The organism is Halovenus marina, assembly GCF_051414115.1.
Taxonomy (GTDB): Archaea; Halobacteriota; Halobacteria; order Halobacteriales; family Haloarculaceae; genus Halovenus; species Halovenus marina.
The window spans coordinates 554,141-666,673 of the sequence record NZ_JBLKNZ010000001.1 but is presented as its reverse complement, the minus strand read 5'-3'; the positions used below and the strand labels follow the sequence as shown (position 1 = coordinate 666,673).

General features: G+C 61.0%; 107 protein-coding genes and 2 tRNA genes (2 of these 109 only partly in view). 57 read left to right on the top strand and 52 right to left on the bottom strand.

The window, feature by feature from the left end; translation table 11 throughout:
- Positions 1–141, top strand: the end of a protein-coding gene (locus ACMGFL_RS03400; RefSeq protein ID WP_436934130.1) for a hypothetical protein. It extends 735 nt beyond the left edge of the window; the window shows 141 of its 876 coding nt (coding positions 736–876); its start codon lies off the left edge, out of view; it ends in the stop codon at positions 139–141.
- 59 nt (positions 142–200) lie between these two features.
- Here ACMGFL_RS03400 and ACMGFL_RS03395 read toward each other — a convergent pair whose 3' ends face one another.
- On the bottom strand, positions 201–608 hold the full coding sequence (locus ACMGFL_RS03395) for a potassium channel family protein (protein WP_436934129.1): 408 nt from the start codon (positions 606–608) through the stop codon (positions 201–203).
- 490 nt (positions 609–1,098) lie between these two features.
- On the opposite strand from ACMGFL_RS03395, the gene hmgA reads away from it, so the two are divergent.
- Both hmgA and ACMGFL_RS03385 read left to right on the top strand, forming a co-directional pair.
- On the top strand, positions 1,099–2,310 hold the full coding sequence (gene hmgA, locus ACMGFL_RS03390; protein ID WP_436934128.1) for a hydroxymethylglutaryl-CoA reductase (NADPH): 1,212 nt from the start codon (positions 1,099–1,101) through the stop codon (positions 2,308–2,310).
- Between the two features lie 572 nt (positions 2,311–2,882).
- Positions 2,883–5,438, top strand: a complete 2,556-nt coding sequence (locus ACMGFL_RS03385) for a PAS domain S-box protein (RefSeq protein WP_436934127.1) — start codon at positions 2,883–2,885, stop codon at positions 5,436–5,438.
- A gap of 179 nt (positions 5,439–5,617) precedes the next feature.
- Here ACMGFL_RS03385 and ACMGFL_RS03380 read toward each other — a convergent pair whose 3' ends face one another.
- A complete protein-coding gene (locus tag ACMGFL_RS03380; RefSeq protein ID WP_436934126.1) occupies positions 5,618–6,139 on the bottom strand; it encodes a DUF5817 domain-containing protein in 522 nt (173 codons plus the stop codon).
- 99 nt (positions 6,140–6,238) lie between these two features.
- On the opposite strand from ACMGFL_RS03380, the gene ACMGFL_RS03375 reads away from it, so the two are divergent.
- Positions 6,239–6,577: a cupin domain-containing protein gene (locus ACMGFL_RS03375; protein ID WP_436934125.1), complete on the top strand. Its 339-nt coding sequence runs from the start codon at positions 6,239–6,241 to the stop codon at positions 6,575–6,577.
- 93 nt (positions 6,578–6,670) lie between these two features.
- Positions 6,671–8,434 carry a beta-alanine-activating enzyme beta-propeller domain-containing protein gene (locus ACMGFL_RS03370; RefSeq protein ID WP_436934124.1) on the top strand — a complete coding sequence of 588 codons (1,764 nt, stop codon included), beginning with the start codon at positions 6,671–6,673 and terminating at the stop codon, positions 8,432–8,434.
- Here ACMGFL_RS03370 and ACMGFL_RS03365 read toward each other — a convergent pair.
- Both ACMGFL_RS03365 and ACMGFL_RS03360 read right to left on the bottom strand, forming a co-directional pair.
- Entirely contained in the window at positions 8,427–10,820 is a 2,394-nt protein-coding gene (locus ACMGFL_RS03365) for a CPBP family glutamic-type intramembrane protease (RefSeq protein WP_436934123.1), read from the bottom strand. The genes ACMGFL_RS03370 and ACMGFL_RS03365 overlap by 8 nt on opposite strands.
- The gene (locus ACMGFL_RS03360; RefSeq protein WP_436934122.1) at positions 10,813–11,592 is read right to left on the bottom strand and encodes an ABC transporter ATP-binding protein; all 780 of its coding nucleotides are present in this window, start codon (positions 11,590–11,592) and stop codon (positions 10,813–10,815) included. The genes ACMGFL_RS03365 and ACMGFL_RS03360 overlap by 8 nt, the downstream gene beginning before the upstream one ends.
- Before the next feature lie 148 nt (positions 11,593–11,740).
- Here ACMGFL_RS03360 and ACMGFL_RS03355 point away from each other — a divergent pair, with 148 nt between their 5' ends.
- Together ACMGFL_RS03355 and ACMGFL_RS03350 are read left to right on the top strand one after the other, a co-directional pair.
- On the top strand, positions 11,741–12,646 hold the full coding sequence (locus tag ACMGFL_RS03355; protein ID WP_436934121.1) for an ABC transporter substrate-binding protein: 906 nt from the start codon (positions 11,741–11,743) through the stop codon (positions 12,644–12,646).
- A 75-nt stretch (positions 12,647–12,721) separates the two neighbouring features.
- Positions 12,722–12,949, top strand: a complete 228-nt coding sequence (locus ACMGFL_RS03350; RefSeq protein ID WP_436934120.1) for a DUF6199 family natural product biosynthesis protein — start codon at positions 12,722–12,724, stop codon at positions 12,947–12,949.
- A 75-nt stretch (positions 12,950–13,024) separates the two neighbouring features.
- Here ACMGFL_RS03350 and icd read toward each other — a convergent pair whose 3' ends face one another.
- Positions 13,025–14,302, bottom strand: a complete 1,278-nt coding sequence (icd, locus tag ACMGFL_RS03345) for an NADP-dependent isocitrate dehydrogenase (RefSeq protein ID WP_436934119.1) — start codon at positions 14,300–14,302, stop codon at positions 13,025–13,027.
- Positions 14,303–14,411: 109 nt separating this feature from the next.
- Here icd and ACMGFL_RS03340 point away from each other — a divergent pair, with 109 nt between their 5' ends.
- The gene (locus ACMGFL_RS03340; RefSeq protein WP_436934118.1) at positions 14,412–14,957 is read left to right on the top strand and encodes a CDP-2,3-bis-(O-geranylgeranyl)-sn-glycerol synthase; all 546 of its coding nucleotides are present in this window, start codon (positions 14,412–14,414) and stop codon (positions 14,955–14,957) included.
- Between the two features lie 48 nt (positions 14,958–15,005).
- On the opposite strand, the gene ACMGFL_RS03335 is transcribed toward ACMGFL_RS03340, so the two are convergent.
- Positions 15,006–15,554, bottom strand: a complete 549-nt coding sequence (locus ACMGFL_RS03335; protein WP_436934117.1) for an HIT family protein — start codon at positions 15,552–15,554, stop codon at positions 15,006–15,008.
- A 243-nt stretch (positions 15,555–15,797) separates the two neighbouring features.
- Here ACMGFL_RS03335 and ACMGFL_RS03330 point away from each other — a divergent pair, with 243 nt between their 5' ends.
- The 4 genes from ACMGFL_RS03330 (at position 15,798) to moaA (ending at position 19,092) form a co-directional block, all read left to right on the top strand.
- Positions 15,798–15,995, top strand: a complete 198-nt coding sequence (locus tag ACMGFL_RS03330; RefSeq protein WP_436934116.1) for a DUF7835 family putative zinc beta-ribbon protein — start codon at positions 15,798–15,800, stop codon at positions 15,993–15,995.
- An 85-nt stretch (positions 15,996–16,080) separates the two neighbouring features.
- Positions 16,081–16,932, top strand: coding sequence for an isoaspartyl peptidase/L-asparaginase (locus tag ACMGFL_RS03325; protein ID WP_436934115.1), 852 nt, complete (start codon positions 16,081–16,083; stop codon positions 16,930–16,932).
- A 53-nt stretch (positions 16,933–16,985) separates the two neighbouring features.
- Positions 16,986–17,879 (top strand): type II methionyl aminopeptidase, encoded by an 894-nt coding sequence (map, locus tag ACMGFL_RS03320; RefSeq protein ID WP_436934114.1) that lies wholly within the window; start codon positions 16,986–16,988, stop codon positions 17,877–17,879.
- Positions 17,880–17,985: 106 nt separating this feature from the next.
- A complete protein-coding gene (gene moaA, locus ACMGFL_RS03315) occupies positions 17,986–19,092 on the top strand; it encodes a GTP 3',8-cyclase MoaA (protein ID WP_436934113.1) in 1,107 nt (368 codons plus the stop codon).
- A 21-nt stretch (positions 19,093–19,113) separates the two neighbouring features.
- On the opposite strand, the gene ACMGFL_RS03310 is transcribed toward moaA, so the two are convergent.
- From ACMGFL_RS03310 to ACMGFL_RS03295, 4 genes are all read right to left on the bottom strand, one after another.
- Positions 19,114–19,839 (bottom strand): uroporphyrinogen-III synthase, encoded by a 726-nt coding sequence (locus ACMGFL_RS03310; RefSeq protein WP_436934112.1) that lies wholly within the window; start codon positions 19,837–19,839, stop codon positions 19,114–19,116.
- Positions 19,832–20,641, bottom strand: coding sequence for a uroporphyrinogen-III C-methyltransferase (gene cobA / locus ACMGFL_RS03305; protein ID WP_436934111.1), 810 nt, complete (start codon positions 20,639–20,641; stop codon positions 19,832–19,834). Before cobA ends, ACMGFL_RS03310 begins: the two co-directional genes overlap by 8 nt.
- A complete protein-coding gene (gene hemC / locus ACMGFL_RS03300; RefSeq protein ID WP_436934110.1) occupies positions 20,638–21,750 on the bottom strand; it encodes a hydroxymethylbilane synthase in 1,113 nt (370 codons plus the stop codon). The genes cobA and hemC overlap by 4 nt, the downstream gene beginning before the upstream one ends.
- Positions 21,751–21,820: 70 nt before the next feature.
- A complete protein-coding gene (locus ACMGFL_RS03295) occupies positions 21,821–22,594 on the bottom strand; it encodes an SDR family NAD(P)-dependent oxidoreductase (protein ID WP_436934109.1) in 774 nt (257 codons plus the stop codon).
- A gap of 105 nt (positions 22,595–22,699) precedes the next feature.
- Between ACMGFL_RS03295 and ACMGFL_RS03290 the strand changes: the two genes are divergently transcribed.
- Positions 22,700–23,659, top strand: coding sequence for a GNAT family N-acetyltransferase (locus ACMGFL_RS03290; RefSeq protein WP_436934108.1), 960 nt, complete (start codon positions 22,700–22,702; stop codon positions 23,657–23,659).
- Between the two features lie 22 nt (positions 23,660–23,681).
- Here ACMGFL_RS03290 and ACMGFL_RS03285 read toward each other — a convergent pair whose 3' ends face one another.
- Entirely contained in the window at positions 23,682–24,041 is a 360-nt protein-coding gene (locus ACMGFL_RS03285; RefSeq protein ID WP_436934107.1) for a thiol-disulfide oxidoreductase DCC family protein, read from the bottom strand.
- Positions 24,042–24,140: 99 nt separating this feature from the next.
- Positions 24,141–25,925, bottom strand: a complete 1,785-nt coding sequence (locus tag ACMGFL_RS03280) for a PAS domain S-box protein (protein ID WP_436934106.1) — start codon at positions 25,923–25,925, stop codon at positions 24,141–24,143.
- A 273-nt stretch (positions 25,926–26,198) separates the two neighbouring features.
- On the opposite strand from ACMGFL_RS03280, the gene ACMGFL_RS03275 reads away from it, so the two are divergent.
- Entirely contained in the window at positions 26,199–26,927 is a 729-nt protein-coding gene (locus ACMGFL_RS03275; protein WP_436934105.1) for an RAD55 family ATPase, read from the top strand.
- 37 nt (positions 26,928–26,964) lie between these two features.
- Here ACMGFL_RS03275 and ACMGFL_RS03270 read toward each other — a convergent pair whose 3' ends face one another.
- The 3 genes from ACMGFL_RS03270 to ACMGFL_RS03260 all read right to left on the bottom strand — a co-directional run bounded on the left by ACMGFL_RS03270 (position 26,965) and on the right by ACMGFL_RS03260 (position 28,998).
- Positions 26,965–27,180, bottom strand: a complete 216-nt coding sequence (locus ACMGFL_RS03270; protein ID WP_436934104.1) for a DUF6199 family natural product biosynthesis protein — start codon at positions 27,178–27,180, stop codon at positions 26,965–26,967.
- A gap of 42 nt (positions 27,181–27,222) precedes the next feature.
- Positions 27,223–27,663: a hypothetical protein gene (locus ACMGFL_RS03265; RefSeq protein ID WP_436934103.1), complete on the bottom strand. Its 441-nt coding sequence runs from the start codon at positions 27,661–27,663 to the stop codon at positions 27,223–27,225.
- 360 nt (positions 27,664–28,023) lie between these two features.
- Positions 28,024–28,998: a tyrosine-type recombinase/integrase gene (locus tag ACMGFL_RS03260; protein WP_436936410.1), complete on the bottom strand. Its 975-nt coding sequence runs from the start codon at positions 28,996–28,998 to the stop codon at positions 28,024–28,026.
- Positions 28,999–29,370: 372 nt separating this feature from the next.
- On the opposite strand from ACMGFL_RS03260, the gene ACMGFL_RS03255 reads away from it, so the two are divergent.
- Positions 29,371–29,637: a winged helix-turn-helix domain-containing protein gene (locus ACMGFL_RS03255; protein ID WP_495849326.1), complete on the top strand. Its 267-nt coding sequence runs from the start codon at positions 29,371–29,373 to the stop codon at positions 29,635–29,637.
- A gap of 367 nt (positions 29,638–30,004) precedes the next feature.
- The gene (locus ACMGFL_RS03250; protein WP_436934101.1) at positions 30,005–32,089 is read left to right on the top strand and encodes an ABC transporter substrate-binding protein; all 2,085 of its coding nucleotides are present in this window, start codon (positions 30,005–30,007) and stop codon (positions 32,087–32,089) included.
- Positions 32,090–32,228: 139 nt separating this feature from the next.
- Here ACMGFL_RS03250 and ACMGFL_RS03245 read toward each other — a convergent pair whose 3' ends face one another.
- Complete coding sequence (locus tag ACMGFL_RS03245; protein WP_436934100.1) at positions 32,229–33,197, bottom strand: alpha/beta hydrolase family protein; 969 nt, start codon at positions 33,195–33,197, stop codon at positions 32,229–32,231.
- A gap of 609 nt (positions 33,198–33,806) precedes the next feature.
- Between ACMGFL_RS03245 and ACMGFL_RS03240 the strand changes: the two genes are divergently transcribed.
- Both ACMGFL_RS03240 and ACMGFL_RS03235 read left to right on the top strand, forming a co-directional pair.
- Positions 33,807–34,079: a DUF7692 domain-containing protein gene (locus ACMGFL_RS03240; protein ID WP_436934099.1), complete on the top strand. Its 273-nt coding sequence runs from the start codon at positions 33,807–33,809 to the stop codon at positions 34,077–34,079.
- A 167-nt stretch (positions 34,080–34,246) separates the two neighbouring features.
- Entirely contained in the window at positions 34,247–35,269 is a 1,023-nt protein-coding gene (locus ACMGFL_RS03235; RefSeq protein WP_436934098.1) for a DUF8426 domain-containing protein, read from the top strand.
- A gap of 264 nt (positions 35,270–35,533) precedes the next feature.
- On the opposite strand, the gene ACMGFL_RS03230 is transcribed toward ACMGFL_RS03235, so the two are convergent.
- Positions 35,534–36,058 (bottom strand): hypothetical protein, encoded by a 525-nt coding sequence (locus ACMGFL_RS03230; protein ID WP_436934097.1) that lies wholly within the window; start codon positions 36,056–36,058, stop codon positions 35,534–35,536.
- 423 nt (positions 36,059–36,481) lie between these two features.
- Between ACMGFL_RS03230 and ACMGFL_RS03225 the strand changes: the two genes are divergently transcribed.
- From ACMGFL_RS03225 to ACMGFL_RS03195, 7 genes are all read left to right on the top strand, one after another.
- Complete coding sequence (locus ACMGFL_RS03225) at positions 36,482–36,922, top strand: type IV pilin domain-containing protein (protein WP_436934096.1); 441 nt, start codon at positions 36,482–36,484, stop codon at positions 36,920–36,922.
- A gap of 163 nt (positions 36,923–37,085) precedes the next feature.
- On the top strand, positions 37,086–37,469 hold the full coding sequence (locus tag ACMGFL_RS03220) for a DUF8023 family protein (protein ID WP_436934095.1): 384 nt from the start codon (positions 37,086–37,088) through the stop codon (positions 37,467–37,469).
- A 2-nt stretch (positions 37,470–37,471) separates the two neighbouring features.
- Entirely contained in the window at positions 37,472–37,981 is a 510-nt protein-coding gene (locus ACMGFL_RS03215; protein WP_436934094.1) for a hypothetical protein, read from the top strand.
- A 1-nt stretch (position 37,982) separates the two neighbouring features.
- Complete coding sequence (locus ACMGFL_RS03210) at positions 37,983–39,596, top strand: Env/VP5 family phage fusion protein (protein ID WP_436934093.1); 1,614 nt, start codon at positions 37,983–37,985, stop codon at positions 39,594–39,596.
- A gap of 1 nt (position 39,597) precedes the next feature.
- Positions 39,598–40,161, top strand: a complete 564-nt coding sequence (locus ACMGFL_RS03205) for a DUF8063 family protein (RefSeq protein ID WP_436934092.1) — start codon at positions 39,598–39,600, stop codon at positions 40,159–40,161.
- On the top strand, positions 40,158–40,946 hold the full coding sequence (locus tag ACMGFL_RS03200; RefSeq protein ID WP_436934091.1) for a DUF8125 domain-containing protein: 789 nt from the start codon (positions 40,158–40,160) through the stop codon (positions 40,944–40,946). Before ACMGFL_RS03205 ends, ACMGFL_RS03200 begins: the two co-directional genes overlap by 4 nt.
- Positions 40,939–42,048, top strand: coding sequence for an AAA family ATPase (locus ACMGFL_RS03195; protein WP_436934090.1), 1,110 nt, complete (start codon positions 40,939–40,941; stop codon positions 42,046–42,048). Before ACMGFL_RS03200 ends, ACMGFL_RS03195 begins: the two co-directional genes overlap by 8 nt.
- 132 nt (positions 42,049–42,180) lie before the next feature.
- Here the strand turns inward: ACMGFL_RS03195 and ACMGFL_RS03190 are convergent, their stop codons facing one another.
- From ACMGFL_RS03190 to ACMGFL_RS03170, 5 genes are all read right to left on the bottom strand, one after another.
- A complete protein-coding gene (locus ACMGFL_RS03190; protein ID WP_436934089.1) occupies positions 42,181–43,338 on the bottom strand; it encodes a restriction endonuclease in 1,158 nt (385 codons plus the stop codon).
- A 335-nt stretch (positions 43,339–43,673) separates the two neighbouring features.
- Positions 43,674–45,290: a DUF7845 domain-containing protein gene (locus ACMGFL_RS03185; RefSeq protein WP_436936409.1), complete on the bottom strand. Its 1,617-nt coding sequence runs from the start codon at positions 45,288–45,290 to the stop codon at positions 43,674–43,676.
- 108 nt (positions 45,291–45,398) lie between these two features.
- Positions 45,399–45,599 (bottom strand): RNA polymerase sigma factor, encoded by a 201-nt coding sequence (locus ACMGFL_RS03180; RefSeq protein ID WP_436934088.1) that lies wholly within the window; start codon positions 45,597–45,599, stop codon positions 45,399–45,401.
- 394 nt (positions 45,600–45,993) lie between these two features.
- Positions 45,994–46,067: transfer RNA gene (locus tag ACMGFL_RS03175), tRNA-Ile, on the bottom strand.
- A gap of 39 nt (positions 46,068–46,106) precedes the next feature.
- Positions 46,107–46,631 carry an FxsA family protein gene (locus tag ACMGFL_RS03170; RefSeq protein ID WP_436934087.1) on the bottom strand — a complete coding sequence of 175 codons (525 nt, stop codon included), beginning with the start codon at positions 46,629–46,631 and terminating at the stop codon, positions 46,107–46,109.
- 105 nt (positions 46,632–46,736) lie between these two features.
- Here ACMGFL_RS03170 and ACMGFL_RS03165 point away from each other — a divergent pair, with 105 nt between their 5' ends.
- The 7 genes from ACMGFL_RS03165 (at position 46,737) to ACMGFL_RS03135 (ending at position 51,416) form a co-directional block, all read left to right on the top strand.
- The gene (locus tag ACMGFL_RS03165; protein WP_436934086.1) at positions 46,737–48,374 is read left to right on the top strand and encodes a DUF255 domain-containing protein; all 1,638 of its coding nucleotides are present in this window, start codon (positions 46,737–46,739) and stop codon (positions 48,372–48,374) included.
- Between the two features lie 118 nt (positions 48,375–48,492).
- Positions 48,493–48,693: a VNG_1110C family protein gene (locus tag ACMGFL_RS03160; protein WP_436934085.1), complete on the top strand. Its 201-nt coding sequence runs from the start codon at positions 48,493–48,495 to the stop codon at positions 48,691–48,693.
- Between the two features lie 75 nt (positions 48,694–48,768).
- Positions 48,769–48,984, top strand: a complete 216-nt coding sequence (locus tag ACMGFL_RS03155) for a DUF7525 family protein (RefSeq protein ID WP_436934084.1) — start codon at positions 48,769–48,771, stop codon at positions 48,982–48,984.
- A gap of 46 nt (positions 48,985–49,030) precedes the next feature.
- Positions 49,031–49,255, top strand: a complete 225-nt coding sequence (locus ACMGFL_RS03150) for a DUF7123 family protein (RefSeq protein WP_436934083.1) — start codon at positions 49,031–49,033, stop codon at positions 49,253–49,255.
- 44 nt (positions 49,256–49,299) lie between these two features.
- Entirely contained in the window at positions 49,300–49,737 is a 438-nt protein-coding gene (locus tag ACMGFL_RS03145; RefSeq protein WP_436934082.1) for an SRPBCC family protein, read from the top strand.
- Positions 49,738–49,838: 101 nt separating this feature from the next.
- Positions 49,839–50,438: an NUDIX hydrolase gene (locus tag ACMGFL_RS03140; RefSeq protein WP_436934081.1), complete on the top strand. Its 600-nt coding sequence runs from the start codon at positions 49,839–49,841 to the stop codon at positions 50,436–50,438.
- Between the two features lie 279 nt (positions 50,439–50,717).
- The gene (locus ACMGFL_RS03135) at positions 50,718–51,416 is read left to right on the top strand and encodes a DUF7117 family protein (RefSeq protein WP_436934080.1); all 699 of its coding nucleotides are present in this window, start codon (positions 50,718–50,720) and stop codon (positions 51,414–51,416) included.
- A 6-nt stretch (positions 51,417–51,422) separates the two neighbouring features.
- Here the strand turns inward: ACMGFL_RS03135 and ACMGFL_RS03130 are convergent, their stop codons facing one another.
- The 8 genes from ACMGFL_RS03130 to ACMGFL_RS03095 form a co-directional block, all read right to left on the bottom strand.
- The gene (locus tag ACMGFL_RS03130; protein ID WP_436934079.1) at positions 51,423–51,905 is read right to left on the bottom strand and encodes an SRPBCC family protein; all 483 of its coding nucleotides are present in this window, start codon (positions 51,903–51,905) and stop codon (positions 51,423–51,425) included.
- 74 nt (positions 51,906–51,979) lie between these two features.
- Complete coding sequence (locus ACMGFL_RS03125; protein WP_436934078.1) at positions 51,980–53,233, bottom strand: Glu/Leu/Phe/Val family dehydrogenase; 1,254 nt, start codon at positions 53,231–53,233, stop codon at positions 51,980–51,982.
- Between the two features lie 162 nt (positions 53,234–53,395).
- Positions 53,396–55,237: a rhomboid family intramembrane serine protease gene (locus tag ACMGFL_RS03120; RefSeq protein WP_436934077.1), complete on the bottom strand. Its 1,842-nt coding sequence runs from the start codon at positions 55,235–55,237 to the stop codon at positions 53,396–53,398.
- An 86-nt stretch (positions 55,238–55,323) separates the two neighbouring features.
- Positions 55,324–57,537, bottom strand: coding sequence for an ArnT family glycosyltransferase (locus ACMGFL_RS03115; protein ID WP_436934076.1), 2,214 nt, complete (start codon positions 57,535–57,537; stop codon positions 55,324–55,326).
- A 42-nt stretch (positions 57,538–57,579) separates the two neighbouring features.
- The gene (locus ACMGFL_RS03110; protein ID WP_436934075.1) at positions 57,580–58,752 is read right to left on the bottom strand and encodes an extracellular solute-binding protein; all 1,173 of its coding nucleotides are present in this window, start codon (positions 58,750–58,752) and stop codon (positions 57,580–57,582) included.
- Between the two features lie 38 nt (positions 58,753–58,790).
- Entirely contained in the window at positions 58,791–59,966 is a 1,176-nt protein-coding gene (locus ACMGFL_RS03105) for an alpha-1 4-glucan-protein synthase (protein WP_436934074.1), read from the bottom strand.
- A gap of 170 nt (positions 59,967–60,136) precedes the next feature.
- Entirely contained in the window at positions 60,137–60,286 is a 150-nt protein-coding gene (locus tag ACMGFL_RS03100; RefSeq protein WP_436934073.1) for a 50S ribosomal protein L40e, read from the bottom strand.
- A gap of 86 nt (positions 60,287–60,372) precedes the next feature.
- Positions 60,373–60,873, bottom strand: coding sequence for a DUF367 family protein (locus ACMGFL_RS03095; protein ID WP_436934072.1), 501 nt, complete (start codon positions 60,871–60,873; stop codon positions 60,373–60,375).
- Between the two features lie 132 nt (positions 60,874–61,005).
- Between ACMGFL_RS03095 and ACMGFL_RS03090 the strand changes: the two genes are divergently transcribed.
- Positions 61,006–62,583 carry a redoxin domain-containing protein gene (locus ACMGFL_RS03090; RefSeq protein ID WP_436934071.1) on the top strand — a complete coding sequence of 526 codons (1,578 nt, stop codon included), beginning with the start codon at positions 61,006–61,008 and terminating at the stop codon, positions 62,581–62,583.
- The gene (locus tag ACMGFL_RS03085; protein ID WP_436934070.1) at positions 62,580–62,945 is read left to right on the top strand and encodes a nuclear transport factor 2 family protein; all 366 of its coding nucleotides are present in this window, start codon (positions 62,580–62,582) and stop codon (positions 62,943–62,945) included. The genes ACMGFL_RS03090 and ACMGFL_RS03085 overlap by 4 nt, the downstream gene beginning before the upstream one ends.
- A 16-nt stretch (positions 62,946–62,961) precedes the next feature.
- On the opposite strand, the gene ACMGFL_RS03080 is transcribed toward ACMGFL_RS03085, so the two are convergent.
- Both ACMGFL_RS03080 and serS read right to left on the bottom strand, forming a co-directional pair.
- Positions 62,962–63,414, bottom strand: a complete 453-nt coding sequence (locus ACMGFL_RS03080) for a hypothetical protein (RefSeq protein WP_436934069.1) — start codon at positions 63,412–63,414, stop codon at positions 62,962–62,964.
- A gap of 63 nt (positions 63,415–63,477) precedes the next feature.
- Positions 63,478–64,860, bottom strand: coding sequence for a serine--tRNA ligase (gene serS, locus ACMGFL_RS03075; RefSeq protein ID WP_436934068.1), 1,383 nt, complete (start codon positions 64,858–64,860; stop codon positions 63,478–63,480).
- A 163-nt stretch (positions 64,861–65,023) separates the two neighbouring features.
- Here serS and ACMGFL_RS03070 point away from each other — a divergent pair, with 163 nt between their 5' ends.
- Complete coding sequence (locus ACMGFL_RS03070) at positions 65,024–65,935, top strand: MBL fold metallo-hydrolase (RefSeq protein ID WP_436934067.1); 912 nt, start codon at positions 65,024–65,026, stop codon at positions 65,933–65,935.
- A gap of 26 nt (positions 65,936–65,961) precedes the next feature.
- Here the strand turns inward: ACMGFL_RS03070 and ACMGFL_RS03065 are convergent, their stop codons facing one another.
- The gene (locus tag ACMGFL_RS03065) at positions 65,962–66,399 is read right to left on the bottom strand and encodes a PaaI family thioesterase (protein WP_436934066.1); all 438 of its coding nucleotides are present in this window, start codon (positions 66,397–66,399) and stop codon (positions 65,962–65,964) included.
- A 123-nt stretch (positions 66,400–66,522) separates the two neighbouring features.
- Between ACMGFL_RS03065 and ACMGFL_RS03060 the strand changes: the two genes are divergently transcribed.
- The 6 genes from ACMGFL_RS03060 (at position 66,523) to ACMGFL_RS03035 (ending at position 72,546) form a co-directional block, all read left to right on the top strand.
- A complete protein-coding gene (locus tag ACMGFL_RS03060; RefSeq protein WP_436934065.1) occupies positions 66,523–67,293 on the top strand; it encodes a creatininase family protein in 771 nt (256 codons plus the stop codon).
- Positions 67,294–67,392: 99 nt separating this feature from the next.
- Positions 67,393–68,712: an ATP-binding protein gene (locus ACMGFL_RS03055; RefSeq protein WP_436934064.1), complete on the top strand. Its 1,320-nt coding sequence runs from the start codon at positions 67,393–67,395 to the stop codon at positions 68,710–68,712.
- Positions 68,712–69,530 carry an MBL fold metallo-hydrolase gene (locus tag ACMGFL_RS03050; RefSeq protein ID WP_436934063.1) on the top strand — a complete coding sequence of 273 codons (819 nt, stop codon included), beginning with the start codon at positions 68,712–68,714 and terminating at the stop codon, positions 69,528–69,530. Before ACMGFL_RS03055 ends, ACMGFL_RS03050 begins: the two co-directional genes overlap by 1 nt.
- A 99-nt stretch (positions 69,531–69,629) precedes the next feature.
- Positions 69,630–70,046 (top strand): cyclophilin-like fold protein, encoded by a 417-nt coding sequence (locus ACMGFL_RS03045; RefSeq protein WP_436934062.1) that lies wholly within the window; start codon positions 69,630–69,632, stop codon positions 70,044–70,046.
- Entirely contained in the window at positions 70,043–70,540 is a 498-nt protein-coding gene (locus ACMGFL_RS03040) for a hypothetical protein (protein WP_436934061.1), read from the top strand. Before ACMGFL_RS03045 ends, ACMGFL_RS03040 begins: the two co-directional genes overlap by 4 nt.
- Before the next feature lie 347 nt (positions 70,541–70,887).
- Entirely contained in the window at positions 70,888–72,546 is a 1,659-nt protein-coding gene (locus ACMGFL_RS03035; RefSeq protein WP_436936408.1) for an MATE family efflux transporter, read from the top strand.
- Between the two features lie 44 nt (positions 72,547–72,590).
- On the opposite strand, the gene ACMGFL_RS03030 is transcribed toward ACMGFL_RS03035, so the two are convergent.
- Positions 72,591–74,870 carry a PAS domain S-box protein gene (locus ACMGFL_RS03030; protein WP_436934060.1) on the bottom strand — a complete coding sequence of 760 codons (2,280 nt, stop codon included), beginning with the start codon at positions 74,868–74,870 and terminating at the stop codon, positions 72,591–72,593.
- A gap of 319 nt (positions 74,871–75,189) precedes the next feature.
- On the opposite strand from ACMGFL_RS03030, the gene ACMGFL_RS03025 reads away from it, so the two are divergent.
- Positions 75,190–76,602: a single-stranded DNA binding protein gene (locus ACMGFL_RS03025; protein ID WP_436934059.1), complete on the top strand. Its 1,413-nt coding sequence runs from the start codon at positions 75,190–75,192 to the stop codon at positions 76,600–76,602.
- A gap of 42 nt (positions 76,603–76,644) precedes the next feature.
- Here ACMGFL_RS03025 and ACMGFL_RS03020 read toward each other — a convergent pair whose 3' ends face one another.
- From ACMGFL_RS03020 to ACMGFL_RS03010, 3 genes are all read right to left on the bottom strand, one after another.
- Positions 76,645–76,830 (bottom strand): hypothetical protein, encoded by a 186-nt coding sequence (locus ACMGFL_RS03020; RefSeq protein ID WP_436934058.1) that lies wholly within the window; start codon positions 76,828–76,830, stop codon positions 76,645–76,647.
- Between the two features lie 251 nt (positions 76,831–77,081).
- Complete coding sequence (locus tag ACMGFL_RS03015) at positions 77,082–77,978, bottom strand: hypothetical protein (protein WP_436934057.1); 897 nt, start codon at positions 77,976–77,978, stop codon at positions 77,082–77,084.
- Positions 77,979–78,222: 244 nt separating this feature from the next.
- Positions 78,223–79,491 carry an HAD family hydrolase gene (locus tag ACMGFL_RS03010; protein WP_436934056.1) on the bottom strand — a complete coding sequence of 423 codons (1,269 nt, stop codon included), beginning with the start codon at positions 79,489–79,491 and terminating at the stop codon, positions 78,223–78,225.
- A 120-nt stretch (positions 79,492–79,611) separates the two neighbouring features.
- Here ACMGFL_RS03010 and gfcR point away from each other — a divergent pair, with 120 nt between their 5' ends.
- From gfcR to ppc, 3 genes are all read left to right on the top strand, one after another.
- A complete protein-coding gene (gene gfcR / locus ACMGFL_RS03005; RefSeq protein WP_436934055.1) occupies positions 79,612–80,241 on the top strand; it encodes a transcriptional regulator GfcR in 630 nt (209 codons plus the stop codon).
- Positions 80,242–80,273: 32 nt separating this feature from the next.
- Positions 80,274–81,362: an HTH-type sugar sensing transcriptional regulator TrmB gene (gene trmB / locus ACMGFL_RS03000; protein WP_436934054.1), complete on the top strand. Its 1,089-nt coding sequence runs from the start codon at positions 80,274–80,276 to the stop codon at positions 81,360–81,362.
- 63 nt (positions 81,363–81,425) lie between these two features.
- Positions 81,426–84,119 (top strand): phosphoenolpyruvate carboxylase, encoded by a 2,694-nt coding sequence (gene ppc, locus ACMGFL_RS02995; protein WP_436934053.1) that lies wholly within the window; start codon positions 81,426–81,428, stop codon positions 84,117–84,119.
- Between the two features lie 21 nt (positions 84,120–84,140).
- On the opposite strand, the gene ACMGFL_RS02990 is transcribed toward ppc, so the two are convergent.
- From ACMGFL_RS02990 to ACMGFL_RS02975, 4 genes are all read right to left on the bottom strand, one after another.
- Positions 84,141–85,550, bottom strand: coding sequence for a sensor histidine kinase (locus tag ACMGFL_RS02990; RefSeq protein ID WP_436934052.1), 1,410 nt, complete (start codon positions 85,548–85,550; stop codon positions 84,141–84,143).
- 88 nt (positions 85,551–85,638) lie between these two features.
- Positions 85,639–86,688: a hypothetical protein gene (locus ACMGFL_RS02985; RefSeq protein ID WP_436934051.1), complete on the bottom strand. Its 1,050-nt coding sequence runs from the start codon at positions 86,686–86,688 to the stop codon at positions 85,639–85,641.
- Positions 86,689–86,733: 45 nt separating this feature from the next.
- The gene (locus ACMGFL_RS02980; protein ID WP_436934050.1) at positions 86,734–87,798 is read right to left on the bottom strand and encodes a glucose 1-dehydrogenase; all 1,065 of its coding nucleotides are present in this window, start codon (positions 87,796–87,798) and stop codon (positions 86,734–86,736) included.
- Position 87,799: 1 nt separating this feature from the next.
- Positions 87,800–89,014: an aminotransferase class V-fold PLP-dependent enzyme gene (locus tag ACMGFL_RS02975; protein WP_436934049.1), complete on the bottom strand. Its 1,215-nt coding sequence runs from the start codon at positions 89,012–89,014 to the stop codon at positions 87,800–87,802.
- Between the two features lie 170 nt (positions 89,015–89,184).
- On the opposite strand from ACMGFL_RS02975, the gene ACMGFL_RS02970 reads away from it, so the two are divergent.
- Positions 89,185–90,966 carry a HAMP domain-containing protein gene (locus tag ACMGFL_RS02970; RefSeq protein WP_436934048.1) on the top strand — a complete coding sequence of 594 codons (1,782 nt, stop codon included), beginning with the start codon at positions 89,185–89,187 and terminating at the stop codon, positions 90,964–90,966.
- 53 nt (positions 90,967–91,019) lie between these two features.
- Here the strand turns inward: ACMGFL_RS02970 and ACMGFL_RS02965 are convergent, their stop codons facing one another.
- Positions 91,020–91,397: a Rid family detoxifying hydrolase gene (locus ACMGFL_RS02965; protein ID WP_436934047.1), complete on the bottom strand. Its 378-nt coding sequence runs from the start codon at positions 91,395–91,397 to the stop codon at positions 91,020–91,022.
- A gap of 111 nt (positions 91,398–91,508) precedes the next feature.
- Between ACMGFL_RS02965 and ACMGFL_RS02960 the strand changes: the two genes are divergently transcribed.
- Entirely contained in the window at positions 91,509–92,702 is a 1,194-nt protein-coding gene (locus ACMGFL_RS02960) for an inorganic phosphate transporter (RefSeq protein WP_436934046.1), read from the top strand.
- Positions 92,703–92,717: 15 nt separating this feature from the next.
- On the opposite strand, the gene ACMGFL_RS02955 is transcribed toward ACMGFL_RS02960, so the two are convergent.
- On the bottom strand, positions 92,718–94,097 hold the full coding sequence (locus ACMGFL_RS02955; RefSeq protein WP_436934045.1) for a hemolysin family protein: 1,380 nt from the start codon (positions 94,095–94,097) through the stop codon (positions 92,718–92,720).
- A gap of 186 nt (positions 94,098–94,283) precedes the next feature.
- Here ACMGFL_RS02955 and ACMGFL_RS02950 point away from each other — a divergent pair, with 186 nt between their 5' ends.
- The 3 genes from ACMGFL_RS02950 to ACMGFL_RS02940 are packed head-to-tail and all read left to right on the top strand — an operon-like array spanning position 94,284 to position 95,715.
- Positions 94,284–94,568 carry a glutathione S-transferase N-terminal domain-containing protein gene (locus ACMGFL_RS02950; RefSeq protein ID WP_436934044.1) on the top strand — a complete coding sequence of 95 codons (285 nt, stop codon included), beginning with the start codon at positions 94,284–94,286 and terminating at the stop codon, positions 94,566–94,568.
- Positions 94,569–95,093, top strand: coding sequence for a redoxin domain-containing protein (locus ACMGFL_RS02945; RefSeq protein ID WP_436934043.1), 525 nt, complete (start codon positions 94,569–94,571; stop codon positions 95,091–95,093).
- A gap of 1 nt (position 95,094) precedes the next feature.
- Entirely contained in the window at positions 95,095–95,715 is a 621-nt protein-coding gene (locus tag ACMGFL_RS02940; protein WP_436934042.1) for an L-threonylcarbamoyladenylate synthase, read from the top strand.
- A gap of 9 nt (positions 95,716–95,724) precedes the next feature.
- Here the strand turns inward: ACMGFL_RS02940 and ACMGFL_RS02935 are convergent, their stop codons facing one another.
- From ACMGFL_RS02935 to ACMGFL_RS02925, 3 genes are all read right to left on the bottom strand, one after another.
- On the bottom strand, positions 95,725–96,384 hold the full coding sequence (locus tag ACMGFL_RS02935; RefSeq protein ID WP_436934041.1) for a CRISPR-associated protein Cas4: 660 nt from the start codon (positions 96,382–96,384) through the stop codon (positions 95,725–95,727).
- Between the two features lie 71 nt (positions 96,385–96,455).
- Complete coding sequence (locus tag ACMGFL_RS02930) at positions 96,456–96,722, bottom strand: DUF7854 family protein (RefSeq protein ID WP_436934040.1); 267 nt, start codon at positions 96,720–96,722, stop codon at positions 96,456–96,458.
- 1 nt (position 96,723) lies between these two features.
- Positions 96,724–98,820, bottom strand: coding sequence for a minichromosome maintenance protein MCM (locus ACMGFL_RS02925; protein WP_436934039.1), 2,097 nt, complete (start codon positions 98,818–98,820; stop codon positions 96,724–96,726).
- 121 nt (positions 98,821–98,941) lie between these two features.
- Between ACMGFL_RS02925 and ACMGFL_RS02920 the strand changes: the two genes are divergently transcribed.
- The 4 genes from ACMGFL_RS02920 to ACMGFL_RS02905 all read left to right on the top strand — a co-directional run bounded on the left by ACMGFL_RS02920 (position 98,942) and on the right by ACMGFL_RS02905 (position 102,573).
- The gene (locus tag ACMGFL_RS02920) at positions 98,942–99,661 is read left to right on the top strand and encodes an SDR family NAD(P)-dependent oxidoreductase (RefSeq protein ID WP_436934038.1); all 720 of its coding nucleotides are present in this window, start codon (positions 98,942–98,944) and stop codon (positions 99,659–99,661) included.
- A 104-nt stretch (positions 99,662–99,765) separates the two neighbouring features.
- Complete coding sequence (locus ACMGFL_RS02915; protein WP_436934037.1) at positions 99,766–100,212, top strand: TRAM domain-containing protein; 447 nt, start codon at positions 99,766–99,768, stop codon at positions 100,210–100,212.
- Positions 100,213–100,293: 81 nt separating this feature from the next.
- Complete coding sequence (locus tag ACMGFL_RS02910; protein ID WP_436934036.1) at positions 100,294–101,079, top strand: SDR family oxidoreductase; 786 nt, start codon at positions 100,294–100,296, stop codon at positions 101,077–101,079.
- A gap of 111 nt (positions 101,080–101,190) precedes the next feature.
- On the top strand, positions 101,191–102,573 hold the full coding sequence (locus tag ACMGFL_RS02905) for a PKD domain-containing protein (protein WP_436934035.1): 1,383 nt from the start codon (positions 101,191–101,193) through the stop codon (positions 102,571–102,573).
- 111 nt (positions 102,574–102,684) lie between these two features.
- Here ACMGFL_RS02905 and ACMGFL_RS02900 read toward each other — a convergent pair whose 3' ends face one another.
- From ACMGFL_RS02900 to ACMGFL_RS02890, 3 genes are all read right to left on the bottom strand, one after another.
- Positions 102,685–104,316: a hypothetical protein gene (locus ACMGFL_RS02900; RefSeq protein WP_436934034.1), complete on the bottom strand. Its 1,632-nt coding sequence runs from the start codon at positions 104,314–104,316 to the stop codon at positions 102,685–102,687.
- 91 nt (positions 104,317–104,407) lie between these two features.
- Positions 104,408–105,025 (bottom strand): rubrerythrin family protein, encoded by a 618-nt coding sequence (locus ACMGFL_RS02895; RefSeq protein ID WP_436934033.1) that lies wholly within the window; start codon positions 105,023–105,025, stop codon positions 104,408–104,410.
- 85 nt (positions 105,026–105,110) lie between these two features.
- Positions 105,111–105,971 (bottom strand): sulfurtransferase, encoded by an 861-nt coding sequence (locus ACMGFL_RS02890; protein ID WP_436934032.1) that lies wholly within the window; start codon positions 105,969–105,971, stop codon positions 105,111–105,113.
- Positions 105,972–106,223: 252 nt separating this feature from the next.
- On the opposite strand from ACMGFL_RS02890, the gene ACMGFL_RS02885 reads away from it, so the two are divergent.
- A complete protein-coding gene (locus ACMGFL_RS02885; RefSeq protein ID WP_436934031.1) occupies positions 106,224–107,018 on the top strand; it encodes a sulfurtransferase in 795 nt (264 codons plus the stop codon).
- Here the strand turns inward: ACMGFL_RS02885 and ACMGFL_RS02880 are convergent.
- Complete coding sequence (locus ACMGFL_RS02880; protein WP_436934030.1) at positions 106,978–108,042, bottom strand: AI-2E family transporter; 1,065 nt, start codon at positions 108,040–108,042, stop codon at positions 106,978–106,980. The two genes, ACMGFL_RS02885 and ACMGFL_RS02880, sit on opposite strands and share 41 nt — an antisense overlap.
- A gap of 101 nt (positions 108,043–108,143) precedes the next feature.
- Here ACMGFL_RS02880 and ACMGFL_RS02875 point away from each other — a divergent pair.
- Positions 108,144–108,216: transfer RNA gene (locus ACMGFL_RS02875), tRNA-Pro, on the top strand.
- 554 nt (positions 108,217–108,770) lie between these two features.
- On the opposite strand, the gene ACMGFL_RS02870 is transcribed toward ACMGFL_RS02875, so the two are convergent.
- The gene (locus ACMGFL_RS02870; RefSeq protein ID WP_436934029.1) at positions 108,771–109,430 is read right to left on the bottom strand and encodes a DUF7978 family protein; all 660 of its coding nucleotides are present in this window, start codon (positions 109,428–109,430) and stop codon (positions 108,771–108,773) included.
- A 1,327-nt stretch (positions 109,431–110,757) separates the two neighbouring features.
- Entirely contained in the window at positions 110,758–111,132 is a 375-nt protein-coding gene (locus ACMGFL_RS02865; protein ID WP_436934028.1) for a DUF7718 family protein, read from the bottom strand.
- Between the two features lie 283 nt (positions 111,133–111,415).
- On the opposite strand from ACMGFL_RS02865, the gene ACMGFL_RS02860 reads away from it, so the two are divergent.
- Positions 111,416–112,533, top strand: partial view of a M48 family metalloprotease gene (locus ACMGFL_RS02860; protein WP_436934027.1) — the 5' portion only. It continues 520 nt past the right edge of the window; 1,118 of the gene's 1,638 nt are visible here — the first part of the coding sequence; it begins with the start codon at positions 111,416–111,418; its stop codon lies beyond the right edge, outside the window.

Genomic DNA, 112,533 nt, shown 5'->3' with positions numbered 1-112,533 from the left:
GATGACGTGCCGCCGCTCGTGAGCGATCACTCCCCGGAGGAACTGCTCGGTCGCTACCGCCGGTCGTACCGAAAGATCTACGCGCTGGTCGCCTTTATTCTCCTGTTTGCGTCGCTCATGGGCGTCGCCGTTGCGCTGTGAGGGAAGGTGTCTCACCGACACTCGTGGCCGGAGATCGTCAGAGCGCGTCGATCAGACCGTCAGAGAGCGCTGATCTGGTCGACGGTGACGGCTGCGCCCGCCGCCGCCGGATAGACGACGTGGTCGACGAACGACCGGTGGCCGTAGTCCTGCTCGCCGTCTCTGGCGATCCGGAGCAGCGTCACAGTGTCCGGGTTCCCGTCTTTCGCCAGTTCACAGACGGTAAGGTTCGTCCGCGTGTCGTTCGTGAGGGCAGCGACGATGTCCACCGCAGAAAGATCAACACTGCCGAACGTCTGCAGGTCGGTTCCGTCACCCTCGATAACTCGATTGGCATCTGCATCCAGTTCGTCACATTTCTGCGGGTCACGTTCGACGATTGTCACCGTATTCCGAGCGGGGCTAAGCTGTTCGGCAACGTGCTGGCCAACGCGGCCGCCACCGACGAGGACGATATGTCTGTTCATTACAAAGAGAGAGACGTTCGTTCGATACAAAAATGAACGATATACCGTCAGATATTGCTATTGATAGAATATCACTGCGTATCTTGAGAAAAATATTACTAAAATACCGCTAAATTGGAAGAAAGTTGTAGTATTGTGTACTGTAGACTGACCGATTGCATCCCAGTGCCGCACGCTGACTATCCATTACTCACCCTTGCGACGATTGATGAACCACAGTGTGAGAACACCCGAAGAGAACGCAACGATCCACGTAATCGCAGTGGACGTTACCACTTGAATGCCGGAAAATCCGTCAGTATCCCAAGAAATGACGACGGGCATCGTAGCGATCACGGCCATCGTTCCGAGTGCTGTTTGGTCGACGTGTTCGATATATTCATCAGTCATGTGCAATCCTACCGGTTCGACACACATGTAGATTTTTCAATTATTCTGCGGGCCCGTCTCGTTCGGAGCGCTTACGGGAGATGCCGCCGTTGTGCCGGGTATGACTGACCCAGCGGCACTCGCAGAGCGCGTCAGGGCGGGCGAGTTACGGCTGTACGAACTCGAATCACACGCTGACTCCGAGACTGCCGCGGCCGCACGCAGAGCGCTTCTTGAAGCAGAGACCGACGTCAACCTGGAGGCCGTCGGGGCGTACGACTTCGCGGCCGACGACGCCGAGGCGAACATCGAGAACATGGTCGGCGGGGCACAGATTCCGATGGGCGTGGCCGGACCCGTCCCCGTCGACGGCGGCGCGGCAGACGGCGAGTACTACCTCCCGATGGCTACCACGGAGGGTGCACTCGTCGCGAGCGTCAACCGCGGTCTCTCAGCGATTCGTGCCGCTGGCGGTGCGACCGCTCGTGTCACCGACTCCGGAATGACACGCGCCCCCGTGTTCCGCGTCGCGGGCGTCGCTGAGGCCGCAGCAGTCACCGAGTGGGTCGAGGGTCACACTGACAAATTACGCGAGGCCGCGGAGTCGACGACCAGTCACGGGGAGTTGCTCGCGGTCGATCCCTACGTCGTCGGTGACAGCGTCTTCCTCCGCTTTGTCTACGACACCAAGGACGCGATGGGGATGAACATGGCCACCATCGCCACCCGCGAGGCGAGTGAACTGGTAGAGCGAGAAACCCCGGCAGAACTGGTCGCACTCTCGGGCAACCTCTGTTCGGACAAAAAGCCTGCGGCGATCAACGCAATCGAGGGGCGGGGCCGAACCGTCAGCGCAGACGTGGTGATCGACCGCGATACCGTCGAGGACCGCTTCGACACCACCCCCGAGGCGATGGTCGAGGGCAACACCCGAAAGAATCTGGTCGGGAGTGCGAAAGCCGTAAGTCTCGGTTTCAACGCCCACGCAGCGAACACCGTCGCCGCAGTCTTTCTCGCAACTGGGCAAGACGCCGCGCAGGTCGTCGAGGGCGCAAACGCAATCACGACCATGGAGACCCGCGACGGCGACCTCTACGCGAGTATCTCCTTCAGTTCGCTCGAAGTCGGCACCGTCGGCGGCGGAACGACGCTCCCGACACAGTCTGAAGCCCTCGACATGCTCGGCGTCGGCGGCGGCGGCGACCCGCCCGGCGACAACGCCGACGCGCTCGCCGAAGTGATCGCCGTCGGCGCGCTGGCTGGCGAACTCTCGCTCATCGGGGCCTTCTGCTCGCGCCATCTCGCGAGCGCACACGAGGAACTCGGACGGTAGGAACTGCTATCGCCGATTGCCTGTTACGGGGGCGTTATTGAACGATTCAACAAGTGGTTTTCATCGTGGAACTGGCTGAATACGCTGGTTGCGAAAGTACCTTTTTCGCGGTCGGGTTTCCTTGCTCGCTTCGCTCGCTGTGGGAACCTCTCCCGGGAAAATCTACGCTAAAAAGGCTGAACGCTCGGCTTTGCCTCACGTTCAGTGAATCGCGCTCACTCCGTTCGCGCGAATGCTTGACCGTCACTACCTCATTTATACTGGGCGCACTTCAGCAGTCATAGAGCTGCGACAGCCGAAGATTGACGACCGCTTGGCTACCTAAATGTCCCAACTATCCGAGCATCACCCAGAGCATGCATGCTTTCTTCAACTCCAGTTTGAGCGTTGCCAGCAACAGCACGCTCAGAACACAGGCGAAGATCCGTGCCCGGACGTGTTGTTCGGTACGGACATAGTGAAATCCGTTATCGGCAGCATCGGCCGTTGATGCGGTCTATATCGCGGTCCTACCTAAACGTGCAGAGCCGAGTACCTAACAATTAAGCACTAATCGAACAGCTAGCAGGGTAATGGCGGAACTTTCGACGATCCAGATCTTCTATACGGTTCTCCTTGCGACGACGTTTCTCACCCAAGGGCTGATCGCTGCCTGGGTCTACCGGTACCAGTGGGACCAAAGCGGGGCAAAGTGGTTCCTCATCATGGTGGGTACGGGCATGGTGTGGGTCCTGCCCTACACCTTCTTTTTCGTCGTGACGAACCCGACGTACCAGTACATCGCTCACGGGCTCGGATTCTTCGGTGCGCTGTCAACGGTCTGTGCGTTCGTCGTGTTCGCCTCGAAGTACACCGAGGCGGGATTCCACCACAATCGGCTGATCCAGACACACCTCGTTGCGATTATCGGCGGGTACCTGCTTCTGGCACCGACGAACAACATGCACCATCTTCTTTTCGCCGACTTCCGGGCCGTCTCGGATCCGTTTTCGTACATCGCGGTCCAGCGCGGCGTCGTCTTCTGGGGGATGTTGCTCAGCCTCCAGATACCGGGGTTGTACGCCTACTACCGCCTGGTGACGAAGCTCAGATCCAGCCAGCGACACGGCGGGCGGCAGCTAATCATGTTTATCGTCGGTGCGTTATCGATCAACACACTAGATTACGTCGATCATCTCACGACTCTGTTGCCGATGGAAGGCTTCCCCGATGCGCTCCTCGGTATGTTCGTCTTCTACGTGTTTGTGGCGGTGGCCCTGTTCAGGTTCAATCTCCTCGACGTGAAACCCGTCGCCAGGAAAACAGTCGTCGAAAACCTCCACGATCCGGTGCTCGTCATCGAGGAACAAAACCGGTTGGTCGATTTCAACGAAGCCGCGACGGCGGTCTGGCCAGCACTCCCCGATCGTCTTCTGGATCCCTTCGAGACAGCCTGTCCAGAGGTCGAAGCGACAATCGATCCACCCCTCGAAGATACATTCACCACGGAATTGACGATCGAACGCGACGGGGTAGAACATCACTATTCGATGACTGTCTCGGCAGTGACCGCCGACGGCGCAGAGACTGGCTGGTACTCGATCGTACTCCGGGAGATCACCGACCGCAGGGAACGCGAGCAGGAACTGGAAGAACTGACGACGCGGCTCCAGCTCGCGCTGGACGAGACCAACACCGGGGTCTGGGAGTGGGACCTCGATACTGACGACGTGATCTGGGACAAAACCAGTGAGCAACTGTTTGGCTACGACCCGGGCGAGTTTCCCGGTAGCTTCGCGGGCTTTGCCAACCGTGTTCCCGACGAGGACATGGAGTACATTCACGAGCAGGTCAACCACACTATCAAGACCGGCGAGCAGTTCCGGGCTGAGTTCCGAGTGCAGTTACCCGCGGAGGACCAGCGATGGATCCAGGCTCGTGGCATTATTGAGTACGACGGTAATGGCGAGGCAGAGCGGTTACTCGGTATTCAGACCGATATCACTCAACGCAAAGAACGCGAGGAGGAACTGCGAAAGCGTGAGCAGGCAATCGAGCGGGCACGCGAACAACTCCGACAGATCATCGACCTCGTTCCAGATCCACTCTTCGTGAAAAATCTGGACGACGAAGTACTACTCTCGAACGAGGCAAATGCCGAGTTACATGGAATGACTCCGGAAGAAATCGAGGGAAAACGCGAGTTCGATATCGAATCGGAGGTCGAGAATATCGAAAACTTCGACAAGTATCGACGGCGGGAAATAGAGGTTATAGAAACGGGCGAACCGATGACCGTCGAAGAGGAACTGCGGGATCCCGACGGCGAAACAAATGTTTTTAAAATGACTAGAATTCCGTTCAAGACGACGGGCACAGACGAGGACGCAGTACTTTGCTACGCACGAGACGTGACCGATCTCAAAGAATACGAGCAAGAACTCGAAGAAACGAAACGAACGCTAGAAAAGTCAAACGAGAAACTTGACCAGTTCGCTGGCGTGGTCAGCCACGACTTACGAAATCCGATTAATGCTGCCCAGTTGCGACTGGATCTCCTCCGTCGTGAGAACACAGACGAGCACATCAACGAGATCGAAGGGAGTCTCAGCCGGATGCAGTCAATGGTCGAGGATCTCTTGATGTTGTCGCGTGCTGGTGCCGTTGTTGAAGGCACCCAGCAGGTATCACTGGCCGCCGTTGCGACCGAAAGCTGGGAGACGGCCCAGACCGACGACGCTGATTTCAAGGCACTGATCGACGAGTCGACGACAGTCCGAGCAGACCGAGACCGTCTCCAGCACGTCTTCGAAAATCTCTTTCGGAATGCAGTCGATCACAACGACTCCCCGCTGACAGTCCGTGTGGGGCTACTGGACGCCTCCAAGAAAGCGACCGACGAGGGCAAGCGAGGCGGCTTTTTTGTCGAAGACGACGGCGACGGTATTCCCGAAGACGAGTACGACGATATCTTCAGTCACGGGTACACGACCAACGACGACGGCACCGGCTTTGGGCTCTCAATCGTCGAAGACGTTGTCAAGGCTCACAACTGGACCATCAACATCACCGAGAGTAAGGAGGGTGGTGCACGCTTCGAGATTACCGGTGTCGAAATCAGCGACCACCCGACTGATTCGTGGTACTAATTCCTGTCGAACTGATTCTGGCTCGTGCCAGTTGCGTGCTTCATGGATTCTCTGTATCTTGCACAGCACGTCTGATACATTCCTGATAGACAGTAAACCTCACCGGTCACTTCCTCTCCTGTACTGAGCGATTCAGAAGGCCAAAGAATTAGGTGAAAACTATACGATGACATCACATCTCACAGCAGCCGATACGTGCCACGACTCTCGGTGACCTCTCCCGCTCGAACCAGCGTTTCGAGCGCTCGCTCGGTGTACTCCGGCGGGACACCACGCTCGCTCGCGTACTCGACGATGCCTGCCTCGTCGGGGTCGTCAAGTTCGGAGAGTGCCTCGCGAACGATCTCGTCGCGACTCTGACTCGACCCCGCTGAGTCGGTCCGGTCGGCCGCGGCCGCGACTTCCTCGGTGTCGATCCCGGAGCCGTCGAGATACGTCTCGTCGTCGATACCCACCTCGTCGAGCTGTTCCTCCAGTTCGGCAAACGAGTCCAGTCGGGCGAAGGCGTCGTCCTGTCCCTGTCTGCTCGCGAGCATCGACGCGCGCACTTCGCGAGCGTGGTCCTCGTCGTCGGTGGTGACGAACTGCTTGCGCTTCTCGAAGGGGCGGGTCGTCCCACAGCGAGGACACTGGCTTGTCTCAGCGCGTCCCTCGACGATCCACAGCGCCTGACACTCCCCGCAACCGACGACCGCGTACATACCCGATCCTTCGCGGCGGCGCATATGAATCCCCGGCCGAGAGACATCCAAAACCACCCCACCGGGAGCTTTACCAATCTAGTCGCCGTGGCTGTGTGTATGCAGACGATGGCACCAGCGGATGGCGAAACCGTCGAAGTCGTCGAGGGCGTCCATCTCACTCAACTTGCTGCAGGCGATCGGATGAACGTCCAGCACTTTCACATCGAACCCGGCGCGAAAGTTCCGGAACACAGCCACGAACACGAGCAGACCGGTTTTGTCGCTCGGGGAACGTTGACTTTCCTGTGTGAGGGGAACGAGCAGGTCATTCAGTCGGGCGAATCGTACGTCCTCGAATCAGAGGAACCACACGCGGCAGAAAATCGGACCGACGAACCGGTCGACGGGGTGGACGTGTTCAGCCCACCGCGAACTGATCCCGACTGGGCAGAGTGACGCTGCGAGTCGGTGATCCGCGTTCTCTCGGCTGTGTGACACCGGCGTTCGAACGTGACGCTGTTTTATACGCGGACACGCAAGAGGGAGGTAATGCGTTCGCATCTCACCCGTCGTGAGCTACTGGCTGCTGGCGGCGCGGCGGCACTCGCCGCCGTCCCCGGAAGTGCCCTCGGGACGGCAACCGCGAGTTCGTGGCCCACGTTCGCTGGCGATGCCGCAAACACCGGTCGCAGCCCCGACATCGTGGGGCCGAGTGCGGCTGATGTCGGCGTCCGCTGGGATTTCGAGACCGGAGCACGGATCTCCTCGTCGCCAGCGGTCGTCGACGGGACAGCGTACGTCGGGAGCTGGGACCAGCACGTCTACGCGCTCGATACGGAGAGCGGCGAGCGGTTGTGGCGATACGAGACCGAGGGGCGAGTGACATCTTCCCCGGCAGTCGTCGACGGAACAGTCTACATCGGAAGCGAAGACGGTCGGCTGTACGCGCTCGACGCGGCGGAGGGCGACCTTCGATGGCGGTTTGGTACAGGCGACTCGATCACCGGCTCCCCGACGGTTCTCGATGGGGTGGTCTATATCGGCAGTCAGGACGGGACACTGTATGCGGTCGATGCGGCGGATGGCGAAGAGACAGCGTGGACGTTCGACGCCGGTGCAGAAATTGCATCCACGCCAGCGGTCACCGAGGACCGGGTCTACGTCGGCAGCGACGACCAGCACATCTACGCACTCGACCGGTCCGACGGGAGCGAACTGTGGTCGGTCCAGACCGGCGACCTGGTCAGGTCCGAGCCGACGGTCTACGAAGGTGACGTCTACGTCGGGAGCAACGACAACAATCTCTACGCACTGGACGCCGAAACCGGCGACGAACTGTTCACGTTCGAGACCGGGCGACCCGTCACCGCATCGCCTGCCGTCGGCAGCGGCCGCGTGTACGTCCCGAGCCGTGACGGGAGTCTCTACGCGGTCGGACGCGAGAGTGGCGACGAGGTCTGGTCGTTCGACACCGGACAGGCCATCTCCTCCTCGCCCGCGCTCACCGACGAGATGCTGTTTTTCGGCGGCGAGAACGGGTTCATCTACGGGCTTCACTCAGTCTCGGGCGACCCGGCATTCACCGTCGAGACCGACCGCCGTATCCGGTCTTCGCCCGCCGTGACGGAGGATACGGTGTACATCGGCAGTCTCGACCAGTATCTGTACGCGCTTAGTGACGGGGAAAAGACTCCCGACTCCGGTGGACCGGTAGGGGAACCGACCCCGACGCCGGAGGAGGACGGCTCAGGCCTCGGCTTTCTCCTGTTTCCGTTCGCGGTCGCGGGTGGTGTCGCCACGCTGCTCGGCATACTCTACGGGGCAAAGCGCCTCGGACTGCTCCCCACCTTCGACCCCGACGAAGTCGACGCGCCGGACGTCGACGACATGAAAGTCCCCGTCTGGGACGTCGTGCTCAGGGACGTCATCTCGCGGGCTGAGGACGTGAACCGGACCGCAACGGAGGACCTGATCGTCACGAAGTACGTCGACTCCGCGACGATGGAGGCCCCAATCGTCGCCTACGAGGTGGAGTCGGTCCGCGACGAACCCGCGCGGGTCACGCTCAGCGAACCCGCAGCGGACCTCACGGAGGACGACCTCGGGTTCCTCCCTGGGGACGGGTCCGAGTGGGAACTCCAGGACGGCCGACTCGTCTACGAGGGCATCGTCGCACCGGAGGAAACGCTCCGGACGATGGTCGGTCGACAGGACGTCGACCCCGAAAACGCCGAGGTGCTGCGCTCACAGCCGACCATCACAGTGGAGTCAGTCGAACAAGCGGACGGCGACACCACGGACGAGGCTACGTGACCGAGACATAGAGTCCGAGCACCAGCACTGCGTTGTAGATGCCGTGGATAGCACCGACGACGAGCAGACGCTCCGTTCGGGCGTAGATCCACCCCCACACCAGCGAGATGCAGAAGATCACCGAGAGGGTGACGACGGCGGCTCCGACCCCGGCAGTGAGATACACCGGCAGGTGAACGACCGCGAAGATTGCACTCGCCGTGACGATGGCGGCCGCCGTCGGCAACCGCTCGTCGAGGTACTTCTGGATGCCGTTCCGGAAGAGCAGTTCCTCGACCGGCCCGTTGACAGTCACCATCAGTGCCGCCAGTACGAGCAACAGTTCGGGCTGGATCTCCCCGGCGTCGAACAGCGAGTGGTCGGCCGCGGGCAGTCCCAGACCCGACACCGCCGTGAGGACGACGCCGTACAGCGCAAGCGAGGCGACGACGCCACCGCCGACGAAAGCCAGGTCCTGCAGTGTCGGGCGGTCGATATCGAGATACGACCAGCCACGGTGGGTGACGTACACGAATCCGAGCGCGACCAGCGCGTAGGCGAGATACTCGACGACAAAGAGGACTGGGAGAGTGAGGCTGTTGGTCACGTCGATGCCGAACACGAGCACGACTGCGACCGCGACGAACTGACCGAGGACGAGCGCGAGGACAGCAAGTCCGAACGCGAAGTACACGCGAAAGGGGATGTCCGTCTGCGCCCGCGTTCGGCCGTAGTCGCTGAAGCGAGCGATGGCATACCGACGTGACCCGTCCCCGACCACGACCGCGAAGAGGCCGAACCCGGCGAGTGCGAGCAGGCGCTGTGTGACCGACAGATCGCTTTCGGGGAGTGTGACGAGTAGCGTGAGAACGACCGCGCCAGCGGTCAGCACGAGCGTCACCACGCCGTGGATGATCGCAGCGATGATCGAGGGAGCGAGTGTCTCGACGCTGTCGAACACCTCCACCGTCTCGAACTTCGGCAGCACTGAGCCAATCCCGAGTGCGAGCGCCGCACTCACGAGTACGACGGTACCGGCGAGCACGAATCCAAGCGCGACGGTGGCCGGTCCGACCGTCACCTGAACGACGAGCAGTGCCGCGCCGAGAAGCGCGAACGGGAGACCGACGACCAGCCCTGCGAGGAGTCGCCCGTGGACGAACGTCGTGGCTGGCGTCTCCGCGAGAACGAGCTGTGAGAGCATCGACCCCTCGACACCGAGCGGGTTCAGACAGAACACACCGCCAGCGAACCAGACGCCGAGCAGGAGGAAGGCACCGCCGACCGCTCCGGGCGCGTTGCCGGGCGTCTCCGCGATGATCGGCAGCAATCCGACAGCGACGGGGAACAGATAGTAAAACAGGTAGACGAACTGGTCGGGGCGGCGGTAGCCGTTTCTAAGCTGGAGAAGCGTCGTCCGGAGCGTCCGTACGCGAGCGACCGCACTGGCGAGAACGTCACCGGTCGGCGTCCGACCGATGGTCTCACTCGGGGTTCGGTCGAACGTGACTGGCTGAGTGGAGTCGGAGTGGTGCTCAGTTTCGTCAGCATCGACCGTCGGCACGGCGTACCAGTACCGCGGGGCGAGTCGAACTAGCAACCGGAAGGAAAGCGGGATGGCGGTGAGTACGACGCCCGCGGCAAACAGGGTTTGCCACGTGAGCGGTTCGGCGGCTGGCGACCCGAGGAAAAACAGGTCGGCGTAGTAGCCAAGCGGCGTGAGCGGGTCGCCGGTCGGGAGGGCATCGGTCGGTGACTCAGCACTGAACTGCCCGGCGAAAAACCCGATCGCGAGCGCGACCACGAACACGACAATCGAGATGCCAGCCGTCACGAGTCGGCGAGCGTAATCTGGCAGACCGAGTCGCTCGATGCCGATCCAGAGCAGATACGCGAGTGAGAGACCACAGAGCATCATCAACAAGAGCACGGGGAGCATCGCGCCGACGAGCGCGCCAACGAAGAGGGGCGTCCGCGCACCGGCAGCGTAGCTGATGGCTCCGAGCAGGAGAAACGTGGGCATGACCAGCCACGTCACGAGCAGGTACAGCACCTTCCCGAGAACGATGGCCCGCGTGGGGGCACTCGTCAACAGAAGCGGGCGCACCGAATCACGAGCGATCGACTGTGCCGCACCAAGCCCGCCGAGAACAGCGAACACGAGCAGCCCGGGAATAAGGAGATTGCGCATCGCCGCGACGACCGGCGCGTCGACGCCGTCCCGAGTCGCGACGCCGAGGTTGTACCCGCCCTGTACGACCGAGACGAGCATCGGCAGGAAAAACAGCGCCACCAGCACGATGAGCGCCTTCTCCCGCCGCGTGCTCGCATTTCGCCGGATCAGGTCGTGTAGCTCTGCGCGGGCGATGCGAACGCCGATCCGGATATCTGACCAGACCCTACGCATCGGTCACCGTCTCACGGTCGGTCGTCACTCGCAGGAACGCCTCTTCGAGCGTCCCCGACTCGTCCTCGTGGTGAGCGAGTTGCTCCGGACTGTCCTCGGCGACCAGCCGCCCCTCGTAGAGGACACCCACGGTGTCTGCGAGTTCCTCGACGACCGGAAGGATGTGTGAGGAGAGAAATACCGTCGTCCCGCTCTCGACCTGCTCGCCGATGAGGTCGATCACGGTACGGGAGGCCCGCGGGTCGAGGCCGCTCGTCGGTTCGTCGAGAAAGGCCACGTCGGGGTCGTGCAAGAGCGCCTGCAGCAGGCCAACCTTCCGGCGCATCCCCTGCGAGTAGGTGCCGATCCGGTCGTTCGCGTCGCCGAGCAGGCCGATTCGTTCGAGCAAGTCGTCGATGCGTTCGTCCGTTCGGTCGGCGTCGAGTCCGCGGATGTCCGCGGCGTAGGCGAGTTGCTCGCGGGCGGTGAAGGACTCGTAGACCGGCGATTCGTGGGGGAGATAACCGATGTATGGCTTCACCCGGTCGCGGTCGTCGATTGAAACGCCCATCACCCGCGCTTCGCCCGACGTCTTCGGGGTCAGCGTCGTGAGCATCTCGATGGTCGTGGTCTTGCCCGCCCCATTCGGCCCGAGAAAACCGTACACCGTCCCCTGTGAGATGGCGAGATCCAGCGAATCAACAGCGAGGGTCTCACCGAACCGCTTCGTGAGTCCTGCCGCTTCGATCGCTGGCCCATCGTGGTCAGATCCGTGAGGGCTCGACTGCGACATGGTAGCGATCCAGCCCGCTCGAAGTATAGAAGCACCGATCCGTACCGTGGATAGCGGTTCCGATCGTTGTCGTCTTGTCACACGCTGTCAGTGTGATCTCCCGGTTGTACCACAAGAGTATATTGCGGTCGGGACCGTTCAGTCTCGTATGACTGAAGTCACACTCGGTCTCGAATGGTTCCTGAATCCCGACCACATCCCCTTTGTCGTCGCGGACGAACGCGGCTACTACGAGCAGGAGGGGCTACAACTGGACCTGTGGGAGCCACCGGAGCACTACGACACGCTCGAAATGCTCGCAGATGGGGAACTCGACTTCGCCATCACCGAACCGATCCATCTCGTGCCGGAGCGCTCGGAGGGGATCCCGGTCACGGGCATCGCGAAGTTCCTTCACACGCGGGGCGGCATTCAGTACCCGACCGAGCGAGGGTGGGACACACCGGCAGACCTGGAACCCGGCGTCAGGCTCAACTACCCGGGCGCGCCCGGACCCGGCGGGCGGAAGATGGTCGCACACATGGCCCAGCACGCAGGCGGCGACCTGACGGCCGAGGACATCGAACCGGTCGACCGGGGATTCTATCACACCGACGCGCTGATCGACGGCGACGCAGACGTCGCCTTTCTCGCCTTCTACAACTTCGAAATCGTCGAGAGTCGTCACAGGGGCTTCGACGCCGACCTCTGGGAACTGGCCGACTACGGCGTCCCCGACTTCAATCAACTCATTCTCACCGCCTCCGACGAGAAAATCGACGAACACGCCGATCAGGTACAGCACTTTATCGATGCCACACGTCGCGGCGTCGAAGATACTGTCGAGGACCCCGAGCGCGCTGTCGAACTGTTCTTCGAGCGGTTCCCGGAGGTCCGGGAGGATCATCCGGACCTGCTCGACAAGATAGCCGAGACGACCGTCGAGTTTTTCACACCCGACCTCTCGCAGGATACGGAGATGTATCGTGATCTGGTCGCATTCTGTGAGGAACTCGACCTCTCCGAGAACCCAGTCACTGTCGAGGAGTTCACAGACGAGCGGTTCAGCCAGTAGGAAATTCGAGATTGGACAGCCAGCAGTATGAGCCGCTCGACAGGACTTAATATCGAGCCCGTAAGAAGTACAAATATGTCACAGGCACAGCTCTTTGCCATCGCCGTCGTGGGGGTTCTTTTCGGCCCGCTGCTCGCGATCTGGCCGTACAGAATGGCAAGATGGAGCGAAATCCTCGATGCTATCGGTCGGAAACCGGCGGGGAGAGTCGAACCGGCCGACTGGCAGGTGCTGCTGACTCGCGTATTCGGCATCGGACTCAGCCTCGCTGGCGTCGTCGCGGCCGTGCTGTACGTTCTCTGATCGCGTTGCAGTCGCTGAGTCGCACGGTGCTGAAAAGTGAGATCAGTGGCGCAAAAATCACCCGCTGGAAGCCCCTCAGGAGAGCTTCTCGATGTTGGCGATGATCTCCTCGGTGTATTCGTCGGTGCCGAGCTTCTCTGCGTCTTCGAGTTGGCGTTCCAGGTCGTAGGTGACCTTCCCCGAGGAGATAGTCTCCTCGACGGCCTCGCCCACGAGGTCTGCGGCGTCCTTCCAGCCCATGTAATCGAACATGAGTCGGCCGGAGAGGATCATCGCGGTCGGGTTGGCCATGTTCTGTCCGGCGCGTTTCGGGGCGCTACCGTGGACGGGTTCAGCGAGCACGCGAGCGTCACCGAAGTTCGCGCCGGGCGCGATGCCGAGTCCGCCGATCTGGGCACCGGCGGCGTCCGAGAGATAGTCGCCGTTGAGGTTCGGCATCGCCATGATGTCGAACTCGTCGGTGCGCAGTTGCATCCACTGGAGCATCGCGTCTGCGAGGCGCTCCTCGACCATGACGGCGTCCTCCGGGATGTCGATTTCGTCCTGGGTCTCCCACAGGGAGTCGGGCGCGGCGAAGACTTCGTCGTCGGGGTACTCCTCGTCTGCGACCTCCATCCCCCACTCGGAGAACTGCCCCTCGGTGAACTTCATGATGTTGCCCTTGTGGACCAGCGTAACCTTGTCGCGGTCGTGTTCGAGGGCGTAGTCGATTGCCTTGCGGACCAGACGCTTCGAGCCGAACTCGGTGATCGGCTTGATGCCGATGCCGATTGGGCCGTCGTGCATCGTCTCGTCGAAGCCCATCTCGTCTTCGACGAAGTCACGAACCTGCTCGACTTCCTCGGTCCCCTCCTCCCACTCGATGCCAGCGTAGACGTCCTCGGTGTTCTCCCGGAAGGTGACCATGTCCATCTCCTCGGGCGCTTTCATCGGTGAGGGGACGCCATCGAGGTAGTAGGTCGGTCGGACGTTCGCGTAGAAATCGAGCGTCTGTCGCAGAGCGACGTTCAGCGAGCGGAAGCCAGCGCCGACGGGCGTCGTCAACGGACCCTTGATCGCGACGCGGAACTTGTCGATCGCGTTGACCGTATCGTCCGGCAGGTGGATGTCCTCCCCGTAGCGTTCGTGAGCGCTCTCGCCAGCGTAGACGCGCATCCAGGCGATGTCACGCCCCGTCGCGTTGGCGGCGGCCTCCAGAACCTTCTGTGCGGCCGGGCCGACGTCTTTCCCGATCCCATCCCCGTGAATGATCGGGATGATCGGCGTCTCCGGAATGTCGAGTTCGTCGTTTTCCTCATCGACGACTTCGATCGGCTCTCCCTGCTCGGGAACGTCGACGTTGTCGAATTGCATATACCCCGACTTGGACACCCGGGAGGTAAAGGAATGCCGTTTTCTCTCCGGGGGAGAGAACCGGTGTCATCCCGAAACGGGTAACACGCCGCCGCCCGACGACCCGGACATGGACGTGTACGTCGCTCTCGTGACGGCCATCTGGTCGATGTTGCCCGCCTACGTACCGAACAACGCGGCGGTGCTCGCGGGTGGCGGTCGACCCATCGACGGCGGCAGACGACTCGGTGGCCGCCGACTCCTCGGCGACGGCAAGACCTGGCGCGGGACTGCAGCAGGCTGGCTAGCTGGCATCGCGCTCGCACTCGCGCTCAACCGCCTCGAAACCCAGGCAGCCGACCTGCTCGCGGTCTCGCTTCCAACCTTCCCACCGGCCGTGATTCTCGCGCTCCCGCTCGGCGCGATGGTCGGCGATATCGGGGCCTCGTTTCTGAAACGGCGGACCGGGCGTGCGCGCGGGGCTCCCTTCCCCGGCATCGACCAACTCGACTTCGTCGTCGGCGCACTAGCGCTCGCTGCACTCGCTGACTTCGCGTGGTTCACCGACGTGTTTACACTCCCCGTGCTCGCTGTCGTCCTGCTGGTGACGCCGATTTTGCACATCGCGACGAATGCGATCGCGTACGCGCTTGGATTAAAAGACGAACCGTGGTAACCGACCGATCGACCGACACAGACTATACCGTCAGTCAGACGCGATAGATCACTCGAAGTCAAGAGCGACGGCGCGGTCGTCGCGCTCGGCGTGTGCGCCGTCCTGCGCTGCGAAAGCCTCGTGGAGTCGGTCGTACGTCTCTGTGACGGCCTCGACGATGACGGTCGTATCAGAGATAACGGGCATGAAGTTCGTGTCGCCGCTCCACCGAGGGATGACGTGGGCGTGGAGGTGGTCGCTGATCGACCCTCCCGCCGCGCTCCCGCCGAGATTGTAGCCGACGTTGTAGCCGTCGGGGTCGAGAGCCTCGTCCATCGCCGCGATAGTTCGCTGGACGAGTCGTTCCTTCGCGAGCAGCGACTCAGCATCGAGCGCGCCGTACTCGCCGGTGTGTTCGCGGGGGATGACCATCGCGTGTCCCGGGTTGTACGGGTAGTTGTTCAGCAGGACGTAGGCGTGGTCACTTCTGGCGACGAGGGAGTTCTCGCGGTCTGTCTCCATCGCTGGAAGTTCACAGAAGACACAGCCATCGATGTCCTGATTCCGGTCAGCGCGCTCGACCCACTCGATCCGCCACGGCGCGAATAACTGGTCCATACATCCCGTTTGCAACCCGACAGTAAAATCCCCTGTCGAATCGGGTTCCCAGGGAGTCGAAATGGAGTATATAAATATTTCGGCCGTTTATCAGTATCAATACGAAAAATTGTTCCAGAGCGGCTGATAAACAGTATTGAATTCGCTGCAGCCGTCGGAGCAGAAATTCGGCTGCTGTCGTGCGATAAACGGTTCCAACAGTGGCCCTTTTTTATAGCCACCACTCTCGTTGTGGGAAGCAGAATGGCTACGACCGAGGATAGCGCAGATCTGACCGAGGAATGTGACGAGTGCGGTCAGCAGACACCACACGACGTCTCCGTCGAGATACTCACAGAGAGCCGCAAGCGCGAAAACGCCGAGTTCTCCCGGGAACCCTACCGAGTCAGCGAGTGCCTGGTGTGCAATACGACGACGAAGCTTCGAATGAACAACGCCTGACGTACCCGGCCCACTGCAGACTGTTCTGACAGCGGTCACACGCGCCGAACTCGGTCTTTATTGTCGAGCAGGCCAAGCCGCCGGTATGGACGTGCTGGTACACGGCGGTGCCGGAAGCAAGCCCGACGAACCCGACGTTTGTCAGAAGCGTCTCGACGACGCCGTTGCCGACGGGGTTGCCGAAACCGATCCGGTGAAGGCAGCCGTGGCCACAGTACGGACGCTCGAAGCAGCACCACAGTTCAACGCGGGACGCGGAAGCGCGCTCCAGAGCGACGGACATGCCCGGACTGACGCCGGACTCATGACAGAAGACACCGCCGGTGCGGCGTGTTCGATGGCGGGCGTCGAGCACGCAATCGAGGTTGCACGGGTCGTTGCAACCGAGACTCCGCACGTGCTGATAGCCGGTGAACACGCCGTCGAACTGGCAGACGACTTCGGGATCGAAACTGGCTGTGACCTCACGACGCCGCAGACGCGAAAGCGGTGGGCGGAGACGAGTCCGCCGGAGGGGACGCCCCGAGCGCACCTCCAGTGGGTTCGCGAGCGCTTCGGCGGCAGCGACACTGTCGGCGCAGTCACGACCGACGGCGAGCGAGTCGTGGCCGCAACCTCGACGGGCGGGCGCTGGTACGCACTCGCCGGACGCGTCGGTGACGTCCCGCAGGTCGGCGCGGGCTTTTACGCGACTGATTCGGTCGCTGTGAGCACGACCGGCGCTGGGGAGGCCATCGCTCGCTTCGGGCTTGCCCGCCGGGTTGCCGACGCAGTCGAAGGGGGCGACGACCCGCAGACGGCCACGGGCCGGGTGCTTCGGGGCTTTGCGTCCGAGACGGGCGAACACGCGGGCGCAATCGCCATCGACCGGACGGGACAGATTGGGACCGCGACGAACGCCCACATGCAGACCGCCCACGATTCGGATGAGCAGTGATAGCTGCAAACGTCGAACGGTACTCCTTTGCCCGCGTGTGCCAATATCCGGGTATGGCAACTGGCGTCGATCTCGACAGCGAGCAGTACCAGAAACACAGGGAGGCAGGCGAGATACTCGCCACAGTACGCGAGGAGACCGTCGAGCGGATCGAAGTCGGCGGAAGCCACCTCGAACTCGCGGAGTGGGCCGAACAGCGCATCCGCGAACTCGGGGGCAAACCAGCCTTCCCGGTGAACATCTCCATCGACGAGGAAGCCGCCCACGCGACGCCCTCTATCGACGACGACACCACCTTCGGCGAGGAGATGATTAACGTCGACATCGGCGTCCACATCGACGGCTGGCTCGCAGACACGGCAGTGACGGTCGATCTGTCTGGCAACCCCGATCTGGTCGATGCCTCTGCGGAGGCGCTCAAAGCCGCCGTCGATACGGTCGAACCGGGCGTCGAGACCGGCCACATCGGCGCGGTCATCGAGCGTGTCATCGAGGGCTACGGCTACAATCCCGTCGTGAACCTCACCGGGCACGGCCTCGGCCACTGGGAGCAACACACCACCCCGAACATCCCCAACCGGAAAGTCAACCAGGGCGTCGAACTCGACGTGGGCGACGTGGTTGCGATCGAACCCTTCGCGACCGACGGGGGCGGGAAGGTCAAGGAGGGCAGTACCGAGGAGATTTTCGCCCTCGAATCGAAGGGGTCGATCCGCAACCGGCAGGCCCGCGAGGCGCTCGAACAGATCACCGAGGAGTTCCGGACGCTCCCCTTCGCGACGCGCTGGCTGGAGACGGACCGCCCAGAGATGGCGCTGCGTCGCCTCAAACAGCGCGACATCGTTCACGGCTATCCCGTCCTCAAAGAGGAGGATGGCTGTCTCGTGAGCCAGAAAGAACACACCGTCATCGTGACCGAGGACGGGTGTGAAGTGACGACGCGGTAGTCGGCGCACCGACACGAGGGTCTCGAACGAGAGAGGCCACACCGGGTTGTCCGAGGGCGATGCCCGACGGTTTAACTGCATCGAGTGCGAGTATCTACCAAGTCAAATGCTGGAAGACGAGTTCGGTCGCGATGTCTCGGGCGTCCGCGTCTCGCTGACAGACAGGTGTAACTTCGACTGTGTGTACTGCCACAACGAGGGCTTAGGCGACACCCGCGGCCCGATGGAGCCACAGGACAGCGAACTCTCGACCGACCGCGTCGTCAGATTTCTCGAGGTCGCCCGCGAGTTCGATATCGACTCCGTGAAGTTCACCGGTGGCGAACCGATGCTCAGACAGGATCTCGAAGAGATAGTCCGCCGCGCACCCGACGAGATGGAAGTCTCGATGACGACGAACGGGACATTTCTGCCGGGACGAGCGACCGACCTCGTCGACGCAGGACTCGACCGCGTCAACGTCTCGCAGGACGCGATGGACCCGGAGGCCTTCGCGGAACTCACGAAAAGCGGCGCGTACGACAAGGTCATGGAGGGCGTCGAGGCCGCACTGGATGCCGGACTCGCGCCGGTGAAACTCAACATGGTCGTCTTCGAGCCGACGGCGCGGTACATCCCGGAGATGGTCGACCACGTCGCGGAGAAGGATGGATTGCAGTTACAGCTCATCGAGTACATGCCGGAACTGGCGGGCCATCCCGAGTGGGCGATCGACATCGACCGCGTTCACGACTGGCTGGAGGACCGCGCCGACCACATCGAGCGCCGCGAGATGCACGACCGGCGTCGCTACTGGGTCGGGAGCAGCGAACCGTCGGTCGACGCCGACGCGACATCGCTCGCGGCCTCCGACGGCGGCGTCCGCACAGCGGGTGCAGGCGACTCGCACGACACTGCCGGACAGGGGATGGTCGAAATCGTCGACCCGGTCGAGAATCCGACCTTCTGTGCGAACTGTCACCGGGTTCGGCTGACCCACGACGGCTACCTGAAGGGGTGTCTGAACCGCAACGACGACCTGCGCGCCATCGGCAAGAGCAAAGAATCGATGCGTGAGGTCTTCCGCGAAACAGTCGACAACCGCGTTCCCTTCTACGGCGAGTATATGGTCCAGAACGACGACGGCGAGTGGGAGATGAACGAGCGATACCTCGACGTCGAGGGCGACCGCGACCCCTACGAGTACTCAGACGAGGACGAGACGGCGGAGTAAGTTTTCGGGCAGTATCGTTCCTCACAGGCGATCAGCGACGGCCTGCGCTAGTTGGTCGAAGTCGGCCTGCTCCGGAACGACATCGACCGAGATGTCAGCGGCTTCGGCAGTGTCCTGGGTCGGTTCGCCGATTGCGCCGACGACGGCGTCGTTCAGGCCCTCGCGGGCAGCATCGGCGCGTCCCTGCTCCCGTGCGGCCTCCACGAAGTGTTCGACAGTCAGCGAGGAGGTAAACAGCGCCCCGTCCAGGTCGCCTGCGGCGGCGCGTTCGACCGAGATGCCCGATTCCGGCGGCCGAACCAGTCGATAGAGGACAGTCTCGTGGACGTACGCGCCAGCGTGTTCGAGACCGTCGAGTAACACGTCCGCGCCGTGGTCCGACCGTGCGACCTCGACGCGCGCGCCTGCGACCGACTCGCCGAGTGTCTCGACCAGTCCTTCCGAGGAGTACGTCTCCGGGACGATATCGACGCGGTAGCCAGCCTCGCGCAGCGCCGCCGCAGTCGCCTCACCGATGGCACAGACCGTCCCCGCCGGGTCAAAGCCCACATCGGCAGCGAGTTCGACGCCCGTTTTGGAGGTCAGTACGGTGAATTCAGCGTCCTCGCGGGGTCGTTCGCCCGTGGACACCACGGCGAGCATCGGGTCACCGAGCGGTTCGAGACCGAGCGATTCGAGTGTTCGCCGCGCGGATTCGAGTCGTTCGTCGTCCGGTCGAAACACCGCGACAGTTGGCTTGTCAGACATGGTTCTGGTGCATGAAGGCCACGACGTCGTCTCTGGTTTTTGCCACCTCGCCGATGACCGTCACTGCGGGTGGTTCGATGCCGACCTCGTCACAGGCGTCGACGATTGTTTCGAGCGTCCCCGTCGCGACCTGCTGGTCGGGCCAGGTCGCCCGTTCGACGAGCGCGGCGGGCGTCTCCGGGTCCATCCCCGCGTCGACGAGCGCATCGCGGTACTCGGGCAGTCTGGTGACACCCATCAACACGACGATGGTGCCGCCCGTCGCCGCGATGGCCTCCCAGTCGACCGCGGATTCGGGCTTCGTCGGGTCCTCGTGGCCGGTGACGAAGGTGACCGAGGAGGCGTGGTCGCGGTGCGTCACGGGGATGCCAGCGACGGCGGGGCCCGCAATCGCCGAGGTGACGCCGGGAACAACTTCGAAGCGGACGCCGTGGTCGGCGAGATAGCGCATCTCCTCGCCACCCCGACCGAAGACTGTCGGGTCACCGCCCTTGAGTCGGACGACGGTCTTTCCGTCGCGGACGAGTTCGACCATCCGCTCGTTGACGTAGGACTGTGGCGTCCGGTCGCCGTGGCCGCGCGTGCCGACGTCCTCGCGGCGCTCGGAGTCGATGTCCTCCAGAATGTCCGGGCCGGGGAGTTTGTCGTGGAGGATGACGTCGGCCTCGTCGAGCAGTCGCCGGGCGGCGACTGTCAGCAGTTCGGGGTCGCCCGGCCCGCTGCCGACGAGATACACCATCCCGTCGGCCGTCTGCTCGTCTGCCGTGTCCGCTGTTCTGTCCCTGGTTCCGCCCTCGCTCATGATCGCTTCGCCTCGTCTGTGTCCTCTCGGCGTGCCTGTTCGATGAGTTCGGCACCGCCCTTCTCGCGCAGGTCCGCTCCGAACTCACGGGCGGCGTCGCCGTACCGGTCGACGGGGAGTTCCCGGGTTTCGCGGATCTCCTCGGACCCATCGCGGGAGAGGACGCGAACGACAGTGTCGACCACGTCGCCCCGGAGGCGTGCGTAGATGCCGACCGGCGCGACACACCCGCCGCCGAGTTCGGCCAGGATCGTTCGCTCGACGGTTGTCTCGACCCGCGTCGGCGCGTGGTCGAGAATGCTGTAGATGCGCTCTGCGAGGTCACCGTCGAGGGCTGTCACCGCAATTGCGCCCTGTGCCGGAGCGGGCACGAACTGCGTCGGTCGGAGCGGTTCGTATTCGAGATGGTGGAGCAGTCCGCTCCGTTTCAGCCCCGCCTCGGCCAGACAGATGGCGTCGTATTCAGTGTCTGGCGACCGCTCCAGAGCCTGCCGTTCGATCTCGGCGAGGTCGTCGAACCACTCCTGTGGGGAGCGGTCGTACTCGGTTTCGTCGTCTCCGTCGCTGGATTCGTCGTCCGCCTCCTCGGCGTCCAGCCGCGCGGTATACTCCCGGGTGAGTTCCGGGGCGAGCAGTTTCTGCACGCGGGTGTCGACGTTCCCCCGGAGCGGTTCGATGTTCAGGTCGGGGCGCTCGGCGCGCAACTGCGCTTCCCGGCGGAGACTCGCCGTGCCAACCGTCGCGCCCTCGGGCAGGTCCGCGAGTGGCGTTCCGTTCGGCGTGACGAGCACGTCGTTCGGCGGGCCGCGCTCGGGGATTCCGGCGATGACGAGTTCGTCGGGCTGGTCGGTCGGCATGTCCTTCATCGAGTGAATCGAGCCGTCGAGTTCGCCCGAAAGCACCTTCTCGTCGAGGCTGCGGACGAACGCGCCAGTCGTACCAAGTTGGTGGATCAGTTCGTCGCTGATCTGGTCGCCGGTCGTCTCCACCTCGGCGAGTTCGGCAGACAGCCGCCGCTCCGAAAGGAGCGATTTGACTGTCTCGGCCTGCCGCATGGCGAGCGCTGACCCGCGTGTCGCAAGTCGGATCCGCTCGTCGCGAGTACTCATTAGTACCCACTCGGCGACCCGGGGTGAAAAGGGCACCTTCTTGGCATCGATTAGAAGATCGGCAACGTAGTCATCGACGACTGGCGAGATAGCCGCCGTCGACGACGAGCTGTGCGCCCGTGATCCACTCGGCGCGTTCGCTCGCGAAAAACGCCACCGCGTGGGCGACGTCTTCGGGGTCCCCCACACGGTCCAGCAGTGTCCGTTCGCGCTCTATCTCGCGTTTGGTCTCGCTTGCGTCGTCCTGCATCGCCGTCTTGATCACGCCCGGAAGCACCGCATTCGCGGTCACACCGGCCTCAGCGAACTCCGCGGCCATATCGCGCGTCAAGTTGACGATTCCGGCCTTGCTCGCCGCGTACGCTGGCCCCATCCCGCCGAAGGTTGCGTTGATCGAACTGACGTTGACGATGCGGCCCGCTGGCGACTCTGCGAGGTGGTCCCCGGCGTATTTGACGGTGAGAAACTGCCCCTTGAGGTTGACGTCGAGTTGCTGGTCCCACTCCTCGGGTGAGAGCGTCCGGTTTGTCCCGTCGATGTGGATACCAGCGTTGTTGACGAGTACGTCGATCCGGCCGAACGAATCGAGCGTCGTCGCCACCGCCGCCTCCACTGATTCGGCGTCGCTCACGTCCGTCTGGACGTACTCGGCATCGACGCCCGATTCGGCTGTCACCAGTTCGTCGGTCGGTCGCTCGGATTCTGCCCCGTACACCTCGCTCGTCGCCGGTTCGCGCTCGACGTCGAGCACCGCGATGTCCGTCCCCTCACGCGCGAGTCTGCGGGCGATTCCGCGACCGATCCCCGAACTGCCGCCGGTGACCAGAGCGACTCGATTGCTCATATCGTGCCCTCGCTGTCGAGCGTGATAGGTGTGTCTTCACACAGCCGACAGCGCTAAATCGTTCGGTGACGCCACAGTTAACTCCCCGAGACCGGTACGGGGCACATGGGTTGTGCTGTGGAGCGGGTGACCGAGCGACGGGCGATTGCCGCCGGGGTCGACCGCTGGAACGAGACAGTTCCGGGTCTCGGTATCGAGAAGTGGCACGTCGAGCGGAGTCTGTTCGCCCCGTTCGATGGCGTCTCCGTTTGCTGTCTTGCGGTCGGGTCGGAGCCGCGTGCCTTCGCCGTCCTGAAGCGACTCAACCGCGCGACGCCGACATACGACGCCACGGACACGGCGTGGCTCTCCCTGTTTGCGTTCACGGACCGCGCGGCCGGGCGAGAGCTGCTCGACTGGATCACGACGGATCTACGGGAACGGGACATCTCGGAACTCTCCGTCGGCGGCGCACCACAGCATCTCCTCGCCGGGATTCCCGAGCAACTGCCGGAGAGCCACGTCGAGACACTTACCGAGGCTGGTCTCGACGTCAAGGGGCGCGTCTACGACCTCCACCGTGATCTTGCGGACTACGCTGTTCCCGACCGCTGTCGAGCAGTCCGCGACGAGCGGTCGGACCTCGAACTCGTCAGCGCGACGGATCATGACTCTGACCTGCACCGCCTGCTCGCCGACCAGTTTCCCGGCCGGTGGCAGTACGAGGCGGCGAACATCTGCCGACGCCCCGGCGGCGCGAGCGACTACTGGCTCCTGCGAACAGGTGACGAACCCGTCGCCTTCGTCCGCTCGAACCGCCACGACGGGCCGTATCGCGGTCCGAACCTGAACTGGGGCGCACAGTTTGGCGATAGCTACTGCGGTGTCGGCCCGCTCGGCGTTCACGAGGACTACCGTGGCGAGGGGCTAGGGCTGTACGCGACGGCCGCCGTCGTCGACCGGCTGGCGGCCGCGGGGTACGACCACTGTGTCATCGACTGGACCGACCACCTCCCCTTTTACGACCGACTCGGCTTCGAGCCATTTCAGACCTACCGCACCGCCGGAATCGACCTGTGCGGGTGACTCTGACGTCGGTCACAGACGGCTATTCGACTGCCTCACACGAGCGAACCCGCCCCCAGACCGCGCGCCTGTCGGCGACCCAGCGGTATCCACGCTCGCGAATGGTGTCCCAGTAGGGGAGCCGTCGGCAGAGCGAGACGACGACGCTCCCGAATCTGCCACACCGAGCGAGCGATTGCTCGAACCCCACCCCGCAGGAGTACACCGCGTCGTCAGTCAGCAGGTGCATACACTGGTCGTAGTCGTCGGGGAGTCGTGCCCGCTGGTCAGGGGTCAACTCCTCGAACCCGACCGGTTCGAACTCACCAAACCGGAGGAGCCACGTCACACACCACTTGCAGAAGCCACAGTCGTCGTCGTACACGAGTCGCGGAGCGGCCATAGCTCGTCTTGGGTCGCCGCTGATTTCTGTCTTTATCTCACGCTGTCGCGAGCGGCTACGGTGCTGGCTGTTCCCTGAGATGCAGTCCGGGACAGAAACTCAATAGTCGACTGCTTCCACGCCGGTAATCTCGAAGCGTGCGCCGCCCTCGGCGCTCTCTGTCACCTGAATCTCCCAGCCGTGAGCGTTGACCACCCGCTCGACGATCCGCAAGCCGAGTCCGATCCCCTCCTCGGCAGTCGAGTACCCGGCCTCGAAGATCTGGTCGTGCTGCTGGTCTGTGATCCCGGGGCCGTCGTCTTCGATTGCGAACCCGCCGTCTATCCCGGTGATGGTGATGGTAACGTCCGGCCCGCCGTGCTCGACCGCGTTCTGCACCAGATTCTCGAACAGTTGCTGCAGTTGGCTCTGGTCTGCACGGATCTGACAGTCGATGTCCGTCACGAGCACCGCATCGCTGGTTTCGATGGTCTGCCAGCACTGCTCGGCGAGATTCGCGAGATCAACCGGTTCCATGTTCTCCGCTCGCTCGCCCTCGCGTGCGAGAACGAGCAGATCCTCGACCAGCGATTCCATGCGGTCGAGCGCGTTCGAGACGTCATCGAGGTGGTCACTGTTGCACTCGTCCATGGCCAGGTCGAGGCGCAGACCGGCCACATTCAGCGGGTTCCGGAGGTCGTGACTGATGACGCTCGCGAAATCGTCGAGGCGTTCGTTTTGCTGTCTGAGTTCCCGTTCGCGTGCTTTCTGGTCGGTGATATCCCTGCTGATCACGACGAACCGGTCGGTTCCGGCCAGGTCGATGCGACGAATGTGCACCTCAACCGGAACCGTCGACCCGTCCTTGCACCGATACTGCCCCTCCAGTCGACGCTGGTCGCCCTCGTCCATCTCCTGCCAGACGTCGGTGATCTCGTCCGAATCGACGCTCTGGTCGAGGTCCCAGACCTGCATCCCGACGAGTTCCTCCCGGTCGTAGCCTGTCTTCTCGGCGAGCCGAGGATTCGTATCGACGATCGTTCCCTCCGCATCGTGAATGTCGATCATGTCTGGCGATTCCTCAAACAGCGCTTCCAGTCGAGCGGTCGTCTCTTCGAGTTGCCGTTCGTGTTGCTTGCGCTCTGTGATGTCCTGAAACTGTGAGAAGATGGCGACGACCTCCCCGTCGTCGTCGGTGACGACACGGTTGTGCCACTCGCAGATGATTCGCTCGCCGTCCGCACGGACGTTCTCGTTGATGCTGTGATAGCCACCCTCCGCTTCGAGCAGGGTCGAAACCACCTCGTCGACGACATCGCGGTCCGATTCGGGGACGATGAACTGCCAGGACTTGCCCCGGAGTTGCGCCGCCGAATAGCCGAGAATCTCCGCTGCGGCGTCGTTGCTGTCGACGACAGTGAACGTGTCGTCCCACTCGATGACACCCAGCGGCGACTGCTCGACGAACAGGGAGAGACGCTTCTGGCTTGCTTCGAGCGCATGCGTCGCGTGGTACTGTTCGACCGCGTTCAGAATCCGATTTCCGAGGACGGTGAACTGGCTCGTGTCCCCGTCCTTCTGCAGATAATCGGTCACGCCAGCAGTGATCGCGTCACTTGCGATCGATTCAGAGCCTTTGCCAGTGAACAGAATAAACGGGATGTCGGGGGACTCCTCACGGACAGTTTCGAGAAATTCGATACCGTTCTGCCCCGACATGTCGTAATCTGCGACGACACAGTCGATATCCGTCTCCCGGAGCGTATCCAGCCCATCGCGTGCGGTTGTCGCCGTCTCGATAACGAACCGGTCGTGTTCCCGTTCGAGGGCTGTCGCTGTCACGTCGAGAAACGCCGGGTCATCGTCGACATGAAGAATCCGGATTGTCGGTGGAAGCTTACTCATACCGGGAAGCCACTCTCGAGTATAGGGAAGCCCAACGCATAAATGTGGGAGTTGTTCGCACACGTTCATCCGGGAGAGATCCCATCCGGAGTGTTGTGCGTATCATGCACAAGGATTTATATTTACGAGTGCCAATCAGATATAGAAGATGAACCGGCTGAGCCGTCTGCTGTGTGTCGCTCGCCGTACACTGGTCCACGAGCGCGGCCGTCCGCTCACGGAGAGACTGGTGACAATCGTCAGATCGAACACCCCCGTCTCGACGGTTCTATCATGGTAGCACTCACCGAAACCGGGATCGATGGGCTCGACCGCATCCTGCACGGCGGACTCGTTCGAGACTCCACGACGCTAGTGAACGGGAATCCGGGCACCGGAAAGAGTCTGCTCGGCTCCGAGTATCTGTACAACGGCGTCGATCAGTACGACGAAGACGGGATCTATTTTTCCTTCGAGGAGCGAGCGGCGGACATCCGCGACGCCGCAGAATCGTTCGGGCTCGAACGCTGGGGTGAGTACGTCGAGAGCGGTCGAATCACCGTGTTCGACAAGGAGATGCTGATCGATTCAGAGGACTACAACGCCTCGCTGGAGCCGCTGTTGACCGAACTCACCCGGGAGGACCGCTACGACCGCCTGCTGTTTGACTCGCTGAACATGTTCACCATGTTCATGGCTGACGACCGCGAGAAGCGCCAGGACCTGCTGAAGTTGACGGAAGTGCTCTCCGCGAACGGGCTGACGACGCTGATAACCAAAGAACAGGGCGATATCTTCACGCAGACTGACGTCGACATCGAGAACTTCCTCGCAGACGGCAGTCTCTATCTCTTTCAGCGCTCGACCGACCAGAGCGTCAGGCGCTATCTCTGGGTCGAGAAGATGCGCAAACACGACATCGAAAGCGACATCTTCCCGATGCGAATCGACGAGGGCGGGTTCAAAGTCTACGAGAACGCCAGCGCGTTCTCGATGATGAACGACGCCGTCTCGCCGTTTTGATACCTCACCATCTCAGCCCTGCGCCCGATCGACCGTCTCAGGGTCCGAGCATCCCCGCTACGAGTCCGAGTCCGATGACGACCATGACGCCACCGATGAGACGGGTGAACGCGAGACGGGCTTGCGTCGGTTCGATCTGTCCCTCGACAGCGCCGCCGGTTCGTCGTCGGATCGTATAGGCAGTCATCTCCCGGGGACGCAGGAGATTCAACACGCCGACTGCGGCGAAGACGAGTCCGAACAGCTGGACCATCACGAACTCACTCGCAGCCAGCGGGGGAGAGAACATCTGGGATCACTCCATCGTAACGTGCTGGCAGTCGGCTTCCAGTCGAATCTCCGATGTGCCGTCGGGGCTGATATCGACCCAGACTTCGATACCACTCGAATTCGGGCCGTCACAGGGGAGTTGTGGCTGTTCGAACCCCGGCCAGTCGCGCTCGAATTGCGTGCCGTCGACGGTAACGATGATCGTCTCAGGATCGGTTGATTCGAGGAACGGAGCGTCCTCGTCGGCCTCGTTGCTGTCCGAGAGCCGATAGTCGTTCTCGAACAGCACCTCCCCACTCCCGTCGTTCACTGTGACAGAGACGTCGTGTGGTTCAGCCGTGTCCTTCAGATACACCGTCACCCAGTGTGCCGGGGTCGGAGAAGACCCGAGGGCGATACAACCGCTCGTGGCACAGAGTGCTGCACTCGAACTTGCAAGAAACGCTCGTCGGTTCATGGAGGGCATGCGACTCGAAGTGAATCGCGGTCGTTTGTTAAGGCCTACTATGAGTGCTATATAGCCACTTATAGACAATAATATGACAGATGTACGCGACGAACGGACTCCAGTCCGTCATGCGCCACCCCCATTAAATGTGGCTGGATTGATCGCACGACAGCGGAGGGAGCCACAAAGAAACCGTGTGAATTGCTCAGAAATCGAGTTTCGCAATGTTCTAATTCTGCTGTTTTCGGACGGTAGAGATGGCTGAAAACCCAGTTCTGCGTGGGACGGAAATGACAAGAAGTTGAAGTGGACCGACACGGTGTAGTGGTTTCCAAACGATTCTGCAAGACGTGACTGTGTTTCTCCGTTGAACATGGGTTAGTCGTTGATGAACTTGCGTCGCTGCTCCATCTTCTCGCGCTCACTTCGGCGGTCGTAGTGTCTATCCAGGACCGACTGCGTAACGTCCATTCTCCCGCTCACGACTTCGACCGGAACCTCATCGAGCAGGTGCGACGTGATCGCACCTGACCGAACATCGTGAGGCGACCGAGACGACGGGCACTTACTCGCAAACGTCCGGTCAGTAGCCTCGCAGGTCTCCGGGTCATACCCCTCGTGCGGACACTCGCCATACTTGCACGGGCGAGTGAGCACGTAGACCGTATCTCGAATACACGACCGCGACACCCGCCCTTGCGGAGTGGTTAGTAACGGTTCCCGGTCGTATTCGTCTCTTCCATCAATTCGCGGCCCCTTGATGTACTTCTCAATCAGGTCAGCAGTGTACGACCGAAGGGCGACCCAACGCTCCCCGCGCTCTTGGTTCTTGAGCGGAGTGTCCTGCTCCGGTCGATGGACGATCTCGACGGCGGGCTCACTGAAATCGAAGTCCGCCAGGTCGATCGCTCGAATGCTCCCCATCCGAACCCCCGTCTTCCAGAGAAGCGTCATGAGCACGTGCGACCGACCCGCGAACTTGTAGGTCTCAAGGTACTCAAGAATCTGATCGGCTCTATCAGGTTCGAGCGTCGTTTTACTGGCCTGATTCTCCGGGGCCACCTTCGGGAGTAGTATCTTCTCTCGAAGGCCCTCCGGAACCGCGTCGACGGAGGCACAGAACTTCAAGAAGACCCGAAGGGTCGACAACTGCCCCTGTAGCGTGACCGGCTTCAAGTCGTCTTCCTCCCGACGGTAGACTCGGTAACTGTGGAGGTTCCGGCCGGTCAAGTCGTTCAGATTGAATATCCCCTCCGACTCACACCATTCGACAAACGGCTCAATCCGGTATCGGTGAGATTGAAGCGTCTGGTCGGAGACCTCCCCTTCCCGGTGTTGGAGATACAATTGCATCCCATCTTCCGGCGCGAGCGGTTGCAGGTCACTCACGCCTGACCCCTCCGGTCAATCGTGGTCGAATAACTTAGCGGAACAGAGCAACGGCGCTTACTTTCGGTTCTCCCGCGCTTGCTGCCACCTGTTTCAAGGCGGCGGGCATGCGTTTCTGTCATGTGTTCGCTCCGAGTGAGCGACACCCGACCGACATAGGGCCGTCGGTTGACCAACTCTTTTTCAGCGACCAACTCACGCAGGGCCGGGTATCCCCCCTCAAGACCTCTCTCACGCCCACTTTACTTAAAACCCTAACATACGTTAAGATATAGCGTATGGTATGCGTATATACCCTGCCGATGGAACTACGGAACCGTCGAACGATTATCTCATATGCGGAGACCACGGGTATCTTGGATGACTCAGGCTGACGACCGACTTCTCGAATCTTTAGAAGGCTCGAACATGGTTCTCTCTCCTCGAATCCTGGCGGTCAACACAGACTATTCTCGACATTACGTAAGCGAACGGCTCGCAATACTGTTGGATGCTCAGCTTGTCGAGAAGGAAGACGAAGGTCTCTACCGAATTACGGAACGTGGGAAGGGATATCTTTCAGGGGAAGTTGAAGCCAAAACGCTCGAAGACGCCACTGATTAAATAAACAGGATCGAATAACTCACGTAGTTTGTTGTGTCCGCTAGACTGCCACGGTGTTAGACTCATCCCGTCAGAAGTAATCCAGAAAACATAAGCTATCTGTATTGATGTTAATACCGTCTTCGCTAATCGAATTATCGAAATAGCTCAAGATGGATATTGTAGAGAGTTAAATAGAGTTTGATAGGTTTGAATAGTAGAATATACACCAGTTATGCGTAGCAGATAGTAATAGATAGTGATAAAATACAGTCAGAAATACACGTGTTGTGATTAATAAAGTACAGCCACACATAGTTATACGATATGTAATAAGTAAGGAACAGAAACACTTATTATCTATCATTATAAATTGTGGAATTCAGCCATGGTAAACGATGACAATACTGATCCTTCTCTTAGTAACGTATCTAGGAGGAGAACGCTTGCACTCCTTGGATCAACTGGTTCTGTAATAGCACTCGCGGGCTGTAGCGGTGACGACGGCGATGACGGTAGTGGCGACGGATCGGGTGACGGTAGTGGCGACGGATCGGGTGACGGTAGTGGCGACGGATCGGGTGACGGTAGTGGCGATGACGGGATGTCTGAGGACTTTCCGCCCCAAGTCGATCGTCCGATGATCTCTCGTTTTAGCACACCGCCACAAAATGCCCAGTGGAACTACTACAATACGAATAATCAGGCGTCATACGGGGAACCGCTGCTGTACACCCCCCTTGCCTGGTACTCAACAAAGACAGGAGAGTTCTTCCCGTTCTTGGCAGCTGACTGGGAATGGGTTGAAAACGGCGATCACTTCAGACTCCATCTCGGTGATTTCTGGACATGGCATAATGGAAACGACTTCAACGCACAAGATGTCGTTACCCAGCTCAGACTTGAACAGTATCTTGGTGGTATTGGCGACATAATCGAAACCGTAGAGGCATCGGACGACTACACGGTCGAGATTATGACAACTGATACGATCTCAAACGAACTCCTTGAGTTAGCCCTGTTTACTACTGATCAACCGCGGACCATAAGCACATCATACGCGGAATATGGCGATATGCTTGAAGAGATCGAAAACACCGATGAGGGAACCACCGCACGAGACGAGGCAGTGAGTGCGGTTTCCCAGTATCAAGAGGATCCGCCAATAGGGACGGGCGCATTCCAGCACTCAGAAACCCAAGAGAGTCGAGTCGTTCTTGAACCGTTTGAGGACTACCCATACGAGGAACTCCAGCAACAGATTGAGGAAAGTGACAAAGTTGAGTACCAGTTCCCAGACTGGGCAGTCACTGAACCTAACTACCCGGCGATTCATCTCCAGTACTTTGCAGATGCCTCGGCTCTACGACAAGCGTGGTTCACTGGTAATATTAACCTCGGATCTTCATCTCCGCCAGAGGATGAGACGATTAATGAACAGTTCCCGGACACGTATACGTGGTCACTTCGGCCGAATTATCGTGGGGCCGCAATGTGCTTCAAGCTTGATCACCCCGTATTTGGGAGAAGAGAGTTCCGCCGAGCGATGGCATACGCGATCGATGTGCCTTCCATCGCCGCGACAAGTTACGGTCCGATCGGATTTCCGAATTCAACCGCGACAGGTATGTGGGATGTCCTCTCAGAGCAGTACTTATCAGAGGAATTCCTCAGTAATTTAACGTCATATGTCGAGCAGGACTTTGAGGCGGCCGAAGCAGAAATGCAGAGTCTCGTCGACAATAACAGTGCGTTCGAGCGCGACGGCGACACGTGGCTCCATCAAGGGGAAGAGATTGTCATCCCGATCGGCGCACCGTCAACCGTTAGTTCGCATATGAATGCAATGCGTCAGGTACAGTCTTGGATGGGTGAAATCGGATTCACCGTCAATATTAACGGAACACCGGGTTCCCAGTTCTGGTCGTCCACAATGCCAAACGGCGAGTACGAAGTCGCGCAGAATTACTTCGGAGGGGGCCAGCCTCATCCGTACTACGCCTATCGTGTGGCTTGGATCGACGGGTTCCTCATCGGGAACACGCACAATCCTCCAGAGACAGTCGAGGTGCCGCCAATCGGTGAAGATTCAGGTTCACAAACTGTCGAGGTTCGTTCGCTCACACAGGAGTTGGGGACACCGGTTGAAGAGGAGCGTCGGACTGAAATCTTAGAACAACTATCTTGGACATTCAATCAGACCCTTCCACAAGTCCCTTACGCTGGAAGTCCCGCAAACTGGGGAATGATCTATGACGATTTCCACTTTGCTCATCCAGACGACAAAGCACAATCACTCATGCGAAATCCTTTCTTCCAGCCAGGACTTGGACTAGCAATTGCGCGCTCGAACTCTATCTCGGAGTACCCATATGACAAACGATACATGTCTATTGAACCGACTACAATCGAAGGCGGGCTCTCGCTTGAGGAGTCAAAGAGTCAGATAGCACGTCGCGACGATTCCTGGTAATCGTCGGAACCGCCTAGCCTGTATCTTGGGATTCTTTACTCAGTATTTTTCGCTTGATTAGCCTATCGACGTATCGGGTACTTTCCAGATCGTGATTCTCAAACAGGTTAAGAAAACTCTCAATTAGAATAATCTATGTCTAAAGGTGAGTCTCAAACCAATCTGCCATTCGCTCGAAGTAATCCTGTCGAAACTCGTGAGTTCCATCAGGGCGGTGGACGGCAAAGTTGGCTCGCGTTCCTGCGCGCTCGTATGCCGGAATGGCTTCCTCAACCATTCTATCGACGCCCGTGGCTGGCATATCCTCGTCGTCCATAGGTGCAACGACAAAGAAAGGTCGTGGGGTGATACACTTACGAACTATCGTGGGATGGTCGAAATAGCGAAGCATATGAGGGATATAAAAATGAGTCCCATGCCTGTGCCGATTACCGAATAGAATTTGTTCGTGGAGACTTCCAACGGATCCACAGATCGGGGCCGCCACGGGAATATTTGGTTCGCAGGCAAACGAGTACCAAGTGGCATTACCGCCGAGTGACATTCCCGTAAGACCAATACGTTCGGAATCCACCGCTGCGTGATCTGATAGTATTTGGACACCGCGAAGAACTTCATCTACGAGAAGGCCCATCGTCGAGATACCATACGGAGCTAAGAACGCTGTCTTTCGCTCGATGTAGTTTTCTCCATTCCCTTGTCTACTCTTGTTCAAGTGAAGAGTCAACGAGAGCGTCACATATCCTCGGCGTGAGAGTTCTCGTGCCCAACCTCGAAGCGGACCGTCCTCTTCCCGACGAAAAGTTTCTTCGGTAAGACGGTTTGCGTTACCGGATGTTCCGGGGGTGCACACGATAGCCGGTTTGTCCGCATTAGATTTACCCTGAGGAACGATGAGTTTCCCTGTCACTGTTTCACCTATCGAATTCTCAAACTGTATCTCCTCGAATTGAAGATCCTCCTGTATCCTCTCCTGACCGAGCGAATACCTCAGGTCTTCTGGTGGATCTGTCACTCCGAGTAATTCGCGGAGTTTCGAGCGGACTTCCCCGTCTTGGACATCCTGAGGGGCACGCGGTTCGATGTTATTTGGTGGTGTGTATGTCATATGTTTGCTCTGGAAACATGCTGTCTCTACATCGACCCACTGTTCTATATAACTTTACAGAAGGTTAATAGCTATTGGCACGATAGCAGAAAAGCCCAAGCAATAAGCCTACTGAAATAGGAAACAGCGGTCTTTTACGCCGATAGACGTACCGGTACTGCAGCATTCTTGCCGAGATGCCCACCCCGCTGTCGGTATTATGTTCTCCTGTAGTCGTATGCAGATCGGCGTTCCCCTCATTAACTGGGTCGGGTGCCAAGTCGTCTTCAGGGACCAAAATTGTAGTATTGAGTATTCGATCCTCTTCTTCAATATTTTGGACGGCCTCAATCTATACTGAGCGAATACCTTCTCGTACCACCTATGCGCCCTGTATTCGGCATGTTACTCCTATTTTTCTTCCTTCCCCCCCCGGGGGGTTGCGCGCCGAGAAAGACGGATTCCCGAATCTGCACATCAACCCCGGTCGTTTGATGTGCGAGATTTCCCGCTCGGTTCCTGGTCGAGCAGGTCGTCGGCCCGATCGTGGCGAACTCCGACCCGATTCACCCCGAAATTACCCCATCCAGTAAGTCGAAAAAACTAGGTTCTGGAAGCCGATGTGCAAATATGCGAATCAACACGGACGGGAACCAGTCGTATCGAGAAGACCTCTACGAGCGAGTGGCGGACAAACTGGGGGAATCGACAAAGACCGGCGGTATCGACGCTGCTTGTATTCACGCAGAACAAGACCTACGGAACAAACAAGATGCAATCGAATATCTCGCGGGAGAACTTTCAGCGGAAGAGCTGGCCGAAGTTGCTGATATCCTCTCGACCAAGCAGATTCCCCTCTCAGTTGAGACGGACATTCAGGTGAGCGGGTGCGAAGTAGGATAGTGACTTTGTTGAACGTCTAAGTCGGTGATAGATTCCAGTAGGTATGCTGAATAGAAGGCGCTTATCTCGCAGTGAGGTCGATTCAAATCGAGATAGGCTTACCTGAGATATAGTAGACGTATTCAACGGCCGATAGTTTGAAATTTCAAGCGGACGCCTGTGTCGATATGTCCGAATTGGATTTCACCGTATATGGGATGAAGCTACAACCTGGTGCAGCTGAAGAAGGGTCGGACCCCTTTAGATTCTGTAAGGAGAAGGAGATAATCGGCGTCGGGTGGTCTCTTGAAGATCAGGAATACGATTCTATTGACGAGGTCTACGAGACCCACCGGCAGGTATACGAACGGCGATTGGAGGAAGGAGAGCCCACAGGAAGGTTATTGGAAGATGGTCGAATGAATGCACCACTCCGATACATTCTGAAGGAAATGGACGTAGGAGATTTCGTGTGGGTAAACGAGAACAACCACTTTGCCCTTTGTAAAATTGAAAGTGACTGGAGAGTCGCTGCGAATCTTTCTGCCGATGAATTCGACCAGTACGACGAACGAGATATCCAACATTTCAGAAAGGTCGACTGGGTTGACGTACCATACGCGCTCGTCCCGGGATATGTCCGCCGGAAATTCTCGGGCCGGTTCGGAACCTTGAGCGAGATGGACAAGGGAATCACCGAAGATGCTAAACAGGTGATTAGATCCTTGCACTCCCAAGATAACCTCGAATCTGACGGGGACCTAGATCGAAAGGAGATCTCTCGAAAAATCAATTCTGCCGAGACGACCCGTTTATTCGATATTTTGGGGAGTGAGGAAACAGAGGATATCGTGATCAGTTACCTCCAGTCAGAAGGCTGGCGGCTCATCAAATCAAGTACCAGTAACTCACAGGCCAAGATCGAGTGTGAGATGCGCAAAGAGGTAGACGGTGAATCGGTCCCGGGATATCTCCAGGTAAAAACGGGCTCGGCAGGACTTGAACCAGACTCGTATGTAGAATATGCTACTGCTGGAAAGATGATATTTTTCGTCCAGTCTGGTATTGACGTAACCTATCAAGAAGGGATGACCGCCATCGATCCAGTTACGATTCACGAATACATGAAGTCAGATTACAATTATCTCCCTAACGAAACCCTCCTCAAACTTGATTTTGCACTCGATTCTCCTGAAGCGAGACCCTCTTAGTAGACCACCTTACACGTCCCTTTTGTTCGGTTGGCAAACACACATGACGGCCGGGCCAGTAGAAATTTCTGAATAAAATGTACTTACCGTGTTGCATCCATCCTCTGTATCTCGCACGTCGTTTCTATCAGTTTTGAGGGTTTCAACAGAGCCAATATAGTCAAAAGAATAGGACGATAGCAGCACCGATAAGGAATAAGATCAGCATCAATAGGACGAGCCAATCAGGTAGCCCTTGAAGTGGATCTTCGTTGGCCATAGATATCAAAACCCTGGAATATCACCGAAGCCACTGCCACCTCCGAAGTTATGCGGTTCGCCAAAATTCTCTCGCCGTTTGACAATAAAGCTAAATTTGGTCTGGTTCATTCCGATTCCCGGGCCGCGGTTTTTTGTAAATTTGTTCTCTAGCTCTCGCCACCCATCCATATCGTCAATACCGCATGCAAGGGCAATCACATAGGGATAATTGTCCGCATAGTCTTCCAGTTGTCCTCGGAGTTTTTTCTTCTGGGAGTTGGAAAAATGACGCTTCATCTCAACCCCGACTGTATCATTAACAACGACATCCCCACGGGAATTTCCCCGTTCTCGGTTGACCACATAGTTACTCCCACCTCCACCTAACATATCACCAAATCCGCTATTAGTCTGGGAATTTAGTTGTTCATCAAGATACTCCGATAGTTCCTGCTGAAATTTACTCTCGTGTCCATAATCCTGTGACGGTCTCCATGCCTCAAGCAAGTCAACTACTGTTTGATACGTTTGGCTATCTTGTCCAAACATGGCTGTATGGTGAATTTCAGCTATGTTAAAAGAACTGTTTCAATACACATCTATACAACAGATATTTTATCTTTGGCAATTGGGAATGAAACAGATCTCGACGGTAGATATATTCGATCCATCTCGCACGTTGGTTCTGGTAACTGACGAGGGAGTTATGAGAACCAGCAAGTCAATTTACGGCGGTTGTTCACGCGAAAATGCGATTGAGGAGGGGTGCATGCGAGTCCCCCATCCTCAAGACGACGACGCGGCAGTGTTGCGGCTTCCGCCGCAACTGGATATGTTATCTGGATGTCTTATATCTTCTTATCTTGATTCCAACATAGTAAGCGCTCTACCACCCAAAAACAGCCGATTTCAATTATCAGTAACTGACTTCCCATTAGGATTTATATTATTCTCCCGATTTGATTCGTTCGCATGCAGTTCAAACAAGTGCTATCAGACGAGGATGCCGTCAGCCCCGTCATCGGTGTGATTCTGATGGTGGCAATCACGGTCATTCTCGCGGCGGTGATCGCATCGTTTGTGCTCGGGCTGGGGGACTCAGCTAATGAAGTACAACCGACAACGAGCTTCGAGTTCGATTACGAATCAAATGATCTAACCATTACCGTTGATAGCGGTGAGGCGGTGCCTGCGGGCGATATTTACATCCGCGGGAACAATCTCGGTGGGAGTGCAGGGAATACGTGGCAGACAATAAACAGCAATACTGGCGGATCACTGAAACCCGCGAGTGAGATTGGAGCAGGTGATCGCATCACATTATCCGGTGTTGGTTCAGATTATGAAGTCACGGTCGCGTGGGATAACGGGGAGGGCGACACGGCCACCCTCTCCGAAGACTCGGGCTCGTAATCGCTACGATAACTTTTCTTTTTATTAAACGGTGGACAGCGATAGCTTCGCATCCACCTGTCTTAAACCGAACTCCCCGGAACACGCACGAGACCATGCCTAATGGTCTCTCTGTCCCACCGTCGGGACATACGACAGTCGCACAGTATCGGAGGGGAGCACTATGACGCGGGGGAAACTCGACCTGAACGATTCGGTCGTGAGCCCGTGGTTCGTCCTGTCGGCGGCGATTGCCGTCGGCCTGGTCGAGTTCTCGCTGTTCGGATTCAACTTCGCAGACCCGCTTATCAACCTGCCGGACGGCGGGGGCATCTCCGCGGCGAAGATTATCAGCCTGCTCGCGCTCGCGACGGCCTTCGCAACGAACAGACCCAACTTCGACAAGATGGGCGCAGTTGAAACGTGGGTGGCAATCGTGACCATCGGGCTGGTCATCGCACCCCCGTTTTTCCCGCTGCTCGACGCGCTGCTCGGGAACGAGTTCGCGGGACTCATCGCCGTCGTCGTACAGTCTGCTGGATTCTACGCACTCGCCTATCTCGGGTAATCATGAATCGAACACACTACACAGTCCTGCTCGGACTCTTGACGATCTCGCTCGCGGCGGTCGCGGGCGTCAGTGGTATCGGAGCGGTCAGCGCTCAGGAAACGACCAACACGACCAGTTGGGACGAAACGCTCGACGTGGACAACGACACCGAAGCGGTGCGAGCGACCGCACTCAACACGTCGGCTGTGCTCGACGTGACCGTCTACAGCGTCAACAGTGCTGGAAACGAAACCGAAGTGGCGAACGGAACGCTCGACGCGCCGAGCGGCACAGACGCATTCGAGTACAGCAATCTCAACACGACCGCATACGACCAGTACCGCGTGAATGTGACCGGCGGCGAAGCCGAAACCGTCGAGATTGCCCGTATCCAGGTGCAGACCGGCGTCGGCGGTGGCGGAATGCTCCCGTCGAGTCCGGACGTTGGCACGGCAGGGCAGTTGGTCGGCGGTGGCGTCCTGGTCGTGCTCGTCGGTGGACTCATCGCCGTCGGCTCACGGAGGTACTGAGATGGGTCGCGCGTTCGCGCCCGTCTTGGCCCTCGTGCTCACGCTCTCGCTGTTCGGTGGGCTCGCAGCCGTCGACGCCGACGTGTCACCAGTCGGTGAATCGGACGGACTGCTTATTCCGGACTCCTGTAAAATCGGGGAGTTTCTGAACATCGGAGATGGATGCTCGACGGATCAGGCAGATACGCAAGACCTCCAGACAAAAACGCAAATCTACCAGTCTGCGGCTTCCCAGTACGGCATTAATGAGCCGTTCCTGACTGTCTTCAACAACTACGTGAAGGACACCGAAGACGTGGCGTGGTTGGTCGCAGAGCGAGCAATCGGTCAGTCGATTCAGAATGGGAGTTCACTGACTGAGACCAAAATCGCAGCACAGGAAGCTGTCGGAGACTACTACGCGGTCAAAGAACAGAACTTCCTCGAAGCCTGGAACACCAACGCCGCCAGCATCAACTCACTGGCAACACAGCAAAGCCAGTTTGATGAGTATGTCGTCGACGGACTCTCGTCGGCTCTGAACATCCAGTTCTCTGGAGATGGGCAAACCGCGGCAGGCGAACAGGTGACGATAGATAGCCTCTCGACGACGGACTACACGCTGGTGAATGGCTCGACCATCAATTTAACGCAGATTGATATGTCGCTCACGTACTCCGGCGTCGGGTCAAAATCCGGTGAACGGTACGATCTCGCCTTCGAGTATGACCCAATTAACGGTATCACCCACATTCAGGACGGGTCAGGGAGCCTCAATTACGTCCAAGGGATGCACGCAGGCGGGAACATCATCGTCTCTCAACCACCCACAAACAGCGAGTTCACCGAACAGATCGATACCGTGTATCACCCCCACTGGAGCGAGCCAATCGCGGACCTGAAAGCCACGCACTCGAATGTCACAGCGGACGTGTCGGATTACGTCGACAACGCTTACAACGATATCAACAGCGGCTCGGTCAACATCAGCGAGTGGATGAGCAACGTCAATCTGATGAACCACTACCTGACCGAAGGCGAAGGGTTCAGCGGAGCGATTGCGGCACTCGCGGCCGGAGGAATGACCGCCCACGACCTGAGCGGAACCTCGTGGATGGAAATCAGCTACGAGGCACACGACAGCGCACTCAACACGACCTACGAGGGCGTCCTGATGAGCGGCGAACCAGCCCCGAACGGCAGTTGGGAAGTGAACAAAACCTACGACTCCGAAGCCCTCCCCGGCTCCCAATCAGTGGCGACACTGAACGGCGACGTGGCGACACTGAACGGGCTGTTCACAATCGAAGCCGTCTACGACGCCAACGGTGACGTCATCGAGGACCCCGACCTCATCACGCCCGAACGAACCTACAGCGTCGCAAACGTCTCCGAGACGAACGAACTCATCGTTGACCTGGGAGAGCGAATCGACGAACTCGAAGAACAGATCCAAGAGAATCGAACGAGCGGCGGCGGTGGAATCGGTTTCGGCGGTCTCCCGAGCCCGTCACTGCCGTCACTCGGGCTCGGTGGACTGCTCGGCTCGCTCATGTCGATTATGGTTATCGGCGTGCTGCTGCTGATCATCGCCGTCGCCAGCGTCGCCAGTCCGCACGACCCACGGAGGGAGTGAGATGCGGCGACACGCGCTCACGCAGTTGTGCGCGGCCATCTTTATCGTGCTCACGTTCGTGCTCGGGTTCGCGTTCGTGTTCGCGACCGGTGCGTCGGCACAAGTCCAAGACGGGGGTAACGAAACAGACGCCGACCAGCAACCAGCCGAACGCATCGACCAGAACACCGTGATTCACGACTACGGCTACAACGAGGAACGCGGAACAGCGTGGGTCGTGATTGAATCCGACCGACTTCAGTCTATAACGGTCACAGACGGCGGCGGACTGCTCGCAGGCGGCACTGTCGACCAGGAGACCGTCACGGTCAAGCCGGACGAACGCACCCGGCTGTCAGTCTCAGCGACCGAGACGGATGGGTACGTGGCGCTGTCGATAGCCACCGACCAGACACTCTACGGTCTCCCAATTGAGATTCCTGACCCGATGTTCACGAGTGATCCTGGATGGGACACTGTCCGGCTGGTCGCTATCGGTTCGGGCGTCGGCGTTCTGGTCGCGGTCGTGCTCGACGTGTGGCGGCGCAAACGCGGCGGTCGCAACGGGGTGTACCGAATCGCATGACCGACCGGCGACCATACGAGCCCTCACGGCGACAGGTGGCGCTCGAACTCCTGACCGCCTATCGCTACTGGATTGGAGCCACCGCGCTCCTGTCGCTCTTGGTCGGTGGCGTGCTGTTGTGGGTGTACGGTCTGCCCTCACTCCCGTCTGTGCCCGAGTCCGTCCAGGCGGCCGCGCTCGCTACTATCGGAGCGGGCGCGCTCGGGTACGTGCCAGCGTGGGCGGCGTTGAACCGTCTCCACAATCCGCCAAAGCGCCATATCGTGGTTCCCGGCCTCAAAGAAGACGCCGACCCGGGCATGTGGGAACTCACCCCGAATGACTTTGCCGAGTTGACCGTCGAAGACGGTGAACTCTACGAGTGGCCTGGAACCAAGCACCCGACTTATGAAGTCGAAGCGTTCGACCCGGAGCAGCTGCACGCTGTCGCTACCTGGCGCGGGTCGGTCACTGACTCAGAACTTATCCGTGAGCAAGAACGCATCGAGCAGATACGCGGCAAGCTCGAACAGCGCGCTCGCGAGCGGGATGTACTCGAAGTCCGTGGCAAGAGTCTCGTCCGGCAGGCAGTCATGGAAGAACGGCGAACGTTCCTCGAAGAGTACGACCGCGTGGCGCTGCTCGACGCCGAGACCTACGACCGCAAGCTCGAAGAGGTACTTGAAGAGACCGACTTACAGGCGGATCTCTCCGAACAGGCGAATCGCAAGCAGAACCCGACAGATGCGGACTCTGGTGAGGAGATCCCCGACAGCGTGCGGATGAACGGTGATACCGATGAGTGATAGCGACCAGGAAGCCTACGCGGCCGCGAACCTGCGTGAACGAATGCGCGACGTTGACCTGTCCGAATCCAAAGAAGCGTATCCACACGCTGGACTGGTCAGTGACGACAGCCGCCGCAACGTGCTCAATCACCTTGCACTGGTGGCTGACGACGACGTACAGGAGTATCAGGCATATCAAGACCTCGTACAGCCCTCGGGGACGGAAACGCTCACGCGGGCAGTCGGAGATGGAAACGTCTCACAGATGCAGTACGCCGTTGGGCTGGTCGACCACACTGAAGACGGCCAAGACGCGCTCTCGCGTGTCGCACGCGAATTAGCACGCGAGGGATGTGTCGGGCTGATTGTCGGCCCGCCCGGCGCGGGTAAGACGGCGACCGCGCTCGACGTGGTGCGAATCTGGAAGGCACTCACCGGTGGCACCGTTATCTCGAATGTCGACTGGGAAGGCACGGACAAGACGATCCACTCGAATCGGGAGATGCTCGACGCTATGCAGTCAGTCTCCGGTCAGGTGTTGGCACTGGTCGATGAGGCAGCACAAGTTCTGACCAGCCGCGGGTCTGACCAGGAACTCACGAATCACTTTGCGAAAGAGTTGAAACTGATTCGGAAGCAGGAAGAGGGCGACGAACACGCCAAACGCGGGTCGTTCCTCGGTATCGGACACACGCGGCGTGACACTGCCGCTGATATTCGACGACTCACGTCCATCGTGCTTGAGAAGCCGTCCCGTCGAGACCCTGGGAGAGCTACGCTGTACGAGAGCCCCGGCGGACAGGACTCACTGGAACAGGTCGGTGACTTCGAAGGAATCACGGACACGTCCGAGAGCTACAACGAACACGACCCCGCGCCCTTTCGCGTTCATCTCGACGATAGTGACGACAGTGAGGATAGTGAGGAGACGAATTACCAGCGGCAAGTCGAGACGGCTCTCAGGGCAGTGCTGATTCAGGGGCAGAGTTACACGAATGCGGCCGATCTCGTGGAGTATGGCAATTCGTGGGTCGGTGAGCGAGTCCGAGAGTGGCGGCGTGGCGAGTGGCGCGACATCGTACCTGAGGACGCGGTGCCCGCGGATGCGATAACTGCGTGAGGGCGCACGGGTGCCACGCCCGCCACCGCCACGCATCCCCGTCACGCAGGATATATGTCTACAATACGCGCCGATATGTCAGGAGTCGATGGTATTCACAGGAACCGGGGGTTACAGGAAAGCCGAACAGGTCTATACTGAACTATTAATTTCCTCAACAACTCTGTCATTCAACCGCTCTCTGCTTGCTAAGTCTGTCTGAGCCACCAGTTCCACGATATCTTTCCCTGAAAAGAGTCGTATTGGATATGTTGAAATATTCTCTTCCTGTGCGTTCTGAGTATAATATGACATCGTAAAAAACAGTCCAATTTCACCGTCGTCGACCCGCGATGCCAGACGACTAAGCTCACGTCCTCCAACACTACCAGATTTATTCTTAACTTGAGCTTTGAAATCTATTTTTGTATTTAATTCAGTCAAATGAGCCTCAGTCATCAGGTCGATTTTACCTGTCAAATCAACACCTTTGTCTCCACTACTGGGGGTAAGTTCTACCTGAGAGATATTGTCCATACTGTTGAGTACCTTTTTTAGTAGTTTTTCCAGCTTTTTCCCTCGTTCAGCATTTGACCCGTCGAGACGTAATCGAATATCTGAATGAAGATCAGATAGCCTACCCTCTGGCTTCTGAGCGCTCTCTGAACGGATGCGGTCTTTATATACAGAATATCGATGGACGGTACCAGTATCCACCCAGTGGTTCCATGCTTCCGGCCCACCGCTATCGATACCGGTTCGTGATTTACGATGTATCCACTCTAAGTCGATAGAATCTGCATCGAGAATGTCGAGACTAATTCGGTAATTGACAACAGTATCATCTCCATCTTTGTGACGCCTAATATTAAGGCCAGAAATGAGACATAATCCTCTGAAGGTTACATATCCTGGTCGCTCTTTTTGAAATAGTAGTACGGGAGCCGCCTCAGAGCGACGGTTCTGAGCATAGTTCATACAGTACTCCTCTTTTACCCAGGCGTTCCCAGATCGTTCTAATGGGTCTGGGCCGTCCCCGGCCTTCGAGTCTCCCCAAAAATAAGCGACTCCGTCCTCCATATTGATGATATCGTCCCAAGGGTCATGCCGTTTAGATTGACCATCAGATGAGTAGAAAACCAAGAATTCACGCTCTCCCGAGACTTGATTTTCGAGTTTTCCGATACCTCTCTGTGGATTGATTCCCCCGTCTAAAGGCCCGTTCAACCACTTGTGGTACTGATTCGTTTCAATTGCTGTGGAGTTGCGGTATTCTTTCCCGACAATATATTGGTCGCCATATGTACCCATGGGTGCGTTGTGATATAGCAACGGATGTATTGAAATAAAAGTGGCCAAGAGTATCATATTCAATATATTTCGCGCACCCCCTGCGGCGGCTGTGCGGTGTATTTTGAGGTTGTGGCCTTAGCCACACCCCTAACGGAAACTCAAACCCCCCGGGTTGGATTTCCGTCGAGCCCGGCGGCGACGATCTCGACTGGCAGGCTGAATCCTCGTCGAGTATCTAAACCCTGTTTGAACTACACCACTGTCGACACAACCATAGTTGTAGAAAGGAGCAGTCGAGACAGCGTTGTGACTACCCACCTATCGGGACACTCCCGACAGGTGGGCGGGCAGTTCTACCGTAACGACCGCCAGGCGTCACCGAACGCGCCGTTCGGGAACCGCACCTTCGCTTGTCGATAGCGTTCCTCCGGCAGCCCGGCGTCCGTCCACACGTCAAAGCCCTCACGAATCGCTTTATCGGGGTTCTCGACCTCCGGCCCAAAGCGCAGGCGCAGACGCGCGTCCTGAGCGTCGTCAACGTCGACGCCGTGGCGGGCGGCCCAGGCGATGAACGCGCTCATCGTCTCACCCATCCCCCGCTCTGCGGCTTCCAGCGCCTTCCCGACGGTCTCGGTCGCCCGACGGGTAGCTTCGCGTGCTTCGCTTACGGCGTCGTGAACCAGCCCGGCGATGTGCTCCGAGCGCAGCGACACGTCGGCGTACTTCCGATGCACCAAGTCTTCCATCTCCCGCAGCGCACGCCGAACACTCTCGACGTGGCGGCCGTGCTGGTCGGCAATATCGTCCGGCGAAACCTCACCGCCGTCAGTGACTAGCGTTTCCAGCGCCTCCCACTGTGTCGGCGCGAGCCCATCCGCGACGTGGCGCACGACGACGCTTTCCTGACTCTGCCGAACGCGTGTCAGGTCGATCCCGATGGGGTCAGGACCGCTGTGATCTACCTCCGGTTCGAAGTACGCATCCTCGACGAACGGCCCGGAGCCACTGCCGGGTGCAACGTCGAGCCCGGCGTCGGCCAAGACGGAAAGCACAGTCTGGTCTAACTCGCGCCGAAGTCGGTCGGTATCGCTCCATCGAACGGTGTCGTCGTCATCGAGCAGCGACACCTGGAGCGACGCGCCGACCTTCGGGTGTGCGAGCGGATCGTCGTCAGGTAGGCTCGCGGCTTCGCGGGCGTAGTAGTGCTTCACCTCTTTGGGCAGGCGGTGGTCAGGGAACGCCTCACGGACACGTCTCGTGTCGAGTGTGGCCGTGTGGTAGTACCCCGGGACGTTCTGTCCGTGTTCGTCGTCGTCGTTCTGAACGATTTTCCGGTAGCCCTGCCGGTCGCTTTCGAGCAGGTGGCCCATCGACGCAATCGGGCCGTCTCGCGCGTGAACTGGCCCGCTCGCGTCCTTGTGAATTCGCGCGTACCGCTCGGCGTCTTGGACGTTGCTGAACTGGTGCGGTTCCTCGAAGTACCGCCCGTTGATTCCCAACACAGTGGCGGCTTCACAGAGCAGCGGCACGTACCGCTCGAAGGCGATATTCGAGCCCTTCACGCGGACATTCACGCCTTCACCGAAGCCGTCAGGAACGGGGATCTCGACAGTTCCCCCGCTATCTTTCTCCCCGCGCATGCCTTCCCATCGTGGGGCGACGTGGGCAGTGAAGTCCTGCTGTCCGGCGTGGTCTACGTCAGGGTCTCGGAAGACACGAATCCGGTACTCGCGCATCTCTTTAAGCTGCCAGTCCGTTCCCTGTGGCGTAGTCTCGCCGGGGTGAACGATATTCGACGACTGGTAGGAGAGACGTGCGCGCCACTGCTCGCCGTCGTGCTGGAATTGGGCGAGTTTCGCGCCACCGGCCGACTTCACTTCTGAGTCACACGCGAAAAATGGGGCGAGCCCGTCGGAATTATAAAGTAAATTCGCGTGAAACTCGTGGGGTGCGAGCGTGACAGTCTTCACGACCATCCCTCCCGAGTCCCCCAACGTCCGGTAGGCCAGTCGTATGGCACACGCTCGCGACTCTCTATATCGTACAGACGGGAGGCAGGGACGAACTCGGGGCAGAGTTCAGACACCTGCCTCACCTCCGACTTTCTGCCGTGCGCGAGTGAGCAGATTCCCGACCGTCCCAGGTGAGCGGCCTGTTTTGCGCGCGAACTCGCGCATCCCGTAGCTGTCCTGCTCGACGGCCTCGTAGACTTCGCGCTCGGCCTCGGTGAGCTGTGACGGGTCAGCCTCGTAGTGGAACAGCGACGACTGGTAACTCATCGCCAATCCCTCCCGAAGCACTCCGGATTCTCACAGAGCTTGTAGTGTCCGCGGTAGGCGTTGGTCGAAACCTCGGTGTACTCCCGTTCAGAACTGCGAACGGGGCAAGCTGGTCGGGGTTCGTCACTGTCCGGGTCTTGCCGGTGGAGAATCGTCGAGTATTGCGACCGATTCCGAACGGTGGTCTCGGGAACCTCCGTGTCGGCCGTGCTCGATTTACTCACGGCCGACACCTCCGGCTAACGCTAATCGCCCGACGCTGGTGTAATCAACACAGATACAACTGGACTTAACATTTTGCGACCGATTCAGATACTCGGAAAGTGCCGATAAGTGCAGTTTCAGCCGCCCTATTGACGAATCTACGCCAGTCAGTAAACGGGTAGAAACTGGATGGACCGACACGGATTTGAACCGCGGGCCTCCCGGTTATCAGCCGAGCGCTCAACCTGACTGAGCTATCGGTCCAGGGCGCATCTGTCAGTATCGGGCTTGCCCTGTTAAGCGTTACTCTTCGCTCGGGGAGTCGTCGTCGACTCGCTCGAACTCCACGTCGACAGTATCGTCCCCGCTGGTCGACGCACCCGGGCCGGGGCCGTCGGGGCCCATGCCCTCGTTCGGAAAGCCGCCGATGTAGACGTTGCCACTGGCGAAGCCGCCGGTTTTCTTGTCGGCGTAGGGGACGACGACCCACTTTTTGAGCGCGATCCGGATCGGATACCGGGTCAGCGGAATCACGAGCAGGAAGCCGATGGCGTCGGTGACAAGCCCCGGGGTCAACAGGAAGGCTCCGGCGACTAGCAACAGCGCGCCGTCGAGCAACTCGTCGGTGGGCGTCTCGCCCTGTGCGACTTTTTGCTGAATCTTGCGCATCGTGTGACGCCCCTCAGCGCGAACGAGCAACATCCCGACGAGTGCGGTCAGGACGACTGCGGCGACAATAAGCGGCCAGCTAAACATCGCCCCCAGCACGACCAGCAAGAGCGCATCGAGCAGGGGGATCAACAGCAACAGCCCGATGAGACGGAGCATAGACGAACTATCAGCCCCTGCCCCAAACGCTTTTCGAGGTTCGACTGCGCGAGTGGGTCGGACGGAGAACACGCCGGTTTTAACGACTCACCCCGAAGCGAGCGTATGGATACGGGTGCTGCGGAGACGAAGGTGCAGTGGCGCGAGTGGAGCGAGGACGCCTTCACGGAGGCCGCCCGGACCGGTCGGCCGATTCTACTGGCGCTGACTGCCCCGTGGTCGGCCGAGTGCCGCGCGATGGATGCGGCGACGTACTCGGAGCCACGCATCGCGGCCCACATCGAGGATAGCTTCATTCCCGTGCGAGTCGACGCCGACCGCAGGCCACGGATTACGGAGCGATACAACATGGGCGGCTTTCCGTCGACGGTCTTTCTCACACCGTCCGGCGAGATACTCACTGGCGCGACCTTCCTCGGCGTCGAGGGCTTTCGGAATATTCTCACCCGGGTTCGCGAGACGTGGGACGAACAGGGCGAGTCGGCGGGGTCGGTCCCGCGCTCGCTGCAGGACGACCAGCCGCCTGCGGGCACCGTCGACGGGGACATCGAGCGACACATGGTCGAGCAAGTGGTCGGAGCGGCCGACGAGGAGTTCGGTGGCTGGGGTACAGACGTGAAGTTCCCGCTCGCGCCGACCATCGAGTTCGCACTCGTCCGCGCCCGTCCGCAGGCCACGCGGACGCTGGATGCGATCCAGACGCACCTGTTCGACACCTACGACGGGGGATTCTACCGCTATGCCAACAACCGCGACTGGGCGCGACCGCGTCGGGAGAAACTCCTCGACACCAACGCCGCACTCGTCAGAGCGTTCGCGCGAGGCTACCGCTACACCGGCGACGAATCCTATCGCGAGACTGCGGTCGACGCCGCAGAGTATCTCCGGACGACGCTGTGGACTGGTGAGGGGTTCGGCGCGAGCCAGGGTGGGAACGAGCAGTACTTCACGCTCGAAGCGACAGAGCGAGCAGACGCCGACTCGCCGCCGGTCGACGAGACGGTGTTTGCAGACCGCAACGGGCTCGCAATCGACGGCCTGCTCGCGCTGGTGGCCTACACCGATGACGAGGAACTCGCGCGGTACGCCCAGCGCGCACGCGACACCGTCTGCGAACAGCTTGTCGACTCCTGGGGGAGGGTCACGCACTACGAAGATGGCGACGAGCGCGGCGAGCGCGGGTTGCTGGTCGACCAAGCGCGCGTGCTCACGGGACTGACGAGTTCGTGGGAAGTACTCGGCGAACCCGGCCCTGCGCGAGCAGTGGCGGAGTGGACCATCGACAATCTCCGAACCGAGCAGGGTGCGTTCCGTGACGGACCCACAAGCGGGCTTGGGCTGCTCGACCGGCCGCTGTATCCGCTCGATACGACTGTCGAGTGTGCCGACGCCCTGCTGGATCTGGCCGCACTGACCGACGACGAGCGCTATCGCGAGATTGCCCGGGATGCCGTGGCGGCGTTCGCTGGCGCGGCCGACCGCATGGGCGTCGAAGTCGCCCAGTACGGCACCGTCGCGTCGAGAGTGCTCGAACCCCGTCGAGTCGAAGTCGGTGCGCCTGCTGGCTCCGATCTCCACCGTGCCGCATTGCGTCTCGCGGACCACGAAACTGTCGTCGTGCCCGACGCCGCAGACTCTGATGGGGTCGCTCCGGACCGTGCGCGACTCGTGACTGACGGTACCGTCGAAGGAGATGCAGAATCGCCGGAATCGCTCGAAGCGCTACTGACCGAAGCGCGGTGAAAATGCAGACGTGTGATGCGATTATACGTGCGTGACCAGACAGCCAGGTTACCACAGCGAGGGGTTGTTTGCGAGTGACTTCGACACACCTATACGTCGACAGAGATCATGGACAATCATGACGAATGCTGCCCGATTACGCGACAGCACGCAGATACGGTTACCCACTGATGCGGTTTCGGGGCTCCGTGACGAACTCGAAGAGCGGTTCGTCGTGACTGTCCGTCGGGAAGGGTCCCGCGTTCGCATCATCGGGAGCCCAGTCGAGATCAAAAGTGTCAGCGAATTCCTCACCCGCAACGGGATCACTGTCGCCTGACCGTCGACTGTCCAGTCGGAATCGCCGTTTTGCGATCCGTGTGAACTAAGTGAGAAAGCGTGGAAGGCACACCTGATGACCGAGACCACGCGGAGTACGGACATGAGTCACGGCCTCTCGTTGCTGTTTGGCCTCGTCGGGGTGCTGGCGGCTGTCGCCATGGCCGTGACTGCCTATCTCGCGGCCACGCAGGAGGCCGCTGACACGCTCCAGTTGCTGTCGGGTGTCGCGCTCGCCGTCGCCATCATCGCGGGCGGCCTCGCGATCGCGGCCGTCCACGTCTTCGAGTGACCGTCGAGACAAACGATTAAGACTCTTGGCCCCGTACTCGGGGGTAATGAGCGAACTCAACGAGAAGGACCGCGAGATCCTCCAGTATCTCCGTGAAAGCGTCGCACGGGGGGAGAGTTACTTCCGCTCGAAGAACATCGCGAAACAGCTCGGTCTCTCCTCGAAACAGGTCGGCGCTCGCCTGCCGAAACTCGACGAGGAAAGCGACGACGTCGAGATCGAAAAGTGGGGCCGCGCGCGCTCGACGACCTGGCGAGTCACGCGAAGCTAGTCTGCCATCCGCTTCTTTTTTGTTGTTGCTCCCATAGAGCGGGTATGGTCGTTCGGGTCGAGCGAATCGTCGACGTGCCAGCCCCCCGAGAGGACGTCTGGGAGTTCATCGCAGACCCGGAGAGCCGAGCGCGTGCTATCAGCGTCGTCGAGGACTTCGAGGTTATCGACGACACGCACGCAGTCTGGCATCTCTCCCTGCCGATCCCGGTCGTCCGGAAGACGATCCGCGTCGAAACCGAGGAGAAACGCCGCGACCCGCCACGCTCCGTCGAGTTCGTCGGCACCTCGAAGGTGATGCGTGTCGTCGGAGAGCACGAACTCGAAGCGACGGAGAACGGGACCAGACTGACGAACCGTTTTGTCGTCGAGGGGAAACTCCCCGGCGTCGAACGGTTTTTCAAGCGCAACATGGGCGCTGAGTTCGACAACCTCGAACGCGCACTCGAGGAGTCGCTCGGCGTAGCAGTGCACTCGGAGTGACGGTTCGTTCTGCGTTTCACTTCAGAGCAGTTCGCCCGGAGTGATAGCTCCACCGCGAGGACGGAGGACGAATTTAAGAGAATGCGTCGCGTATATCGAATATGGACCTCGGGAGGGTTCAGCGACATCGACCCGCTGAAACGGCAAACGGTGAGCGCGAGGCAGCGGTCATCGTTCCTGTGCTCGAGCGCAACGACCAGCCACAGCTGCTGTTCACGAAGCGCGCCGACCACCTTCCCGACCACCCCGGACAGATGAGCTTCCCGGGCGGCAAGCGCGAGGCATCGGACGGGGACCTCCTCCAGACCGCGCTTCGAGAAGGCGACGAGGAGATCTGTCTCGATCCCACAGATGTCTCCTGTGTCGGGCGTCTCGACGACATTCTGACGGTGACCCGGTTCGCGGTTCGTCCCTTCGTCGCCCAGATTCCCGACCGCGAGTACATCCCCTGTGACGGCGAGGTTGCAGAAGTGGCGACGCTCCCGGTCGAGGCGCTCGTCCACCGGGACAATTACGTCAGCGAGCGGCGAGACCACCCCGAACACGGGTCGATCCGGATCCACTTTTTCACCGTCAACGGCTACACCGTCTGGGGCGCGACGGCGCGAATCCTCGTCCAGTTTCTCGAACTCGCGACAGAGTGGACGATGCCCGGCGAGGTCGACCGAACGACGGAGTACGATGCCGACCTGCCTGTGTGAGCGATGCTCGGAGCGATCCCTGAAATCGAGCAGACAATACACAGTCAAAACTCTCGGTGGTGAAAGCGGAAAGGAAAGCAGACGGGGTGAAAAGCGCCCGACTGCTTGCCGCCCTGAATTGGTCCCCGCTGACGCTTCGGCCCTCCAGACGAAGCGTCATCTTACCCTTTCCGATTCTTGCATATAAATGTAATGGCATGGCCTCGGTGGTCGTGTCGTTCGATAAGAACGAGACGCGGACAGGCGAGTCCTCTTATGTCCCGACGCGTAGAAACAGGTATGGAACTGCGCGGAACACGTGAGTGTTCGGACTGCGGAGAGCGGTGGTCGTACTACGAGACGGGCGATATCACCTGTCCTGCGTGCGGGAGCATGCGCAGCGTCGGCGTCGACGACCGCACGCTGCACACGACGAGTCCGGCGACGCTCGACCTCACGTCAGTTCGAGATAAAGTCGACACGGCGTCGGTGCGAGAACTCGCCACCGAGGCCGCCGACCGCTGTCGCGAGTACTGCCGGTCCGTCGGATTCGTGCACGCTGGCGAATTACAGCCACTCGACGACGGCTATCTCGCCGCACTCGAACTCCGTCGCGTGGGAACGGCACTTTCGAGCGCGCTCGACGTCTCCGACGAGGAGGAGGCGTACCTCCTGCAGTTGCTCCAGACCGCAGACAAAAACGAACGACCCGTGCCGACGGACGTGCCGGACAGTCTGCGCGCCGAGCGCGGCCTCGCCATCGCGGCGGGCGTCGACGCGTATCTGACCGACCTCCGGCGGGTCGTCGAGGACCGCGAACCCGCCGTCGACAGCGTCCTCTCGACAGTGACTGCACACCGCAAGCGGATCGAAGCCCTCGACGGGGACCTTCCGCCCGCAGAGACCGAGCGGCTCGTCAGCGCCGTCCATGACCTGTCCACGTACCTCACCGACGGCGACGAGACTGCGCTCGCACGGGCGACGGAGCGACTCGACTGACAGCGATTACTCCGATTCGAGCAGTTCCTTCGTCTTCCGGTGTCGGTATCGGAACATCGGCTCGAACCCCACCCAGGCAAGCGGAGAGATGGCTGGCCCCAGCGGGGTGGGGAACTCGTACTCGACGTGGTCTCTGACCAGCGTCGTCTCGCCGTCGGCATAAAAGTAATGCGTGTGCTCCCAGTGCTCGAACGGGCCGTCGGTCATGCGGTCTCGAAAGTACGCGCTGCCGTCGGCGCATTCGCGCTCGGTTATCAGCGAGGTCCAGCGCTGTCGCGGCCCGACTCCGAACGGTCGAATCGAGGCGCGGAGCGTCGACCCGGCCACGAGTACGTCAGGGTCGGGGTCGCCATCCGGCCCGCTGACAGACTCGACGATCAGGTTCATCCACTCGGGGGTGAGTGCCTCTAGCCCGCGCTCGTTCGAGTGAAACTCCCAGACTCGCTCGAATGGCGCAAACACGCGAACTGACCGGTCGTAGGTCGCCATACAGGGGATACGGCGTGGCGAATCAAAACACCGTCGGCAGTCGAACAACGAATGACTGGGACGTCGAGTCCGGGCTACGGCCAGATGCCCGCTTCCTCTGCGGCGTTCTGGACGCGCTGCAGCGCGACGGCGTACATGGCGGTGCGGTAGTTCGGCGTCCCGTGGGTCTCGTGGGCCTCGACCATCGCGTCGAAGGCGTCTTCGACGTAGCGTTCGAGTTCGGAGTTGACTCGCTCCTCGGTCCAGGACATGCGCTGGCGGTTCTGGACCCACTCGAAGTAGGAGACGATGACGCCGCCAGCGTTCGCGAGAATGTCGGGGAAGACAGCGACGTCACGCTCGGTGAGAACATAGTCGGCATCCGGCGTGAGCGGCCCGTTCGCCGCCTCGACGATCATATCCGCCTGCACGCGCTCTGCGAGTTCCGCGTCGATGGCGTTTTCGAGTGCTGCGGGGATGAGCACGTCGACGTCCATCGTCAGCAGTTCCTCGTTCGAGAACTCCTCGGTCGCGCCCTCGAAGCCGGTGAGCTGTCCAGTCTCGAACTTGTGCTCTCTGGCCGCGCGTTCGGCCAGGCCGTCGGGATTGTAGATCGCACCTGCCGAATCCGACGCCGCGACGATATCCGCGCCCAGGTCGTCGAGCAGTCGCGCTGCGATAGCGCCAGCGTTCCCGTACCCCTGCACCGCAACCGTCGCCTCGGAGATGTCCTTGCCGAAGTGGTCGTAAGCTTCCCGTGTGGTGAGCATCACCGACCGGCCCGTGGCCTCGACACGTCCGGCACTGCCGCCGCTGTCGATTGCCTTCCCGGTGATGACGCCCGGCGCGGTCGTGCCTTCCATCGTCTCGTAGGTGTCTTTGATCCAGTTCATCTCCCGCTGGCCGGTGTTGACATCCGGGGCCGGGATATCCCGGTCGACGCCGATAAGCGGGCGCAGTTCCTTCGCAAAGGACCGGGTGATCCGTTCGAGTTCGCCCTCGGAGTACTCGCTCGGGTCGATTTCGATCCCACCCTTGCCACCGCCATAGGGGATATCGACCGCGGCGCACTTGTAGACCATCCAGCCAGACAGCGCCTTGACCTCGTCCCGCGAGACGCCCGGGTGATAGCGGATCCCGCCCTTGTATGGCCCCCGGTCACCGTTGAACTGCGAGCGATAGGCGTCGAACACCTCGACCGACCCGTCGTCCATCTCGACCGATAGGGTCGTTTCGAGGACGCGCTCCGGCCGTTTCAGCCGCTCGATGTGGTCCCGTGGAATATCGAGAAAGTCGGCAGCCTCGTCGATCTGTTCCTGTAAACTCTCGTATGGGTTCGCTTCCGTCATACTGGATGGTTAGACGAACGTTCAAAAAGCCTGCCGACTTTGGACGCAGTCACTGCTATCTGGGTACGATCCGCACCATTTCTGAACGATCAGCAGTAAAGTTCCGAGCAGATTTTAATACTTACCTCAAACAGCCGATTGAAATAGACGGATCAAAGCCAGCTAGTACTGCTCGCGCTGTGCGACCAGCGTTCTGGTCTCGTCGAGTTCGACGAACACGGACAGTCTGCCATCGTGCGATTCGGTGCTAACGGACACGTCTCCGACCGAGGACTGCTCGCCTGACGCCGGGATCGGTGTCGTTCCGAGGGTCGTTCCGTCGCGAGAGACAACGACCTGAAAGCCATCGTCGGTTGCTTCGACGCTGACAGTTCGGCCAGCGACTGTTCCGGGCATCGTGCTCGACCTCGATGTGAACGAGCGAACGCGCTCTCCGGCGTGTTCGAGTTCGACCGCGTAGACCGCCTCACCGCCGACCACCACCCACCCAGTTCGATTCGCCTCGACCGGTTCACGCCAGCCGATCCCGCCGACAGGAACGGTCACGATGCCTTCGTGGGCCAAGGTTCGAGGTTGGACAGCCGGTGTCCAGATCTGTCGGTCCTCGTTGATGACGAGGACGCCGCTCTGGTTCCCGCCGTCGTACGATACCCCACCGATCCCTGACGTCCGACCGTCTGAGACGTTCTCCACGTAGGTGATCGTGTACCCGTCGATGTCGAGCGAGCCGTCACCGGGAACCGGGTCGTCACCGACGACGACCGACAGCGAGTAGACGCTCAACATAGCGACGAGACCGACGAGGACGGCGAGGACGGCGACGAACACGGTCCGTCGAGAGAGCGGTGTCGAGACGATTCGGTCGGGAAGGACCACGGGAAGTGCAGGAAGCGACAGAATCGCGAACACGACGAGGACACTGAGTCGCTCACCGAGACCTGTGGCCCCGGCGATACCGAGCGCGCCGATCAGGACGACTGCCCCGAGATAGACGTACGCGAGCGTCCGGCGCGACGGGACTCGCGCTCGGCCAGCGAGCGGAGCGGGGATCCGGTCGTCGCGTGCGACGACTGCCACAGTCACCACGAGGGCGACGCCGAGCGCGAAGACGACACCGATGCCGCGATGGAGTCGGAAAACGTCGCCACTGCCCGTCACGAACGCCCACAGCTGTCGGCTGAGGACGAACACCACAGCGCCAGCGAACAGTCGCTCCGGAGAGAGACGGACGGAACGCCTGCGAACGAGCCAGATGGCGAGAACGACACCGATCAGAAAGCCGAGCAGATGTGCGTAGACGTTGACACCCACCCACGATGGCGGACCGGGCGCGCCGGGTTCGACGCCACCAGTCAACACCGGTTCGGTCAGCGCCTGATAGAGGACGTTGACGACGGTCAGCGCGACCATCGAGATGATCGTCGTCACCGGATAGCGCACCAGCGCGAACCCGCCGAAGGCGAACACGGTTCCCGAGAAACCCAGCGACCAGCCCGGCGAGAACACCGAGGTGAGGATGCTAATGAGGATGATTGCCGCGGGGAAGACGACGAACGCACGCACCCACGGACGAGCGAGTACTCCCTCCGCTGGCGGGACCGTCACGTCAGTTGGCCGTCGTGTGCCCGTCCGTTCGGGTGGATAGTGCCCCCAGAAGTACTCGGCGATCGGTGCGAGGACGACCGTCCCGAGCATGTTGCCGACCAGATGGCCGGGCGAGGCGTGGGCGAACCCTGCCGTGAGCCACCCCTCGGGGTAGAAGTACGACCAGGTACGGAAGGGGAGCGTCACCGGACTCGACCAGTGTGTGAGGCCGCTCTGTGCGAACAGATAGAAGCCGACGACGCCACAGACCGCGACCAGCGTCCCCCACGGAACGCCGTACAGGAAGCGCTCTGACAGTATCGGATACCATCGCCCCCGCCCCTCCCGGTGCCAGACGTACCCGATCCCGACAGCGAGCATCACCACGATGCCAGCCTGGACGGGCGAAGGCCAGACCATATCTCGCCTTCACTCGCCCGGCTTGTAGGTGTTCGGTTCGTCTCGACGGGTTCAGCACAGGCGCGCCAGCACTGTCGACAGAACGGTCAGTCGGCAGTCTCGATTGTGGTCTCGAAGACGACACCGTCGTAGTGCTGTTCGGGCCGGTCGGGAAGGTAGGTGCCCTCCCGCCCGCAGTCGTCGACGATGGGACAGACGGTCCGCTCGGGCGGCCAGACGGCCGCCACGCCCTCGTCGGTGCGTTGGACGGGATTCTCCTGCCGGTAGGTCAACGTGCCCGCACCGGACTGCACCAGCCGTACCGTGAGTATCACGTCGCCGACCGAGTCGATGACGACGTCGCCCTCGACGGGCGATCCGCCGACGGCATCGAGAGTGGCGTGGGTGCCGTTGAGCGACCACGCCACGGTGAGTCGGTCCGAGAGGTCGGAAACGGTGTGAGAGACGTGTCCGTTTTCGGTCTCGATCCGGACGACAGCGTGGCTCACGCGGTCGGGGATGCCGACGGTCGTGTCGGCATCGAGCGAGGGGGCCTCGTGGACAGTCAGGCGTTCGAGCCGCGGGATCACGTCGCGGCTGGCAGCCGCGGCCGTCCACTCACCGCGATAGGTGTACCGGTAGGGCGTTCGGTCAGGCGCGACGTCGAGCATCTCGAAGGTCTCGTCCACGCCCCGGTCCATGACGTAGACGGCATCTCCCTCGAAGTCAGCGTCGTTGCGGAGATACTGGAACGGGTGGTTCAACCACGGCCCGTACGGCGTCGGCACGAAGACGAGCGCGTCCTCGAACTCCTGTTCGTCGAAGGGTTCGTAGGCCCGCTCGTAGGTGTCCGTGTGGGCGGCGTTTCGCTCCATGGGGGCCGCGACAATCGCGACGTTGACCCCGCCGGTGACGAGCAGTAGCGCGAGCAAAACGGAGAGCGTCGCCGCTCGGCTCGGAGCCGAGTTCCGGAGCGTGTCCCCGAGTCGGCCGGACGGGACGACCCGGAGAAGCCGGTCGGTCGGGACGCTCCGCAGGAGGAAGACCGCCCCCGCAGCCCCGAAAATCGCAATCGGCGCGAGCAGATCGAAGTGATAGAAGGGGCCGAACTGACCGAGTAGCCCGTCCGCGGGGTCGCCGGGCGTGGCGAGGATGTTGAAGTTCCCCCAGAAGAAGAGGTTCCCCAGCGGAACGCTGACAAACAGGGCCGCAAGCAGTGCGCGACCCGTCCGGTCGCCCGGGAGTTGCCGTGCGCTGACGAGCGGAAGGCGGCCGGTGTGACGGAGGCTCACGAAGAGGCCCACGGCCGCGAGTGCGGTTCCGAGCACGCCCCCCGGCACCCATCGGGTCAGCAGATACCAGAGGACGTGGGCGTTCGATTCAACTGCGACGGAGAGCGTGTAGTCGATCGAGTGGTTGAGGATCCGGCGGTGACCGAGTCCGGGGCCATCCAGCGGTGCGAACGCCTCGTAGGGGAAGACGAACGGTGATCCCGTGAGGACGGCGTTGTACGCGAGCGTGAGCAGGACGAACACACCCCCGAGAAGCGCCGTCAGCGCCTGCCGAACGACCGGGTCGGGGAGGGTAACCGGCGCGTCTCTGGACAGCAGCCCAGCTGCTCGGATGGCGGCCGCGAGTTCCCAGCACGCGTGAACCAGAAAGGGAAGCGCAAACAGCACCGCCGTGTAGGGCCGCATCAGAAACGCAGTCCCGATCGCGAGTCCTGCAAGGAGGGCGCTGACGCGGCTGCCCGTTCGATAGCTGCGCAGATACGCGACGGCGAAAGCGAGGTTACAGAGCGTCGTCGGGGCGTAGGCGAGAAACACCGAGGTGGTGATAAGCGTCATCGGCGCGAAGGCGAACGCGGCGATAGCGACCACGCCAATCCTGCGGTCGAACAGCTGCGCACCGAGCACGTACACCAGCGCGGCGTTTCCGGCGGCGATGACGGCAAGTGTCACGCGCGGTTCGCCAAACAGCGCCATCGAAACGGCATAGAAGCCAGCCGGGAGCGGCTGGTACTTCGGGTAGTAGCTGTCGCCGCCGTCGACGAAAAACCAGGGCCTGACGGCGGAGCCGAACTCCCCAGGATACAGCTGCAACTGCCCGTGCAACAGCAGGTCGGCCTGCTGGAGATAGACCCCCTCGTCGTGGTTGACCGAGTGGTACGGGAAGACCTCGCTGGCGATGAGAAAGACGACGAGTCCGGCCAGCACGGCGATAGCTGTGGCGAGCAGACGCTCGCGTGGCTGTGCGAGCGGGCGAACCCTGGCGAGAACGGCTCCCCCAAGCGAGCGAACGCGCTCCAGCAGGCCAGTCACGCGCGAGTCTGATGGGCTGTCGGCGGTCACAGTTTGGACGGCTCAGATCTGTGCGCCAGCGTCGCGCATCAGGTCGATTGTCGGTTCGAGATCCGACAGCCGCGAGAGGTCGATATCCGGCACGTCGAGTTCGTCGATAGGTGGCAGGTCACCGACCGGTTCGACCTCGGGGATCAGCGGGTACTCGAAGGTCTCGACGGCGAAGTACTCCTGTGCCTCCGCGGAGAGCAGGTGGCGAACGAAGTTCTCGGCGAGTTCCGGGTTGTCGGCCTCGTCGACGACCGCCGCGCCTGCCACGTTGAAGACTGCACCGGCGTCGCCCTCGGTGAACGCAGTCGCAATCGATGCGTCGGGACTGCCGTCGAGCACACGCTGGATGTAGTAGTGGTTCGCGAACGCGGCATCGATCTCGCCGTCTGCGACCGCCTGAGACGCGGCGAACTCGTCGGGATACGCACGGATACCGCCCTCGACGACGTTCTCCACCCACTCTCTGGTTCGCTCACGCCCCTCGATCAGCCGCATCGCCGTCACGAAGGCCTGACAGGAGCCATACGACGGTGCCCAGCCCAGATCACCGTCGAAGTCCTCGAAGGCCATGATGTCCGAGGGGATATCCGACTCGCTGTAGACACTCGTGTTGTACGGCACTGTCCGCGCACGTCCCGAGGTCCCGACCCAGGTGTCGGTGTGGAACTCCTCGCGGACTGGTTCGAGGACCTCGTCCGAGAGTTCGCGAGTTCGGCCTGCGTCCGCCAGCGCACCGAGCGCACCGGCGTTGACCGAGTAAAAGACGTCCGCTGGCGTTCCCGAACCCTCGTTGATGATCGTGTTGACCAGATCCGTCGCGCCGCCGTACCGCGGTGTGAACTCGAAGTCGTCGTACACCGAGTCGAGGTAGTCGAGCAGTGTGCCGACCAGGAACTCGTTGCGACCCGAGTAGATGGTCAACTCACCTTCCAGGTCGGGGAGTTCCGCGATGGTCGTTCCACCCGGTGCGGATCGACCGGTCATCCCCGACCCGATCAGCCCCGGATCTGTCCCCTCGTCGTCGCTGGTGAACAGTCCGGTACAACCGGCGACAGCCACGGTGCCGAGCGCCGCCGACCCGGCGAGGAAACGACGCCGTGTCCGTGATCGCGTGCTCCGCTCCGCGTGCTCGTCCGTCCGCTCGATACGCCCGTGTTCGTTCGGTCCGTCGGTGTGCTGAGTCATATTTTAGGCTTGCCTAAAGAACGGTTATATGTGTCGATCTAGTCGTCCGCTGCGGCGGGGACGCGTTCGAGTTCAGCGAGCGCGTCCAGCCAGTCGTGCATGTGCTCACCCGTGTACCGGAGGAACTCCCCGTTCCGGTAGGCGTCGGGGTCGGCATCACAGAGCGCGTCCGCCATCGCCCGGTAGGCCTCGGTGTAGCTGGTTGCGCCCTCTCCCACGTCGTCGACGAGTTCCCAGACGTGCTCGTTGAGTTCCAGGCCAGCGACCTCGTTGTGCAGGTCGTCGAAGGTCGACCGCGGTGCCTTGTTGTGTTCACAGAGCGGCTGGCCGTTGTAGATCTGTTTGCCCAGCAGGTCGCAGGCGCGCTTGAGGAAGACGCCGCTCCAGATGTCGTCGAACCGTCCCACGGACCACTCGTTGTCGTCCATCGGCAACTGGTAGAAGGCGGGGATGACCTCCCGGCGGAAAGCGAGGTTCATCGAGCAGACCGTGAGATAGTTGCCGGGCGCGGCGACGAAATCGTCCGTGAAGTCGCTCGCCTCGGTGCGGGTCTGTGCCTGTCCCTGCAGGTCGCCGTCCATCAGAATGCGGACAGCGTCGAGGTCTGGGACGTTCGTCCACAGTCCCTGCGAGGCGACGACCTGTCCGCGGTCGAGCGTCGTCGTCTCGGTCTGGACCGTCTCGTCCATCGCCGAGTATGGGTAGCCCCGCGGATACAGGCCGTGTTCCTCGGCGTTCTGGTAGAGGACGTTCACCCAGTGGGTGTCCGAGGCGACCGACTCGACCTCGCCCTCGTAGGCGAGGTTGTCCATGTGGGTCCCGAAGAAGTCCGTCTCGTGTGGGAGCGTGTCGTCGTCGATGAAAAAGCCGTACTCGAACTCGGGGTTGTCCCACATGTACAGCAGTCCGAAACTGGTCTCGGCGTGGCTGGCCGCCGGGATCACGTGTCCGTACGACTCGATGTCTCGGTCGGCGTACCACTCCTCCCGACGCGTGCCGTCGAAGACAGCGCCGGACACGTCGAGATCGAGGAGCATTTTCCGCATGTTCTCGGTCTCGCAGAAGTCCTCTGTCACCAGCAGGAAGAACAGCCGCGAAGTGTCAAAGCCATGCTCGCGGGCGTTCTCGACGTAGGTGCGGATACAGTCGTACTCCCGGATCGTCGGCACGATCACACAGATATCCTGGTCTGAGTCGGTCGTGGTGTGTCGCATTATCAGCCCATATTTTAGGACGGCCTAAAAGAATGGCGATTCGGGCTCACAGCCGTCGCTACGAGGGAACAGCCTGCGACGGGGTGAATTCACAGAGACACGAAACGGCGGTGCGAGGGAATGGGAGAAGTAGAACTAACTGGCCTGCTGGCCGAACCGTCGCGACAGCCTCAGGCGCTTCGCGTTTCGCGTGCTTTCGGGCGGAGGTTGCCGTAGCCACACTTGCGACACTGGTCGGCGCGCTGTGGGTTCCGGGCGTTACACCGCATGCAGATCTGCTTCGTGAAGATGCGCTCTTCTGCTTTCTCGAACGTAGCCATACACCGTGGTTTGCCGCCAGGCGATTAATGGCTTCTGGTTTGGCCGAGCACAGATAATAACAGACACCGACACGGTTGGAGCAGTGTCAGGATTCCTCGGCCAGATAGTCGTCCTGCACGGCAAGCACCGCCGTCGAGTCGGCACAGTCGGCGTACCGTTCGAGCGGTTCGGCGTTCAGGTCCAGAAACGTCTCGCCCCAGCGCACCACCTCGAGGATTCGCTCGGCCTGGTCGCGCTCACCGAGGATCACCAGTGCCCCGGCGAGTGCCTCGATGGTAGTGAGTTGAAATGGCGTCCCGTAGTTAATGGGGTTCGCGGCGACAAGAAAGGGAAGTGATCGGTGGGTCCCGTGCAGGTCGAAAGCCTCGTCTCTGGCGGTTTCCCAGGAGCAATCGAGCGCGACAAGACGGTCGAAGTCCTCGCGGTCGGCGGGCGAGAGCGCCCTGTCGGCAAAGGGGTTGAGGACAATCCCGGCGGGCGTCTCCCGGGTCGAGTGGTGAAGAGCGGCGTGGTTGAACTTGTCGAGTCGGCGTGCCGTACACTTCTCGGGGTCGTCGTCGCCCTCGTAGCGGACGTGTAACTCCACGCCTGCTGTAGGCGAGCGAGCAATAAAAGGGCAGGTATCGACCCGGAATCCGGACCGATCCACTCGATGGCGTGTCGATTCGAGGTGAAAGGAGTCAGCACCATTAAGTGTCCGACCGTCGAATGCGAGATAATGATCGAGGAGGGGGAGCACGCACCGGGCTTCGAGTTGCCCGCAATCGTCGACGGCGAGCAGACGACGAAAGGCCTCGACGAGCATCTTGGTGATGGCGTGACCGTGCTCGCCTTCTATCCGGGCGATTTCAATCCGGCCTGCACTGACGAGACGACCGGGCTGGACGAACTCGACCTGTTTCAGATGCAAAAGGACGTCTCCGTGCTCGCCATCTCGACTGACAGCGTCTACAGCCACGCGGCCTTCGCAGCGAAGTACGACCTGCGAGTTCCGCTGCTGGCGGACGTGACAGGCGCAGTCGCGGCCGACTACGGCGTCGCAGTCGCGGACGAGCAGACCGGATACGGCACCCACCGCGCCGTGGTGGTCGTCGACCATACGGGGACCGTCGAGTACGCGTGGCACAGCGAAGACCCGACCGAATTGCCCCCGTCCGATGAGATCCGGGAGGCGGTCGAGGGCGTCGGGGGACGGGAGGTCGCGAGCGCACGGTATCGCATCGGGCATGCCCACTACATCGAGGGGCGGCGAGCCTTCACGAGTGCGATGAACGAGTTCGAGGCCCGTGAGTGGACGCTCGCACAGGGGGATTTCCAGCAGGCCGAATCGGAGTTCGAGACCGCAACAGACGAGTTCGACACGGCAGCCCGGTTCGCTGAGGACGAACGAGCGCGGACGTACTACGAGCGCGCGACCGAGAAGGCAAACGCACTCTGGCAGGCCGCGGAGTGGCTCGCTGACTCTGCGAGTTCCTTCGCGAGCGGCGAGGGAGCAGCGGGCGAGTCGATGCGAGCGGACGCCCGCACGCCGCTGGAAACCGCCCGCGAGATCCACGAACCCCCTGCGCCCGACGGATTCCCACCCGAAGAAGACCCCGCCGCTGTCGACGATGGGGGGTCGTTTCTCCCGGGTGAAGAGGAAGGCCCGCCAGCATCACTGGAGATGGATCTCGACGAGGAGCTAGCGTCGGCGGAAAGTGAGACCACCGCAAGACGGGAAGAGACCGACGCCCAGCCCGGATCGGCAAACGAGCAGGCAGACAAGACACATGCGGGACAGACAGAGACCAGCAAGCGGTCGGGAACGGGCGAGCACGCAGCGGAAACAGACCGTCCAGAGACGACGGAGCAGACAGATGAGACGGGAGATGCGACGGCCAACGGGAGTGCGGAGGCCAGCGAAGAGCCGGAGACAGAGATAGACGAAGAAGAGCTCGAAGAGATCACGGCCGAACTCGAAGAGCAAAGCGAGGAGATAGAACAGAGCAAGGAGCAGCAGTCCGAGACGGACGCACCGACGGACGGGGAGACTTCCGGGTCGCTGTCGGAGCAGAGTCCGGCGACGCTCGAACAAGCCGATAGCAGCGGTCCTGGGCTGGAAAGCTCGACGAACGACAGCGAGAACACACTCGAGCCGGAAGCATCGGAACCGCTCGACCTCTCGGATCCAGATGGCGAGAGACCGAATCCGAGTGACGAGAGAGCGGATCCACACGACGACGAGGAGCAAACTGAGACCGAACACGATAGACGCGAGCTATCATCGGACACGACGGAGGACGACGAAGACAAATGAACGGGGAACGATCGAGTGGCGACCCGACGACGCAGACAGAGCGGGCACGGGCGTACTACCGGGCGCTCGACGGGGACGACTACGAGTTGCTCGAACAGGTACTCACCGCGGACTTCGTTCACACGCGGCCCGACAGAACGATCAGCGGCCGTGACCGGTTCGTCCGATTCATGCGCGATGAGCGACCGATCGCGGAGACGACCCATCCAATCGACGCGGTCTACACGACTTCCGACCGAGACGAGGTCGCTGTGCGTGGCAGGCTTCTCGACCCAGAGGGGGACACGATAACGGCGTTTGTGGACGTGATTACCTTCGAGGGAAACAACATCTCCAAGATTCAGACCTTCGCAGACCGATAGCAGCCGAACCGACCAGTTAGCACGACGGCGTCTCGTCGAGTCCCTGTGCGTCACTGGTGACCGACACAGTGAGTCCCTCTGGTTCCTGAAACTCGATCCGGATGTAGTTGCACTTCTGTTCGTCCAAGTTGTCGAAGTCGTGTGGGATCCGGTTCATGTGGATCTCCTCGGGGGTCGAGTACAACAGCGTGTACTCGGCGGCCCCCTGAGGCCAGTCCATATCGCGCACGTCGAGTTGCTTCGCATCGAGCGAGACGTTTTCCTCGTACACGACCTCGTAGCCACGGTCCACATTTTCGTTTTCACGGCGGAGGCGCAACTGAATCCACTGTGTCTGGTCCGTATTGTTGAAAAACACGAGACCACCGAGGCGCGTCGCAGATTCAGAATCGAACGGCAGCACGTCGGTGCACCCGGCAGTGAGAGCGACACCGGCGAGCGCGAGATACTGTCGGCGCGTCCTGGTCATACTGACAGTTTATTTCGAAGACACGGATCGACCGGTAAAATAGATGGGGGATCTGACTGTCGACTACTCGCGCTTTCCCGCACCGACGGCCGACTCGCCGAGCGGTTCGTGACCCTCAATTTGCTCCTGTCCGTCGAGATACGGGCGAAGCGCTTCGGGGACGGTGACGGTGCCGTCCTCGTTCTGGTAGTATTCGAGGATGGCGACGACGACACGCGGCAGCGCGAGGCCGGAGGCGTTGAGCGTGTGGAGGTACTCGGCCGACTCGTGGCGCTCGGGCCGGTATCGAAGGCCGATCCGTCGGGCCTGAAACGTTTCGAAGTTGGATGCGCTCGACACTTCGAGCCACCGACCGCCGATGTCAGGGCCGTGTTCCATGTCGTCAGCGGGGGCCCACACCTCGATGTCGTAGGTGCGCGCGGAGGCGAAGGTCAGGTCGCCGCCACACAGCAACACGACACGGTAGGGGAGGCCGAGCCGGTCGAGCACTTCCGCTGCCTCGTCGACGAGTTCGTCGAGGCGCTCGTCGCTTCGATCCGGTTCGACGAAGTTGACGAGTTCGACCTTGTTGAACTGATGGACGCGTGCCAGCCCCCGCGTTTCGGTGCCGTGTTCGCCCGCCTCGCGCCGGAAGTTGGGGGTGTAGGCCTGATGTTTGACCGGCAGGTCGTCCGCGAGCAGGATGTCGTCTCTGTACATGTTGGTGACTGGCACCTCCGCCGTGGGACAGAGCCACAGGTCGTCGTCGTCGTAGTCCTCGTCGTTGCGGCCGCCGATGCGGTAGGCGTCCTCCGAGAACTTCGGCAGTTGGCTCGTCCCCGTCATCGACTGGCTGTTGACCGGAATCGGCGGGAAGACCTCGGTGTACTCCTGCTCACGGTGGGTATCGCGCATGAACTGAATGAGCGCGTGTTCGAGGCGTGCGCCGTCGCCTTTCAGGAAGTAGTAGCCGCCGCCAGCGACCTTCGCGCCGCGGTCGAAATCCAGAATGTCGAGTTGCTCGCCAAGGTCGTAGTGAGGGACGACCTCGTCGGGGAGCGTCCGCCGGTCGTCGAAGCCCGCACGCCGGATCTCCTCGTTGTCCTGTTCGTCCGCGCCGGGCGGCACGTCGTCCTGTGGGACGTTCGGGAGTTCGAGCATCCGCTCGTCGAGTTTTGCGTCGAGTTCGTCCGCGCGTGTTTCGATGTCTTCGAGTTCGTCTTTGAGTTCCTGCGAGCGCTGGATGGCGTCCTCGGCCTCCTCCTCTTTGCCCTCGCGTTTGAGTTCGCCGATTTTCGAGCTGATCTGGTTGCGTTCGTGTCGCAGGTCGTCACCGCGGGACTTCAGGTCGCGCCACTGTTCGTCGAGGTCGAGAATCTCGTCGAGGTCGACGTCGTCGACATCGCGCAACTGGAGCGCGTCCCGGACGGTATCCGGGTTCTCGCGCACGAACTGCCTGCTGAGCATACCGAGGGTTCGGCTGTCCGTGGCAAAACCGTGTCGTTTGCAACGCCCAGACGTTCAAGTGAACGCAGTCACATCACAGCGCATGGGGGATGACGGAACCGGTTCCCGATAGCACCACAACAGGCAGCGAACGCTTTTGCCCGGCGGGCCCCGGAAGACAGGTATGGCACGCGGCGACATCTACGAGGCGACCGCAGGCGAGAGCACCGATCTCTACTACGTCGACACGGAACTGTACGGCGTCGCGGAGTATGGCGGCGCCTACATCATCGACGACGACCGCCCGGCGATTGTCGACACAGGAATGGGAAGAAACTACGAACTGATCCTCGACGCGCTCGCGGAACTCGAAATTGCGCCAGAGGACCTTGCAGTGATCGCACCGACGCACGTCCACCTCGACCACGCGGGCGGCGCGGGCTATCTCACGGAGGCCTGTCCGAACGCCGACGTCTGTTGCTACGAGGCGGGCGCACGCTTTCTCATCGACCCGACGGGGCTGTGGGAGGGAACCAAGGCCGCGGTTGGCGACCAGATTGACTACTACGCGGAGCCGAAACCGATCCCCGACGACCGGATCGTCGAACTCGCTGACGGCGATAGGGTCGACCTGGGAACGCACGCGCTCGAAACCCACCACGCGCCAGGACACGCCTTCCATCAGGCGGTCTTCTACGACCCGGCGAACGACGGCGTCTTCACCGCCGATGCGGCAGGGCTGTACGTCGAGGGGATGGATCAGGTCCATCCGACCAGTCCGCCGTCAGACTTCGACCTGGAGGAGTGTCTGGCAGACGTCGAGATGCTCAAGGACCTGTCTCCGTCGGCGCTGTACTTCGGACACTTCGGGGATCATCCGACCGGCGACTTGCTGGACGAGTACGCGGCGGTGCTCACTGAGTGGGTCGACCGCATCGCCACGAAGCGGGCAGAACTCGAAGACGACGACGCGGTGATCGAGTACTTCGCCGACAACGCGACGGGCGCAGACGTGTGGGGCGAGTGGAAGGCGCGCGAGGAGGCGGAGTTGAACGTCAAGGGCGTACTGGCATATCTCGACGACCGTGAACAGTAAGCGGCGATAGTCGACGGGCGAGCGCGCTACGAGGTGGGGTCGTCTCTGTCGCCGATCTGCCACGGGTTGTCTTCGCTCTGCCCGCCAGACTTGTAGGTCCCGTGAGCGGTCGCGACGTGGGTGTCGTTGGCGTCGTGTACCTCGACCCGAACTGTCGCCAGACTCGACCCGAAGCGGAGGACGTCGGCGCTCGCGTACAGGTCGTCCGTCGCGGGCGCGAGATAGTCCATACGCATGTCAACAGTCGGGGAAACGTCCTCGGCGAGCGAGATGACCGCCGCGCCGCCGACGGTGTCTGCGAACGCGTAGGTCGCGCCGCCGTGAGCGACCTGTCCGTGGTTGCTCGACCGGAGTTCCTCGCGGAACGGCAGATGTCCCTCGGCGTGACCGTCCTCGGCCATCGTCACTTCGATGCCCAACAACTCGATAAACGGCGTCTGATTGAATATCTCAGCGATGTCCATACCGAGAGCAAATGGCTTGAACGGCTTAAGCCCGACACAATAGGGCAAAACAGATCAACTGAAAAGAAGGTGACGCGGCCGGAGACGGCGGGATTGATATGTCGTCGAACCCACCCACGAGGTATGTATCTCGGAGACATGGCGTGGCCAGATCTGGGCGAGTATCTCGACGACGAGTCGCTGGCACTGGTGCCGCTTGGCTCGACAGAGCAGCACGGGCCACATCTCCCAGAGGGGACAGACCACCTGATAGCGGAGGGGCTGGCACGCAAGGCCGCCGAGCGGACGGGCTATCTCTGTACGCCGACGGTCAACATCGGCGTCAGCCCGCATCACCGACAGTTCGACGGGACGATGTGGGTCGACGCACCCGTGTTTCGGGACTACGTCGAGTCGCTCACCCGCAATCTGTCGTATCACGGCATCGACCGGGTCGTCTACGTGAACGCACACGGCGGCAACGTCGACCACCTCCGTGAAGTCGGCCGTCGACTCCGCGACGAAGAAGTGATGTACGCAATCGAGTGGATGTGGGACGAGAGCATCCCGGATCTGGTCGACGACCTGTTCACGCACAACGGTCCACACGGCGGCCCGAAGGAGACGGCGATGATCCAACATCTCCACCCGGAACTCGTCCACGACGACCGACTGGAAGACGCCCGGGACGGCGGCCTCACCGACATCGACGCCGCGGAGACGAGAACACACGGGGCACGGACCTTCTACGACGCCATCGATAACACCGACAACGGCGTGCTGGGCGACCAGACGGACGCCACCGCCGAGAAAGGCGAAGAACTGTTCGAGGCCGCCACCGAGCAACTGATTCAACTCTGTGACTGGCTGGACGCGCAGGCGTTCGCGGATCTGATGCCCAAAGATCACGTGTAGCGACAGTTTCTCGCTCATGGCAGAAATCGCCAAAGGAGAGGGGTTATCTGCGGTCGAGTTCGATTCACTTATTGGCCTCCCCGAGAAATTTCTGTGGGAATGACCGATCCGGAACTCGCAGTCGTCGAATTCGTTCTGACTGTCGACCTCTACAACGAGAGCGACGACTTCGACAGGGACGACCTGCCGCCAGCGTACCGCACACCCTTCTGGAGCGATGGTCGCATCGAGCGCCCGCTGCAACCGACCGAGAACGCCGCCCGCGAGGCGACCGGTGTCGAGCGCCCGTGGGAGGCGATTTCGGGGCTCATGTTCACCGACCACGACGACTTCTCCGGGACGCTCTCCTTCACCGATCGGGAGATGGCAGAGAAGTGGTATCACGATCAGACCGATCCGGAGCGACTCGGGGGCAATCCCGTACTCGCCGCCACGCTGGGGGAGGAATTCGAGGTCGACTACGAACTCGCACGGGAGCGAAACCGGCCAGCGCGAGCAGACCGGGCGTTCATCGACGCCCTGCTCGAAGAGTACTTCGACGAAGACGAGAAGGAGGAGATGCTCGACCTCGTCGACGTGCGCGCCCCCGAGGAAATCGAGATGACGCTCGACGATATCGTCCTGACCGAGCAACAGGAAGGGGAGATCCAGAAGATCGTCAAAGCGATCGAACACCGCGAGTATCTCGCCGAGATCGGCCTGCGCGAGATCGGAAAGCTGCTCTTCGTCGGCCCGCCGGGAACCGGCAAAACGTCGGTCGCACGTGCGCTCGCACAGAAACTCGGCCTGCCCTTTGTCGAGGTCAAGCTGTCGATGATCACCAGTCAGTATCTGGGCGAAACCGCGAAAAACGTCGAGAAGACCTTCGAGGTCGCGAAGCGACTCGCCCCCTGTATTCTCTTCATCGACGAGTTCGACTTCGTGGCGAAGACGCGAGCGAGCGACGAACACGCCGCCATCAAACGCGCGGTCAACACCCTGCTCAAGAGCATCGACGAGGTGAGTCTCATCCAGGACGAGGTGTTGTTGATCGGCGCGACCAATCACCCCGACCAACTCGACGCGGCGGCGTGGCGGCGCTTCGACGAGATTGTCAACTTCCCCAAGCCGGACGCGGGGATGCGCGCGGAGATTCTCGAAGTGGTCACCCGCCAGATGGAGATCGCCGACTTCTCGCCGACTGAGGTGGCCGATATCACCGAAGGACTCACGGGGAGTGACCTGCGACTCGTCTTGCGCGAGGCAGTTCTGGAGGCGCTGACCGAGGAGCGAACCACGCTCACCCAGCAGGACCTAGTCGACGCCGTCGAGGAGTTCGAGGAACGGGACACCCTGAAGAACCTCGATATGATGGACGGCGACGGGGACGCACTCATCGCTGGCGACGGTCTCGACGGGCACGACCACAGCCACGACTGATGCGGGTGACACTCCTCGGGACGGGCGACACGACGGGGACGCCCACCGTCGGCTGTGACTGTGACACCTGCGAGCGGGCCCGCGAACTGGACGTGGAGCGAACCCGGTTTTCCGTCCACGTCGAAAACGAGCGAACCGGCGAGTCCCTGCTCGTCGATTTCAGTCCCGACTTCCGCCACCAGTTTCTCCGCGAGTCCGTTCCCCTGCCGGACGCGGGCATCGTCACGCACATCCACTTCGACCATCTCGATGGACTCGGCAACTGCTATCGCCTGATCGACAGTCTGGACGTGTACGCGGCGGATGAAGTGGATCCAATAACTGGAGCAAGCGTCGCCGAGACTGTCGCCGAAGACTACGCGTATCTCGACCAGGTGACGGCACGCCCCCAGTCACCGCTGGAACCGTTCGATGCCTGTGGGTTCACGGTTCGACTCGTCCCTGTCGAGCATCCGCCGCTTCTGTGCTATGGACTCACGGTCGAAAACGAGGCGGGCGCGAAGCTCTCGATCACCGGCGATACGAGTTACGGGATCCCGGAACGCTCACGCGAGGCGCTCGCCGACCCGGACCTGTTGCTCGCAGACGCTATTGTTCCGGCACGACTCTGTGAGAGACACCCCAAAGGCGGCGACCACGTTCACGGCGGCGTCCCCTACACCTTCGGGACGAAACACATGACCCGCGAGGGAGCGCTCGCACTCGCGGACGAACTCGACGCCGACCGGACGCGACTGGTCCATCTCGCGCACTTCTACGACGCGGACGAGGCCTTCGCGGAACCGCTCGCGGTCGATGGCGAGCAGTTCGTGGTCTGAATGCGGTCATCGAACAAATCCCGTGTCCGTCGCAGGCTAGATGCAGTGAGTAATGTACCGCTGAGGAACACTTATACAGCGCGGGTGTGAGCGGTTCGCATGGGACGAACAGTCACCATGCGGATCGGCGACCAGACGGGAACCGTGACGCTGTTCGAGGAGGACGCACCCGAAACCACCGAGGCATTCTGGGACCTGCTCCCGTACTCGCACGCACCGATAATCCCGGGCTGGTACGTCAACGAGATCGGCATCTCCACGCCGCGGATCACCGAAGCGACCGAAAACACCACCACGGATCTCGAACGAGGCAATCTTGCCTACTGGCCCACAGGACCCGCAGTCGTCTACTATCCGGATACGGTGACCGAATACGCACCCGTCGGGGTGATCGGAACCGTCACCGAGAACGTCGAGGGGATAACGAGAAACGCACACCGAGTGCAGTTCGAGACGAACGCCGGAACCGGCTACGAACCAGCGATGGAGATAGCCTTCGAGCGAGGTGAGCCATGACGGCCGTCGACCAGTTCGTCGACACGCTCGACGACGAGGTCGAACGGATCCGCGCCGGCGAAGCCGAGGATATCGAACGCGTCAAGCACAAGCGCCCGCCGAACGGGAATCGACTCGTCGTCATGGTCGGGGCAGTCGTCGAGACCAGAACGACGCATCGTGACACGCTATTCGTCCGCGAGTTGCTGACGGCGGACCAGTACGACCTCGATCTGTCCGCGGTGAAACCGATCGCAGTCAGCCGGTTCGAGGGGCAGATAAGCACCTACAGAAACCGATTCGACCTCACCCGAACCGCCGAGTTGCTGGAGGAACTCGTCGAGATGGTGCCCGACATCGACAGCGACGAGGCGTTTCTCTCGGTGATGAAGGCGACGCAGGTCTACATCCAGTTTCTTCGGGGACACTTCTACTCGCAGGTCCCGTGGCACGACCTGTCAGTGACCTACGAGGGTCGGATGGTCGTCGACGAACTGTACGAGACAAAGCGATAGGACCAGAGCAGGACGCGCTTCTGTACCGGCACAACTCATACTGTCGGCTGTACCATCTCGAAAATAATTCGCCACCCCGGGTGGCGAATATTGGTACGCACTTACAGCCGACAGTATCAGATGCGAGTACACGCAGGACGATATCAGAACGTTGAGTAGCCTCCGCCCTGTCAGCATACATAGTGGTAGACGAGTCAGTCCCTACTGACGCCTTCCCTCCAGACGACGCGCAGGCGGCCGATGCGGGCGACGAGACACAGACGACCGAGTCGGCTGGCAGAGAAGGCGAGCGCGACCAGTCGGTAGCTCAACCCGTAGAGAGCGACGGCTCCGGGTCAAGCGACGGGATGGACGGCACCAACTCGCCCGATGAGAGCGGTTCGTCGGACGGTGACGATCCGTCAGCAAGTGGTGGCGGTCCGAGCGGTGCCGATCCACCGGGCGATGGTGATCCGCCGGACAACAGTGGTCCACCGGGAGACGGTGATCCACCAAGCGGTGACGGTCCGCCGGGCGACGACCCCGACGAGTCGATAACCGAGGGGAGTCTCATCCGGCCGCTCTATCAGCTCGCCTGGCCCATCGTCGTCATCCAGCTGTTGCAGGTCACCTACAACATCGTCGACACGCTGTATCTCGGTCGGCTCTCGGCGGATGCCGTCGGTGCGCTGAGCCTCGCCTTTCCGCTGATCTTTCTGTTGATCGCGGTCGCGGGTGGGTTCACGAGCGCGGGGGCCATTCTGGTCGCCCAGTTCACCGGCGCGAAGGGCGACCGCTCGGCCGGGCTCGTGGCCGGACAGACCGTGATGGTCGTGGGCGTCCTCTCGATTGTGCTCGGGGTCGCTGGCTACTTCTACACCGGTCCAGCACTGGATCTGCTCCCCAGCGACGCCGAGACGGCCGCAGAGGTCGTTCCGCTCGCCGCCGACTACATGGAGGTCATCTTCCTCGGCCTGCCGCTCATGTTCGGCTTTTTCGTCTTCACTGCCCTCATGCGCGGCTACGGTGACACCCGGACACCGATGTTCATCATGGTGGTCTCGGTCGCGGCGAACATCCTGCTCGACCCGTTCTTTATTTTCGGGTTCGAGAACAACCCGCTGTTCACCTGGCTCGGGCTGGGCGGACTCGAAGCGTCCTTGCACGCCACGACTGGCTTCAGCGGCATCGGCATCGAGGGGGCCGCGCTCGCGACGATTCTGTCGCGGGGAATCGCGACCGGGATCGGCATGTTTCTGCTCTTCGGAACGGGGATCGGCCCGGCCGTCCAGTTGCACCACCTCAAGCCCGACTTCGGGTTCATCGAGGACATCATCCGGCTCGGCACGCCGACGATGATCGAACAGTCGACGAGCGCGCTGGCGATGGTCACGCTGACTGCCATCGTCGTCACCTTCTCCCCGCCAGTGGTGGCGGCCTACGGCCTCGGCAACCGGATCATCTCGGTCGTCTTCCTGCCCGCGATGGGCGTCGGACGCGCAATCGACACGATGGTCGGGCAGAACCTCGGGGCCGAGCGCGCGGACCGGGCTGAGCGGTCCGTCTGGCTGGCCGTCTCGACAGTCACCGGCGTGATGTTACTCGTTGGCGTGATTGCGGTGACCTTCGCCGAACCCATCGTGAGCGTCTTCCTCGGTGAGGTCGAGAACGCACCGGCAACCATCGCGCACGGCGTCGAGTACCTGCGGGTTCGCTCCGTCGAGTTCGCCTTCATCGGCGTCACGCAGGTGATGCTCGGGGCCTTCCGTGGCGCGGGCAACACGAAGACGGCGATGTTCATCTCGATCATCACGCTGTGGGTCGGCCGCGTGGGGACGATGAGCCTGCTTATCTTCGGCCTCGGCTGGGGCGCGTCCGGTATCTGGGTCGGCATGGCCATCGGGAACATCGTCGGTGCAATCCTCGGCGTCCTGTGGTTTCTCCGAGGCACGTGGAAGGAACGATACATCGAAGAGGAACAGATCGAGAGCGTGGTCGGAGAGCAGATGTCAAGCGGGGACGATTGAGACATCAGCGGTTGATCGACCGAACGCCGTCAGAACCCCGACTGCTACTCAGAACTCGTATTGATCGCTGCAGTTCGGTAGTCGGGGACCGCGTCCTCGTCTGCCGCCGGGAAGCGAACTGTGACCGTCGTTCCGTCGTCGACTGTGGCTTCGACGTCACCACCGAGGCCGCTCACGATCCAGTTGACCAGCCAGAGACCAAGTCCCGAACTGTGTTCCAGCGGCGTCTCGTGCCCGGATTCCAGCGCCGTGCGTTCCACCTCGGGAAGCCCCGGTCCGCGGTCCCGGACGCGGACTTCGACGTCGTCTTCGTCTGTCGTCGCCACCTGATACGTGACCGTCGACGAGTCGCCGTGTTTCGCTGCGTTCTCGCCGAGTTCCTGGAGTGCCAACCGCACTCGTTCCGTTGCCATCACCCGCTTGCAGCCAGCAGCCTCGACGCGGAACTCGACGGCGGGGTACTCGTTTCGCAAGCCGGTCACGACCGCCCGGACGTCGTCGCAGATATCGCGCGGCGCAAGTGGCTCGGCGTCCCGAATCGCCGTCTCGAACTTCCGGGCCTTCTGACTCAGCTCGGCAAGACTCATCGCTGTTTGCTCGATCCGTCTGGCCATCTCTGCGATCTCGCCGTCGGTTCGGTTCGCGATCACCGCTGCGTAGCCCTTGACTGCAGTCATGTCGTTGCGGATATTGTGCCGGAGGACCCGGTCTAACACCTCGATGAGTCGGTCTTGGCGCTTTTTGGCCGTGACGTCCTCTTGAATCCCGACGTAATGTTCTACGATGTCTGAGTCTTCACCCGTCACCGGCGCAATCGTCAGTTTGTTCCAGAACGGCGTGCCATCCGAGCGGTAATTAAGGAGTTCTGTCTGAATGGGGGCATCTTCCTCGATAGCAGCACGGATGTCGGCCACTTTCGCTTCGTCAGTCTCCTCGCCTTGCAGGAAGCGACAGTTGTTGCCCAAAACACGCTCTCGGGGGTATCCCGTCAGCTTGGTGAACCCCTCGTTCGCGTACACGATCGGCATGTTAGGCCGATCTGCATCCGCGATAGTGATCCCGATAGTCGATGCTTCGAGCGCTTTGCTCTTGATGTAGAGGTCGCGCTCGCGCTCTTTCCGCTCAGTGATGTCCTGAATGACGCCTCGCAACGCGATCAGTTCCCCGTCATCGTACACCGGACGACCGATCGTATGCACCCATCGAACCGCTCCATCAGCGGTCACGATTCGGAGTTCCAGGTCGTATTCGTCCCCTTCATCTCGCAACTGCTGGAACGCATCGGTTATCAGCGGCCGGTCTTCGGGGTGGAACAATTCCATCGCTTCGTCCATCGTTGGCTCGTAATCGAGCGGCAGGTCGTGAATGCGGTACACCTCGTCGCTCCACCGGAGCGTCTCCGCCTCGAGGTCGACCTCCCACCCGCCGAGATTGCCGACTTCCTGGGTTTGCTGGAGAAATTCGCTCGTTCGTTTCAGCGTCTGCTCCCGCTCGCGACGGGCAGACACGTCCCGAACGATCCCCTGGACGAGTGTCTGGCCGTTCACGGTGAACCTGTTCAGACTCATCTCGACGGGCACGTTCGACCCGTCGGCACATCTGAGATACAGCGGTGTGCCGTCGTCGAACCGATCGATTGGTGACTCGTCGAAGCCGCTATCGAACAGGGCTGCGTACTGGTCGCGGTTCTCCGCTGGATGCATTTCGAGTACCGGCATCCCGCACAACTCGTCTTCGGGATAGCCCGTCAGGTCTGTCGACTTCTCGTTCACTTCGATAATCGTGGCCGTGTCAGCGTCGGCGACGAACACCGCGTCAGGTGCCAGTCGCAGGAGCGCTTCGTATTTTTCCGCTGAACGTTCCTGGGCTTGCTCCGTGCGGGTGAGTTTGGCTTCGTACTCGTTCGCTTCGAGTTCGCGGCCGAGGAGACGCGCCACCAGTTCGACAAACGCCTGCTCCTCGTTGGTGAACTCGGTCGGACGTGCGTCCGTCGACAGAAAGCAGACAGTCCCGTAGATATCGCCCCGAACGAAGATGGTCGTCCCGAGGTAGCAGTCGAAGCCGTGTTCCCTGTAGGCGGGGTCGTCTTCCCAGCCCTCTTCGGGGGCGTTCGAGAGGGCAATCGGTGAATCTGCTTCGACAGTGCGTCGACAGTACGTGGTCGCACGGTCGAGCGTGGTGCCCTCGGGGAGGATATCGGGATTGTCGCCAACGCTGGCGACGACGGCATCCGTCTCGCCCTCGTTTCGGCGCTGAATGTGACCGTTTTCGACATTCAGAAACTCGATACCCAGCGAGAGCGCACGCCGCTGCTTCTCGGCCACAGATAACGTCGGGTCCTCCATCGCTTCGTAGAGACGATGGCGAATTGTGTCCTCAGTTCTCCCTGTCAACAATAACACCTGTGTATGTAGAGTAGGTATCGAAGTATATCCATTCTGGCATCGAAGATATCGACGAGACGCCCGTGAAGTGTCAAGATCAGATACGAACAGCGGCCCACGGCGCGTTTGGCGGAGGTTTATCCGTGATCGGGAACCATCGGCTGACGATGGACGGAGTAGACGGCGAGCGGACGACCCGACGCACCGAGCGACCAACGACAACGCTTAAGCGGCATCCAGCCGTGCCTTTCTGACAGTAATGGGTGCGATAGAGGATATCTACGAGGACATCGACGCGGACGTGTCCGAGGCGGAGTTTCGGGAGGCCGTCGCCGAGAAGGTCGACCAGATGGACGGCCTCGCGGACGAGGAGACGGCGGCAATGATCCTCGCGCACGAACTCGCGGACGGGGAAGTCGAGACTATCTCGGACATCGAAACGGAGATGGACGAGGTGAAGTTTCTCGCGAAGGTGGTCTCGGTCGGCGACCTGCGAACCTTCGAGCGCGACGACGACGAAGACGGGCGGGTGATCAACGTCGATGTGGCGGACGAAACGGGACAGATTCGACTGGCATTCTGGGACGAGCGCGCAGTCGAGGTCGACGACGGCGGCGTCGAGGCGGGCGACGTGTTGCGAGTCAAGGGTCGCCCGACGGACGGCTACAGCGGCCTGGAAGTAAGCGTCGACAAGGCCGAACACGACGACGCGGACATCGACGTCGACCTGGGCGAGTCGACCATCGAGTCGCTGACGCTCGGTCAGTCAGACGTCGCGCTGGTCGGACTCGTGCTCGACACCGACTCCGTTCGAACCTTCAGCAGGGACGACGGCTCCGAGGGGAAAGTCTCGAACCTCGCGCTCGGTGACGAGACTGGCCGAGTCCGAGTGACGCTCTGGGACGAGCAGGCAGACCAGGCGACCGAACTCGACCCCGGTGAGACAGTCGAAATCGTCGACGGCTACGTCCGCGAGCGCGACGGGGATCTGGAACTGCACGTCGGAGACCGGGGTGCCGTGAGAGTCGTCGACGAGACGGTCGAGTACGACCCCGAAACGACACCGATTGGCGACGTCGACATCGGTGAAACCGTCGACATCGCTGGCGTCGTTCGGTCGACGGACCCGAAACGGACCTTCGACAGGGACGACGGCTCCGAGGGGCAGGTGCGAAACGTCCGTCTGCAGGACGATTCGGGGGATATTCGCGTCGCACTGTGGGGGGAGAAAGCCGACCGGGACGTAACGCCGGGCGACGAGATCCTCATCACCGACGCGGAGATTCAGGACGGCTGGCAGGACGACCTAGAGGCCTCCGCTGGCTGGCAATCCGCCGTGACAGTGCTTGCAGACGGAGCGGACCCCGCCGAGGAGTCAACAGCCACCGCAAGCGAGGAGTCAGAACCGGCAGTCTCGGACGGCGGAGCCGGACTCGACGCGTTCGCAGATGGCGAGAGCCCGAGCGAGTCGGCCGACGATGAGGTCGACGCCGACTCGGGCGAGACGGTGTCGTTCACCGGAACGGTCGTCCAGACCGGCGATCCGGTTGTGCTCGACGACGGCACCGAGACGATGACCGTCGAGACCGACGCCCGGCTCCAACTCGGCGAGGAAGTCACCGCCCGCGGCCAACTCGATGGCGACCGACTGGACGCCGACGAGTTGCTGTAGACAGGGCAGAACGGAGATATCGTCGTGTGTGGGGATTGCAGGTCAGCCCTCCAGTTCGGCGATCGAATTGAGCGCGAATGCGATCCGGAGCATCTGCGCGGCGTCGCCCTGGTCGAATACCAGGTCGAATACCAGATCGTCCGTCGACTGCACGTGTTCGAGTACCTGCTCGGAGGCGTGTGTCGGCGCGGCGGCGAGTCCGCCGTCGGTCTTGACAAGTAATTCCATCTCGAAGGGATCGCTCCTATTTTTCTCAGTACTCTCGTGATCCATTCACGTTGATATCTATCCCGAATACCATCTCATCAACAGTATTACAGCAGTTGTAAAAACGAATGTAAGAATGCCAAAATCTAACGATTCCTTAGCAGACCCCGAAAGCAGTACGGTGATGCTATACGTTGGAATGGCCACTGCAAGTCCATAAACTATCGCGAGGGTCAGATTGTTCAGTTCCAGGGTCTGTATTGCGCTCATTATCAGTGTCCTGCAAGAGTCTCGCAAGTTTCATAACATGTTGACCCTGCTACCGATCCACAAAACGTTGCACAGCTTACACTTAGCGGGATCCCGGCTATCGTTCCGGAACATGCTGCAGCGCAACCAGCTGCCGAAACTGCAGCGACACTCGCGCAAAGGATAGTACAATAGTCTGTACAGAGCCAACCGACTACTGGGTCACACCCCTTATGTCCCAGTGGAGACACCTTACCGTTGTTCGTGTATCCACTCTCAGCGTCGACCAACTCCATTTTTTCCCCTGACAATCCAGAGGAATACACAAGTCGATCAACCACCTCGTCATTCTGAACGATTGGTACATACAGATCGAAGTGGTTCGAGCCGTCTATCTCCTGAATGAATACCGACTGCTCCTTCGCTGGTGACCCTTCGACATCCTCGAAGGCACTACCTGGGACTCTTGCCGCGACATTACGAACATACTGCGTACCTATTGACATCATCGAACCTTCCGAGGTCTCGACGGAACGGACCCCGTCGCCCATCGGGGTTCCACCACTTGCAGTTGAACCCCCGTCAACTGATTCACCTTCTCGGTAGTTGATCACGGTTCCCTCTCCCTCATGAGTCCCGAACGTGACACCGTATCGGTCTTGGTTGTCGAATGTGAACACTGCAGACGGTTCCGGCTTCTCATCGAGGAAGCGAACGACTTGTCTGACATCCTCTGATCGATTTGCCCGTCGCAGCAGTTGTTCCCGTTCCTCACCTTCAAGCGTTGTTATCTCTGGTTCATCTGGGGTTGTATCCTCCGCTGCAGCCGTAGAAGCGGCCGAACTGCCACCGATCGCGAGAATACCCAGTGTCTTTCCGACGTGAGAGAGAAAATCACGCCGCTCTGTTTGTTCGCGCATCCCGCTCAGGGTTTCCCACGTTTCGGCACACCCTCCGCCATCGGATACTTCGTCGTTTAGTTGGTCACTGTACGAATCAGCGCGCGACTTATTTTTGGACATTCGGTCTCTGTCCCCCGTCGTTCGCTTCTAATCACTTCCAAATACATTTTTTGATTTACTTGTTTCTTACTCAGTTTACTAGAATAGGAGTATCCATAAAAAGTACAGATGAGAAATATAGGCAGGGGTACTTTCTATCTCCTCACTCCAGTTCGACAATTGCGTTGAGCGCGAATGCGATCCGGAGCATCTGCGCGGCGTCGCCCTGGTCGAATACCAGATCGTCCGTCGACTGCACGTGTTCGAGTACCTGCTCGGAGGCGTGTGTCGGCGCGGCGGCGAGTCCGCCGTCGATGTCGGCGAGCCACTGCATCACGCGCAGGTCGCTTTTCGAGTCGCCCATCACCAGCGCGAACGGGTCGTCCACGCCGAGCACGTCGAAGGCCCGCTTGACACCTTCGACCTTGTTGAGTTCCAGCGAGCCGATCTCCGCCGCATCGCCCGCGTAGTAAGCGACATCGATGCGCTCGAAGATGTCCTCGTAGGCTCCGGGAACGTCCGCGGTCGACAGCGACGGTTCAGCGTCGTTCGATTCGAGCACATCTGCGATTTCGGGGTCCTCCGCGGCGTAGTATGCACGCGCCAGTTCGCCGGGGGAGTCGACCGTCCCCCCAGAGTGCGCGGATTCGGCTTCTAGCTGCTCTGCGACGCGCGTACCGAGCAGATCGATCAGATACACGAGCGCGTCGTCGATAACCTCGTGGGCCTGCTGACTCCCCGTTTCGGAGTTTGGCTTGAGCGTGACGTTGAACTCGTTGCCCTGCAGGTGGCAGGTCTCCCGGAGCGGCTGGGGAGCCTCCGAGAGCACCGACGAGCGCAAGCCCCGGAAAATCGCCGTGATGGTGTCGTCGAGTTCCTCGTAGAGCAGTTGCTTGGTGCGTGGGCCGTGCTCGGGCGTGAACACGCCGGTTCCGGCCTCGTAGACGATGCTCGTCCGCCCCGAATAGACGATTTCGTTGCCCAGCCCCTGGATCAGAAATCCCTTGACGTTTTCCAGCGTCTGCCCCGTACAGATGACGATTGGCACACCGGACTCGTGAAACTGTGTCAGCAGATGGAGTGTCTCTCGGGGAATTTCGTTGTCCGTGTTGCCCGCAGACCGGAGCGTCTCGTCGACGTCGAGGACGAGGACGTTGATCGCACGGCCGTGTTTCGAGTAGAGGTCGAGCGCGGTGAAGGCCTGGTCGCGGGTGGCGTGTGCAGCAATCGTCGCGAGAGCCTCGCCGTTCTCTTGGAACGCGCGCTCGATTGCGCCGCGTCGCTCTGCCAGGTCCGACTTGACGCTCTGCCACTGTTCGAGCGCGAGCGGCGAGTCGAGCGGCGGCAGCAGGTCGACGAACTTCTGGTTGCTCCGCAGCGTTTCCGTGTCGAACTCCGTGTACAGGCGGTAGAGCAGGTCGTACAGTTCCATGGGGCAGGTAGGTTACTTACACTTGGAGCCGAATCCGGGAAATGTCTTTCCACACGAACGGGTCACTCGGCACGCCAGCCGTGCAAGGCATTATTATCGAGGCACAGCAAGGGGGAGGTGATGAAAAACATCGATGACCTTCTAGAAGGGGCCGAGGAACTCGCCGAACAGGGCTTCTCGAAGGGCGAAATCGCAGACGAACTGAACGTCTCGCGGGAGACTGCCCAGTGGCTCGTCGAACGCGGGACAGTCCCCCAGCAATCGGACGCCGATCAGGTCGCGCGACCGACAGACATCCACGTCGACTGGAGCGCGGTCGGTCGCGACTCCATGCGCCTGAGCTACATCGGGAAAGCGCTCGCGGACCTGCTACAGAAGACCGACAACACCGTGGATCTGGTCGTCGGCATCGAGAAAGCCGGTGCGCCGATTGCGACCGTCGTCGCGCGCGAACTCGAAGCCGACATCGCGACCTACGTGCCGCGGAAACACCACTGGGAGGAAGGCGACATCGAGGACCTGCAGGGGACCTTCTCGCGGAACTTCGCGGAGATCCGCGAGCGGCGGTGTTACGTCGTCGACGACACCATCACGAGTGGGACGACCATGGAGGAGACGATAGACGCCATCCGCGACAGGGGCGGCGAACCGGTCGCCTCCGGGGTGCTGGTCGACAAGCACGGGCTGGACGCGCTGCGTGAAGTGCCAGTCTACTCACTGGTTCAGGCAATCGCTGTCGGTAACTCCTAGTCGTTTATCCGTTGGTTCCCCGTTGAGTACGTATGGTCGACGAGGAGATGTCCGAACGGCTCGAAGCGGTCGCCGCCCGGCTCGATTTCAGCGAGTACGAGGCCCGCGCCTACATCACGATACTCGAACAGGGGAGCCTGACGGCCACCGACCTCGCAGACCAGGCAGACATCCCACAGCCACGGATCTACGACACCGTTCGGAATCTAGCCGACAGTGGTCTCGTCGAACTGCACGAGTCGCGTCCGATGCGAGTGGTCGCGGTCGACCCCGATCAGGCGTTTGCGGACGTCCGTGAGACGCTGTCAGAGCTCGTCGAGACGCTCTCCGAGCGCTTTCGCGCGCCAGCCCGAAACTCGGAGGCAGTCACACTCATCAGCTCACAGCAGACCGTCCGCAGATATCTCGAAGACGTGATCACGTCGGCGGAACACGAACTGGTGCTGTCGCTGACGCCCGACTTGCTCGCCCGCTTCGAGAGCGATCTGGCCGCGTGTCGCGACGCCGACGTCCGGGTCGAGCTACTCGTCTCGCCCGCAGTCGACGTCCCGGACCCTGCGGAGTACGATTACAGCCGGGTCGCGACGGTGGCGCGCGCGCGCCGCGGTGTCACGACGCCAGTCGTCGCCGTCGCTGACGGGAGCTACGCCGTGTACACGCCACACGGCGGAGTTCGCGGCGACCGAGAGAACTACGGTGTCGTCCTCAATCGCTCGAAGCTCGGCTTTCTCGTCTCCGCGGTGCTCAACACCGTCGTCTGGAGTTCCGCGAAGCAACTCATGGACGTGTCGGGGGAGCAACAGTTCCCCCGGCGATACGGGACGATGCGCCGCTGTGTGCAGGACCTGCTCGAAGTCGAGGGAACCTTCTACGCGACAGTACGCGGGCGAAACGTCGAAACCGGCGAGTGGACCACCGTCAGCGGACGCGTGGTGGACGCGTCGGTCAGCACGAACAAGGAAACCGCCGCGCTGACGCTCGAAACGGCCGAGGGTCGGATCGATGTCGGGGGACAGCTAGCCGCGCTCGAGGATATCGAGGCCTACGATATCGCGATTGGACAGGACGAACCGCCCGAGTTCGACCTGAGTCGGGAGTCAGGGTCGACCCGGCGGCGGTGAGTTCGGGACCATTTGCTTTCCAGACCGGTGGGTTTTCATCCCGCCACTGTGTACGCGGGCGATATGACACTCCACAACCGGACTGTCCGTCAGGATATCCGCGAACTCGGAGCGTTGCTGGGGGATGTACTGAAACAGCAGGCATCGCGGGGTGACTTCGAGACGGTCGAGGAGCTCAGAACCGCCGCAATCGATTACCGTGACGGGGAACTCGACAGCCGACAGCCACTCCACGGGACACTCGAAGGGCTTTCACCGGACGAGCAAAGCGTCGTCGCACGAGCGTTCACGACCTACTTCGAGCTGATTAACCTCGCTGAGGAGCGCGAGCGCGTCCGCGCCCTTCGAGAGGGGTCGCAGGAGGGAACACTCGAAGACAGCCTCGAAACGGCGGCCGAAGAACTCGCTGCGGACGACCTCGAGGCGACAGACGTCGAATCCGTTCTCGACGACGTGCTGATCGAGCCGACGTTTACTGCCCACCCGACCGAAGCCCGCCGGAAAACGGTCAAATCCAAGCTCCGCGAGGTCGCGAACCACATCGAGACGCTCGATGAGCGTCACCTCACGGACAAGGAGCGCGGTCACGTCGAGCGGGACATCGACGCCGAGGTGACGAGTCTCTGGCAGACGCCACAGGTCCGGAATCGCCGCCCGGAGCCGGAAGACGAGGCCAGAAACGTCCAGTGGTATCTCGAAAACACCCTCTACGACGTGGTGGGGGAGATCTACGACGAACTCGAGGACGCACTCGACGGGGAGTTCGGTGAGGTAGACGTGCCGAAGCTGTTCGAGTTTCGCTCGTGGGCGGGCAGCGACCGTGACGGAAACCCCTTCGTCACACCCGAAGTGACAGAAACGACGCTCGAACGACAGCGCCGAGTCGTGCTCGAACGGTACCGGCAGGACCTCAAGGAACTGTCGGGCGTGCTGAGTCAGGACGGTAGCCGTCTCGACGTCGGCCGGGAGTTCGAGCGGTCGCTCGCGCTCAGCCGGGAACAGCTTCCCGGCGTCGCCGCCGAAGCCGAGGACCGCTACCCCGACGAGCCGTACCGACAGAAGCTCCGTCTGATGCGTGAACGGCTGGACCGCGTCGGTGACGTCCGCCCCGGCGGCTACGAAGATGTCGAGGAACTGCAGGAGGACTTGGAGGTGATCGCCCAGAGCCTCAGAGACAATAATGCCGATGTTGTCGCCGAGGCACACGTCGACCCGCTGGCTCGCCGCGTCGACACCTTCGGATTTGCACTCGCTGCACTCGACCTTCGCGACCACCAGGAAAACCACACCGAAGCGGTCGCCGAGACGCTCGACCGACAGGGGATCGACTACCAGAACCTCTCCGAGGACGAGCGCATCGAGGTGTTGACCGATGCGATCTTGCAAGCCGAGCCGATCATCGATCTCGAGGACCCGACCGGGCTCTCCGATACCGCACAGCGTGTCTGTGAGCGCTTCGACCGGCTTGCGGACTGGCACCGCGAGTTCGGCGTCCAGACGATCGACACGTACTGCATCTCGATGACAGAGGAGCCTTCACACGTACTCGAAGTGCTCTTTCTGGCCGACCAGGCCGACGTCGTCGAACTCCCCGGTCACTGCGGACTCGACATCGTGCCCCTACTCGAAACCGAGTCGGCGCTGTCGGGCGCACGCGAGATTATGGGGACGCTGTTCGAGAACGAGGCCTACAGCCAGGCCATCGAGGCACGCGGCGGCCTCCAGGAGATCATGCTCGGATATTCGGACTCGAACAAGGAAAACGGCTTTCTCGCCGCGAACTGGTCGCTGTACAAGAACCAGCGCCGACTCGCGGAGATCTGTGACGACCACGACGTGACGATGCGGCTGTTCCACGGCCGCGGCGGGTCGATTTCCCGCGGCGGCGGGCCGATGAACGACGCCCTGCTCTCCTTGCCGAACTCGACGATCACCGGCCAGGTGAAGTTCACCGAGCAAGGGGAGGCTATCTCCGAAAAGTACGGCAACCCCCGGATCGCAGAGCGCAACATCGAGCAAATGCTGAACGCCCAGATCCGGTCGCGTCACCGAGCGATTGAAACGCCGGACGAGGATATCAATGAGGAGTGGATCGACGCCATGGATCAGATGGCAGCGGCCGCACGCGAAGAGTATCTCGATCTACTTGAGACAGAGGGCTTCGTCTCCTACTTCGAGCAGGCGACACCGATTACTGTCATCGAAGACCTAAACATGGGCTCGCGACCAGCCTCCCGGTCGGGCGAGCGAAACGTCGAGGACCTTCGGGCGATCCCGTGGGTGTTCTCCTGGACACAGTCCCGCTGTATCCTCCCCGGCTGGTACGCACTCGGCACCGGGATCAGCGCGTATCTCGACGACGGCGGCGACATCGAGACGCTGCAGGAGATGTACGAGCAGTGGCCGTTCTTCCGCACGCGACTCGACAACGCGGCGCTCGCGCTCGGCCGGACGGACATGGAGATTGCACACGAGTACGCCGACCTCGCGCACACGGAACTCCGCGAGCAGTTCTTCCCGCGCATCACCGACGAGTACGAGCGAACCATCGAACTGGTCACCGACATCACCGGCCGGGGATCGCCCATCGAGCGCGACTGGCTCCGCGAGTCGCTGGAGCGGCGCAACCCCTACGTCGACCCGCTCAACCTCCTGCAGACGCATCTGCTCGCCCAGACCCACCGAACTGATACCGAAGAGCGAACCCTCCGTCTGACTGTCAAAGGCATCGCCGCAGGGATGAAAAACACCGGGTGACACTGGCTCGGACAGGCGTCGTCAGACGCGCGCGAGCGTCGACACGCCGTCGATGACGAATCGGGCACCGCCCTCGTCACCGTCCTCGATAGTGATCTCCCAGCCGTGCGCGCTGGTGACCGCCTCGACGATTGCGAGGCCGAAGCCAGTTCCGTCGTCGGACGTCGTGTACCCGACCTCGAAGATTGTCTCACGTTCCTCCGGCGGGACGCCCGCCCCGTCGTCCTCGACGTAAAAGCTCGCGTCGTTGGCACCGACCGTGATCGTGACGTTTTCGCCAGCGTGCTGGACCGCGTTGTGAAAGAGGTTCTCGAACAGTTGCTGGAGGCGAGACCGGTCTGCCTCGAACGAGAGTGTCCCATCGACGACGAGCGTTGCCCCCTGCGTATCGACCGTGGCCCAGCTCTTTTCCGCAATCGTCTCCAAGTCGACTGGCTCTGTCTCCCCGATGGACTTCCCGTTTCGGGCGAGCGTCAGCGTGTCGTTGAGGATCTGTTCCATCCGCTCGTGGGTGCGTTCGAGCGTTTCGAGGTGTGTCTGGTCACCCTGGTTCGAGTACAGCGTGAGGTTGGTCTGGGCGAGTTGCAGCGTGTTCCGCATATCGTGTGACAGCGCCCCCATGAGCGTCTCCAGACGCTCTTTCTGATGTTCGAGTTCGATCTGCATCTCCTTGCGTTCGGTGATGTCCCAGGTCGCCCCGACAAGCCCGACGACCTCGCCGTCGTCGTCTTTCCAGGGCACCTTCGAGTTCAGCACCCACATATCCCGTGCGGGATCGTAGCGCTCCTGTTTGATGATCGGCTCGCCCGTCTCGATGATCTCCAGTTCCTCCTGATAGGTCTCCTCGGCCCACTCCTGGTCGAAGTACTCCGGGTCGGTCTTGCCGATCTGGTCGTTCGAACCCATGAAGTAGTCGCTCACCCACGTGTGGCGGGCCTCCTCGTCTTTCATGTAGATGTGAAGCGGAACGTGGTCGAGAATCACGTCGAGCATCTTGCTCTTTCTGCGCAGTTCCGCCTCGCTTTGCTGGAGGTTCTGCTCGGCGCGGTACTTCTCGACGACGTTCTCGATACGGTTTGCGAGCACCGTGTACTGGTCGACACCCGTCCCCTTCTGGAGATAGTCAGTGACGCCCGCCGAGATTGCGTCGCTCGCCACTTCCTCGCTTCCCTTGCTGGTGAACAGAATGAAGGGCAGATCCGGATGAGCGGTCCGAACGTCGGTGAGCAGTTCGAGACCGTCCATCTCGCCCATCTCGTAATCGGAGACGACACACTGGATCGACGCTGATTCGACAATATCGAGCGCCTCCGCCGGATCGGTCGTCGTCGTCACCTCGATCCGGTCGCTGTGGTCTGTGAGTACCTCCGAGGTCAACTCACAGATCGTGGGATCGTCGTCAACGTGGAGAACGCGTATCGGCTCCCCCATTATCCATTCTTTCGTTCAGCCCTTCTTAAATGCTCTGTCACTTTCCCAACGGGTCGTGCATAGCCAAGATCGGACGTTGGCAGCCGAGCTACGAGTCCGGCAGTTCGTCGAGGTGGGCGTCCCAGACGGCCTCGGGGTCCTCACAGGCGATGCTGGAGACGGTTCGGCAGGCGTCGTACCCCCACATGAAGACGCTGTCGACGCCGCCGTCGACTGCCTCACGTGTCGCGGTTCGGACCGCCTCGACGGTCTCCGGGTCGCCGTCGAGCGCGAAGCCCTGGATCCAGATCTGACTCTCCAGGTCGTACTCGTCGGCGAGCGAGACGACTTTCTCGGTGAAATAGGAGACAAAGGTCTCGGCGGAGTCCGCGTGGTCGAAGATGTTCCAGTACGGGTCGGTGACGAGGATGTCCAGCGGGTCGCGTTCAGCGATTTGCTGCCAGTCGCGCAGTCCGTGTTCCGCGTCCTCGCTCGGCAGCAGACAGACGGCGTTTTTAGCACCCGCCTCGTGGGTTATCTCCATCATCTCTTCGAGAAAGTCGACGAGCATGGCTTCGCGGAACTCGTCGACGCGTTCAGTCTGGGTCGCGGGCATCTGCTCGTCGTAGCGCTCTCGATAGGCCGCCTGACAGCTCTCACACCGACACGTCCACGCGCCCTCGGGGACGTTCTCACCGTGCCACTCCGGGATGAACCAGTGTGGTTCGTCCCAGAAGAGCACGTCCGCGCCGAGACTGGCCGCGTCGCGCGTCCACTCGCGCATGAACTCCCGGAACGTCGGGTCGTTGAAACACGCCGCCGGGACGCGCTCGCCGGTCGAGAGTCGCTGGCACGACTCGGGGTTCCGACCGATGAACTCAGAGAAGGCCTCACCGCCGAACACGCGCCCGACCGCCCACGGGTTGACGTACACGCGGAACCCCCGCTCCTTGCTCGCGGCGACGATCTGTTCCATCGTTCCCGCCCCACCGTCGTACCCGAGGTCGAGGTCGTCTCGCAGGTCGTAGAAGTACTCCCGGTCGCGCTCGCTGAACGTGTGCAAGATTGCGTTGAGTCCCTCCTCCTCGAACCGGTCGAGATCCGTCTCGGCGTGCTTCGGGTCGCGGACGCCGAAGTAACTCGTTCCTTTTTCGAGCATCGTCTGCAGTCTGCGCTTTTCGATCCTTAGGCGTTCGGATTGGCCTTACAGCGAGTCGAACTCGATGACGACCTTGATCCGGTCGTCGCCGGTCTCGAAGGCCGCGTCGACTTCCTCGGGTTCGTAGACGTGGGTGATGATATCGTCGACGAGCCAGTCGGGATAGGACTGGAGCGTCTCGATGGCCGCCTCGAAGTGCGGGACGTGCGAGTTGACGCTACCGAGCAGAGCCTTGTTCTCGAGGACGAACTCGCGGTGGAGTCGGCCGCCCTCGACCTCGAAGTCCCAGTCGTCGGGGATGCCGAGCAGTGCGCCGACGCCGTTTGCCCCCAGCGCGTCGATGGTCTGGAAGGCGTGTTTCGCGTAGCCGGTCGCTTCGAGCACCATGTCCATCGGCTCGTAAGCTTCGGGAATCTCGTCGACCGGCGTCTCGCGGGAGTCGACGTACGTCGCGTCGAGTTTGTCGATGATGTCGAGTGTCGGGTCCGGCCGGTCGCGCCGACCCAGACAGTACTGGCGGTCGACGTGGTCGTCGAGCATCGCGAGCGTCAACAGGCCAAGTGGGCCGTTGCCGAGGACGATTGCCGCCTCTGGGTTCCACTCGAAGGTCGACCGCGAGGCGTACATCATGTCCAGCGCCTTCTCGGAGTTGCTGATCGGTTCGACGAGAAAGCCCGTCTCGGCCAACGACTCGGGGACGGGGACGAGAAACTGTGGCTCGCTGGTGAAGTACTCGCACATGTTCCCGTGCGCGCCGACGATGCCGCGTTCGACGTAGTGACCCGCCGGAGCCATGTCGGGTTCGCCGCGCTCGAAGTACTCGTTTGTCCCCTCCGCAGGTGGTCGCCGCACCGTCGGGACGACGAGTTGTCCCTCATCGAGGTCGGTGTCACCAGCCTCCTCAACGACGCCGACCGTCTCGTGGCCGAGGATCTGGTAGTCCTCGCCCTCGGGGAAGTTGCCGTGACTCTCCTCGATGACGCCGTGGTCGGTGCCGTCGATGCCGACTCTGAGCGTCCGGACGAGCACTTCACCCGGTTCTCTGTTCGGTCGCTCGACGTCGATCACTCGCGGCCTCGATTCCCCCCGCTTGACTGCGATTGCTTTCATGTTAGGCTTCCTCCGTGAGGTGTGCTTCGATGCGGTCGAGGAGGTAGTCGGTCTCCTCGTCGGTCAGACACATCGGGTTGATCGAAAACGTTCCCGCCGAGACGCCGTCGCCGCCGACGAAGACTCTCGGGTCTTCCTGCCGGAGCGCGTACACGAGGTCGGCGGCCGATTGGCCCGCAGCAGACTCGTCGACGGTCACCCCGACCGTCGGCGCGACTGACCGGGCGCTGTCGTCGATGTCGGTCGAGAGACCCGCGAGGTCGCCAAGCGTCTCGGCGACGTACTCAGAGCGTTCCCACCACTCCGCGAGCAGCGCTTCCTGGTCCTCCTCGATGAACGCGTTCAGCGCCCGCAGCATTCCGACGAGTTCCTCCTTGCCGACTTTCAGCGGGCGGCCGATCCCCTGCTTGAACACGCCGTCGAGTTCGTCGGCCTTGAGCAACCGCTGTGGTGGCTCCCACACCTCGTCTGCGGCGTGCATGTCGAGGTGCTGGCGAGCCACCGAGGTGATAAGATCCTCCCGACCGGCGAGGATGCCAGCGGTCTGTGGACCGCGGATCGCCTTGCCGCCGCTGAATGCGACAAGATCTGCGCCCTGCTCGGTGAACCACGAGAGGTTGTCGACCGGCGGCACCTCCGCGGCCGCGTCGACGATGACCGGCAGGTCGTGCTCGTGCGCGATGTCACACACGGTCGAGAGCGGTGGCCCGTTGTAGGACTTGTAGATGTGCCCGATTGCGGCGGTGTCCTCGGAGATAGCGTCGGCGTACTCCCAGGGTTCGGTGTTGCGGGACCCGGTGTCGAGATGCCGGTCGTTCGCGCCGATGTCGACGATGGTCGCCCCCGCCGTCCGGAGTGCGTGGTCGTACGCGGTACGGTGTGTCCGAGGCATGATGATCTCGTCGGGCCGGCTCTCGGTATCCGGGAGGCGACTCATCGCGCCGGGGTCGTCGCCAGCGATTGCGGCCGCGGCCGCGAGCACGAGTCCACCGGCCGCGCCGTTCGTGACGTAGCCAGCCTCCGCCCCCGTCACCTCGGCGATCCGGTCGCTCGCAGCGGCCTGCAGGTCCGACAGACGGACGAAGTCCTCGGCCGCGCGGTTCATCCCCTCCAGTGCCTCCGTCCGGATCCGGCTTCCCCCGATCCGGGTTTTCGTCCCTGCCGCGTTGACGACAGGAGCGACGTCAAACTCCGTGTACACGGACTCCTCTTTCATGCAGGTGCGTTTGGTTGCCCCGGGTTTAAACATAATTGATATTCCGAGCAGCGAGCGATCAGTCGAGCGCAGGTCGACAGACGCACCAATCAGCCGACAGAACAGCCGGTACACTTATTTCGGTCGAGACGACTTCTCTTGACAGGATCAGTTCCGGGGGGTTGCAAGAGATGTCAGCAAACACACTGTCGAGTATTGTCCCTGACGTTCTCAGGAAACGATTCAGCCGCAAGTTCGGTGCGTTACTGCTTGTCGTGTTACTTATCATCGGACTCGTGGGTGCGGTCGGGTACGTCCGGGTCAACAACACGCTGGAGGAATCGACACAGGAAACGCTCGAAACGTCGGCGGCCCAGCAGTCGGATGCGATGAGCGAGTGGGCCAACGCCCGACAGTTCGAGGCCCAGTTGATCGCGGAGAACGACGCCATCACGAGCGAGGACAGCGACGTGGTCCAGGAGGTGATCGAATCAGAGGAGTCGTCACTCGACCGGAGCGCAGTTCACGTGATCGATCCCACAGAAGGGAGGATCATCGCGAGCACCTCGCTTGACTCGCCGCTCCTGGAGAGATACGACTACCCGTGGGTCGAGGAGAGTTTTCTCGACGAGTTCGAGAACGGTCTCTGGGTGTCAAACACTGCCTACGATTCGACAGCGGATTTTGCCGATACTCGCGTCATCGGGTTCGGTGCGCAGGTAGAGGGATCCGACCGGATCGTCATTCTGGACGCGTCGCTCGACGTTCGCTCACAGATACTCAACAGGGGCGAGGAACGAACGTCGTTTTTGAGCACGAGCGGTGAGCCAGTGTTGCTCGCCGACGAAGACAGCGCAGATGGCTTCGACCAGAGCGTGATCGACGGACTCGCGAGCGAGGGCGGCAGCGCGTTCGTCAGCGGCGATCCGGTGCGCGCCTATCAGCGGGTGTCCGTGGGGACGAACGAGTGGATCGCCGTCACGAGCGTCCCCGAAAGCGAGGCCTTCGCCGTCCGGGACACCGTCGCCCTGAACGTCCTGTTTATCATTATCTCGGCGCTCGTCGCGCTCGGACTGCTTGGGCTGGTCATCGGCCGACAGACCCTCGCACCGCTTGCCGACCTGCAATCGAAGGCAAACCGGATGGAGGAGGGTGACCTCGACGTGGACATGTCGACCCACCGGATCGACGAGTTCGGAGACCTGTATGGCGCCTTCGACAGCATGCGCGAGTCGCTCAAAGACCGGATCACCGAGACCGAAAGCGCCCGCAAGGAGGCCGAGGTTGCCCGCGCCGAGGCCGAGGAGATGGCCGAATATCTCCAGGACAAAGCAGAGGAATACTCGGATATCATGGACAGCGTCGGTGAGGGAGACCTGACCCAGCGGATGACCACCGACGGCGAAGAGGAGTCGATGGACCGCATCGCCACGGAGTTCAACGACATGATCGAGGAACTCGAAAAGACGACCGGCCAATTAAAGAGCTACGTCGACGAGGTCGAGGAAGCCGGTGCAGAGGTCGAACAGAGCGCCCTGACGGTTCGACAGGCCAGCGAGCAGGTCGCCGACTCGATCCAGAAGATCTCCGACGACGCCTACGACCAGAAGGAACGACTCCAGACCGTCTCCGAGTCGGTCGACGAGATTGCTGCGAGCCTCGGTGCATTCGCACAGACCCACGACATCGACATCGACGAGGAACTCGAAAACATCGAGGAGTTGTCGGCCCAGATCGGGGAAATTGCCGAACTCAGCGAGGAGACGATGGCGGAATCCGAAAACGTCGCTGGCGCGGCCGAAGAGCAGGCCGCGGAACTCAACGAGGTCTCAGAGCGCGCAAACGACCTGCAAAACTACGCGCAACCGCTCCGTGACATCCTCGACCGATTCGAGACGGAGGCCGAACACGAGTTCGTCTTCTCGGTCGGCCCGACCGGAAGCAACCCGCAATCGCGGGGCGCTGACGAGTAATCGAGACTCGTCGTAATTGCAGGAAAAACCGCCAGCGAAACGCCGGGAAACAGCTACAGACTCGCGATCGCCTCGATTTCGACGTCGATGTCGATCGGCAGGTCCTGAATCTCGACGGCGCTGCGGGCCGGATAGGGGGCGGACATCAGTTCGCCGTACACGTCGTTGATGTCGTCGTAGTCGTCCATGTCGCGGACGAACACGGTCGTCTTGACGACATCGTCGAGCGAGCAGTCCGCGGCTTCGAGCACTGCTTCGATGTTTTCGAGCGTCTGGCGAGTCTGGTCACGAACGTCGTCGGAGTCGATGATCGCCTCGGTGTCGGGGTCAACCGGCCCCTGTCCGGAGACATAGAGCGTTCCGTCGTCGATGATCCCCTGTGAGAACGGGCCGATGCTCGGCGGTGCGTCGTCGGTTTCAACTTCACGCATACGAACACGTCTTCGCCCCACTCCAAATAAGATTTCTGTCCGTACTCATCGGAACAAATCGTTCGTCGCAACCGGCACGCTCTTGAGGACACCCCAGTAAGCACCCGGTAGATGGTCGCACCGACGGCGCTTGCGACGCTCGTGGTCGCTGGACTGGCAAGCCTGTTTATGGCGTGGGCAATTGGGGCGGGGTCGTCCGGGTCGACACCGTTTGCTCCCGCCGTGGGCGCAAACGCCATTTCGATACTGCGCGCTGGCTTTCTGGTCGGGATTTTGGGCTTGCTCGGGGCCATCCTCCAGGGGGCGAACGTCACCGAGGCCGTCGGGACGGAACTGGTCATCGGTGACCCGCTGTCGGCGACGGCCGCGACGATTGCGCTCACCGTCGCCGCCACGCTCGTCGCCATCGGCATCTTCACCGGCTATCCGATTGCGACGGCGTTCACCGTCACCGGGGCCGTCGTGGGCGTCGGTCTCGCGATGGGCGGGAGTCCAGCGTGGGGGAAGTATCAGCAGATCCTCGCGCTGTGGGTCGCAACGCCAATTGTGGGCGGCGGCATCGCGTACGCGACCGCTCGGCTGCTCCGCTCGACGCGCGTCTCGAATATGAAAGCCGTCGCCTTCCTCGGGGGCGTGGTCGGTTTGATCATCGCGAACGTCCAGTTTGTCTTTCTCGGCGCAAGCGGCGAGCAGGCGTCGATCGCACAGGCTATCGGCAACGCGCTCGGCGGCGGCCTGGTTCCCTACGCGGCGACGGCCGTTCTCATCGCAACGGCGTTTGCGGTGGTACTCGCCAGACAGACGGCGGTCGACGCCACCCGCGCACAGCGGCGATTCCTGCTCGTGCTCGGCGGACTCGTCGCCTTCTCCGCTGGCGGGAGTCAGGTCGGACTCGCGCTCGGGCCGCTGTTGCCTCTGCTCTCTGATTTCGAGATCCCGCTCGTCGTCGTGCTGTTCGGTGGCGGTCTCGGACTCCTGATCGGCTCCTGGACCGGCGCGCCACGGATGATCAAAGCACTCTCGCAGGACTACTCCTCGCTCGGCCCGCGTCGGTCTATCGCCGCGCTCATCCCCTCGTTTGCGATTGCCCAGACGGCAGTCTTTTTCGGGATCCCCGTCTCCTTCAACGAGATTATCGTCTCGGCCATCGTCGGCAGCGGCTACGCGGCCCGCGACGAGAAAGGCGAAGTCAGTCCGGCGAAGATGGGCTACACCGTACTCGCGTGGGTTGGTTCACTTATCGGTGCCTTCGCCATCGGCTACGGCGGCTTTCTGCTCGTCGAGTGGCTCCTCACGTTCGTCTGATCGGCTGACAGAGCGTCAGTCGCTCTCTGATTCCTGCATCTCCGCCTCTGCCTGACGATTCTGGTACTCCTCGATGCCGCTGATGCGCGCTTTCAGGATACGGGTGTTCTCGACGCGCTCGACACGGATGTTGAGTCCCTCGTATTCGACCTCCTCACCAGCCTCGACGAGTCGCCCCACTCGGTTGAAGATGAAGCCAGCGATGGTCTCGAACTCCTCGCCCTCGGGCAGTTCGATGCCGAGTGCCTCGTTGACCTCGTCGATGTTCACCTCGCCGCGAACGAGCGCGGTGGTGTCGTCGACGAACTCGATGGGCTCTTCCTCGCCGCCTTCGAGAATCTCGCCGACAATCTCCTCGACCAAGTCCTCCATCGTCACCAGCCCCTCGGTCGTCCCGAACTCGTCGATGGCGATCGCCATGTTCAGGCGCTGTTCGCGCATCTCGGTCAGCAGTTCGTCGACGTTTTTCGACTCGGGGATGTGGAGCGTCGGTTCGGTGATGTCCTCCAGATCAGTCTCACCCTCGCCGTAGTTGCCGTCTCTGACCAGGTCGCTGAGGTGGACGATCCCGATCACGTTGTCCAGTTCCCCGTCGTAGACCGGCAGTCGCTCGTGGCCGCTCTGGATACAGGTCTCGATTGCCTCCTGAATCGAGGCGTCTTTCGGCACGCCGGTCATGTCGAGTCGGGGCGTCATCACCTCCTTGACGATCGTTCGGTTGAACCGGAGCGTCCGCTGGAGCATCTCGCGCTCCTCCTCGTCGAGGACGCCCTCCCGCTCGCCGGTTCGGATGATGTCGCGGATCTCCTCTCTGGTGACGTACGTCGACTCGATTTCCGACCGTCCGCCGGTCACCTTGTTGACGATCCGCGTCAGATAATCGAAGAGGATGACGAGCGGAAGCAGCACCAGTTCGGCGTACTTCAGCGGACGAGCGATCCGCAGCGCCCACGACTCGGAGTTGTCGACCGCGTAAGATTTCGGCGCGCTCTCACCGAAGAGCAAGACCAGCGCCGTGATGCCGAACGTCGCGATGAAGACGGCCTGGCTCTGGTTGCCGAGCAAAAACGCGAGCAATCCTGTCGCGATGGAGGACATGGCGATGTTGACGAGGTTGTTCCCGACGAGGATCGTCACCAGCAGTCGGTGGGGGTCTGACTTGAGGTCCTGCAGCGTGCGAGATCCGGGCATCCCCTCCTCGACGATGGCGTCGACTCGATGATTCGGCAGCGAAAACATCGCAATCTCCGAGGAAGAGAAAAACGCCGACAGGCCGAGCAACAGGAGTATCGACAGTGCTCCGAGCAGCGCGATCAACTCCCCGGACAGTGAGAACCCGATCACCTCGATGTTGAGAACGACAGCGTCGGTGGTCGTGCCAGCGATACGCTCCATTAGACGGTTCTTTTCGGCCGTTCGGATTAAGCGTTGTCATGGCGGAACCGCTCACACGAGCGACGCCAGCGAAGGGCTTATACTGTCGGCTGTAAGTGCGTAAAAATATTCGCCACCCCGGGTGGCGAAGTATTTTCGAGATGTTACAGCCGACAGTATTAGGCGCTCGTCGCCCATAGCGAGAGTATGAGCGAGCCAGCGATCACTCTCTACCGACTTCAGGCCTGTCCGTTCTGTGAACGTGTCGTCAGACGACTCCAGGAGTACGACCTTGCATACGAGTCACGCTTCGTCGAACCGCTCCACTCGAAGCGAGACGTCGTCAAACGCGAAGCGGGCGCTCGGACGGTTCCGGTCATCGTCGACGAGCGAACCGGCGTCACGATGGCGGAAAGCGCGAATATCGTCTCGTATCTCGACGCGACGTACAGCCAATCCGAGACCGAACAGCCAGTCCGGGAGGGCGCATAGATGGATCTCGACTTCGACGTGGTCGAACTCGGCCCGGCGGACCATCCCGAAGTCGGTGAGCAGGCCCCAGATTTCGTCCGCCCGCTGGTCAACGACGAGTACTGGGAGGACACCCGTCTGTCGACGCTGACTGACGACGGCCCCGTCTTGCTCGTCTTTCACTCCATGGACGGAGCCTTCCCCGCAACGTACGTGTGGAAGGAACTGCGCGACCGCGAGTTCGACGAGTACGGCCTGCACGTCGTCGGACTCTCGATATCGACGCCCTACGAACACAAGCGCCTCATCGAAGAGCGCGGTCTCGCAGACACTGGTTTTCGGCTGTTCTCGGACCCGGCAAACGGCGTCGCCGAACAGTACGGGATCGTCAACGACCTCGACGGGATGACCGGGGTCGCCGAACCACGGCCTGCGACCTTCCTCATCGACGAGGACGGAACCATCGAGTACGCGTGGGCCGCCGATCAGTGGCCGGACTTTCCCGACTACGACGACCTCGAAGCAGCGGTCGAACGCCTGGTCTGACATGAGCGACGACACAGCGCACGTCCTCGATGAGTCCACAGAGAGCTACGAACGCGCCAGAGAAGCGATCGACGCAGGGAGTCTGGTCGTCTATCCGACCGAGACGGTGTACGGACTGGGGGCGGACGCGATCGACCCCGACGCCGTCGAGCGGGTCTTCCAGGCGAAAGCCCGGGATCGCTCGAAGCCGCTCTCGATGGCAGTCTCCAGTCGGACAGCAGCCGAGACGTACACCAATCCGACCGAGCGCGAGCGGGCGTTCATGCAGCGATTTCTTCCCGGTCCCGTCACAGTCGTGCTCGAACGAAACTCGCAGGTTCCGGACGCACTCACGGCTGGCCGCGACCGCGTTGGCGTCCGGGTGCCTGACCGCGACGCGACGCTCGCGCTTCTTTCCCACGTCGAACCGATGACCGCGACGAGTGCGAACGTCTCGGGAGCGGAAAGCGCCCGACGCGTCGCTGAGCTCGACGACCAGATCCGCGAAGCAGTGGCGATCATCATCGACGGCGGCGAGACGCCGGGCGGCCGTGGCTCGACCGTCGTCGACGTCGAGCGCGGACAGATTCACCGACGCGGCCCGAAGGCAGACGACATCGAGGCGTGGCTCGCAGAGTACTAACTCCGCGGATCACCCACCGAGCAGACTCCGAAGCGACCGCGTCCGGACGCCACAGTCGCTCTGATACTCACAGGGGTCGCACTTCGAGCGCTGGTTCGTGCGAGCGGGTGGTCCGTCAATCGCATCCGCTGTCCGAACCGCTGCCCGATACTGTGCCGTCCGTCTGGTGTCGACCGCAACCTCCCGAATCACACCGTAAGCAGGGTACTCCGCGAAGACGCGCTCGACGGCGGTCTCTCGCTCCCACGACAGCGCCTTCGCGGCAGCCACGAGCCGCACGCTCTGGGGTTCCCAGACGCCCTGTTCCGGCGGTGTTCCGCCGAAGATCAGCGATAGCGACGGCGATGAGTCGTCGAGGAGTTTGTGAACTCTCCCGTGGCACTCCCGTCCGCGACAGAAGACGTCACGCTCGGCTGGATCGACGAGTGCGTCCCACGCGTCGAGACGAGCTTTGGCCGACCCGATCCGTGACCGGAACTGCGTCGGCGTCACCGAGATCGGCGCGTCCGCGAGCGTGCTGTCGTCGGTCAGCAGTTGCTCGTACTCGAAGGCCAGTTCGCGACGACGCGCGACTTCCTCGGGGGTGGTTCGTTCGTCAGGGTCTCGTTTGCGGTAGTACAGCTTTCGCGGACAGTACGCTGCCGTTTCCACGTCTCGGAACGCGTGCATGGGGACTCTGCCCGCGTATTGGGATAAAAAGTCCGGGGTGGTTCGCTCCCGTTGTGTTCTCGCTGCTTCTATCAGTCGACCGGTTCGACCTCGAAGGCGGCGGCGTCGACCAGCCCCTCGATCTGTTCGCGGGCCTCCGTCCGCGAGTCAGCGACGACGACGAGGCCGTCTGCGCTCGGGTCACCACGAGCGCGATACGCCGTGGCATCCTCGAAGTCGGTCGCGTAGGTGCGCAACACGCCCCGAACCTCCCGTTCGAGTTCCGGCAGTTGCAACTCGCCGTCCTCGTAGCGGGCGAGTGCATCCTCGATGTTTCGCAGCGTCGAGATGCGGTCCATGTCAGGTCGTCCGGAGGTGGTCGGTGCGGGGTTCGTACACCTCGCCTTTCTCTTTGAGTTTGTCGATTTCGTGTTTCGCGGTGTCGACGTCCATCCCTGCCTCCTCTGCGCGCTCGATGATGACGTCGACCGGCGCGCCCTCGTCGTATTCGGACTCGATATCCGCGATGAGGTTCTTGATCGACTTGATGCGGTCCCGCTGGCTCTTCGAGGTGCCCGTCTCGACGACGTCGGCATCGAGTTCGCCCGTCTCGGGGTCGAGTCCGATATCCTTCAGACAGTACTCAGCGATGTCGACGGCCCGCTTTGCGTCCTCCTGTTCGACGGTGTCTGAAAGTCTGACCCGGGCGCTCGCTTCAGCGAGTCGGACGAGCGCTTCGAGCTTTCGGGCTGTGACCGGAACCGGGGCGTCCTCGCCGGTCCCCTGGGCGCGCAGGTCGACGTAGAACTGCTGGATCTGCGCTTTCGCCTCCTCGGTCATCGTCGGGAAGCAGTTTCGCTTTGCGTAGGCGACATATTTTCTGAACAGGTCGGGTTCGATCGTCGGTGCAACCTCGTCGGTGACCTGTCGAACCTCCTCCTCGGTGTAGTTCGAGGTACTCGTTTTCGTCCGATGCGTGTTCAACTCCCCGGCGTAGTTGGTCTGGAGGATGTGCTCTGCGAGTTCCGCGTCCTCCTCCTCGTCTGGCTGGTCGGTGACGGTAAAGATGAGGTCGAATCGCGAGATGAGCGGCGGTTCTAGGTCGATCTGCTCGCCGATCGGTTCGTACTGGTCGAAGCGGCCGTAGGTCGGGTTCGCCGCACCCAACAGCGAACATCGGGACTTGAGTGTCGCGTTAATTCCCGCCTTGCTGACACTAATGGATTGCTGTTCCAATGCTTCGTGCATCGCACTCTGGTCGTCCGTGGACATCTTATCCAACTCGTCGACCGCGGCGATCCCCTGGTCTGCGAGCACGAGCGCGCCCGCCTCCAGCGTCCACTGCTGGCCCTCGCCGAAGTCGTCTCTCACAGCCGCCGCCGTCAAACCTGCGGAACTGGATCCCTTGCCAGACGTGTAGACAGAGCGTGGCGCGATGTTTTTCACGTACTGGAGCATGGCGGATTTTCCGGTACCGGGGTCACCGATTAAAAGCATGTGCAGATCCCCGCGAGTCCGGGAGCCGTCGGGGAGGTGTTTGGTCACGCCGGAAAAGAGCTGAAACGCCATCGCCCGCTTTTCCTTCTCGTAGCCGTAAATAGAGGGCGCGATTGCCCCTTCCATCCGCTCGTAAATATCGGGTTGGTTCGAGAGTTCGACGATCTCCTTTTTGTCCTCGTCGGTGATGTCCATGTCCTCGAACTGCTCGTCTTCGATTTCGACGGTCAGCCCGTCCATGTACACGTCGAACATGGCCGACTTCTCCCGGTCGCTGCCCTGCTGTTCGAGACGAAGCACACCAGTGACGGAGACGTGGTCGCCAGCGGTCACCTCGCCAGTGATGTCGTCCTCGATGTTGACGTCGATGCTCTGTGGCGTCTCGCCGCCGCGTAGCCCCTCGGGCGATTCCTGGACTCGAAGCTTCTGGGCGTCGATGAACTCAGACTGGTCGAAGTTGATGTGAAAGGGACCCTGTCGTTCACAGCCCTGACACTCGTGGGGTTCCTGAAAGTCACCGCTCTCCTGTGGGATCCGGGTGAGCGTCCCGCAGCGCTGACACTCGAAGGCGGCAGTCGTGATCTTCGGGCGAACGTCGGTCGCCTTGCGGATGATCCCCTGAACGGTGATGAGTCGACCGCGGTGGTCGGCACGAATCGCCCGAATGCCGGTCGTTTCGGGCAGGCCGTGAACGCGGACGTGCGCCTGTCCGAGCGAGACGTCCACGGGCAGATCGTAGAGCCGAAGCGCTTCCTCGGCGTACTCGCGCAGTTGTCCGGGCTTGTTCCGAAAGTCGTCGGCCAGGTCTGGGTCGAAGCGGTACAGGTCCTGCCAGTCGATGTAGAGTGACTTCTGCTCGCTCGGGTACTTCTGTGCCAGTTCCCCGATCTCGTTGCGGTAGTAACTCCGGTAGAATTCCTCGAACTGGTCGATGAGTTCCGTGTCGTCCGCGCGAGCCATCTGGTGTCGATGGTTGTTCGGCCTCACTCAAGAAGGTTCGCAAACCCCGCACTGAAACTGATCGAAGGATGGTTGCACCCGACACAGAGATATTTGTACCTGTAGGTCGGAGCGAAGAGCGATGTCGTTTCAGGGTCAGGTAGTGATCGTCACAGGCGGCGGACGTGGTATCGGACGCGCTATCGCACGAGCATTCGCACAGGAGGGTGCGAAGGTCGTGATCTGCTCCAGAACGAGAACAGAACTCGACAGCGCCGCCGAGGAGTTGGACGAACTCGGAGCCGAGGTGCTCTCGTGTGAGACTGACGTGAGCGAGCCGGACGACGTGGCCGAACTCGTCGACAAAACTATCGAACGGTTCGGCGGCGTGGACATTCTCGTGAACAACGCGGGTGTCTGGATTCCCGGCAGCGCGGAGAACTATCCGCTGTCGGACCTGCAGACGACGATGGACATCAACGTCCACGGCGTCTTTCTGTGCTCGCAGGCGGTGTTCGACTCGATGGCCGACGACGGGGGCGTGATCGTCAACGTCTCCTCCGTTCGGGGGCTGGAAGGATACCCCCGGATGGCCGCCTACTCCGCGTCGAAGTTCGCGGTCAACGGACTTACAGAAGCGCTCGCGAGAGAGTGGCAGTCCCACGACATCCGCGTCAACGCGGTCTGTCCCGGCCCGGTCGACACCGGATTTGCCGACGGCGAGGAGCGAGATGCGTCGAGAATTTTGCCTGAGGACGTGGCTGATGCGACGCTGTTTCTGGCGTCCGAGGACGCAGAGCACGTCACCGCCGAAACGCTCGTCGTCTCGAAGCAGGACTTCGAGTACGAACAGTACGATTGAATGCGGGCAAAATCCCCGCGCCCGCTGTGTATTAATGCCCTCGATAGATTCTGCTCGCCCGCCGGTGCGTAAGGGTTTACTTCACCCCCGGAGTAGTCGGGGGTATGGCTGACTGTCCACTCGCCGACGACTGCCCCAGTTACAGCGAACGGATCCAGGGAATGGGATGTCAACACTACGGTGACCGGGGCGGCGCGGAGTGGTGCAATCACTACAACCAGCCAATCGAGGATCTGAAGTCACAGCCGGTCAAGCCCGGCGAGGAAGTCGTCGTCGACGTCGAAGACATTCACGAGAGCGGCGCGGGCGTCGGGCGCACCGAGGATGGGTTCATCATCATGGTCGACGGTGTCCTCCCGCCAGCACGCGCTCGCGTGAAAGTGACCAAGGTTCGCTCGAACCACGCTCGGGCGGAGGAACTCGAACGGCTCGAACTCGAGGAAGACGAAGAAACTGACGAGACAGAGGCCGAGGAATCCGAGGACGAATCCGACCAGATGGAAGACGACGAACCACAACTGGGCAGTCGCGATAACTTCTGGGGCAGTTAGGCGGGCGACGCCGTATTCAGCGCTTTTCGCTACTGGCTACATCTCGTGACCGTTTAGTGACTCCTGCTCGATATCGCGGATATGGATCTGGAACTGGACGGGAACACAGTACTGTGTACGGCAGCGAGCAGCGGCCTCGGCTACGCGAGCGCCGAATCGTTCGCTCGCGAGGGTGCAAACGTCGCCATCTGCGGGCTGACCGAAGACCACATCGAGGATGCTGGCGAACGTCTCCGTGACACCGGCAGCGGCGACGTCCTCGCGATTCAGGCAGACATCACCGATCCCGACCACGTCGAGGCGTTCGTCAAGCAGACGGTCGAGCGCTTTGGCGGGGTCGACCACGTCGTCACGAGCGCTGGCGGCCCACCGAGCGGGTCCTTCCTGGATATGGACGACGATGACTGGTATAGCGCCTACGAACTGCTCGTCATGAGTGCCGTCTGGACGATTCGTGCGAGCCAGCCCCACCTCGCCGAATCGGACGCGGGAACCATCACCGCGATCACCTCCCGCACCGTTCAGGAGGTCGCTGACGACCTCGTCCTCTCGAACGCTGTCCGTCGGACAGTGATCGGCCTCGTGAAGACGATCTCACGAGAGTTCGCCCCCGAGATCCGGACCAACGCCGTCCTGCCCGGCGCACACGAGACAAGCAGAATCGAGGAACTCATCGAGGACTCGGTCGAGCGCGGCGAGTACGAGAGCTACGAAGCAGGATACAAGGCAAAGGGGACAGACGTTCCCGTCGGTCGCATCGGCGACCCGCGCGAACTCGGTGACGTGGTCACCTTCCTCTCCAGCGGGCGCGCGAGTTTCATCAACGGCGTTGCACTCCCGATAGACGGCGGATCACTCCGAAGCTAATCGACGCCGTTTTCGACGTCTCCCCCGATCTGATCTCGCACGTTGTGATACGCGCCCAGACATTCTAAATACGTAACCTTTTATACGAACGGGCGGCCACTCTGTCCTATCATGGGGTGGATCCACAGAGGGGTTGCCCTCACGCTCGTCTGTCTCGTGTTCGCTGTGGGTGGCACGCTCGCGGGTAGCACACTCGTGGGCGGTGCGCTCGCGGACGACCGACCACTCGCGGATGCTGGTCTCGACCAGACCGTTCAGCAGGGCCAAACTGTCTATCTCGACGCTGGCGGATCGGTCGCACCCGACGGAACCATCACCCATTTCGAGTGGGAAATCGAGCGTCCAGATGGCTCGCTCATCACACCTGACTGTCCGACCTGCGAGATGACCCAATTCCGCCCGATACTGAACGGCACCTACGCAGTGTCGGTGACTATCACCGACGACGACGGCAACCAGGACTCCGACACGCTGTACGTGACTGTCACCAACGCCGACGCCCCCACCGCAACTGTCACCGGGCCGGACACACTCGCCGTCAACGAAACCGGCGCGTTCACACTCACCGCCACACCCGGCGACCTCACACTCGACCAGGGCACACTCTCGCTCGACGGCACCACACACGAATCCCCGCTCACAAGCCCAACGCTGACCGTCCAGTACGCCTTCCCCGAACCTGGCGACTACACCGTCACCGGGACTGCGACTGATACCATCGGCCAAGACGACACCGCCACGCATACCGTCACCGTCGCCAAGACAAACCCCTGTTCCAGTGCCTCCGACTGGAAAAAACTCGCGACCTACCGCCCTGGCGATACCGTCAAACAACGCTACGCCAACGTCGAATACCTCTTCGAACACACCGGCAACGGACCCATCAGCGGCCCCAAATACGACCCCCGCGAAGGCATGATCCCCAACAACAACGACCACCCACGTCCCTTCCCCTGGACTCAGACCCAAAAATGCAACATCGATGACAGTGGCGGTAACGGCGGGGGCGGGGGCGGAGGCGGCGGAGGCGGCGGAGGCGGCGGAAACAACGACGATGAGGAAGAAGACACCATCTACGCGTTTGCGCAAGTGCCACAACTGAAAGCCGGGATGCCGCCTGAAGAGATGAAACGGATCGAATACAAACAACAGCACTACGAAAATAAGTCAACAGTCGTCGCAAAGGCACGGCCAGAGAGTGTCAAGAATGCGATGGAGCGCCACTCTCTCGCGCTCGGATACGAAGCAATCAACGTCGGAGACCAGATTGGAAAGAAATCACAGACTCTCGATCAACAATATTCAGGTACGTTCGATAAGACACTGAAGTGCGGGATGTCCTTTGTCGAATGCTATAATTATGAGATCATTGGATATGGTGAAGACGGGACTGACGATGATGGTAATGACGATGGAAACGATGACAGTGGTGATAGCGATGATGGTAGGAACAACTGTGAAAACAAACCACCAGCGCATCCAGATTGCAGATAGGCGAACTCAATAGTAAGGTGGGAAAATGTCGTATTGAAGTTGCCGAGAGGTGTCAGTAGTTAAGGGATTTACTTGACAGAACAATCCGGACGAATCGTACCGGGAAGTCGATCACTTCGTATTTTCGACTGGCACATCTCCCCAGTACGCTGGTCCTGCTTCCTCAAAAAACGGGTCATTCGAGCGTTTCTGACCAGGCGGCAGATAATGCTCTGGTGAGTTCAGATCATATCTGAAGTTCCAGGGGTTGATTGTCTCGTCCGTGAGTTCGAGAGCCCCACTCGTATTCAAGAAAATAAGATGGTCCCCCGCTTCTTCCTCATAGTGTGCAGGAGTCGGATTGTCTAGGTAGACGAGGATCCCTCTCTCTGGGTGGAGATGTGGTGCTGTTTCGTTAAGAGTGAGAATCATCTGTTCTGCGTAAAGACTGGTGAGACCGGGATCCTTGGGTTCAACCATGATCTGCGCATCCCCGTATTCGGCCTGTCCCTGCACGCGCTTGACTTCGACGTCGGGTTCCCACCCGAACAGCGTCTCCTCTCTGGCTTCGAGATCCCGTCCATATTTTGCGGCAAAGTCACGATACGTTGCCCGCGTCAGTCCAGTCACGAGCGGGTCTGTGTGCGCTCGGTACTGCGCTGGCGTGGGGCCACTCGCGAGCGTGGTCACCGAGTCTGCAAGCGCTGCTTTGCTCGTCTGGTTGTGATAGTACGCGTCCAGTGCTGGAAGCGGTGCGTGGGTCGTCACCCACTCGTCGGCCGTCTCGCCGCGGGTGGTCACCGCCACGAACGCCAGTGGCTGCTCGCCCGCGCGGTCCGCAGACAGATTCCCCATCCCCACTCGGTTGACGTTCCGCGCCAGTTCGTGCAGGAGTTCGCCCGCGCGCTTGCTCACAATCTCGTCGGTCGCGTTCCGGTCCCTGAGGAATACCTCGACTCCGACGGTTCCGTCAGCGTCCTCGATTGGTTTCGGTTCGAGACGAACGACGTCGCCCGTGCGTGTGTTCGCGAGCAGCGTCGACTCGAGTGTTGGTCGCTCGTCACCGCCGGGCAGGTATCGCTCGGGATGCTGGTCGGCGTAGGGGCTGACCGTCTCCGACTCGGCAACGGCAGACGCGAGCACTTCATCGGCGAAGGCCTCGCGACTCATCTCGCCCGCGCCATACTGAGCGAGTACATCCGAGTCGACGGTGAGCGTAATCGTCTCTCCCGCTATGGGAGCGCTGAGTTCGATACGAATCTCCGGTGGGATGAGTGGAAACTTGCCTGCAGCCGCCGGAGCGACAAAGTCACGGTCGAGCGCAGTGCCGGGCCCGTCGATCGTATCCGCGAGCGCCTCCAGCGCTGTCCCGGTCGCGTACATGGGATGATAGGTCCCGTTCTCGTGTGTGAGCGCGATCTCGAGCGTGTCCCTGACCTGGGTGGTCTCGGCGAGCGAGACCACAGACCAGTCGACGCTGGGCGTCGCGAGGCGTGCGGCAGTCGGATCGTCGAGTGACTCCTCGAAGGCGGCAGTGAAGTTCGCGTAGCCCTGCTCGCGGACATCGGGCGCGAGCGTCCCGTTCGACCGCTCGGGCGTCTCCGTCGGTGTTGGTGTGGCAGTCGGTGTCTCCGTCCCCGCAGGTGGCGTCTCTGTCGGCGTCACGTTTTCCGATCGTTCGTCGGTATCCCCGAAGCCCAGACAGCCACCAGTACACACCAGTACCACCAGACACCCCACGAGTGCGAGCGCGCGCTTCCCCATCCGTCTGTCGACATTACCAATCGGGGAATAAATGCTTTTACATCAACATTAAGTCAGTAAGGCGTCGATACGCGTGGGACGAACCAGCGCGTCAGCAGACTGGCTTCGGATTGACGCCGAGCGATTCCAGCGTCTCGACGTACTCGTCGTAGGCGGCCTCGACGGCGGCTGATGCGGCCGCAGTCGCGCGCTCGTAGTCGTCCTCGTCGGCGCAGACGTCGTCGAGTGCCTCCGCAGCCTCCGAGCGCAGTCGTTCGTACTCGTCACCGAAGGCCCGAAACGTGCTCGCAGTCCCGGGGTCTGCCTGTCCGGTGAAGAATCCGCTCGCCTGACTGGCCGTTCGCTCGGCGACGAGCGTCCATCCGAGCACCGCACCGAGTCGCTGTTCGACGCCCTCGAACTCGCTCATCGCTTCGATCATCTGCGGACGCTCGCCGGGGTCGTGTTCAGAGAGCACTGTCCTGATCTCGTCGTACTGGTCGTTGACCACGTCCGCCGCGTCGGAAAACACCGCTCCCGCTCCGCCCTTGTCGCCCCACGCGTCGAGCACTGCCGCGGCGTGGTGTGCCCGCGTGGCGAGTGCGGTGAGAACGGGGGCTTCCTCCATGTCGCCCTCAGTGAGCGCATAGAGCAACTTCGAGGAGCCGAGTCTGGAGAGTTCAGTTCGCAGATTCGCGTTGACTGCATCGAGAACGGCAGTACTGTCCATACTCGGCGTATCGACTGCGAGGGGCTTGTATGCATCGTCCCGCGACGAAAAGTTCGGTTGTCAGTTCTCGGCTGCAAACAGGTCGTTACTCGCCTTTCTCGATGGGCGCGCCGACGAGGTTACCCCACTCGGTCCAGGAGCCGTCGTAGTTGATGGCGTCCTCGTAGCCGAGCAGTTCGTGCAGCGCGAACCAGGCGACCGACGAGCGCTCACCGATGCGGCAGTAGGCGACGGTCGTGCCTTCGCCGTCGATGCCCTCCTCTGCGTACAGCTCTCTGATCTCGTCGGCGTCCTTGAACGTGCCGTCGTCGTTGGTCACGGCCGCCCACGAGATGTTCTTCGCGCCGGGGATGTGGCCGCCACGCTGGGCGGTCTCCTGCAGACCTGGCGGTGCGAGGATTTCGCCGCTGAACTCCTCGGGCGAGCGAACGTCCACGAGCGGCAGTCCGCGCTCGATTGCGTTCTCGACGTCCTCTCGGTAGGCGCGGATGGACTCGCGCGGGCCGGAGGCGTTGTACTCCACCACGGGGAAGTCCGGGACCTCGTCGGTCGTCGGGTAGTCGTTTTCGTCCCAGTACTCGCGGCCGCCGTCGAGCAGTTTCACGTCGTCGTGACCGTAGTACTTGAACTGCCAGTAGGTGTAGGCGGCAAACCAGTTGGAGTTGTCACCGTAGAGCACGACCGTCGAGTCCTCGGTGATCCCGTGACTGCCAAGCAGATTCTCGAAGTCCTCCTTCGTCAGAATATCTCGGGTCGTCTGGTCCTGGAGTTGCGTCTCCCAGTTAAAGCCAATCGCACCGGGCGCGTGGCTCTCGTCGTACAGTTCCGTGTCTACGTCGACCTCGACCAGTCGATAATCGGGGTCGTCGCTCTCGAATTCGTCGAGGTGCTGCTCGACCCAATCCGCCGAGACGAGCACGTCCTTCGCGTATTCACTCTCACTCATGATTCCATCTACCAATAGTAGTGCCATGCATAAAGTCGTGTTTCACCCGGCATCATACGCCACTCCTCCCCTCTGGCGGCAGATATTGTGACTATCTGGGACAGCGGTTGTGCGGGGACTGCGAAGCAGTCTCCCCAATAGTCCCGGAGTTCAGCGTGACGCCGCTGGATCGACAGATGTCGCAATTTTTGCTGATATCTTCGAGTTGCAAAGAGAGACACGTTCATTGTGATGGGTACAAAAGGTTCGGTGATGAGTGAACTCGTTATTTCGGCAGCGACGCTGGCAGAGCGCCTCAACAGCGTCCGGGTCGTCGACGTGCGAGACGCGTGGGAATTCGACGGGATCGGTCACATCCCCGGTGCGGTCAACATCCCCTTCGACCAGTTTCGCGCGGACAAACACGCTGCGGAGGGTGGCGGCGACACGGGGATGTTGCCCGGTGAGGAGGCGTTTGCGACACTGCTGGGCGACCGCGGAATCACGCGCGAGGACCACCTCGTCGCGTACGACGACCACCACGGCGTGTTCGCCGCTCGGTTTCTCGTCACCGCCCTGCTGTACGGTCATCCAGTCGAGCGACTCCACCTTCTGGACGGGGATTTCAGCGCGTGGCAACGCGAGCACGACGTGACGAGCGACTCGCCGACCGTCGATCCGACGACCTACGAGGGAGCACCGCCGGCAGAGACGCCACTCGTCGGCATCGATGCTGTCGAGTCGGCGGTCGACGACGAGGAAACGGTCATCGTCGACACGCGCGAGCAGTGGGAGTACGAGGAGGGGCACATCCCCGGCGCCGTCAGACTCGACTGGCGGGAACTCGTCGACGACGAGAGCCGCGGGCTACTCCCCCGTGACCGCATCGACGCGCTTCTCGCCGAGCGAGACATCAGCCGCGACCGTCGGGTGTTGCTGTACTGCAACACCGCTCGGCGGATCAGTCACACCTACTGGGTGCTTCGCTGGCTTGGATTCGAGCGCCTCGCTTTCTACGAGGGGAGTCTCACTCAGTGGAAGGCGGCTGGTCGTCCGATCGAGGGATAGCTGGCTGTTCGACGTATTCGAGTCCCTGTTGCTCGGCGGCCGAAGCGGAGTCGTGGACCAGCAGACGCACCGCCTCCGCGACCAGTGCGACGGCGAGTGGGCCAGCGATGATGCCGAGCGCGCCGACAGAGAGCAGTCCACCGAAAAAGCCGACGAAGTAGAGACTTCCCGGGATTCCGGCAGTGAGACGCGCGAGACGCGGCCGGATCAGCACGTCAGGAAGCACGCCAACGAGGAGTCCACCGAGACCGAACACGAGCGCTGCGCGAACCACCTCACCGGCGACGAGTTCGAGGCCCGCGAGCCCGGCCAGCACCAGAATCGGCCCGGCAACGGGGACGAACTGCAGGATCCCCCCCATGACGGCGAGGGTGAAGGCGGAGTCGTACCCCATCAGGATGAAGAAGGGGTAGCCGATCAGGAAGGTCCCGAGCCCGACTGCCGCCTGAAGGACGTAGATCGCATACAGGATCGAGCGCGTTCGTCTGTGGAAGGCAAAGACGATATCCTGATACTGCACCGGGACGGGCTTGAGAATCGCCGCCCGAACCGCGTCGGGTCGCAAGAGCAGGGCGTAGACGACGAGGATGAACACGAAGAAGTTGAGCAAGATGACCGGCATCTGTGCGAGTAGGTCCACGGCCGCGTCCTGCAGTATCACCTCGGCTTGCTCTAGTGTCTGTCCGACGTCGATCTCGTACTCCATCCCGACGAACGACCCCGACAGCGTTTCGGGCAACTCTTCGAGAAACTCGAAGAACTCAGAGCGGCGGACGTAAATCGAGACGATAAGCGGCGAGAAGAGAACGACGACGGCGACCAGCGCGAGCAGCGTACTGAGACCGGCGGCGAGTCGCGAGCTGAGGCCACGCCTGCGCAGAAACGACCGAACTGGATAGAGGATGTACGCGACGGTAATCGCAAAGAACACCGCCGAGAAGATGTCGAACAGCAAAAACGTCGTCACGAGCGCGACTACCGCGAGCAAGGCGGCGAGGACGTACGTGCGCTGTGACCAGGACATACCTCAACTCCGGAAGCAACCGAGTAAACCTTTGTGCCTGAACAACGACGGGAATCTAGCAACGAAACGCTTACACCCGTCACCGCCTCAGTTCCACGTGCGGGACCGTGGGGTAGCTTGGTATCCTCCGGGCCTTGGGTGCCCGCAACCCCGGTTCAAATCCGGGCGGTCCCACTCCCACTTTTTGCGCGGCGGGTGTCCTCGTGAGCCGCTGGCTCACTGCGGGCACCACTTGCGCAAAAACTTGGGGAAAAAGCCGAGTGCTCACTTCGTTCGCACTCGGTGAAACACCTCGCTTGATGAATGTAATCTTGAAGGCTTGGACGCGGCGAAAGTGCGCGCATTCGTAGAAACCGAATAACCGGGTGTTCGCTCTACGCTTCCCGAGGAAACCCCGTTCCAGTGTATCGTCGACTACCGCGGCGCGTATGCCTACTGGGACTTACCCAGCGGCGCGCTCGAAGACACAAACCGCGACCTCGAAACTGTTGAAGCCTGCACGGAGAACGAACCCGATTTACCGGTAGTCGACCGGGAGAACGACCCGCCGATAGCCTCTGTATAGCACTAATTACCTGCGTATGATAGATGCAACAGCCATAGTGGAATCTACACTTGGTGATAGGTTCCAGCAGCCTTGCTGAATAAAAAGCGCGAATGTAGCACCAAACTATCTTCTGATTCCGGTTGGTCGGATTTGTAGATAGAGACTTGGAACTCTATTTGGGTTAGAACAAGCGAACAGCGAGCAGGATTGCAGTCGCCGCGAGAACTCCGGCGACGGTGATAGCGAGGATGGGGGCGAGTGCGGTGATGACAGTTATACCGCCGAGGATGATGGCGAGGCCGATGGCTGCGAGACCGCCGAGCGTCGTCACTCCGAAAACAGGAAGTCCCCCGGTAAGCCGGTTAGCGACGGTAGAACCGATGAAAAGTCCTCCGCCGAGCAAGCCACCAAGGAGGATGACGACGGCGACAGCGGGACGAGCGTCGGAAGCAAGAATAGTGAGGAGTGCGGCCGCGATGTAGCCAACCATCGCACCAGCACAGTTCTGGACGACGTACTTTGGGCGTGTAGTGTATCGAAGTGAGTCACCAGTGAGGACGGCGGCAAAGGTAACGAGAATTGGAGGGAGTACGTAGAGTGCTCGGAATTGATCAGTTGTCTCGATGAGATTGACATTACCGCTGATTCCGGAGAGACCAGGGACACTGATGCCAGCGATAGGCACACCATTAGCGTTGAGGAATAGCCATGCGGCGGTTTTCCATTTCTCTACGTCAAGCAGATCGGGTGGAGTGACGAGATAGGTAGCTGAGAGGCCAACAAGGAAGGCGGCGGCTCCCCAAAGGGCCCCGTATTTGAGTTGGTAGCGTCGAATGGACATATCGTATCCGATAATCGGAATTACTAAAAATATAAGGGACTCCACTGGGACACCGCGTTGGGATATACGGTAACAGTTGGACATAGTCGGTGTGTTCCATGCGCTTGTCGGCGACCGTCCGAGAGCATTTGTTGCTGAATCTTTTCTCTATATTCAGCGGTCAGTTCCTCTCAAATCCTTTAGAGCAAGCGAGCGGGTCGACGGCGCGAAGCGCCGGAGACAGGTATCAAAAGCCGTGCGCAGGAGATATCGGGCACAACCGGAAGCGCGACGGAGCGAAGCGAAACAGCACGAAAGCCCGGCAGCCCGCGCACGTGACTGACGAGACCTGAGTGAGAGCGCTGTCGCGGCAGCCCGTGCAGCGAAGCGAACCGGCAGCCCCTACTAGCGCGAACGAAAGCGCGAGCGTGGTCGAGGAAGAAACGAGACAGGCAGCCCGGAACGGCAAGCTCGAAGCGAGCGAGTGACGCGATCCGGAACGGTTCGAGATCGCCTCCGAGCACGGCGACCGAAACGGAGCGACCACCGGGAGCGAAGTGACCGGAGCGAGCGACAGTCGAATATATAAGATCTTCCCCTTGACCGATTCACAAAGAGATCGTACCTCCCTCTCGGCATTACACCGAAGGAATGCTAGTGGATCACCCTCTTTCCTTACGCACTTTGTGGTTTATAGACCTCAAGTTCTCCCGTCTCTGTTATTTGTATTATCCATTCAGTAAGTCCTATCCCGAGGTATTGCTCAGAAACATTCCACTGAGCCGTCTCTGTTGTGGAATTGTCTATTGTTGCATGAATCGTATACTCGCCCGGTGAGTCGATAACATCATCCCAGCTACCTGATGAGGATAGATCGGTTGAGTAAGCATAGAGTGTTACTGCTTCAGAGAAAACCGTGCTTCCATTCGCTCGCGTAATGCGAGTCGAGAGCGTATGTTGTTCTGTGCCACGGTTAATATAGTGAATATCTGGAGGGTATTCTGAGATGGGACACTGGAACGTGGCTGGATCGGTATCAGGGTACAGATTTGTGCACCCGGGATACGGCTCTGGTGTTTCCTCCGTCGGCTCCGTCTCTGACGGGCCAACTCCACCAAGACAACCCGACAGTACCACGACGAGCACAAGACACAGCTGCATTCGGATGGAGGGCCGAAGCATAGTACAATATCAGTATCCGAACGCAATATATCTTGATACAAGAACGTTCAGATAGTCTCGAAAAATAGACGATGAATCTATTCGTCGTCTTCGGAGGGAAGTTCGTCCCGCACCTCGTCGAAAGCTTCTTCGATTTTCTCCGGCATCTCCTCTAGTTCTTCGTCGTTCACAGGTTGCTCCTGTCTTTCACTCCGAGCCATCGTTCAAATCTCCGTATGTACTCTTGGACGTTCTCCTTCAAATCTTCTTCGGCGAGCTCGAAGCCTTTGTTCGCTGAAATCGGCCCGGTAACTTCCTCGACCCGGTACTTCACCCCTTCACGGTAAAGATCGCGGTGAAGCCCTTCCTCTGTAACGTCGTGTCCGCCTTCTGCGTCTCGGTCGTGATCGTATCGAACGACCGTCTGCCAGTCGCCGTCGAGCCAGTACTCCAATTGCACCATGAACTTCGTTACTGTCCCCGTGTCCTTACTGAATGCAAATCGAAGCTGGACGCTATTACTGAGTCTCGTCGGTGGCGGCGCAATATCGTACTCACTCATGGCGTGAACCTCTTACTTGGAAACCGGGCGATCCCATATTACCTTTTTCCACGGCGGACTTCGCTCGAAGAACAAACCCCTCACGGCTGCAGACCCGTTCGTATCGTTCGAGAGGTCTGTGACCCCTCGCAACGTGAGAAGTGTGAGCAAAAAGCCCAGGCACTTCGATCGCACTCGGGAACGCTTCGCCAGCGTATACACTCAATCCTTCGCTGGAACTGACCCAGCGTGTGCTTCGATCCAACACGAGGTTTTTTATTCGATTCCGGCACACTCCACACTAATGCGACGTGCATTCGCAACGCTGCTGACGCTGTCGGTGCTCTCGTCGTTTCTGTTCGTCGTCGTCCTCGGGGTGATGGTGGCAGTCGGGTACATCAACGTCGGCCTCGCGATCGCGGTGGTCGTCGTCCTGAATCTGCTCCTGTTGCTCGTCACTCCGACGATAAACGACTTCATCTACCAGTGGCTGTACGGCATGGAGTGGATATCACTCGAAGAGTTGCGCGAGCGAAGCCCACAGTCGGCCGCCGTCATCGAGACGGTTACCGACGAGTACGGCTACGACACGCCCAAACTGGGCTACATCGAGGACAGCAATCCGAACGCATTCACCTACGGGACGGCGCGGTTCAACGGCCGCATCGTCCTCACGGAGGGGTGTTTCGAGTTTCTCGACGACGGGGAGACGGCGAGCGTCGTCGCACACGAACTCGGCCACATCACGAGTCGGGATTTCATCATCATGACGGTCGCGAACACCATCGTCCAGATCCTGTATCTGGTCGCCATCCACTCCTGGCGATTCGGCGCTCACAGCGGCTCGAATAAGGACAATCAGGCGAACAAGATTCTGTTCGGGGTGGCCGTCCTCTCGTACGTACTCTGGTTCGTTGGTGAGTACATGGTGCTGTACCTCAGTCGCGTCCGGGAGTACGCTGCCGACCGCTTCGCCGCCGAGTACACCCACCCCGACCAGATTTCCTCGGCGCTCGTCAAGATTGCCTACGGCATCGTGATGAGCGAGGACAACCCCGAACTCTCGAAGGCGACGCGAAATATCGGCATCATGAACGTCGATTCGAGCAAGAACGACGGGATGATGTACCACAACGCGACCCAGAACGACGACCCGGACCTCCTGTTGCGCGCCTTTCTGTTCGACCTGAAGAACCCGTGGGCGAAACTGCTCGAACTCAACTCCACACACCCGCTGACTGGCAAGCGCGTCAGGACGCTCTCGCAGGTACAGGGGGCACAGCGGTTCGATTTCGACGACATTCTCGACCGGTTCCCCGTCGACCGCCGTCGGATGTATGCAGAGTTTCTCCGCGATATGGCCGTCCTCGTGCTTCCGGCCGTCGCAGCGGTTGGCTTTCCGCTCGCGTATCTGACGGGCGT

What these genes read in the sequence shown, in the direction of transcription:
- ACMGFL_RS03395 (WP_436934129.1), bottom strand. Translation starts at nt 608, where the DNA reads ATGAACAGACATATCGTCCTCGTCGGTGGCGGCCGCGTTGGCCAGCAC.
- hmgA (WP_436934128.1), top strand. Translation starts at nt 1,099, where the DNA reads ATGACTGACCCAGCGGCACTCGCAGAGCGCGTCAGGGCGGGCGAGTTA.
- ACMGFL_RS03385 (WP_436934127.1), top strand. Translation starts at nt 2,883, where the DNA reads ATGGCGGAACTTTCGACGATCCAGATCTTCTATACGGTTCTCCTTGCG.
- ACMGFL_RS03380 (WP_436934126.1), bottom strand. Translation starts at nt 6,139, where the DNA reads ATGTACGCGGTCGTCGGTTGCGGGGAGTGTCAGGCGCTGTGGATCGTC.
- ACMGFL_RS03375 (WP_436934125.1), top strand. Translation starts at nt 6,239, where the DNA reads ATGCAGACGATGGCACCAGCGGATGGCGAAACCGTCGAAGTCGTCGAG.
- ACMGFL_RS03370 (WP_436934124.1), top strand. Translation starts at nt 6,671, where the DNA reads ATGCGTTCGCATCTCACCCGTCGTGAGCTACTGGCTGCTGGCGGCGCG.
- ACMGFL_RS03365 (WP_436934123.1), bottom strand. Translation starts at nt 10,820, where the DNA reads ATGCGTAGGGTCTGGTCAGATATCCGGATCGGCGTTCGCATCGCCCGC.
- ACMGFL_RS03360 (WP_436934122.1), bottom strand. Translation starts at nt 11,592, where the DNA reads ATGTCGCAGTCGAGCCCTCACGGATCTGACCACGATGGGCCAGCGATC.
- ACMGFL_RS03355 (WP_436934121.1), top strand. Translation starts at nt 11,741, where the DNA reads ATGACTGAAGTCACACTCGGTCTCGAATGGTTCCTGAATCCCGACCAC.
- ACMGFL_RS03350 (WP_436934120.1), top strand. Translation starts at nt 12,722, where the DNA reads ATGTCACAGGCACAGCTCTTTGCCATCGCCGTCGTGGGGGTTCTTTTC.
- icd (WP_436934119.1), bottom strand. Translation starts at nt 14,302, where the DNA reads ATGCAATTCGACAACGTCGACGTTCCCGAGCAGGGAGAGCCGATCGAA.
- ACMGFL_RS03340 (WP_436934118.1), top strand. Translation starts at nt 14,412, where the DNA reads ATGGACGTGTACGTCGCTCTCGTGACGGCCATCTGGTCGATGTTGCCC.
- ACMGFL_RS03335 (WP_436934117.1), bottom strand. Translation starts at nt 15,554, where the DNA reads ATGGACCAGTTATTCGCGCCGTGGCGGATCGAGTGGGTCGAGCGCGCT.
- ACMGFL_RS03330 (WP_436934116.1), top strand. Translation starts at nt 15,798, where the DNA reads ATGGCTACGACCGAGGATAGCGCAGATCTGACCGAGGAATGTGACGAG.
- ACMGFL_RS03325 (WP_436934115.1), top strand. Translation starts at nt 16,081, where the DNA reads ATGGACGTGCTGGTACACGGCGGTGCCGGAAGCAAGCCCGACGAACCC.
- map (WP_436934114.1), top strand. Translation starts at nt 16,986, where the DNA reads ATGGCAACTGGCGTCGATCTCGACAGCGAGCAGTACCAGAAACACAGG.
- moaA (WP_436934113.1), top strand. Translation starts at nt 17,986, where the DNA reads ATGCTGGAAGACGAGTTCGGTCGCGATGTCTCGGGCGTCCGCGTCTCG.
- ACMGFL_RS03310 (WP_436934112.1), bottom strand. Translation starts at nt 19,839, where the DNA reads ATGTCTGACAAGCCAACTGTCGCGGTGTTTCGACCGGACGACGAACGA.
- cobA (WP_436934111.1), bottom strand. Translation starts at nt 20,641, where the DNA reads ATGAGCGAGGGCGGAACCAGGGACAGAACAGCGGACACGGCAGACGAG.
- hemC (WP_436934110.1), bottom strand. Translation starts at nt 21,750, where the DNA reads ATGAGTACTCGCGACGAGCGGATCCGACTTGCGACACGCGGGTCAGCG.
- ACMGFL_RS03295 (WP_436934109.1), bottom strand. Translation starts at nt 22,594, where the DNA reads ATGAGCAATCGAGTCGCTCTGGTCACCGGCGGCAGTTCGGGGATCGGT.
- ACMGFL_RS03290 (WP_436934108.1), top strand. Translation starts at nt 22,700, where the DNA reads ATGGGTTGTGCTGTGGAGCGGGTGACCGAGCGACGGGCGATTGCCGCC.
- ACMGFL_RS03285 (WP_436934107.1), bottom strand. Translation starts at nt 24,041, where the DNA reads ATGGCCGCTCCGCGACTCGTGTACGACGACGACTGTGGCTTCTGCAAG.
- ACMGFL_RS03280 (WP_436934106.1), bottom strand. Translation starts at nt 25,925, where the DNA reads ATGAGTAAGCTTCCACCGACAATCCGGATTCTTCATGTCGACGATGAC.
- ACMGFL_RS03275 (WP_436934105.1), top strand. Translation starts at nt 26,199, where the DNA reads ATGGTAGCACTCACCGAAACCGGGATCGATGGGCTCGACCGCATCCTG.
- ACMGFL_RS03270 (WP_436934104.1), bottom strand. Translation starts at nt 27,180, where the DNA reads ATGGTCCAGCTGTTCGGACTCGTCTTCGCCGCAGTCGGCGTGTTGAAT.
- ACMGFL_RS03265 (WP_436934103.1), bottom strand. Translation starts at nt 27,663, where the DNA reads ATGCCCTCCATGAACCGACGAGCGTTTCTTGCAAGTTCGAGTGCAGCA.
- ACMGFL_RS03260 (WP_436936410.1), bottom strand. Translation starts at nt 28,998, where the DNA reads ATGCAATTGTATCTCCAACACCGGGAAGGGGAGGTCTCCGACCAGACG.
- ACMGFL_RS03255 (WP_495849326.1), top strand. Translation starts at nt 29,371, where the DNA reads ATGCGGAGACCACGGGTATCTTGGATGACTCAGGCTGACGACCGACTT.
- ACMGFL_RS03250 (WP_436934101.1), top strand. Translation starts at nt 30,005, where the DNA reads ATGGTAAACGATGACAATACTGATCCTTCTCTTAGTAACGTATCTAGG.
- ACMGFL_RS03245 (WP_436934100.1), bottom strand. Translation starts at nt 33,197, where the DNA reads ATGACATACACACCACCAAATAACATCGAACCGCGTGCCCCTCAGGAT.
- ACMGFL_RS03240 (WP_436934099.1), top strand. Translation starts at nt 33,807, where the DNA reads ATGCGAATCAACACGGACGGGAACCAGTCGTATCGAGAAGACCTCTAC.
- ACMGFL_RS03235 (WP_436934098.1), top strand. Translation starts at nt 34,247, where the DNA reads ATGTCCGAATTGGATTTCACCGTATATGGGATGAAGCTACAACCTGGT.
- ACMGFL_RS03230 (WP_436934097.1), bottom strand. Translation starts at nt 36,058, where the DNA reads ATGTTTGGACAAGATAGCCAAACGTATCAAACAGTAGTTGACTTGCTT.
- ACMGFL_RS03225 (WP_436934096.1), top strand. Translation starts at nt 36,482, where the DNA reads ATGCAGTTCAAACAAGTGCTATCAGACGAGGATGCCGTCAGCCCCGTC.
- ACMGFL_RS03220 (WP_436934095.1), top strand. Translation starts at nt 37,086, where the DNA reads ATGACGCGGGGGAAACTCGACCTGAACGATTCGGTCGTGAGCCCGTGG.
- ACMGFL_RS03215 (WP_436934094.1), top strand. Translation starts at nt 37,472, where the DNA reads ATGAATCGAACACACTACACAGTCCTGCTCGGACTCTTGACGATCTCG.
- ACMGFL_RS03210 (WP_436934093.1), top strand. Translation starts at nt 37,983, where the DNA reads ATGGGTCGCGCGTTCGCGCCCGTCTTGGCCCTCGTGCTCACGCTCTCG.
- ACMGFL_RS03205 (WP_436934092.1), top strand. Translation starts at nt 39,598, where the DNA reads ATGCGGCGACACGCGCTCACGCAGTTGTGCGCGGCCATCTTTATCGTG.
- ACMGFL_RS03200 (WP_436934091.1), top strand. Translation starts at nt 40,158, where the DNA reads ATGACCGACCGGCGACCATACGAGCCCTCACGGCGACAGGTGGCGCTC.
- ACMGFL_RS03195 (WP_436934090.1), top strand. Translation starts at nt 40,939, where the DNA reads ATGAGTGATAGCGACCAGGAAGCCTACGCGGCCGCGAACCTGCGTGAA.
- ACMGFL_RS03190 (WP_436934089.1), bottom strand. Translation starts at nt 43,338, where the DNA reads ATGGGTACATATGGCGACCAATATATTGTCGGGAAAGAATACCGCAAC.
- ACMGFL_RS03180 (WP_436934088.1), bottom strand. Translation starts at nt 45,599, where the DNA reads ATGAGTTACCAGTCGTCGCTGTTCCACTACGAGGCTGACCCGTCACAG.
- ACMGFL_RS03170 (WP_436934087.1), bottom strand. Translation starts at nt 46,631, where the DNA reads ATGCTCCGTCTCATCGGGCTGTTGCTGTTGATCCCCCTGCTCGATGCG.
- ACMGFL_RS03165 (WP_436934086.1), top strand. Translation starts at nt 46,737, where the DNA reads ATGGATACGGGTGCTGCGGAGACGAAGGTGCAGTGGCGCGAGTGGAGC.
- ACMGFL_RS03160 (WP_436934085.1), top strand. Translation starts at nt 48,493, where the DNA reads ATGACGAATGCTGCCCGATTACGCGACAGCACGCAGATACGGTTACCC.
- ACMGFL_RS03155 (WP_436934084.1), top strand. Translation starts at nt 48,769, where the DNA reads ATGACCGAGACCACGCGGAGTACGGACATGAGTCACGGCCTCTCGTTG.
- ACMGFL_RS03150 (WP_436934083.1), top strand. Translation starts at nt 49,031, where the DNA reads ATGAGCGAACTCAACGAGAAGGACCGCGAGATCCTCCAGTATCTCCGT.
- ACMGFL_RS03145 (WP_436934082.1), top strand. Translation starts at nt 49,300, where the DNA reads ATGGTCGTTCGGGTCGAGCGAATCGTCGACGTGCCAGCCCCCCGAGAG.
- ACMGFL_RS03140 (WP_436934081.1), top strand. Translation starts at nt 49,839, where the DNA reads ATGGACCTCGGGAGGGTTCAGCGACATCGACCCGCTGAAACGGCAAAC.
- ACMGFL_RS03135 (WP_436934080.1), top strand. Translation starts at nt 50,718, where the DNA reads ATGGAACTGCGCGGAACACGTGAGTGTTCGGACTGCGGAGAGCGGTGG.
- ACMGFL_RS03130 (WP_436934079.1), bottom strand. Translation starts at nt 51,905, where the DNA reads ATGGCGACCTACGACCGGTCAGTTCGCGTGTTTGCGCCATTCGAGCGA.
- ACMGFL_RS03125 (WP_436934078.1), bottom strand. Translation starts at nt 53,233, where the DNA reads ATGACGGAAGCGAACCCATACGAGAGTTTACAGGAACAGATCGACGAG.
- ACMGFL_RS03120 (WP_436934077.1), bottom strand. Translation starts at nt 55,237, where the DNA reads ATGGTCTGGCCTTCGCCCGTCCAGGCTGGCATCGTGGTGATGCTCGCT.
- ACMGFL_RS03110 (WP_436934075.1), bottom strand. Translation starts at nt 58,752, where the DNA reads ATGACTCAGCACACCGACGGACCGAACGAACACGGGCGTATCGAGCGG.
- ACMGFL_RS03105 (WP_436934074.1), bottom strand. Translation starts at nt 59,966, where the DNA reads ATGCGACACACCACGACCGACTCAGACCAGGATATCTGTGTGATCGTG.
- ACMGFL_RS03100 (WP_436934073.1), bottom strand. Translation starts at nt 60,286, where the DNA reads ATGGCTACGTTCGAGAAAGCAGAAGAGCGCATCTTCACGAAGCAGATC.
- ACMGFL_RS03090 (WP_436934071.1), top strand. Translation starts at nt 61,006, where the DNA reads ATGATCGAGGAGGGGGAGCACGCACCGGGCTTCGAGTTGCCCGCAATC.
- ACMGFL_RS03085 (WP_436934070.1), top strand. Translation starts at nt 62,580, where the DNA reads ATGAACGGGGAACGATCGAGTGGCGACCCGACGACGCAGACAGAGCGG.
- ACMGFL_RS03080 (WP_436934069.1), bottom strand. Translation starts at nt 63,414, where the DNA reads ATGACCAGGACGCGCCGACAGTATCTCGCGCTCGCCGGTGTCGCTCTC.
- serS (WP_436934068.1), bottom strand. Translation starts at nt 64,860, where the DNA reads ATGCTCAGCAGGCAGTTCGTGCGCGAGAACCCGGATACCGTCCGGGAC.
- ACMGFL_RS03070 (WP_436934067.1), top strand. Translation starts at nt 65,024, where the DNA reads ATGGCACGCGGCGACATCTACGAGGCGACCGCAGGCGAGAGCACCGAT.
- ACMGFL_RS03065 (WP_436934066.1), bottom strand. Translation starts at nt 66,399, where the DNA reads ATGGACATCGCTGAGATATTCAATCAGACGCCGTTTATCGAGTTGTTG.
- ACMGFL_RS03060 (WP_436934065.1), top strand. Translation starts at nt 66,523, where the DNA reads ATGTATCTCGGAGACATGGCGTGGCCAGATCTGGGCGAGTATCTCGAC.
- ACMGFL_RS03055 (WP_436934064.1), top strand. Translation starts at nt 67,393, where the DNA reads ATGACCGATCCGGAACTCGCAGTCGTCGAATTCGTTCTGACTGTCGAC.
- ACMGFL_RS03050 (WP_436934063.1), top strand. Translation starts at nt 68,712, where the DNA reads ATGCGGGTGACACTCCTCGGGACGGGCGACACGACGGGGACGCCCACC.
- ACMGFL_RS03045 (WP_436934062.1), top strand. Translation starts at nt 69,630, where the DNA reads ATGGGACGAACAGTCACCATGCGGATCGGCGACCAGACGGGAACCGTG.
- ACMGFL_RS03040 (WP_436934061.1), top strand. Translation starts at nt 70,043, where the DNA reads ATGACGGCCGTCGACCAGTTCGTCGACACGCTCGACGACGAGGTCGAA.
- ACMGFL_RS03035 (WP_436936408.1), top strand. Translation starts at nt 70,888, where the DNA reads ATGGACGGCACCAACTCGCCCGATGAGAGCGGTTCGTCGGACGGTGAC.
- ACMGFL_RS03025 (WP_436934059.1), top strand. Translation starts at nt 75,190, where the DNA reads ATGGGTGCGATAGAGGATATCTACGAGGACATCGACGCGGACGTGTCC.
- ACMGFL_RS03020 (WP_436934058.1), bottom strand. Translation starts at nt 76,830, where the DNA reads ATGGAATTACTTGTCAAGACCGACGGCGGACTCGCCGCCGCGCCGACA.
- ACMGFL_RS03015 (WP_436934057.1), bottom strand. Translation starts at nt 77,978, where the DNA reads ATGCGCGAACAAACAGAGCGGCGTGATTTTCTCTCTCACGTCGGAAAG.
- ACMGFL_RS03010 (WP_436934056.1), bottom strand. Translation starts at nt 79,491, where the DNA reads ATGGAACTGTACGACCTGCTCTACCGCCTGTACACGGAGTTCGACACG.
- gfcR (WP_436934055.1), top strand. Translation starts at nt 79,612, where the DNA reads ATGAAAAACATCGATGACCTTCTAGAAGGGGCCGAGGAACTCGCCGAA.
- trmB (WP_436934054.1), top strand. Translation starts at nt 80,274, where the DNA reads ATGGTCGACGAGGAGATGTCCGAACGGCTCGAAGCGGTCGCCGCCCGG.
- ppc (WP_436934053.1), top strand. Translation starts at nt 81,426, where the DNA reads ATGACACTCCACAACCGGACTGTCCGTCAGGATATCCGCGAACTCGGA.
- ACMGFL_RS02990 (WP_436934052.1), bottom strand. Translation starts at nt 85,550, where the DNA reads ATGGGGGAGCCGATACGCGTTCTCCACGTTGACGACGATCCCACGATC.
- ACMGFL_RS02985 (WP_436934051.1), bottom strand. Translation starts at nt 86,688, where the DNA reads ATGCTCGAAAAAGGAACGAGTTACTTCGGCGTCCGCGACCCGAAGCAC.
- ACMGFL_RS02980 (WP_436934050.1), bottom strand. Translation starts at nt 87,798, where the DNA reads ATGAAAGCAATCGCAGTCAAGCGGGGGGAATCGAGGCCGCGAGTGATC.
- ACMGFL_RS02975 (WP_436934049.1), bottom strand. Translation starts at nt 89,014, where the DNA reads ATGAAAGAGGAGTCCGTGTACACGGAGTTTGACGTCGCTCCTGTCGTC.
- ACMGFL_RS02970 (WP_436934048.1), top strand. Translation starts at nt 89,185, where the DNA reads ATGTCAGCAAACACACTGTCGAGTATTGTCCCTGACGTTCTCAGGAAA.
- ACMGFL_RS02965 (WP_436934047.1), bottom strand. Translation starts at nt 91,397, where the DNA reads ATGCGTGAAGTTGAAACCGACGACGCACCGCCGAGCATCGGCCCGTTC.
- ACMGFL_RS02960 (WP_436934046.1), top strand. Translation starts at nt 91,509, where the DNA reads ATGGTCGCACCGACGGCGCTTGCGACGCTCGTGGTCGCTGGACTGGCA.
- ACMGFL_RS02955 (WP_436934045.1), bottom strand. Translation starts at nt 94,097, where the DNA reads ATGGAGCGTATCGCTGGCACGACCACCGACGCTGTCGTTCTCAACATC.
- ACMGFL_RS02950 (WP_436934044.1), top strand. Translation starts at nt 94,284, where the DNA reads ATGAGCGAGCCAGCGATCACTCTCTACCGACTTCAGGCCTGTCCGTTC.
- ACMGFL_RS02945 (WP_436934043.1), top strand. Translation starts at nt 94,569, where the DNA reads ATGGATCTCGACTTCGACGTGGTCGAACTCGGCCCGGCGGACCATCCC.
- ACMGFL_RS02940 (WP_436934042.1), top strand. Translation starts at nt 95,095, where the DNA reads ATGAGCGACGACACAGCGCACGTCCTCGATGAGTCCACAGAGAGCTAC.
- ACMGFL_RS02935 (WP_436934041.1), bottom strand. Translation starts at nt 96,384, where the DNA reads ATGCACGCGTTCCGAGACGTGGAAACGGCAGCGTACTGTCCGCGAAAG.
- ACMGFL_RS02930 (WP_436934040.1), bottom strand. Translation starts at nt 96,722, where the DNA reads ATGGACCGCATCTCGACGCTGCGAAACATCGAGGATGCACTCGCCCGC.
- ACMGFL_RS02925 (WP_436934039.1), bottom strand. Translation starts at nt 98,820, where the DNA reads ATGGCTCGCGCGGACGACACGGAACTCATCGACCAGTTCGAGGAATTC.
- ACMGFL_RS02920 (WP_436934038.1), top strand. Translation starts at nt 98,942, where the DNA reads ATGTCGTTTCAGGGTCAGGTAGTGATCGTCACAGGCGGCGGACGTGGT.
- ACMGFL_RS02915 (WP_436934037.1), top strand. Translation starts at nt 99,766, where the DNA reads ATGGCTGACTGTCCACTCGCCGACGACTGCCCCAGTTACAGCGAACGG.
- ACMGFL_RS02910 (WP_436934036.1), top strand. Translation starts at nt 100,294, where the DNA reads ATGGATCTGGAACTGGACGGGAACACAGTACTGTGTACGGCAGCGAGC.
- ACMGFL_RS02905 (WP_436934035.1), top strand. Translation starts at nt 101,191, where the DNA reads ATGGGGTGGATCCACAGAGGGGTTGCCCTCACGCTCGTCTGTCTCGTG.
- ACMGFL_RS02900 (WP_436934034.1), bottom strand. Translation starts at nt 104,316, where the DNA reads ATGGGGAAGCGCGCGCTCGCACTCGTGGGGTGTCTGGTGGTACTGGTG.
- ACMGFL_RS02895 (WP_436934033.1), bottom strand. Translation starts at nt 105,025, where the DNA reads ATGGACAGTACTGCCGTTCTCGATGCAGTCAACGCGAATCTGCGAACT.
- ACMGFL_RS02890 (WP_436934032.1), bottom strand. Translation starts at nt 105,971, where the DNA reads ATGAGTGAGAGTGAATACGCGAAGGACGTGCTCGTCTCGGCGGATTGG.
- ACMGFL_RS02885 (WP_436934031.1), top strand. Translation starts at nt 106,224, where the DNA reads ATGAGTGAACTCGTTATTTCGGCAGCGACGCTGGCAGAGCGCCTCAAC.
- ACMGFL_RS02880 (WP_436934030.1), bottom strand. Translation starts at nt 108,042, where the DNA reads ATGTCCTGGTCACAGCGCACGTACGTCCTCGCCGCCTTGCTCGCGGTA.
- ACMGFL_RS02870 (WP_436934029.1), bottom strand. Translation starts at nt 109,430, where the DNA reads ATGTCCATTCGACGCTACCAACTCAAATACGGGGCCCTTTGGGGAGCC.
- ACMGFL_RS02865 (WP_436934028.1), bottom strand. Translation starts at nt 111,132, where the DNA reads ATGAGTGAGTACGATATTGCGCCGCCACCGACGAGACTCAGTAATAGC.